Source organism: Pseudomonas sp. BCRC 81390 (genome assembly GCF_030341915.1).
Taxonomy (GTDB): Bacteria; Pseudomonadota; Gammaproteobacteria; order Pseudomonadales; family Pseudomonadaceae; genus Aquipseudomonas.
The window spans coordinates 636,681-748,910 of the sequence record NZ_JATAAG010000066.1 but is presented as its reverse complement, the minus strand read 5'-3'; the positions used below and the strand labels follow the sequence as shown (position 1 = coordinate 748,910).

At 61.5% G+C, this 112,230-nt stretch carries 108 protein-coding genes, 1 tRNA gene, 4 pseudogenes and 1 riboswitch (1 of these 114 cut by a window edge); of the genes and pseudogenes, 50 read left to right on the top strand and 63 right to left on the bottom strand.

The features are described 5' to 3' along the window. From cyoE to hmpA, 7 genes are all read right to left on the bottom strand, one after another. Positions 1-439: the beginning of a heme o synthase gene (gene cyoE / locus QSV36_RS20090; RefSeq protein ID WP_170028315.1), read on the bottom strand. 449 nt of this gene lie to the left of the window's left edge; the window shows 439 of its 888 coding nt (coding positions 1-439); it begins with the start codon at positions 437-439; the stop codon falls past the left edge of the window. A gap of 11 nt (positions 440-450) precedes the next feature. Beyond that, a complete protein-coding gene (gene cyoD, locus QSV36_RS20085) occupies positions 451-783 on the bottom strand; it encodes a cytochrome o ubiquinol oxidase subunit IV (RefSeq protein WP_003259128.1) in 333 nt (110 codons plus the stop codon). Next, positions 783-1,406, bottom strand: coding sequence for a cytochrome o ubiquinol oxidase subunit III (gene cyoC / locus QSV36_RS20080; RefSeq protein ID WP_063911281.1), 624 nt, complete (start codon positions 1,404-1,406; stop codon positions 783-785). Before cyoC ends, cyoD begins: the two co-directional genes overlap by 1 nt. Positions 1,407-1,409: 3 nt before the next feature. After that, on the bottom strand, positions 1,410-3,428 hold the full coding sequence (gene cyoB, locus QSV36_RS20075) for a cytochrome o ubiquinol oxidase subunit I (protein ID WP_063911280.1): 2,019 nt from the start codon (positions 3,426-3,428) through the stop codon (positions 1,410-1,412). Between the two features lie 3 nt (positions 3,429-3,431). Beyond that, positions 3,432-4,376: a ubiquinol oxidase subunit II gene (gene cyoA / locus QSV36_RS20070; protein ID WP_289133878.1), complete on the bottom strand. Its 945-nt coding sequence runs from the start codon at positions 4,374-4,376 to the stop codon at positions 3,432-3,434. A 558-nt stretch (positions 4,377-4,934) separates the two neighbouring features. Continuing rightward, positions 4,935-5,441 (bottom strand): disulfide bond formation protein B, encoded by a 507-nt coding sequence (locus QSV36_RS20065; RefSeq protein WP_289133877.1) that lies wholly within the window; start codon positions 5,439-5,441, stop codon positions 4,935-4,937. A gap of 491 nt (positions 5,442-5,932) precedes the next feature. Further along, positions 5,933-7,111 carry an NO-inducible flavohemoprotein gene (gene hmpA, locus QSV36_RS20060; RefSeq protein ID WP_289133876.1) on the bottom strand — a complete coding sequence of 393 codons (1,179 nt, stop codon included), beginning with the start codon at positions 7,109-7,111 and terminating at the stop codon, positions 5,933-5,935. A 154-nt stretch (positions 7,112-7,265) separates the two neighbouring features. Here hmpA and norR point away from each other — a divergent pair, with 154 nt between their 5' ends. The 7 genes from norR to QSV36_RS20025 all read left to right on the top strand — a co-directional run bounded on the left by norR (position 7,266) and on the right by QSV36_RS20025 (position 14,651). Continuing rightward, entirely contained in the window at positions 7,266-8,819 is a 1,554-nt protein-coding gene (gene norR, locus QSV36_RS20055; protein ID WP_289133875.1) for a nitric oxide reductase transcriptional regulator NorR, read from the top strand. A gap of 69 nt (positions 8,820-8,888) precedes the next feature. Beyond that, the gene (locus QSV36_RS20050; protein WP_289133874.1) at positions 8,889-9,788 is read left to right on the top strand and encodes a chemotaxis protein; all 900 of its coding nucleotides are present in this window, start codon (positions 8,889-8,891) and stop codon (positions 9,786-9,788) included. An 87-nt stretch (positions 9,789-9,875) separates the two neighbouring features. After that, positions 9,876-10,187, top strand: a complete 312-nt coding sequence (locus QSV36_RS20045) for a hypothetical protein (protein ID WP_289133873.1) — start codon at positions 9,876-9,878, stop codon at positions 10,185-10,187. Next, the gene (locus QSV36_RS20040; RefSeq protein WP_289133872.1) at positions 10,184-10,918 is read left to right on the top strand and encodes a YkgJ family cysteine cluster protein; all 735 of its coding nucleotides are present in this window, start codon (positions 10,184-10,186) and stop codon (positions 10,916-10,918) included. Before QSV36_RS20045 ends, QSV36_RS20040 begins: the two co-directional genes overlap by 4 nt. Before the next feature lie 174 nt (positions 10,919-11,092). Beyond that, entirely contained in the window at positions 11,093-11,317 is a 225-nt protein-coding gene (locus QSV36_RS20035) for a hypothetical protein (protein WP_289133871.1), read from the top strand. 204 nt (positions 11,318-11,521) lie between these two features. Next, the gene (locus tag QSV36_RS20030) at positions 11,522-12,856 is read left to right on the top strand and encodes an OprD family porin (RefSeq protein ID WP_289133870.1); all 1,335 of its coding nucleotides are present in this window, start codon (positions 11,522-11,524) and stop codon (positions 12,854-12,856) included. Positions 12,857-13,160: 304 nt separating this feature from the next. Continuing rightward, the gene (locus QSV36_RS20025; protein ID WP_289133869.1) at positions 13,161-14,651 is read left to right on the top strand and encodes a sensor domain-containing diguanylate cyclase; all 1,491 of its coding nucleotides are present in this window, start codon (positions 13,161-13,163) and stop codon (positions 14,649-14,651) included. Here the strand turns inward: QSV36_RS20025 and QSV36_RS20020 are convergent. Then, entirely contained in the window at positions 14,648-15,124 is a 477-nt protein-coding gene (locus tag QSV36_RS20020; protein WP_225780450.1) for a ferritin-like domain-containing protein, read from the bottom strand. The two genes, QSV36_RS20025 and QSV36_RS20020, sit on opposite strands and share 4 nt — an antisense overlap. Before the next feature lie 201 nt (positions 15,125-15,325). Between QSV36_RS20020 and QSV36_RS20015 the strand changes: the two genes are divergently transcribed. Further along, complete coding sequence (locus tag QSV36_RS20015) at positions 15,326-15,547, top strand: DUF3820 family protein (protein WP_289134240.1); 222 nt, start codon at positions 15,326-15,328, stop codon at positions 15,545-15,547. A gap of 58 nt (positions 15,548-15,605) precedes the next feature. Here the strand turns inward: QSV36_RS20015 and QSV36_RS20010 are convergent, their stop codons facing one another. The 3 genes from QSV36_RS20010 to ptsP are packed head-to-tail and all read right to left on the bottom strand — an operon-like array spanning position 15,606 to position 21,142. After that, a complete protein-coding gene (locus QSV36_RS20010; RefSeq protein ID WP_289133868.1) occupies positions 15,606-17,345 on the bottom strand; it encodes a PTS fructose-like transporter subunit IIB in 1,740 nt (579 codons plus the stop codon). Next, positions 17,342-18,289 (bottom strand): 1-phosphofructokinase, encoded by a 948-nt coding sequence (gene pfkB, locus QSV36_RS20005; RefSeq protein ID WP_289133867.1) that lies wholly within the window; start codon positions 18,287-18,289, stop codon positions 17,342-17,344. The genes QSV36_RS20010 and pfkB overlap by 4 nt, the downstream gene beginning before the upstream one ends. Continuing rightward, complete coding sequence (ptsP, locus tag QSV36_RS20000; RefSeq protein WP_289133866.1) at positions 18,290-21,142, bottom strand: phosphoenolpyruvate--protein phosphotransferase; 2,853 nt, start codon at positions 21,140-21,142, stop codon at positions 18,290-18,292. Positions 21,143-21,426: 284 nt separating this feature from the next. Between ptsP and cra the strand changes: the two genes are divergently transcribed. Beyond that, positions 21,427-22,422 carry a catabolite repressor/activator gene (gene cra / locus QSV36_RS19995; RefSeq protein ID WP_225780446.1) on the top strand — a complete coding sequence of 332 codons (996 nt, stop codon included), beginning with the start codon at positions 21,427-21,429 and terminating at the stop codon, positions 22,420-22,422. A 2-nt stretch (positions 22,423-22,424) separates the two neighbouring features. Continuing rightward, a complete protein-coding gene (locus QSV36_RS19990; RefSeq protein ID WP_289133865.1) occupies positions 22,425-23,201 on the top strand; it encodes a TatD family hydrolase in 777 nt (258 codons plus the stop codon). 57 nt (positions 23,202-23,258) lie between these two features. Here the strand turns inward: QSV36_RS19990 and ampE are convergent, their stop codons facing one another. The 3 genes from ampE to QSV36_RS19975 form a co-directional block, all read right to left on the bottom strand. Next, the gene (gene ampE, locus QSV36_RS19985) at positions 23,259-24,089 is read right to left on the bottom strand and encodes a regulatory signaling modulator protein AmpE (RefSeq protein WP_289133864.1); all 831 of its coding nucleotides are present in this window, start codon (positions 24,087-24,089) and stop codon (positions 23,259-23,261) included. Beyond that, entirely contained in the window at positions 24,086-24,658 is a 573-nt protein-coding gene (gene ampD, locus QSV36_RS19980) for a 1,6-anhydro-N-acetylmuramyl-L-alanine amidase AmpD (protein WP_289133863.1), read from the bottom strand. The genes ampE and ampD overlap by 4 nt, the downstream gene beginning before the upstream one ends. A gap of 88 nt (positions 24,659-24,746) precedes the next feature. Beyond that, the gene (locus tag QSV36_RS19975; RefSeq protein WP_289133862.1) at positions 24,747-26,906 is read right to left on the bottom strand and encodes a DUF1631 domain-containing protein; all 2,160 of its coding nucleotides are present in this window, start codon (positions 26,904-26,906) and stop codon (positions 24,747-24,749) included. Between the two features lie 242 nt (positions 26,907-27,148). Between QSV36_RS19975 and nadC the strand changes: the two genes are divergently transcribed. After that, complete coding sequence (gene nadC / locus QSV36_RS19970; RefSeq protein WP_170028295.1) at positions 27,149-27,997, top strand: carboxylating nicotinate-nucleotide diphosphorylase; 849 nt, start codon at positions 27,149-27,151, stop codon at positions 27,995-27,997. 125 nt (positions 27,998-28,122) lie between these two features. On the opposite strand, the gene trxB is transcribed toward nadC, so the two are convergent. Then, positions 28,123-29,085, bottom strand: coding sequence for a thioredoxin-disulfide reductase (gene trxB, locus QSV36_RS19965; RefSeq protein ID WP_170028294.1), 963 nt, complete (start codon positions 29,083-29,085; stop codon positions 28,123-28,125). A gap of 331 nt (positions 29,086-29,416) precedes the next feature. On the opposite strand from trxB, the gene cysZ reads away from it, so the two are divergent. Continuing rightward, complete coding sequence (gene cysZ, locus QSV36_RS19960; protein ID WP_289133861.1) at positions 29,417-30,145, top strand: sulfate transporter CysZ; 729 nt, start codon at positions 29,417-29,419, stop codon at positions 30,143-30,145. Between the two features lie 51 nt (positions 30,146-30,196). Here the strand turns inward: cysZ and QSV36_RS26150 are convergent. Together QSV36_RS26150 and QSV36_RS26145 are read right to left on the bottom strand one after the other, a co-directional pair. Continuing rightward, positions 30,197-30,616 (bottom strand): annotated as a pseudogene (locus QSV36_RS26150) (methyl-accepting chemotaxis protein); the annotation flags it as partial. A gap of 174 nt (positions 30,617-30,790) precedes the next feature. After that, a pseudogene (locus QSV36_RS26145) lies at positions 30,791-31,384 on the bottom strand (PAS domain-containing protein); the annotation flags it as partial. A 307-nt stretch (positions 31,385-31,691) separates the two neighbouring features. Here QSV36_RS26145 and QSV36_RS19950 point away from each other — a divergent pair. Further along, positions 31,692-32,882: a glycosyltransferase family 4 protein gene (locus QSV36_RS19950; RefSeq protein ID WP_289133859.1), complete on the top strand. Its 1,191-nt coding sequence runs from the start codon at positions 31,692-31,694 to the stop codon at positions 32,880-32,882. 97 nt (positions 32,883-32,979) lie between these two features. On the opposite strand, the gene QSV36_RS19945 is transcribed toward QSV36_RS19950, so the two are convergent. Together QSV36_RS19945 and QSV36_RS19940 are read right to left on the bottom strand one after the other, a co-directional pair. Further along, on the bottom strand, positions 32,980-33,462 hold the full coding sequence (locus QSV36_RS19945) for a glutathione peroxidase (protein WP_170028290.1): 483 nt from the start codon (positions 33,460-33,462) through the stop codon (positions 32,980-32,982). A gap of 143 nt (positions 33,463-33,605) precedes the next feature. Beyond that, positions 33,606-34,091, bottom strand: a complete 486-nt coding sequence (locus QSV36_RS19940) for an FKBP-type peptidyl-prolyl cis-trans isomerase (protein WP_170028289.1) — start codon at positions 34,089-34,091, stop codon at positions 33,606-33,608. Between QSV36_RS19940 and QSV36_RS19935 the strand changes: the two genes are divergently transcribed. Beyond that, a complete protein-coding gene (locus tag QSV36_RS19935) occupies positions 34,090-34,392 on the top strand; it encodes a DUF3565 domain-containing protein (protein ID WP_289133858.1) in 303 nt (100 codons plus the stop codon). The genes QSV36_RS19940 and QSV36_RS19935 overlap by 2 nt on opposite strands. Before the next feature lie 31 nt (positions 34,393-34,423). Continuing rightward, positions 34,424-36,511, top strand: a complete 2,088-nt coding sequence (gene pta / locus QSV36_RS19930; protein ID WP_289133857.1) for a phosphate acetyltransferase — start codon at positions 34,424-34,426, stop codon at positions 36,509-36,511. 124 nt (positions 36,512-36,635) lie between these two features. Here pta and QSV36_RS19925 read toward each other — a convergent pair whose 3' ends face one another. The 8 genes from QSV36_RS19925 to QSV36_RS19890 all read right to left on the bottom strand — a co-directional run bounded on the left by QSV36_RS19925 (position 36,636) and on the right by QSV36_RS19890 (position 48,947). Then, complete coding sequence (locus QSV36_RS19925) at positions 36,636-37,355, bottom strand: YiaD family glycine zipper/OmpA-like lipoprotein (protein WP_225780436.1); 720 nt, start codon at positions 37,353-37,355, stop codon at positions 36,636-36,638. A gap of 108 nt (positions 37,356-37,463) precedes the next feature. Beyond that, positions 37,464-38,108, bottom strand: coding sequence for an MBL fold metallo-hydrolase (locus QSV36_RS19920; RefSeq protein ID WP_289133856.1), 645 nt, complete (start codon positions 38,106-38,108; stop codon positions 37,464-37,466). Between the two features lie 99 nt (positions 38,109-38,207). Further along, complete coding sequence (locus tag QSV36_RS19915) at positions 38,208-38,900, bottom strand: sensor histidine kinase (RefSeq protein ID WP_225780434.1); 693 nt, start codon at positions 38,898-38,900, stop codon at positions 38,208-38,210. Beyond that, the gene (locus tag QSV36_RS19910; RefSeq protein ID WP_289133855.1) at positions 38,897-40,504 is read right to left on the bottom strand and encodes a tetratricopeptide repeat-containing response regulator; all 1,608 of its coding nucleotides are present in this window, start codon (positions 40,502-40,504) and stop codon (positions 38,897-38,899) included. Before QSV36_RS19910 ends, QSV36_RS19915 begins: the two co-directional genes overlap by 4 nt. A gap of 159 nt (positions 40,505-40,663) precedes the next feature. Beyond that, positions 40,664-43,381 (bottom strand): winged helix-turn-helix domain-containing protein, encoded by a 2,718-nt coding sequence (locus tag QSV36_RS19905; RefSeq protein ID WP_289133854.1) that lies wholly within the window; start codon positions 43,379-43,381, stop codon positions 40,664-40,666. Between the two features lie 275 nt (positions 43,382-43,656). After that, positions 43,657-45,021 (bottom strand): DUF1329 domain-containing protein, encoded by a 1,365-nt coding sequence (locus QSV36_RS19900; RefSeq protein WP_289133853.1) that lies wholly within the window; start codon positions 45,019-45,021, stop codon positions 43,657-43,659. 25 nt (positions 45,022-45,046) lie between these two features. Continuing rightward, positions 45,047-46,933, bottom strand: coding sequence for a DUF1302 domain-containing protein (locus QSV36_RS19895; RefSeq protein ID WP_225780430.1), 1,887 nt, complete (start codon positions 46,931-46,933; stop codon positions 45,047-45,049). A 331-nt stretch (positions 46,934-47,264) separates the two neighbouring features. Then, positions 47,265-48,947 carry a fatty acid--CoA ligase gene (locus tag QSV36_RS19890; protein WP_289133852.1) on the bottom strand — a complete coding sequence of 561 codons (1,683 nt, stop codon included), beginning with the start codon at positions 48,945-48,947 and terminating at the stop codon, positions 47,265-47,267. Between the two features lie 310 nt (positions 48,948-49,257). Between QSV36_RS19890 and QSV36_RS19885 the strand changes: the two genes are divergently transcribed. The 3 genes from QSV36_RS19885 (at position 49,258) to QSV36_RS19875 (ending at position 52,125) form a co-directional block, all read left to right on the top strand. Beyond that, on the top strand, positions 49,258-50,223 hold the full coding sequence (locus QSV36_RS19885; RefSeq protein WP_289133851.1) for a 2-hydroxyacid dehydrogenase: 966 nt from the start codon (positions 49,258-49,260) through the stop codon (positions 50,221-50,223). Positions 50,224-50,275: 52 nt separating this feature from the next. Continuing rightward, positions 50,276-51,274: a methyltransferase gene (locus tag QSV36_RS19880; RefSeq protein ID WP_289133850.1), complete on the top strand. Its 999-nt coding sequence runs from the start codon at positions 50,276-50,278 to the stop codon at positions 51,272-51,274. Positions 51,275-51,313: 39 nt separating this feature from the next. Further along, positions 51,314-51,453: riboswitch (yybP-ykoY riboswitch) on the top strand. An 87-nt stretch (positions 51,454-51,540) separates the two neighbouring features. Next, positions 51,541-52,125 (top strand): TMEM165/GDT1 family protein, encoded by a 585-nt coding sequence (locus QSV36_RS19875; RefSeq protein WP_087503373.1) that lies wholly within the window; start codon positions 51,541-51,543, stop codon positions 52,123-52,125. Positions 52,126-52,214: 89 nt separating this feature from the next. Here QSV36_RS19875 and QSV36_RS19870 read toward each other — a convergent pair whose 3' ends face one another. The 4 genes from QSV36_RS19870 to QSV36_RS19855 form a co-directional block, all read right to left on the bottom strand. Further along, positions 52,215-53,030: a M48 family metallopeptidase gene (locus QSV36_RS19870; protein ID WP_225780425.1), complete on the bottom strand. Its 816-nt coding sequence runs from the start codon at positions 53,028-53,030 to the stop codon at positions 52,215-52,217. A 114-nt stretch (positions 53,031-53,144) separates the two neighbouring features. Next, entirely contained in the window at positions 53,145-53,765 is a 621-nt protein-coding gene (locus QSV36_RS19865; RefSeq protein ID WP_225780424.1) for an SOS response-associated peptidase, read from the bottom strand. Positions 53,766-53,780: 15 nt separating this feature from the next. Beyond that, positions 53,781-54,041: a putative signal transducing protein gene (locus QSV36_RS19860; RefSeq protein ID WP_289133849.1), complete on the bottom strand. Its 261-nt coding sequence runs from the start codon at positions 54,039-54,041 to the stop codon at positions 53,781-53,783. After that, positions 54,041-54,226 carry a CPXCG motif-containing cysteine-rich protein gene (locus tag QSV36_RS19855; RefSeq protein ID WP_176516808.1) on the bottom strand — a complete coding sequence of 62 codons (186 nt, stop codon included), beginning with the start codon at positions 54,224-54,226 and terminating at the stop codon, positions 54,041-54,043. Before QSV36_RS19855 ends, QSV36_RS19860 begins: the two co-directional genes overlap by 1 nt. Positions 54,227-54,348: 122 nt before the next feature. Here QSV36_RS19855 and QSV36_RS19850 point away from each other — a divergent pair, with 122 nt between their 5' ends. Then, positions 54,349-55,518, top strand: coding sequence for a 1-acyl-sn-glycerol-3-phosphate acyltransferase (locus tag QSV36_RS19850; RefSeq protein WP_289133848.1), 1,170 nt, complete (start codon positions 54,349-54,351; stop codon positions 55,516-55,518). Positions 55,519-55,552: 34 nt separating this feature from the next. Here QSV36_RS19850 and QSV36_RS19845 read toward each other — a convergent pair whose 3' ends face one another. Beyond that, entirely contained in the window at positions 55,553-55,813 is a 261-nt protein-coding gene (locus QSV36_RS19845; protein ID WP_289133847.1) for a hypothetical protein, read from the bottom strand. Positions 55,814-55,969: 156 nt separating this feature from the next. On the opposite strand from QSV36_RS19845, the gene QSV36_RS19840 reads away from it, so the two are divergent. Beyond that, the gene (locus tag QSV36_RS19840; protein WP_289133846.1) at positions 55,970-56,176 is read left to right on the top strand and encodes a hypothetical protein; all 207 of its coding nucleotides are present in this window, start codon (positions 55,970-55,972) and stop codon (positions 56,174-56,176) included. A gap of 109 nt (positions 56,177-56,285) precedes the next feature. On the opposite strand, the gene QSV36_RS19835 is transcribed toward QSV36_RS19840, so the two are convergent. Beyond that, positions 56,286-56,870, bottom strand: coding sequence for a YajG family lipoprotein (locus QSV36_RS19835; RefSeq protein ID WP_289133845.1), 585 nt, complete (start codon positions 56,868-56,870; stop codon positions 56,286-56,288). A gap of 145 nt (positions 56,871-57,015) precedes the next feature. On the opposite strand from QSV36_RS19835, the gene QSV36_RS19830 reads away from it, so the two are divergent. Both QSV36_RS19830 and mqo read left to right on the top strand, forming a co-directional pair. Continuing rightward, complete coding sequence (locus QSV36_RS19830; protein ID WP_289133844.1) at positions 57,016-57,249, top strand: hypothetical protein; 234 nt, start codon at positions 57,016-57,018, stop codon at positions 57,247-57,249. 599 nt (positions 57,250-57,848) lie between these two features. Next, positions 57,849-59,357 (top strand): malate dehydrogenase (quinone), encoded by a 1,509-nt coding sequence (mqo, locus tag QSV36_RS19825; protein WP_289133843.1) that lies wholly within the window; start codon positions 57,849-57,851, stop codon positions 59,355-59,357. Between the two features lie 57 nt (positions 59,358-59,414). Here the strand turns inward: mqo and QSV36_RS19820 are convergent, their stop codons facing one another. The 4 genes from QSV36_RS19820 to QSV36_RS19805 all read right to left on the bottom strand — a co-directional run bounded on the left by QSV36_RS19820 (position 59,415) and on the right by QSV36_RS19805 (position 61,346). Beyond that, positions 59,415-59,705, bottom strand: a complete 291-nt coding sequence (locus tag QSV36_RS19820; RefSeq protein WP_289133842.1) for a PA4642 family protein — start codon at positions 59,703-59,705, stop codon at positions 59,415-59,417. A 68-nt stretch (positions 59,706-59,773) separates the two neighbouring features. Further along, positions 59,774-60,244: a hypothetical protein gene (locus QSV36_RS19815; protein ID WP_289133841.1), complete on the bottom strand. Its 471-nt coding sequence runs from the start codon at positions 60,242-60,244 to the stop codon at positions 59,774-59,776. Positions 60,245-60,312: 68 nt separating this feature from the next. After that, positions 60,313-60,786, bottom strand: coding sequence for a WbuC family cupin fold metalloprotein (locus QSV36_RS19810; protein WP_289133840.1), 474 nt, complete (start codon positions 60,784-60,786; stop codon positions 60,313-60,315). Positions 60,787-60,788: 2 nt separating this feature from the next. Beyond that, positions 60,789-61,346 (bottom strand): hypoxanthine-guanine phosphoribosyltransferase, encoded by a 558-nt coding sequence (locus QSV36_RS19805; RefSeq protein WP_289133839.1) that lies wholly within the window; start codon positions 61,344-61,346, stop codon positions 60,789-60,791. A 158-nt stretch (positions 61,347-61,504) separates the two neighbouring features. Here QSV36_RS19805 and upp point away from each other — a divergent pair, with 158 nt between their 5' ends. Continuing rightward, positions 61,505-62,143 (top strand): uracil phosphoribosyltransferase, encoded by a 639-nt coding sequence (upp, locus tag QSV36_RS19800; protein WP_289133838.1) that lies wholly within the window; start codon positions 61,505-61,507, stop codon positions 62,141-62,143. A gap of 2 nt (positions 62,144-62,145) precedes the next feature. Further along, complete coding sequence (locus QSV36_RS19795; protein WP_289133837.1) at positions 62,146-63,417, top strand: uracil-xanthine permease family protein; 1,272 nt, start codon at positions 62,146-62,148, stop codon at positions 63,415-63,417. A gap of 63 nt (positions 63,418-63,480) precedes the next feature. Here the strand turns inward: QSV36_RS19795 and hemH are convergent, their stop codons facing one another. Together hemH and QSV36_RS19785 are read right to left on the bottom strand one after the other, a co-directional pair. Continuing rightward, a complete protein-coding gene (gene hemH / locus QSV36_RS19790) occupies positions 63,481-64,497 on the bottom strand; it encodes a ferrochelatase (RefSeq protein ID WP_289133836.1) in 1,017 nt (338 codons plus the stop codon). 13 nt (positions 64,498-64,510) lie between these two features. After that, positions 64,511-65,416, bottom strand: a complete 906-nt coding sequence (locus tag QSV36_RS19785; protein WP_289133835.1) for a TIGR01777 family oxidoreductase — start codon at positions 65,414-65,416, stop codon at positions 64,511-64,513. Between the two features lie 187 nt (positions 65,417-65,603). Between QSV36_RS19785 and QSV36_RS19780 the strand changes: the two genes are divergently transcribed. From QSV36_RS19780 to QSV36_RS19760, 5 genes are all read left to right on the top strand, one after another. Next, entirely contained in the window at positions 65,604-66,590 is a 987-nt protein-coding gene (locus tag QSV36_RS19780) for an NAD(P)/FAD-dependent oxidoreductase (protein WP_289133834.1), read from the top strand. Between the two features lie 97 nt (positions 66,591-66,687). Further along, positions 66,688-67,656, top strand: a complete 969-nt coding sequence (locus QSV36_RS19775) for a YbgA family protein (protein ID WP_289133833.1) — start codon at positions 66,688-66,690, stop codon at positions 67,654-67,656. Continuing rightward, positions 67,646-68,545: a MerR family transcriptional regulator gene (locus QSV36_RS19770; RefSeq protein ID WP_289133832.1), complete on the top strand. Its 900-nt coding sequence runs from the start codon at positions 67,646-67,648 to the stop codon at positions 68,543-68,545. The genes QSV36_RS19775 and QSV36_RS19770 overlap by 11 nt, the downstream gene beginning before the upstream one ends. After that, on the top strand, positions 68,536-69,978 hold the full coding sequence (phrB, locus tag QSV36_RS19765) for a deoxyribodipyrimidine photo-lyase (protein ID WP_289133831.1): 1,443 nt from the start codon (positions 68,536-68,538) through the stop codon (positions 69,976-69,978). Before QSV36_RS19770 ends, phrB begins: the two co-directional genes overlap by 10 nt. Then, the gene (locus tag QSV36_RS19760) at positions 69,975-70,679 is read left to right on the top strand and encodes an SDR family oxidoreductase (protein WP_289133830.1); all 705 of its coding nucleotides are present in this window, start codon (positions 69,975-69,977) and stop codon (positions 70,677-70,679) included. The genes phrB and QSV36_RS19760 overlap by 4 nt, the downstream gene beginning before the upstream one ends. Positions 70,680-70,720: 41 nt before the next feature. Here the strand turns inward: QSV36_RS19760 and QSV36_RS19755 are convergent, their stop codons facing one another. The 6 genes from QSV36_RS19755 to hemA all read right to left on the bottom strand — a co-directional run bounded on the left by QSV36_RS19755 (position 70,721) and on the right by hemA (position 76,070). Then, positions 70,721-71,239: an acyloxyacyl hydrolase gene (locus QSV36_RS19755; protein ID WP_289133829.1), complete on the bottom strand. Its 519-nt coding sequence runs from the start codon at positions 71,237-71,239 to the stop codon at positions 70,721-70,723. 105 nt (positions 71,240-71,344) lie between these two features. Continuing rightward, on the bottom strand, positions 71,345-72,142 hold the full coding sequence (gene murI, locus QSV36_RS19750; protein WP_289133828.1) for a glutamate racemase: 798 nt from the start codon (positions 72,140-72,142) through the stop codon (positions 71,345-71,347). Beyond that, complete coding sequence (locus tag QSV36_RS19745) at positions 72,135-72,890, bottom strand: molybdopterin-synthase adenylyltransferase MoeB (protein WP_289133827.1); 756 nt, start codon at positions 72,888-72,890, stop codon at positions 72,135-72,137. Before QSV36_RS19745 ends, murI begins: the two co-directional genes overlap by 8 nt. After that, entirely contained in the window at positions 72,884-73,714 is an 831-nt protein-coding gene (gene prmC, locus QSV36_RS19740; protein ID WP_289133826.1) for a peptide chain release factor N(5)-glutamine methyltransferase, read from the bottom strand. Before prmC ends, QSV36_RS19745 begins: the two co-directional genes overlap by 7 nt. Continuing rightward, on the bottom strand, positions 73,714-74,796 hold the full coding sequence (gene prfA, locus QSV36_RS19735; protein WP_170028253.1) for a peptide chain release factor 1: 1,083 nt from the start codon (positions 74,794-74,796) through the stop codon (positions 73,714-73,716). The genes prmC and prfA overlap by 1 nt, the downstream gene beginning before the upstream one ends. Further along, positions 74,793-76,070, bottom strand: a complete 1,278-nt coding sequence (hemA, locus tag QSV36_RS19730) for a glutamyl-tRNA reductase (protein WP_170028252.1) — start codon at positions 76,068-76,070, stop codon at positions 74,793-74,795. The genes prfA and hemA overlap by 4 nt, the downstream gene beginning before the upstream one ends. Before the next feature lie 533 nt (positions 76,071-76,603). Here hemA and QSV36_RS19725 point away from each other — a divergent pair. The 8 genes from QSV36_RS19725 to ychF all read left to right on the top strand — a co-directional run bounded on the left by QSV36_RS19725 (position 76,604) and on the right by ychF (position 83,399). Further along, the gene (locus tag QSV36_RS19725) at positions 76,604-78,325 is read left to right on the top strand and encodes a tetratricopeptide repeat protein (protein WP_289133825.1); all 1,722 of its coding nucleotides are present in this window, start codon (positions 76,604-76,606) and stop codon (positions 78,323-78,325) included. A gap of 4 nt (positions 78,326-78,329) precedes the next feature. After that, positions 78,330-78,947 carry a lipoprotein insertase outer membrane protein LolB gene (lolB, locus tag QSV36_RS19720; RefSeq protein ID WP_170028250.1) on the top strand — a complete coding sequence of 206 codons (618 nt, stop codon included), beginning with the start codon at positions 78,330-78,332 and terminating at the stop codon, positions 78,945-78,947. A gap of 3 nt (positions 78,948-78,950) precedes the next feature. Further along, entirely contained in the window at positions 78,951-79,811 is an 861-nt protein-coding gene (gene ispE, locus QSV36_RS19715; protein WP_289133824.1) for a 4-(cytidine 5'-diphospho)-2-C-methyl-D-erythritol kinase, read from the top strand. Positions 79,812-79,831: 20 nt separating this feature from the next. Beyond that, positions 79,832-79,906, top strand: a tRNA-Gln gene (locus QSV36_RS19710). A gap of 47 nt (positions 79,907-79,953) precedes the next feature. Beyond that, the gene (locus tag QSV36_RS19705; protein WP_003247410.1) at positions 79,954-80,895 is read left to right on the top strand and encodes a ribose-phosphate pyrophosphokinase; all 942 of its coding nucleotides are present in this window, start codon (positions 79,954-79,956) and stop codon (positions 80,893-80,895) included. A 121-nt stretch (positions 80,896-81,016) separates the two neighbouring features. Next, positions 81,017-81,610 carry a 50S ribosomal protein L25/general stress protein Ctc gene (locus tag QSV36_RS19700; RefSeq protein ID WP_013970896.1) on the top strand — a complete coding sequence of 198 codons (594 nt, stop codon included), beginning with the start codon at positions 81,017-81,019 and terminating at the stop codon, positions 81,608-81,610. Between the two features lie 79 nt (positions 81,611-81,689). Then, the gene (gene pth / locus QSV36_RS19695; RefSeq protein WP_051095896.1) at positions 81,690-82,274 is read left to right on the top strand and encodes an aminoacyl-tRNA hydrolase; all 585 of its coding nucleotides are present in this window, start codon (positions 81,690-81,692) and stop codon (positions 82,272-82,274) included. 24 nt (positions 82,275-82,298) lie between these two features. Continuing rightward, positions 82,299-83,399 (top strand): redox-regulated ATPase YchF, encoded by a 1,101-nt coding sequence (gene ychF / locus QSV36_RS19690; RefSeq protein ID WP_170028247.1) that lies wholly within the window; start codon positions 82,299-82,301, stop codon positions 83,397-83,399. A 730-nt stretch (positions 83,400-84,129) separates the two neighbouring features. Here the strand turns inward: ychF and rclC are convergent. Further along, the gene (gene rclC / locus QSV36_RS19680) at positions 84,130-84,729 is read right to left on the bottom strand and encodes a reactive chlorine resistance membrane protein RclC (protein ID WP_289133823.1); all 600 of its coding nucleotides are present in this window, start codon (positions 84,727-84,729) and stop codon (positions 84,130-84,132) included. 173 nt (positions 84,730-84,902) lie between these two features. On the opposite strand from rclC, the gene QSV36_RS19675 reads away from it, so the two are divergent. Continuing rightward, positions 84,903-85,850, top strand: coding sequence for an AraC family transcriptional regulator (locus QSV36_RS19675; protein WP_289133822.1), 948 nt, complete (start codon positions 84,903-84,905; stop codon positions 85,848-85,850). Between the two features lie 50 nt (positions 85,851-85,900). Here the strand turns inward: QSV36_RS19675 and QSV36_RS19670 are convergent, their stop codons facing one another. Continuing rightward, positions 85,901-86,161 carry a DUF2790 domain-containing protein gene (locus QSV36_RS19670; RefSeq protein WP_289133821.1) on the bottom strand — a complete coding sequence of 87 codons (261 nt, stop codon included), beginning with the start codon at positions 86,159-86,161 and terminating at the stop codon, positions 85,901-85,903. 278 nt (positions 86,162-86,439) lie between these two features. Between QSV36_RS19670 and QSV36_RS19665 the strand changes: the two are divergent. Further along, positions 86,440-87,254, top strand: a pseudogene (locus QSV36_RS19665) (alpha/beta fold hydrolase). 40 nt (positions 87,255-87,294) lie between these two features. Here the strand turns inward: QSV36_RS19665 and QSV36_RS19660 are convergent. From QSV36_RS19660 to QSV36_RS19640, 5 genes and pseudogenes are all read right to left on the bottom strand, one after another. Further along, entirely contained in the window at positions 87,295-88,800 is a 1,506-nt protein-coding gene (locus QSV36_RS19660; RefSeq protein ID WP_289134238.1) for a DHA2 family efflux MFS transporter permease subunit, read from the bottom strand. Positions 88,801-88,853: 53 nt separating this feature from the next. Next, positions 88,854-90,002: an HlyD family secretion protein gene (locus tag QSV36_RS19655; RefSeq protein ID WP_289133820.1), complete on the bottom strand. Its 1,149-nt coding sequence runs from the start codon at positions 90,000-90,002 to the stop codon at positions 88,854-88,856. Next, positions 89,999-90,547 (bottom strand): winged helix-turn-helix transcriptional regulator, encoded by a 549-nt coding sequence (locus QSV36_RS19650; RefSeq protein ID WP_289133819.1) that lies wholly within the window; start codon positions 90,545-90,547, stop codon positions 89,999-90,001. The genes QSV36_RS19655 and QSV36_RS19650 overlap by 4 nt, the downstream gene beginning before the upstream one ends. A 165-nt stretch (positions 90,548-90,712) precedes the next feature. Further along, positions 90,713-91,180, bottom strand: a pseudogene (locus tag QSV36_RS19645) (GlcG/HbpS family heme-binding protein). Between the two features lie 58 nt (positions 91,181-91,238). After that, entirely contained in the window at positions 91,239-92,789 is a 1,551-nt protein-coding gene (locus QSV36_RS19640) for an MFS transporter (RefSeq protein ID WP_502945725.1), read from the bottom strand. A gap of 251 nt (positions 92,790-93,040) precedes the next feature. On the opposite strand from QSV36_RS19640, the gene QSV36_RS19635 reads away from it, so the two are divergent. Both QSV36_RS19635 and QSV36_RS19630 read left to right on the top strand, forming a co-directional pair. Then, positions 93,041-93,391 (top strand): putative quinol monooxygenase, encoded by a 351-nt coding sequence (locus tag QSV36_RS19635; RefSeq protein ID WP_289133817.1) that lies wholly within the window; start codon positions 93,041-93,043, stop codon positions 93,389-93,391. 68 nt (positions 93,392-93,459) lie between these two features. After that, the gene (locus QSV36_RS19630) at positions 93,460-94,320 is read left to right on the top strand and encodes a LysR family transcriptional regulator (protein ID WP_289133816.1); all 861 of its coding nucleotides are present in this window, start codon (positions 93,460-93,462) and stop codon (positions 94,318-94,320) included. Positions 94,321-94,342: 22 nt separating this feature from the next. On the opposite strand, the gene QSV36_RS19625 is transcribed toward QSV36_RS19630, so the two are convergent. Then, a complete protein-coding gene (locus QSV36_RS19625; RefSeq protein ID WP_054883843.1) occupies positions 94,343-94,846 on the bottom strand; it encodes an Lrp/AsnC family transcriptional regulator in 504 nt (167 codons plus the stop codon). Between the two features lie 138 nt (positions 94,847-94,984). Here QSV36_RS19625 and QSV36_RS19620 point away from each other — a divergent pair, with 138 nt between their 5' ends. After that, positions 94,985-95,920 (top strand): DMT family transporter, encoded by a 936-nt coding sequence (locus tag QSV36_RS19620; RefSeq protein WP_289133815.1) that lies wholly within the window; start codon positions 94,985-94,987, stop codon positions 95,918-95,920. An 87-nt stretch (positions 95,921-96,007) separates the two neighbouring features. Here the strand turns inward: QSV36_RS19620 and QSV36_RS19615 are convergent, their stop codons facing one another. Next, positions 96,008-97,138 carry an L-dopachrome tautomerase-related protein gene (locus tag QSV36_RS19615; protein WP_289133814.1) on the bottom strand — a complete coding sequence of 377 codons (1,131 nt, stop codon included), beginning with the start codon at positions 97,136-97,138 and terminating at the stop codon, positions 96,008-96,010. Between the two features lie 42 nt (positions 97,139-97,180). Here QSV36_RS19615 and QSV36_RS19610 point away from each other — a divergent pair, with 42 nt between their 5' ends. Further along, positions 97,181-98,080: a LysR family transcriptional regulator gene (locus QSV36_RS19610; RefSeq protein WP_289133813.1), complete on the top strand. Its 900-nt coding sequence runs from the start codon at positions 97,181-97,183 to the stop codon at positions 98,078-98,080. Between the two features lie 39 nt (positions 98,081-98,119). Here the strand turns inward: QSV36_RS19610 and QSV36_RS19605 are convergent, their stop codons facing one another. From QSV36_RS19605 to QSV36_RS19580, 6 genes are all read right to left on the bottom strand, one after another. Next, on the bottom strand, positions 98,120-98,908 hold the full coding sequence (locus tag QSV36_RS19605) for a glycine betaine ABC transporter substrate-binding protein (RefSeq protein ID WP_289133812.1): 789 nt from the start codon (positions 98,906-98,908) through the stop codon (positions 98,120-98,122). A 12-nt stretch (positions 98,909-98,920) separates the two neighbouring features. Then, entirely contained in the window at positions 98,921-100,072 is a 1,152-nt protein-coding gene (locus tag QSV36_RS19600; RefSeq protein WP_502945696.1) for an L-dopachrome tautomerase-related protein, read from the bottom strand. Between the two features lie 27 nt (positions 100,073-100,099). Beyond that, positions 100,100-101,107, bottom strand: coding sequence for a zinc-binding alcohol dehydrogenase family protein (locus tag QSV36_RS19595; RefSeq protein ID WP_027609314.1), 1,008 nt, complete (start codon positions 101,105-101,107; stop codon positions 100,100-100,102). 180 nt (positions 101,108-101,287) lie between these two features. Further along, the gene (locus QSV36_RS19590; RefSeq protein ID WP_289133811.1) at positions 101,288-101,806 is read right to left on the bottom strand and encodes a carboxymuconolactone decarboxylase family protein; all 519 of its coding nucleotides are present in this window, start codon (positions 101,804-101,806) and stop codon (positions 101,288-101,290) included. Positions 101,807-101,844: 38 nt separating this feature from the next. Further along, positions 101,845-102,609, bottom strand: coding sequence for an SDR family oxidoreductase (locus QSV36_RS19585; protein ID WP_289133810.1), 765 nt, complete (start codon positions 102,607-102,609; stop codon positions 101,845-101,847). Between the two features lie 25 nt (positions 102,610-102,634). After that, positions 102,635-103,429 carry an SDR family NAD(P)-dependent oxidoreductase gene (locus QSV36_RS19580; RefSeq protein ID WP_027609311.1) on the bottom strand — a complete coding sequence of 265 codons (795 nt, stop codon included), beginning with the start codon at positions 103,427-103,429 and terminating at the stop codon, positions 102,635-102,637. 105 nt (positions 103,430-103,534) lie between these two features. On the opposite strand from QSV36_RS19580, the gene QSV36_RS19575 reads away from it, so the two are divergent. From QSV36_RS19575 to QSV36_RS19560, 4 genes are all read left to right on the top strand, one after another. Then, positions 103,535-104,479, top strand: coding sequence for a GlxA family transcriptional regulator (locus QSV36_RS19575; protein WP_289134234.1), 945 nt, complete (start codon positions 103,535-103,537; stop codon positions 104,477-104,479). Positions 104,480-104,545: 66 nt separating this feature from the next. Continuing rightward, the gene (locus tag QSV36_RS19570; protein WP_026144803.1) at positions 104,546-105,094 is read left to right on the top strand and encodes a TetR/AcrR family transcriptional regulator; all 549 of its coding nucleotides are present in this window, start codon (positions 104,546-104,548) and stop codon (positions 105,092-105,094) included. A gap of 164 nt (positions 105,095-105,258) precedes the next feature. After that, positions 105,259-106,119, top strand: coding sequence for an N-acyl homoserine lactonase family protein (locus QSV36_RS19565; protein WP_289133809.1), 861 nt, complete (start codon positions 105,259-105,261; stop codon positions 106,117-106,119). Between the two features lie 123 nt (positions 106,120-106,242). Then, complete coding sequence (locus tag QSV36_RS19560; protein ID WP_289133808.1) at positions 106,243-107,463, top strand: MFS transporter; 1,221 nt, start codon at positions 106,243-106,245, stop codon at positions 107,461-107,463. Positions 107,464-107,526: 63 nt separating this feature from the next. On the opposite strand, the gene QSV36_RS19555 is transcribed toward QSV36_RS19560, so the two are convergent. Continuing rightward, the gene (locus QSV36_RS19555; RefSeq protein ID WP_289133807.1) at positions 107,527-108,246 is read right to left on the bottom strand and encodes an alpha/beta fold hydrolase; all 720 of its coding nucleotides are present in this window, start codon (positions 108,244-108,246) and stop codon (positions 107,527-107,529) included. Positions 108,247-108,454: 208 nt separating this feature from the next. Here QSV36_RS19555 and QSV36_RS19550 point away from each other — a divergent pair, with 208 nt between their 5' ends. After that, a complete protein-coding gene (locus tag QSV36_RS19550; RefSeq protein ID WP_289133806.1) occupies positions 108,455-108,925 on the top strand; it encodes an OsmC family protein in 471 nt (156 codons plus the stop codon). A 59-nt stretch (positions 108,926-108,984) separates the two neighbouring features. Here the strand turns inward: QSV36_RS19550 and QSV36_RS19545 are convergent, their stop codons facing one another. Together QSV36_RS19545 and folE are read right to left on the bottom strand one after the other, a co-directional pair. Then, positions 108,985-109,440: a DUF3429 domain-containing protein gene (locus tag QSV36_RS19545; protein ID WP_289133805.1), complete on the bottom strand. Its 456-nt coding sequence runs from the start codon at positions 109,438-109,440 to the stop codon at positions 108,985-108,987. Between the two features lie 11 nt (positions 109,441-109,451). Next, positions 109,452-110,012: a GTP cyclohydrolase I FolE gene (gene folE / locus QSV36_RS19540; protein WP_289133804.1), complete on the bottom strand. Its 561-nt coding sequence runs from the start codon at positions 110,010-110,012 to the stop codon at positions 109,452-109,454. Positions 110,013-110,228: 216 nt separating this feature from the next. On the opposite strand from folE, the gene QSV36_RS19535 reads away from it, so the two are divergent. After that, the gene (locus QSV36_RS19535; RefSeq protein WP_289133803.1) at positions 110,229-110,444 is read left to right on the top strand and encodes a TIGR02450 family Trp-rich protein; all 216 of its coding nucleotides are present in this window, start codon (positions 110,229-110,231) and stop codon (positions 110,442-110,444) included. Positions 110,445-110,590: 146 nt separating this feature from the next. After that, on the top strand, positions 110,591-112,230 hold a 1,640-nt coding region (locus QSV36_RS19530; RefSeq protein ID WP_289133802.1), incomplete at its 3' end, for a SulP family inorganic anion transporter.

Below are 112,230 nucleotides of genomic sequence, written 5' to 3'. Positions count from 1 at the left end.
GAGGCATGGCACCGGACAGGCTGCCGACCAGGGTGCCGTGCACCGATTTACGCTTCAGCCAAAGGCTGTAGAAACCGACGTAGACGATGAAGCCGATCAGCGCACAGAACGCCGACAGCGGGTTGGCCTGGACATACAGCAGGCTGAAACCCGCCACCCCGAGCAGAGTGGCGTAGATCAGCGCGAGGGGCAGCGGCATGCCGCCCTGGACCATGACGCGGTTCTTGGTGCGTTCCATCTTCTGGTCGATGTCGCGGTCGATGCAGTTGTTGAACACGCAACCGGACGCGACTACCAGCGAAGTACCCACTACCACCGCCAGGAACAGGGCGAAATCCACATGGCCCTTCGCGGCAAGGAAGAAACCGCCTGCCACGGAAAGCACGTTACCGAAAATGATCCCCGGTTTGGTGATTTGGATAAAGTGCTTAACGGACATGCAGTCTTACCTCACTTGGCCAACATTTCGAAGTGGATGCTGAACATGATCCACAGCGACAGGCCGACCAGCAGCGCGATCACCAAAGTGGTGAACAGGAACGTCGATACGTTGTTGCGTTGCTCTTTCGAGCGGTCCATGTGCAGGAAGTACACGAGGTGTACGACTACCTGGATCACGGCCATGGCAACAATGATCAGAACGGTCAGGTTCTTCGGCAGGCTTGGCGACATGGCCAGGCCGAACGGGATCGCAGTCAGGATGATCGACAGGATGAAGCCGATCATGTACGACTTGACGCTGCCGTGGTTACCTTCGTGATGAGTGTCGTGTGCGTTAGCCATTACAGAACTCCCAGCAGGTAGACGACGGTGAATACGCAGATCCAGACCACGTCGAGGAAGTGCCAGAACAGGCTCAGGCAGCTCATGCGGGTCTTGGCGGTCGGCGTGATGCCGTGCTTGTTGATCTGGTACATCATGACTGCCATCCAGATCAGACCGGCGGTCACGTGCAGGCCGTGGGTGCCTACCAGGGCGAAGAAGCCCGACAGGAAGCCACTGCGGTTCGGGCCGAAGCCTTCGCCGATCAGGTGATGGAATTCATAGATTTCCATCGCGATGAAGCCTGCACCGAACAGGAAGGTCACAGCCAACCAGCCCAGTACGCCAGCTTTCTTGCCATCGAACATCTTCAGCATGGCGAAGCCGAAGGTGATCGAGGACAGCAGCAGGAACAGCGTTTCAACCGCTACGAAATCGAGCTGGAAGATGTCATGACCCGACGGGCCGCCGGCAAAACTGCCGGACAGCACCGCGTAGGTGGCGAAGAGCGACGCAAACAGGATGCAGTCGGTCATCAGGTACAGCCAGAAACCCAGTACGGTCATCTGGCCCGAGTCGTGGTGGTGGTCGTCATGCCCATGGTCGTGACCATGAGCAGCACCGTGCATTACTTGACTGGACATTGATTACACCCGCTCAAACGATTCGACACGTGCGCCGGCAGGCAGAGCACCTGCTTTGGCCAGCGCTTTCATGCGCTCGCCTTCGATGCGCGCCACTTCTTCGGCCGGAACCATGTAGCCCTGGTCGTCACGCGCGGCGTGGCGAACGAAGACAGCGATGGTTGCAACCAGGCTCGCGCCAACCAGCCACCAGATGTGCCAGATGAAGGCGAAGCCGAAGACGGTCAGGAACAGGCCCATGAACAAACCGGTGGAGGTGTTGCTCGGCATGTGGATCGCTTCGTACTTGGCCGCTGGCTTGTAGGCAACACCGGCTTCCTTGGCTTCGTGCCAGGCGTCCAGGCCAACCTTCTCAGGCATGTGGGCGAAGTTGTAGAACGGAGGTGGCGACGAAGTCGACCATTCCAGGGTACGGCCGCCCCATGGGTCGCCGGTCACGTCCAGGTTCTGGTTGCGGTCGCGAACCGATACGTACAGCTGGATCAGCTGGCAGGCGATACCGAACAGGATCAGCACGGCGCCGACAACGGCTACGTACAGGTAGGGTTCCCACAGCGGGTTGTCGGAGTGGTTCAGACGACGGGTCATGCCCATGAAGCCCAGGGCGTACAGCGGCATGAACGCTACGTAGAAGCCCGAGATCCAGAACCAGAAGGCAGCTTTGCCCCACTTCTCGTTCAGGGTGAAACCGAAGGCTTTCGGGAACCAGTAGGCGAAGCCGGCGATGTAGCCGAATACCGCACCACCGATGATCACGTTGTGGAAGTGAGCAATTACGAACAGGCTGTTGTGCAGGACGAAGTCAGCACCCGGAACAGCCAGCAGAACGCCAGTCATGCCACCGATGGAGAAGGTGATCATGAAGCCCAGGGTCCACATGATCGGCGCGGTGAAGCGCAGACGGCCCTGGTAGATGGTGAACAGCCAGTTGAACAGCTTCACACCGGTCGGAATGGAGATCAGCATCGTCGCCAGGCCGAAGAAGGTGTTGACGCTGGCGCCGGCACCCATGGTGAAGAAGTGGTGCAGCCATACCGCGAAGCCCAGCACGGCGATCGCGCCCGATGCATAGATCATCGAGTGGTGGCCGAACAGACGCTTGCCGGAGAAGGTCGAGGTAACTTCCGAGAACACACCGAAGGCCGGCAGGATCAGGATGTAAACCTCAGGGTGACCCCACGCCCAGAACAGGTTGACGTACATCATCGGGTTCCCACCAAGCTCGTTGGTGAAGATGTGGAAGTCCAGATAACGGTCAACAGTCAGCAGCGCGAGTGCAGCGGTCAGGATCGGGAAGGAAGCCACGATCAGCACGTTGGCCCAGGTGCAGGTCCAGGTGAAGATCGGCATGTCCATCAGCTTCATGCCAGGTGCGCGCATCTTCATCACGGTGACGAGGAAGTTCACACCGGTCAGCGTCGTACCCAGGCCTGATAGCTGTAGCGCCCAGATGTAGTAGTCGACACCCACCCCAGGGCTGTACTGAATGCCCGCGAGCGGCGGATAGGCAACCCAGCCGGTCTTGGCGAATTCACCAACGCCCAGCGAGATGTTGACCAGCAGCACGCCTGCCAGCAGCAGGTAGAAGCTCAGCGAGTTCAGGAACGGGAAGGCAACGTCACGTGCACCGATCTGCAGCGGAACCGCCAGGTTCATCAGGCCGGTGAAGAACGGCATCGCCATGAAGATGATCATGATCACACCGTGAGCGGTGAAGATCTGGTCATAGTGTTCAGGCGGCAGGTAGCCTTCGGAGCCACCGGTAGCGGCAGCCAGCTGGGTACGCATCATGATGGCGTCGGCAAAGCCACGCAGCAGCATGACCATCGCGACGATGATGTACATCACCCCGATCTTCTTGTGGTCGACAGTCGTCAACCACTCGGTCCACAAGTAGGTCCACTTGCGGAAGTAGGTGATAGCACCGACGACAGCGATACCACCGAGCGCAATCATGGCAAGTGTCACCATGACTATCGGCTCGTGATAGGGTATCGCCTCCAGGCTTAGTTTACCGAACATCTCTTACTCCTCTGCACCGGCAGCTGGTTGCATACTCGATTCCACACCCTTGGTAGTGGCCAGATCTTTGCTGCCTGCTTCTTCGTGGCTCGGACGACCGCGGTTCATGCCTTCGTACTTGTCGACGATCAGCTGGAACTGGTCAGGCGAAGCCTCGCTGTACAGCGCGACCGGGTTGTTTTCGCTTGGTTTGGCCAAGGCGTCGTATTCGGCCTTGTCCAGCTTCTTCGGCGACTGCTTGACCTCGGCGACCCACTTGTCGAAGTCTTCCTGGGAGGTGGCAGTAGCCTTGAATTTCATGCCGGTGAAGCCAGCACCGCTATAGTTGGCGCTGATACCGTCGAACTCGCCGTTTTCGTTGGCGATCAGGTGCAGCTTGGTGGTCATGCCGGCCATGGCGTAGATCTGGCCGCCCAGGCCCGGGATGAAGAAGGAGTTCATCACGGCGTCGGAAGTGACGCGGAAGTTGACCGGGACGTTAGCCGGGAAGACGATCTTGTTGACCGTGGCGATACCCTGCTCCGGGTAGATGAACAGCCACTTCCAGTCCAGCGCGACCACGTCGATCTGGATCGGCTTGACGTCGGAATCCAGAGGACGGTATGGGTCCAGCTTGTGGGTAGAGTGGTAGGTGACGTAACCCAGGGCGATGATGATCAGGATCGGGATGATCCACACCGCGGCTTCGATCTTGGTCGAGTGCGACCAGTCAGGGGTGTAGGTGGCGGCCTTGTTGGAAGCACGGTACTTCCAGGCGAAAACCACGGTCATGATGATGACCGGAATCACCACCAGCAGCATCAGGCCGGTCGCGATGAGGATCAGGTTCTTTTGCTCAATGCCGACCTGGCCCTTCGGGTCGAGCAGGGTCCAGTTGCACCCACTGAGTAAAAGCATGCCTAAAAAGGGCAATATGCCAAACAGTCTGGGGTAACGCTTTTTACTCATCTCACGACCTCTAGATCAGCTTGCTTCAATGCAATTTGTGTTTTGGTAGCCAACACTTCGTCCTGCCAAGTGCGGCATTTCGCGCCCGTACTCGCTCCTGCCCGGGTCCGACTGCAGGGCCTTGGCGTCAAGCGGGTTAGCGGTGCTTATGGTTTCGTAGGCAACAGGCCTGTACTTCAGACCAAGTCCATTTGGTGCGGGAAAACGCGGAGGGGGGTCCGCCCGGTATCGCCGTTGGGCGAAACTTGACGAAGTCAGCAAAAAGGAGCGCTGGGGCTTCCTTCAATCCTGCGACTCGCAAGCAGTGCCGAACGGAAATTGGGGGCGATTGTAGATAGGTCGCCAACCCTTGACTATGACTTATTGAGCAACAGTCTTTTACAGATTCCGCAACAATGCTGCTCAAAAATTCAACTTCGCGACAGTTTGTCGCACCCCGCTTGCTAGCCCTCAAAGCCGCATTCTGCAAGGCCTGCGGGTTGATCTGGATCAAGCGGGGAGCAACTTTTCACTCTTCTCATGGGGCGCAAAAGACCCCATGCAATTCGGTACTTTTGTCTAAGCCTGGCGTCGGTTGCGGTAGATCCCGAGCGGAACCAGCACAGCCGTCAGGACAAACGCCAGCAACGCCCACTGCGCCAGGGACAGGCCGAGGATCGGCGGATACGGCGTGCTGCAGAAACCATCGACCTGGAACACCAGCGGCCACAGCTTGGCCAAGGGCAACTCGTCGACGATCGGCTGCAGGGTATCGATGCCACAACTGACCATGGGGTTGGCGAGTATATACACATGGTTGCCGGCCGCAACGATTCCGCCAATGGCGCTGAGCACCACCAGTGCCTCGAAGAAGGTCAGGCTACGGCGCCCGGGCATCGCCGCCGCAATGAAGGCGAACAGGGCAATGAACAGCAGCGCATAACGCTGCAGGATGCACAGAGGGCACGGCGCCTCGCCGAGCACGATCTGCATGTAAAGGGCGCCGCCGATCAGCGAAATGCAGATCAGGCCCAACAGCACCAGAAAGCGCCGTTCCCGATTCAGGCGCGATGTTTGTTCGTTCATTGCCGATTCCTTCGATGGATAGTGGCAGCATGGTCCGCCTGCCTGGGCGCAAGTCTACACGCTAGGCAGGGCCTGTGAGCGTGCCGAGGAAGCGGCGCGATAGCGCGGCGCAGGGCTATCCGGTGTGGCTGAGACCGGCCGCGGCGACGTCGGTTCAACGTCAGGCGGCAAAAAGCGGCTGCCCAGGTGCCGCGCAGGGCCAAGCCCCTCGACACCCGGGAGTGAAGGATACCGTGATTAAAGGAGAATTAAAGATTAAACCTGCGCTACGGTTTTAATCCTTCCTTATATATAGGCATAAGGTGGGGTAGCCCAGCCGCTGGCAAGCCAGCCCCCAGTCGGCGAATGCTGTCGACCGTTTCGTTCTCGATTACCCACGGGCGGGAGCAAGGCTGCAAGGGAGCTGGCTTGCCAGCGGCTGGGATGAATACCTGTTCCTGCGCCGCCCTGCTCGCGGGCTTGCCTGCGGACAGGGGGGCGCAGGGATTACATCATTCCAACGCCGCCGCCGGCCCGAAGAACTCGTAACGGCTCTGCTGCTCCGGCACACCCAGGCCCTTCAACTGGCGCTTGACCGCCGCCATGAAGCCCTTCGGCCCAAGGAAGTAGGCATCCACATCACGCTCCTGTGGCAGCCACTCGGCCAGCAGGTCTTCACTCAGCAAGCCCACTGCATCGGCTGCCGCACCAGCGTCCGGCTCGGCATAGCAATAGAAGCGCTTGAGCTGTGGATAACGCGCTGCCAAAGCATCGACCCAGTCACGGAAAGCATGCACGGCACTGTTGCGCGCACAATGAATGAAATGCACTTCGCGCCGGGTTTGCAGGGCCGCCTGCAGCATCGCCAAGGTCGGGGTAATGCCCACGCCACCACTGATCAGTACCAGCGGCTTGTCGCCCGCAGCCAGGGTAAAATCGCCTGCCGGTGGGAACAGCTGCAGGGTATCGCCCACCGCCAACTGGTCATGCAGATAGTTGGAAACCTTGCCGCCCTGCTCGCGCTTGACGCTGATGCGATATTCCTTGCCATCGCACAGGGCCGACAAAGAATAGTTGCGGCGCTGCTCGGCGCCGTCGATGTCCAGCTTCAGGCCGATGTACTGGCCAGGCTCGGCCTTGAGCACCGGTTTACCATCCACCGGGGCAAAGTAGAACGAGACGATCTCGCTGCTTTCCTGCTCTCGGCGTACCAGGCGGAACTCACGGGTACCGCGCCAGCCACCTTCGGCTTGTTCTTTCTGTTGGTAGAGGTTCTCTTCAGCGCCAATCAGGATGTCGGCCAGCTGGCCATAGGCCGCACCCCAGGCCTCGATGACCGCAGGGGTGGCGATGTCCTTGCCCAGCACTTCTTCGATGGCACGCAACAGGCAACTGCCGACGATCGGGTAGTGCTCCGGCAGAATCTGCAAGGCGACGTGCTTGTTGATGATCTGACCGACCAGGCCGCCCAGCTGCTCCAGCTGGTCGATATGGCGGGCATACATCAGCACGCCGTTGGCCAGGGCGCGCGGCTGATCCCCGCTGGCCTGGTGGGCCTGGTTGAACAGCGGGCGCACCTGCGGATACTCGCTGAGCATCATCTTGTAGAAGTGAGTGGTCAGCGCCTCGCCGCCGCTTTCCAGCAGAGGGACAGTGGCCTTGATGATTGCACGTTGTTCGGCATTGAGCATTGCAGCAACTCCTGAGCCTGTGGCTTCGAATGACTGCCATGGCTATTTCAGCAATCGTGCCAGGTTTTATCTTCAGCAAAACCAGGGGGTTGACCGCCATCATGTCAAAACGACCCGGCCCAGCGTATAGTCATATCGACCTATAGGAGTCCGTATGACTACAAAGCCGTTGCTCACCACCCTGCTACCTCTGGTCAGCGACCTGTCCCGCGACCTGCCGGACCAGGAACGATACCGCCGCCTGTTGCAGGCCATGCGTGGGCTTCTGCCGTGCGACGCCGCCGCGCTGCTGCGCCTGGATGGCGAGTGGCTGGTGCCGCTGGCGGTGGACGGCCTGAGCGCGGATACCCTCGGCCGGCGGTTTCGGGTCAGCGAGCATCCGCGCTTCCAGGTCCTGCTCAGCCGCCCGGAACCCACTCGCTTCGCCAGTGACTCTGAATTGCCCGACCCTTATGACGGACTGGTCAACGCCGCCGATGCCAACCTGGAAGTTCATGACTGCATGGGCTGCCCATTGATGGTCGATGAGCGCCCCTGGGGCCTGGTCACGCTGGACGCCCTCACCCCCGGGCAATTCCAGAGCCTGGAGCTGGATGCCTTGCAGGCCTTTGCCAGCCTGGCCGCTGCCACGGTCACCGTGGCCGAGCGTATCGAACACCTGGCCCTGCGCGCCGAAGATGAGCACCACCGTGCCGAGATCTACCGCCAGGCCAGCGGCCAAGACAAGGAACTGATAGGCCAGAGCCCGGCCCACAAGCGCCTGGTAGAGGAAATTCGCCTGGTCGGGGGCAGCGACCTGACCGTGCTGATCACCGGGGAGACCGGTGTCGGCAAGGAGTTGGTGGCGCGAGCCCTGCACCGGGCCAGCAACCGCGCCGAAAAGCCGTTGATCAGCCTCAACTGCGCCGCATTGCCCGATACGCTGGTGGAAAGCGAACTGTTCGGCCATGTACGCGGCGCCTTCACTGGCGCCCACGGCGAGCGCCGCGGCAAGTTCGAGCTGGCCAATGGCGGCACGCTGTTCCTCGACGAAGTGGGTGAACTGCCGCTGACTGTGCAGGCCAAGCTGCTGCGAGTATTGCAGAGCGGCCAGTTGCAGCGCCTTGGCTCTGACCGCGAGCACCAGGTGGACGTGCGCCTGATCGCCGCCACCAACCGCGACCTGGCGGCAGAGGTGCGCAGCGGCAACTTCCGCGCCGACTTCTACCACCGCCTCAGTGTCTACCCGCTGCATGTCCCACCGCTGCGCGAAAGAGGCCGCGACGTGCTGCTGTTGGCCGGCTACTTCCTCGAGCAGAACCGTTCGCGCCTGGGCCTGAACAGCCTGCGCCTGAGCAGCGGCGCCCAGGCGGCACTGCTGGCCTACGACTGGCCGGGCAACGTGCGGGAACTGGAACACCTGATCGGTCGCTCCGCGCTCAAGGCACTGGGCCAGCACGCCGACCGACCACGCATCCTCACCCTTGAAGCCATCGACCTGGAGCTGCGCACGACGGTAGCGCCGGTCACGCCCCCCTCCCCTGCCGCGCCCCTGCAGGAAGCGGCGCTGCCCGAGGGCGGCCTGCGCGAAGCCGTCGACCTCTACCAACGCCAACTGATCGAAGCCTGCCTGCAACGGCAGCAACACAACTGGGCGGCAGCGGCCCGCGAACTGGGCCTGGACCGGGCCAACCTCAGCCGTCTGGCCCGGCGCCTGGGGTTACGCTGACGGGGTGTCGCTAAAGCCCGAACAGATCAGGCCGATAACCGGTTACCCCTGTTCCCGACGAAGGTCACCATGGCCACGCAAAATGCCCGCGCGGACTCGCTGTCCCTGCTGCTGTTCACGCTGCGCAGCGGCAAGTTGATGGCAATCAACCTGCTCAAGGTCAGCGAGATCATCCCCTGCCCACCGCTGACCAAGCTGCCCGAGTCGCACCCTCACGTAAAAGGCGTGGCGACCCTGCGCGGCAACCCGTTGTCGGTCATCGACCTGTCCCGCGCCATCGGTGAACGGCCCTTGGCCGACCCGGACGGCGGCTGCCTGATCGTCACCGAGATCAGCCGCTCGCGCCAGGGCCTGCATGTGCAGGCGGTCAGCCGCATCGTGCATTGCCTGAGCACCGACATCAAACCGCCGCCCTACGGCTCGGGCAGCCGCTCGTTCATCACCGGCGTCACCCGGGTCGACAATACCCTGGTGCAGGTCCTGGACATCGAAAAAGTCATCCATGCCATTGCTCCGCCGGCACCCGAGCCACCCCACAGTACCCTGAGTGAAGAGGACGTCAGCTTGTTGGCCGCCGCCAACATCCTGGTGGTGGACGACAGCCAGGTGGCCCTGCAACAGTCGGTGCACACCCTGCGCAACCTCGACATCGAATGCCACACCGCGCGCAGCGCCAAGGACGCTATCAATGTGCTGCTGGAGCTGCAGGGCACCGCACAGGAAATCAACATCATCGTCTCCGACATCGAAATGTCCGAGATGGACGGCTACGCTTTCACCCGCACCCTGCGCGAGACCCCGGATTTCCAGCACCTCTATATCCTGCTGCACACATCGCTCGACAGCACCATGAGCGCAGAGAAGGCCAGGCTGGCCGGGGCCAATGCCATTCTCACCAAGTTCTCCTCGCCGGAGCTGACCGATTGCCTGGTGGTGGCAGCGCGTACCGTGGTGTTCGCCGAGCGCTGACAAATCCTGCGACAAACTCCCCGGCTTGCCACAGGGGTTGAGACGGGCATAATCGCGCCTCTCGCAAGCCATTTGCCGGAATCGTCCATGAAGTTCTTCAGCGCTATCCTCATCACCTGTACCCTGTTCAGCGCTACCGCCCAAGCCTCCAGCAGCCAGGCCTGGAACGAGCAGCGCCAGCAGATGCTCAAGGCCTGCTTGGCGGCCAGTCAGTTCAAGGACGCCCACGTTCGCAGCAAGCCTGCCGAGTTCGATGACCAGGTCGGCATGAGCGCCCTGCTGATCGAGGGCGTCTATCCACAACAGCACATGCAGCAGCGTACCGGCACCGAACTGTGCCTGTACGACCGCCGGCAGCATCGGGCCTTCGTCAGCGAATGGAGCCCGGAGGTCAAGTGACCGACAGCCTGCGTTTCGCCTGCACCGGCTGCGGCAAGTGTTGCACCGGCCACCACGTGCCTTTGACCCTGGACGAAGCCCGTCACTGGGCGGCAGATGCCGGCCAGGTGGTGGTGCTGATCGAAGCTTTCGTGACCGATGGCCCAGGCATGCCGCTGGAGCAGCGTGAGCATGTAATGCGCCGTTCCCATCCCGTGCGTTGCGGCGCTGGCGAGGTACGCGCCGCGGTGACCTTTGCCGCATTCAACCCCGGACGCTGCCGCAACCTCGACGACAATGACTTGTGCACCATCTATGACCGCCGCCCGTTGGTCTGCCGTATTTATCCGGTAGAGATCAACCCGCATATCCCGCTGCGGCCAGCAAGCAAGGACTGCCCGCCGCAAGCCTGGCAGCAAGGGCCTGAGCTGATTCACGGCACGCAACTGCTCGATACCGGGCTGCAGGCATTGGTGCACGCCTCGCGCCAGGCCGACAGGAACGATATCGCGGCCAAGGTGCGAATATGCCAGGCGTTAGGCATGACTACCAGTGCGCTAAAAGGCAATGGCTTTACGGCTTACCTGCCCGACATGGGCGCGTTTGCCGCAGCCCTGGCGCAACTGCCGGAAGACGGCGGGGCAGCTTGGACCCTCCATGTCGAGGACCAAGCGCTAGGGGCGAGTTTGCAGGAGTACGGCTTGCACATAACCCGCGAACCCCCGCTGTACTACGCCTTCATTGGCTTCTGAACAAGCCGTCCCGTCTAGCACGGGGTTTCCGACGAATGTCCCGTGGCCTTGCAGTGCAATCGTTACCTTTTGCGCAACAGTGCTTATCGCACTTCGCTCTGTTTCAAGTGTATTGAAAGGGCTAACTTTAGCCCCGTCCTCATTAGCACTTGCACTGCAAGAAGGTAGTTTCAAATGTCCAACAGTAAGGGTATTGCCAGCGTCTTCGTCCTGTCTTCCCTGTTGTTGTCGCCGCTGGCCATGGCCGAAGAATCGCAGGCTTTCATTACCCGTAACGCCGAGTTTGCCGCCGTTCATCAAGAGGCTCGCGATGCCATAGCCGCACAGCAGTCCGATGCCACCAAAGACGCAAACCAGACAGCTTCCAAAGTTTCTGTCGAGGCCAATGCCGACAGCTGAGCAAGCGCTGTTACTGCTCCCGTTTTCCCTTGGCTACGCCATGGGCACTACCGGTGCCGATATGTTAGCCTTTTAAAGCCGCTGCTGATCAGCGGCTTTTTTTATGTGCTTCAACTATCAGCCCGGCTGTAACGTTCACCGATAAAAACACGCACATTCGAAAATAAAAACTGCCCCACCGCCCGACCCAAGGAGCTAGTACCGGTGCCTTTCGCGTTTCGTTTTACCCCGCTGTTCATTGCGTTGACTGCAACGATCCCTTTCGCCGCCCAGGCAGATGAAGACAAGGCTGATGGCTTCATCGAAGGGTCGTCCCTCAACTTGCATTTTCGTAATGCCTATTTCAATCGCGACAATCACAACACCGGCGTGCGTGATACCCGCGAGTGGGGCCAGGGCGCGGTGGCGCGCTTCGAGTCGGGCTACACCCCGGGTGTGCTTGGCGTTGGTCTGGATGCCCATGCGATGCTGGGCCTGAAGCTCGATGGCGGTGGCGGCCACGCCGGCACCAGCATCCTGCCCGAGCACATCAAGGACGACGGCGAGCTGGGTGCAGCGCCACATTCGTTCTCCACTGCCGGGGCCGCGCTCAAGCTCAAGGCGTTCGACACCGAACTCAAGGCGGGTGACCTGTTCCTGACCAACCCGGTGATTGCCGGCGGCGAAAGCCGCATGCTGCCACAGACCTTCCGTGGCGTGAGCCTGACCAATACCAGCATCGACGGGTTGCTGCTCGAAGGCGGCCAGGCGAGCTTCACCAAGCCCTACAACCAGAGCGGCCACCGCCGCATCGACAGCTACTACGGCGCGCTGGACGAGCACGACAAGAGCAAGCACCTGAACTGGGCCGGCGCGTCGTGGAGCGGTACCCCGAACATCACCGCCAACCTGTATGCCGCCGAGCTGAAGGACATCTGGAACCAATACTATGCTGACTTCGACTACACCTACGTGGTCAACGACCTGGTCAGCCTGAACCCGGGCGTGCACTTCTATCACACCCAGGACACCGGCCAGGCGCTGCTGGGCAAGATCGACAACAATACTTACAGCGTGCACTTCACCGTCAACGCCGGGTACCACAGCGTCACCGCCGCCTACCAGCGGGTCAATGGCGACACGCCGTTCGACTACATCAACCTTGGCGACAGCATCTACCTGGACAACTCGCGCATGTACTCCGACTTCAACGCGCCGAACGAGCGCTCGTGGAAGCTGCAGTACAACTATGACTTTACTGGCATGGGCGTCCCGGGCTTGACCAGTACGCTGTCGTACTCGCGCGGTGAGGCCGACCTGACCAAGGCCACTCAGGACACCAGCCACTACGACTATTACCGTGCCGACGGCAAGAATGCGATGCACTGGGAGCGTGACCTGGATGTGAAGTACGTGTTCCAGGAGGGTGACCTCAAGGATTTGTCGGTACTGCTGCGCTATGCCGTGCACCGTGGCAGCCAAGGTTATGCCTCGATCGACAGCAACAGCGACAACGATGAATTGCGGGTGATCGTCGATTACCCGTTGAACGTGTTCTGATTCGAAACCGCCAGCGAGGGCCTTGCCCTCGGTTCACCGACGCGGTGGATGGCACCGGCTCTGCCGGTGATCGCGGCTGAGGCCGCTCCTACAGGTACCGCGTCAACCCGAAACCGGCGCAATTCACACCTGTAGGAGCGGATTTAACCGCGAAGCAGGCGCCGCGGCAATTGTGGAAGCTGGCGTGCCGGCGATGGGCTGGGCTGAATCGCTTGCGTAATTCCGTCGGACAAATCTTGTTCGACAATCCCCACTTCCCTAGAATGTCGCCGCCGCGAATGGCCCTGCCCACGCAGTAGCGAGCATGATCCCCCGACCCCCGCGTTTCGCACTCTACAGGTCACACCCCGAGCTGTTCCTCAACCTGGGCAGTTGCCTTGCCGTGCTCGCCATTGTAGCCATCGTCAGCTACCTGCTGGCCCGTGAGCGCGACAGCGTCGAGCTGTCGGCGATCCGCTCGTCCAACAACATCGTCCAGCTGATCGAAAGCGACATCCTGCGCAACGCCGAGCTTTACGACCAGTCCTTGCAGGGGCTGATCTGGGCGGTCGGGCGCAAGGAATTGGCACAAATAACCGGCCCACTGCGCCAACGCCTGCTGTTCAATGAAGCCTTCGTCGACCGTAAGCGCGGGGATGTGCTGTGGCTGGACAAACAGGGCAACGTGGTGGGCGATTCCACCAGTAGCGTGCCGCGCAAAGCGAACTTCGGTGACACCGGGGTATTCCAGGCACACCAGCGCAATGCCCACCTTGGCTTGCTGGTGGGTCCACCGTTCAAGGCCCAGCTCGGCGGCCTGGACTGGTGCATCAGTTTCAGCCGGCGCATTTCCGGGCCCGATGGCGAGTTCGCCGGGGTGGCTGCGGGCGCGCTGCGCCTGTCGTACTTCAGCGAATTGTTTCGGCGCCTGGATATTGGCGACGACAGCAGCATCAACCTGCTCAACACGGACGGCCAACTGCTCGCGCGCCAGCCCTCCCGCAAACAGGATCCGCTGATCGGCAGCAACTTCGCCGATCGCCCCAATTTCAAACGCATCCTCAATGAGCAGAGCGGCAGCTTCACCGCCCGCTCCGGCAGCAGCGCAAAGCTGCGCATCTATACCTTCGCGCGCGTCCCGCAATTGCCATTGATTGTGCTGGTGGCGCATTCGGCCGATGAAGTGTTCCAGTCATGGCGCCGCACCGCGATCATGGTCAGCGTCGCCACCGGGCTCCTGTGCGTCGGCATCCTCTGGCTGACTTTGTTGCTGGGCCGCGAATTGCGCCGTCGACAAGAGGCTGAACAAGGCCTGGAGACCCTGGCCGCCACCGATAGCCTGACCGGCCTGGCCAATCGCCGCCGCCTCGACCAGGTGCTGCGCCAGGAGTGGGCACGCGCCCAACGCAGCCGCAAACCATTGGCAGTGTTGATGGTGGATGTGGACCATTTCAAGGCGTTCAACCAGCGCCATGGCCACGCGGGTGGTGACCATGCCCTGCGCGAGGTGGCCAAGACCATCGAGGCATGCATCCGCCGTCCCGCCGACCTGGCGGCGCGCTATGGCGGTGAGGAATTTCAGTTGGTGCTGCCGGAAACCGATCTCGCCGGCGCGCAGTTGCTGGCCGAGCGGATCCGCGCCAGTGTCGAGGCGCTGGCGCCGTTTGCCGATGACGCCCACTCGGTCACGGTGAGCATCGGCATCGGCCTGTCAGGCACCCAGCACGACCTGGCGGAGGTGCTGGGTGCTGCAGATGAGGCGCTCTACCGGGCCAAGGCCAATGGCCGTAACCGGGTAGAGGGGCCGGCCGATTAGGACCGGGCGCGAGCGGCGTCGCGCAGCGCCTTGACCTGGTCATGGTTGCGCTGCACGCCCTGCAGTTGCTTCTCCACCAGGCCATAGGTCTGGTCGCTGGCGGTGCGGCCCAGCTTGACCAGTTTTTCGCGGGCATCCTTGTAGGCCTTGAGCGCATAGTCTTCGCCACGCTCGACCTCGTTCAGCACGGCTTCTTCGCTCTTGCCGGTGAGCATGGACTTGAAGTTGACCCAGCCCCGGTGCAGGTCACCGCTCAGGCTGGTCGAGGTTTCCGGATCACCGCCCAGGCGGCGCACCTCGCTCTGCAGCTCGCCTGCAGCGTTGGCGCATTCGCCAGCGCGTTGTACGAAGAAGGCTTTCAGTTCCGGGTTCTTGACATCATCGGCCGATTCGCGAAAACCCTTTTCGCCGTCCTTGCTGTACTCGATCAGGTCGTTCAATACATCGATCACATCTTTGTTCGGGTTGCTCATGGCAAAACTCCTTGGCAGGTGATAGTCCACCAGAGAGGAGCAGCGATCGTGCCAACCCGTTTCAAAAATAAAAAATCAGTAATATCAAACGGTTAGGTGATCCAGCTTAACGCCGGCAAGCGGCGTTCTGCATGATTGCCGCTTGGGCGCTCGTGCAGATTGCAGTATGGTCGGCGCTCCCTACAGCCAGGTGCGTCGATGATGAAGCCGGAAACCCTCGAACTGCTGGTGACCCGCAGCATGCCGTTTGGCAAGTATCAGGGCCGGGTCATCGCCGACCTGCCGGGCGACTACCTGGCGTGGTTCGCGCGCAAAGGATTCCCGTCGGGGGAGCTGGGCGGGTTGTTGGCGCTGATGCACGAGATCGACCATAACGGGCTGGGCGATTTGCTGGTGCCGTTGCGGCAGAAGCATCGCCGCTAGCCGGCGCCGGCCTCTTCGCGGAGAACACCGCGAAGAGGCTGTGCGACCAACCCAGCCCCTAGCCTTTCGCCGGGGCTACTGCCAGCTCTACTGCTTCGCTCTTCTTGATCAGTGCATACACCACTGCCGTCAGCAGGCTCCCAGCCACGATTGCCAGCAGGTACAGCGCCGCATGGTTGATCGCATTCGGGATCAGCAACACGAACAGGCCACCATGGGGTGCCATCAGCTTGCAGCCGAAGTACATCGACAAGGCCCCGGTCAGCGCGCCCCCGGCGATGCTGGCAGGGATGACCCGCAGCGGGTCCTTGGCGGCAAACGGGATCGCCCCTTCGGAAATGAAGCACAGGCCCAGCGCCAGGGCTGCCTTGCCCGCCTCGCGTTCGCTCTGGGCGAACTTGCGGCGGGCCAGCAAGGTGGCAATACCCAGGCCGATCGGCGGCACCATGCCCGCGGCCATGGTCGCCGCCATCGGCGCGTAGCTCGACGAAGCCAGCAGCCCGACCGAAAAGGCGTAGGCGGCCTTGTTGATCGGCCCGCCCAGGTCGACGCACATCATGCCGCCCAGCAACAAGCCCAGCAGGATGGCGTTGGTGGTCCCCATGCTGTCGAGGAAGTGGGTCAGGCCTTCGAGCATCGCCGCCACCGGCTGGCCAACCACATAGATCATCACCAGGCCAGTGAACAGGCTGGCCAGCAACGGGATGATCAGGATCGGCTTGAGTGCCTCCAGGCTGCTGGGCAGGCGTGCCCAGCGGGCAATGGCCTTGGCGCTGTAACCGGCGAGGAAGCCGGCGACGATGCCGCCGATGAAGCCAGCACCCAGGGTGCTGGCCAGCAGCCCGCCGATCATGCCAGGTGCCAGCCCCGGGCGGTCGGCGATCGACCAGGCGATGTAGCCCGCCAGCAATGGCACCATCAGCTTGAATGCAGCCTCGCCACCGATCTGCATCAACGCCGCCGGCAGCGTACCCGGCTGTTTGTAGGCTTCGATACCGAACACGAACGACAGCGCTATCAGCAGCCCGCCCGCCACCACCATCGGCAGCATGAACGACACACCGGTCAGCAGGTGCTTGTATACCCCGGTTTTCTCGCCCTTGGCCGGGCCAGCCGCGGCTGCGGCATCGGCGCTGTTTTCCACCTTGGCTTCGGCCAGGGCCTTGTCCAGCATGGCACGGGCCTGCTTGAGGGCAATGCCGGTGCCACAACGGTAGATACGCTTGCCGGCGAAACGCGCGGTGGGCACTTCGATGTCGGCAGCCAGCAACACCACATCGGCAGCGGCGATGGCTTCGGCAGACAGAGGGTTGCGCGCTCCCACCGAGCCCTGGGTCTCGACGGTGAGCTGGTAGCCCAGTTGCTGCGCGGCCTGTTGCAGCGCCTCTGCGGCCATGAAAGTGTGCGCGACGCCGGTCGGGCAGGCAGTGACCGCTACGATGCGTACACCCGTACTGGTGACTTCGGCCGGGCTGTCTGCCACGGATGCCAGCAGCTGGGCGTTGACCGCCGCTTCATCAAGGAAGCCCTCGCGGTCGGTCAGGGCCTGGGACGGCGTACTCTGGTAGACGCGCTTGCCGACGAAACGGGACAGGTCAACTGGCCCGGTGCTGATCACCAGTATCCAGTCAGCCTCGGCGATCTGCGCGGCGCTCAGTTGCCGCTCAGGGTGCTCGGCGTCCTGCACCTCGACGCTGGTGCTCCAGCCACGCCGCTGGGCCGCAGCGGATAGCAGACGCGCGCTCAGCACGCTCGACACCTGGCCGTTGGGGCAGGCGGTGACAATGGCAATGTTCATCGGCAACCCTCTTGTTGTTCTGTCAGTTGCACAGCGGCTTCCAGGCGCGCCAGTTGCTCCCGGTCGCGAATGCCGAAACCCACCTGGGTCACCGCCTGCGCAGCGATGGCGGTGGCACGGGTCAAGGTCTGGGCCGGCGCTTCGCCCTGCAGCAGGCCATGGACCATGCCGGCCACCAGCGAATCCCCTGCACCGACCGTGCTGGCCACCTGCACCTTGGGCGGGCAGGCATGCAGGTCGAGGTCGCGGCTGAACCAGCTGACGCCCTGTTCGCCGGCTGACACCACCACGTGCTCGATGCCACTGGCCAGCAGGCGCGCGGCAGCGGCACGCTGCTGTTGCGGATTCTCCACCGCCAGGCCCAGCACTTCGCCCAGCTCTTCGGTATTCGGCTTGACCAGCCACGGAGCGCTCTGCAAGCCGGCACGCAGGGCTTCGCCGCTGCTGTCCAGCGCAACCTTCAGCCCCTGGGCTTTCAGGCGCTCAAGCAACAGGCGGAACCATTCGGCACTGATGCCGCGCGGCAGGCTGCCCGCCACCACTACTGCGTCATGCCCGGCAGCAACCTGCTCCAGCAAGCGCAATAACGCGCTGCGTGCGGCTTCGTCCACCTCCGGGCCCTGGCCGTTGATGTCGGTGACGCGGCCATCGGCTTCGACCAGCTTGATGTTGCTGCGGGTTTCGCCGGGCACGCGGACAAAACAGTCGGCAAAGCCACGCCACTGGATCAGCGTTTCGAATGGCTGCAGGTTATCGCTGCCGAGGAAACCGCCTACCGTGACGCTGTGCCCCAGGTCGGCCAGTACCTGGGCGACGTTCAGCCCCTTGCCCGCGGCGTGGCTGTGCTGCGCCTGGCTGCGGTTGACCTGCCCCGGGCGCAGGGTATCCAGGCCGATGGTGATATCCAGCGCCGGGTTCAGGGTAAGAGTAAGGATCTTGGCCATTCAGTAACGCTCCACCAGCGCGCGAACCGCTGCGGCGCTGTCCTGTTGCAGGGCCTCGCGCGCCAGGGCGCGGGCCGTCTGGTGATCGGCCTGGCGGACCAGGGCCTTGACTTCGGCGATGCTGCGCGCCGCGACGCTGAGTTCGTCCACGTCCAGGCCGAGCAGCACGGCGACCGCCTGCGGGTCGGCTGCCAGTTCGCCGCATACCCCTACCCATTTGCCATGGGCATGCGCGGCGCGCACGGTCATGTCGATCAGGCTGAGCACCGCTGGGTGCAGGCCGTCGGCCTGGGCCGAGAGGCTGGGGTGGCCACGGTCGATAGCCAAGGTGTATTGGGTCAGGTCATTGGTGCCGATGCTGAAGAAGTCGACTTCGCGCGCCAGTTGCGGGGCCAGCAGGGCCGCCGAAGGCACTTCGACCATGATGCCCAGTTGCAGGTCGGCCACCGGGATCTCCGCCCGCAGGCGCTCGACCATGGCCCGCGCTTCGCGCCACTCGTGCACTTGGCCCACCATCGGGAACATGATGCGCAGCGGGCGCTGGTCGGCGGCCCGCAGCAAGGCGCGCAGCTGGTCCTCCATCACCTGCGGGCGCTGCAAGGTCAGGCGTACCCCGCGCACGCCGAGGAACGGGTTTTCCTCGGCAGCGATCGGCCAGTACGGCAGCGGCTTGTCGCCGCCGACATCGAGGGTACGCACCACCAGCGGGCGACCATCGAGGCCGTCGAGCACGCGCCGGTATTCCGCTTCTTGGGTGGCCACGTCCGGCGCCTGCGGGTGAGCCATGAAAATCAGCTCGGTGCGCAGCAGGCCCACGCCTTCGGCGCCCTGCTCTACCACCTTGGCGATACCGCTGCTTTCGCCGATGTTGGCGAACACTTCGATGGCATGACCATCGCGGGTGACTGCCGGCTCGAAGCGGTTGGCCCAGGCAGCCTGCAGGCGTTGCTCGCGCAGGTCACGCTCGGCCAGGGCACGTTGCAGTTCGTCTGCTGGCGGCGCCACGCTGACCACCCCGCGCTGGCCATCGAGCAGCAACGGCGTACCGGCCTCCAGCAGCAACATTGCGGCGCCGGCGCCAACCACTGCCGGAATGCCCAGGGCACGCGCGACAATGGCGCTATGGGCGGTGGCGCCGCCCTGGGCAGTGACGATACCGGCCACGCGGCTCGGGTCGAGCCGGGCGACATCGGACGGGCCGACTTCGGTCATCACCAGGACGTACGGTTGTTCCGGTTCAGGCTGCGCCTGCACCCCGCACAGTTGCGCCAGCACACGGCGGCCGACGTCGCGCAGGTCGGCGGCACGTTCGGCCAGCAGGGCGTCATGCAACGACTCCTGCTGACGGGCCGCCGCCTCGATTACCGCCATCCATGCCGCTGCGGCGCTTTCGCCCTGGGCCAGGCGCTGCTCGACGTCATCGCTCAGCGCCGGGTCGGCGAGCATTTCCTGGTGAGTCACGAAGATCTCGCCAATGGCCTTGTCGCTGCGCTGAACCAGGGCCTGCAGTTCGCGATTCACAGTCGCCAGCGCTTCGCGCAGCTTCTGCCGCTCCTGGACCAGCGACTCGCCGCGCAGCGGGTAGTCGAACTCGCGCTCGACACACAGGTGCGCCGGGCCACTGGCAATACCCGGGGCAGCACCCACCCCCTGGACACGGCTACCAGCCGGCGGCGCCTGCAGCACTTCGGCGACAGTACCGGGGGCAGGCGCGTCAGCCGGCGGCAGCGGCTCCACCTCCTCGCCCAGACCTTGTTCCATGGCAGCCACCAGCACCGGCAAGGCATCCGCGGCGATGCCTGGCTCGGCCAGCAGTTCCAGCGCCTGGCCACGACGGGCACCGAGGCTGAGCAGCTTGCTAAGGCTCTTCACCGACACTGCCGGCTGCGCGCTGTCGGCCAGACGCACGCGGATCTCCCCCTCGAAGCCTTTGGCCAGTTGCGCCAGCACCTTGGCCGGGCGGGCATGCAAGCCATGCGGGTTGGCCAGCACGATACGGGCGCTGGGCCAGTCCGTCGGCGCCTCACCGCCCAGCACTTCCAGCACCGCACGGCTGCTGGTGGCCTGGTACAGCGTCTGCCCGCGGCCTTCGATGAGCACTTCACACAGGCGTTCGAGCAAGGCCTGGTGGGCAGCGCCGAGGCTGGCCAGGCAGAACAGGCCGTTGAGCGGCTGGTCGCGGTAGCGCAGTGGCTGTTGCGGAGTGATGAAGGCCAGGCCCGGCTGGCGCACCAGGCGCTCGCTGTGCAACCACCACAGGCCCTCGCCCAGCGGCAGTGCTTCGGCCTGCTGCAGCACCGCGGCAAACCCGCTGTCGACACACCCGGCCCGTTGCAGCAAGCGGGCGCCGCGCCAGGCCAGTTCGTCGAAATCCTCCGCTGGCAGGTTCAGGCCGACCAGTTGCGCATCCAGCGCCAGCTCCTGCGGCGCACCTTGCAACAGCTTCAGCAAGGCCTCGGCAGAACCGGCGCGGCGCAGCGCTTCGGCCAGGTCGGTCTCACCCAGGGCACGGGTCAGCAGTTGCAACAGCCGCAAGTGCTCGTCGGAGCGGGCGGCGATGCCGATGGCCAGGTAGACCATTTGCCCATCGCCCCAGTCTACACCTTCGGGAAACTGCAGCAGGCGCACGCCGGTGGCGTACACCAGGTCGCGCGTCTGCGGAGTGCCGTGCGGGATGGCAATGCCCTGGCCAAGAAAGGTGGAGCCTTGTGCCTCACGGGCCTGCAGCCCTTGCAGGTATCCCTCGGCGACCAGACCGTCAGCGACCAGCCGGTCGGCCAGCAGGCATAATGCCTCGGCCTTGTTGGCGGCCTTCTGGCCCATGGCTATCTGCTCCTTGGCGAGCTCGAGCATGACCTTCTCCTTTTGCAGTTCCCGGTCGGGTACTGGAGTATTGTTGTGAAATTCACAGGAACGGCCAGTTCGACAGCCTTGCACGGATGGCAGCCGAGGCAGAAAATTCGGCAGCTGAAACGTTTAACCTGACCAGACGGCCACGTTACTCGATAATCTGCCGGGGAAAAAGCCCCATCCTGTCGGACAATTGCGACAATGGTCGTCTGCGCGTGGCGCCGCTGCCGGGTCAAACTACCCGGTCAGGCTTCACAGCCAGCCCCGGTAATAACAAGGAAAATTCGGTGAAACTCAGCGATATCGCCCGTCTGGCCGGTGTGTCCGTGACCACTGCCAGCTACGTCATCAATGGCAAGGCCGAACAACAGCGCATCAGCAACAGCACCGTCGAGCGGGTACGTGCGGTGGTCGAGGCCCATGGCTTCACCCCCAACCCGCAGGCCGCTGGCTTGCGCAGCCGGCACACCCGCACCCTGGGCTTCATTCTCCCCGATCTGGAGAACCCCAGCTACGCCCGCATCGCCAAGCAGCTCGAACAAGGCGCCCGCGCCCGTGGCTACCAGTTGCTGATCGCCAGCAGCGACGACCAGCCTGACAGCGAGCGCCAGTTGCAGCAGCTGTTCCGCGCACGCCGGTGCGACGCCCTGTTCGTCGCCAGTTGCCTGCCCCCGGGAGACGACAGCTACCGCGAGCTGCAGGAGAAAGGCTTGCCGGTGATCGCCATCGATCGCCGCCTGGACCCGGCGCACTTCTGTTCGGTCATCAGCGACGACCGCGATGCCAGCCGCCAGCTGGCCGCCAGCCTGCTCGCCACCAGCCCGCGCAGTATCGCCCTGATCGGCGCTCGGCCGGAGCTGTCGGTCAGCCAGGCCCGTGCCGGCGGCTTCGACGAAGCCCTGCAAGGTTATGCCGGCGAAGTTCGCCGCTACCAGGGCGAAGCATTCAGCCGAGAATGCGGCCAGCGCCTGATGCAACAGCTGATCGACGACCTCGGCGGCCTGCCGGACGCCCTGGTGACCACCTCGTACGTGCTGCTGCAAGGGGTGTTCGACACCCTGCAGGCGCGCCCGGCCGACTCCCGCCAGCTGCAGCTGGGTACCTTTGGCGACAACCAGTTGCTCGATTTCCTGCCGCTGCCAGTGAACGCCATGGCCCAACAACATGGCCTGATTGCCGCCACCGCCCTGGAACTGGCACTGGCTGCCATCGAGGAAAAACGTTACGAACCTGGTGTGCACGCGGTCGGTCGAACCTTCAAGCAACGCATCACAGCGGCCTGAACATGCGCCTGATCGACACCCACACCCACCTCGATTTTCCCGATTTCGACGCCGACCGCCCGCGTCTGCTGGCCAATGCGGCGGCGCGCGGGGTGGAGCGAATGGTGGTACTGGGGGTGTATCAGGCCAATTTCCAACGCGTGTGGGACCTGGCTTGCAGCGATCAGCGCCTGTTCGCCGCGCTCGGCCTGCACCCGATCTACCTCGACCAACATCGCCCGGAGCACCTGGCGCAATTGCGCGAGTGGCTGGAGCGCCTGCGCGGCCACCCCAAGCTCTGTGCCGTGGGCGAATTCGGCCTGGACTATTACCTCGAAGGCCTGGACAAGGCGCGCCAGCAGGAGCTGTTCGAAGCGCAACTGCAAATGGCCTGCGACTTGGAGCTGCCTGCCCTGCTGCATGTGCGCCGCAGCCACGCCCAGATGATCGCCACGCTCAAGCGCTACAAGCCGGCGCGGGCGGGGGTGATTCATGCCTTTGCCGGCAGTTACGAAGAAGCCCGGGAATACATCAAGCTGGGCTTCCGGCTTGGGCTGGGCGGAGCCGGTACCTGGCCGCAGGCGCTGCGGCTGCGCAAGACCCTGGCGCGCCTACCGCTGGACAGCGTGGTGCTGGAAACCGATGCACCGGACATGGCCCCGGTGATGTACCCGGGAGAGCGCAACAGCCCGGAGCACCTGCCGGAGATTGCCACGGTGCTGGCAGAGGTAATGGAGGTGGACGTCAGCGAGCTGGCAGAAGCCAGCAGCCGCAATGCGTGCGAGATGTTTGGCTGGTAGCCGCTGAATCGCCCCTGTCCCGGGATTTCACGCTCCTGCAAAGGGACGCGTCTGGCTTCAGGCCAGTACCGTCCACAGGGCAAACCCGGCATACCACAGCACTGCACAGCGCAGCAGCAATTCCCACAGGCTGTCCAAGCGCCCCAACCCACGCTGGTCGTCTTCTTCCTCGGGAATGTCATCGGCAATGCGTCCCACCCGAGCCACCAGGTGCGCGGCGCTGATGTGCCAGTTCAGCAATTCATGCAGCATCACCCGCGTTACCGCGACGAAATTGCCCACCAAGGCAAAGCTCAACGCCAGAACCCGCACCGGCAGCCAGTCCATGGCATGCCGTAGCTGCTCGGCACGTGCCTTCAGCGCCGGCTGCCTGCTGTGCTCACCACACAGCGCCAGCAGGCGGTAGGCCAGCGCTGCACCCGGGCCGAGCACGAAGTACCAGAAGATCACCGCGAAAAAGCCTTGGTACACCTGCCACAACAGGTTGCCCTGAACGCTCACCAGCAGGCTGCGTGGATCGTCGGCGGCCAGCCCCAGGTCGCGCTCTGCCACGTGCAACGCAGCCTGGTCATCGCCCCTGCGCCAGGCATCGCGGAACGGCCCCAGCGATGCCTTGGCATCGCCGCGGCCCAGGCTGTATATCAGCACCAGCAGGTGCACCGGCAAGGCCAGCAGGCCATAGGCCACAGGGTCCAGCACGTGCAACAGCAACACCAGCAACGCGACTGGGGCCAGCACCAGAATGGCCAGCGTCCACCACGGGTGTACCTTGCCGCTACGCTCCAGGCGCACCAGTTCGCCGATGAAGAACCCGTCACGCTGTACCTGATGACGCAAGGCCGAGAACTTTTCGACCCACAGCGCCAGCAACAACACCAGAAAACTCATGCCTTGTCCTCGTTGTGCAGCAGCGCTGCGCGGTAACGCGGCCAGTCGAAGGCCGGGCCAGGGTCGCTCTTGCGTTGCGGGGCAATGTCGCAATGGCCCTGGATGCGGTCCAGGCCGATGGCCGGCCAGGCGCGGCGGATATGCCGGGTAAGTTGCTCCAGCACCGCGTACTGGGCATCGGTGTAGGGCAGGTCGTCGGTGCCCTCCAGCTCGATACCGATGGAGAAGTCGTTGCAGCCTTCGCGCCCGTCGAAGCACGACACGCCGGCATGCCAGGCACGCTCGAGCAAGGACACGAACTGGGTCACCGCACCGTCGCGCTCGACGAACAGGTGTGCCGACACGGTCAGGTGGTTGATGCTGGCGAAATAGGGGTGCTCGTCAGGGTCCAGGCGGTTCTGGAAGAACTGCTGGACCTTGCCGGTGCCGAAACAGGCCGGGGGTAGGCTGATGTTGTGGATCACCAGCAAGGAAATCGATTCGCCTTCGGGGCGGGCATTGAAGTTCGGCGAGGGGCAGTGGGTGATTCCGTTTCCGTGGAACCAGCCAGTGGCACGGTCCAATTGCATGAGGCGAATCCTGAAAGTGCCGTGAACAGAGCACCAGTATGCCCTGCGGCCAAGGCCGTTTGCATGTGAATGATTGTAGTGTTTACGCCTACAGGCCCCGTGCCTGGCGCAGCTCGTCGAGCACCGCCTCCAGCGCACGCTCGAACAGCAAGCCGTCGTCCAGCACGCGCACCTCGCCCCGGTGCAATGCCTGGGCCAGGCTGGCGGCGTTCCACTCCCGCACTTTCATGCCGGTGCGGTTGGAAAACACCAGCCTGTCGCTGCTGTCGACGCGCGCCACCAGCTTGCACCGCAGCGGCTCATCCTCGTCGAGCACCTCGACCCAGGTACCGATGCGCAGGCGCTGCACCTGGCGCAACGCAGCGGCCTGGCCATGGGCAATGTGCAACGGTGCGCAGGCAGGTTCTTCGGCAATGGCCAACACGATGTCCTCGGCCACCAGCACTTCACCCAGGCGTTGGTCCTCCCCACCAGGCTGCCCGTTTGTACCTGCACAGGCCCGCAGGTGCAATTGTTCCAGTTGCAGGAAGAATTCGCGGGTCGCAGCCGAGTCCAGAGCCACGCTGGCCAGGCCATCGCGCAATGCCTTGAGCAGGCCCGGCACCTTCTGCAGCAAGGCTTGTGGCTCCTGTGGCGGGGTGATACTGGCCAGCAGCGTGTCCATGGTCTGCAACGCGTCGCGCCAGGCCTGGGAAGCCGCGCCCTGCTTGAGCCAGGCCAGTAGCAGTACCTGGCTCCACGACTGCACCAGCATCTGTACCACCACCTGCGGCCACACCTGGCCGCGCAGACGCTGGTTGAGCGCTAGCTGCACCTGTTGCCTGGCCTGCTGGGCTCGGGCACGGCCTTCTTCCGCATCGCGGGTGCGTTGTTCGAGCAGCTCGTTGCGCCGACGCTCGTCCTGGTTGAAGGCCAGGAAGTCTTCAAGCAACTCGGCGAACAGGCTGGTGTCTTCGGCAAAATCATTGAGCAGGCGCTGGATGGTCCGCTCCACCCGCAAGTGCAGGCTGTCGCGCAGGCTGGTGCCGGTGCATTCCCAGCCAATGGCTGCGCCGGCGATCTCGTTGAGCAGCCGCCGGGCCGGATGACTGGCACGGCTGAACAGCCCCTTGTCCAGCAGGGCGACTTTCAGCAGCGGAATATGCAGGCGCGCGATCAACGCGCGCAGGCTGGCTGGCAAGTTGTCGTCGTTGCGGATGAACGCGAACAGCAGCCCTACCAGGTTGATCATGTCCTCGTCGGCCACCTCGATGCGCCGACGGGTGCCGCTGCGCACGCTGACCCGCAACAGCAACTGTTCAAGCTGCTGGCCGAGTTCGAAATCCTCATCTTCGTGGGTAGCCGGCACGTAGTGCTGCAAATGCGACAGCAGGCGCAGCAGGTCGGCGGTGCTGATCGGCTGCGCCGTGGCCACGGCCTGCAGGCGCGGCGCGAACTGCCCGCGCAGCGGCGCCAGCAGGGTTTGCAGCGAGGCGAAGAAGGCCTGCCCTGCCGCGTCCGCGCCGACTTCCTGGCCCAGCTTCGCCGCCCCACGTCGGGCCCGCATGCGCCGGTCCTCGGCGCGACGACGCGGGGCCGGGGGCAGCTCGGGCAGTACGCCCGCAGCTGCCAGCAACTGGTTGGCCTCGCCATAGATGATGTCGGCATCGCGCAGTACGTAGCGCTCGAACAGTTTGAGCAGCACCAGCTTCACCCGCAGGCCAACCCCCAGGTTACGTCCTGCCTCGAGGAAGTAGCCACACAAGGCGGCAGGCCCCAGCGGGTTGTGCTGCTCGTACAGGGGGCGGTCGAGCAGTGCCTGCAAGCGCAGGCCCAGTTGCTGCAGGGCGATGCCGTCACGCGACAATACCCGCGCGACCATGCCTTCGATCGCGGCGGCGCGCTCTGCCTGGGCCTTGCTGCGCAAGTCGCCGGGCTCACCCAGGTGTGCCAGCGGGTCGACCTGGCCCATACGCGCATAGGCATCGTAGAAGGTGTCGAGAAAGCCACGCTCGATGCTCTTGCGCTTCAGGCGCAGGTCGCGCATGGCCTCGAAATAGAGGTTCTGCTCACCGCGGTCGAACGCCTTGTCGGCCATCTCGAAAAGGGTATCGTCAGCGTTGTCGAACAGGTCCTGCAGCCCCTGGCGCAATTGCAAGGCCGCCTTGTCGCGCACCTGCAGCAGCAATACCGGAAGGCAAGGCAGAGGCGTACGCCCGCCTCGATCGATGGTTGCCACCAAGGGCACCACCTTGCCTTCTTTTTGCATCCTGGACTCCTTGCAGGGTGTCTCGCCCGGAGGGGCTGGAGATCGTCAAAGCTATGACGCCAAATACTGGTCGCCATTATCGGCAAAAATCCGTATCGCTGCCAGCGCCGTTTCACTCGTTGGCTAATGACCCTGATTTGCCTTGTTTGCTCAATGCCACCGACCAAAGGTCGCTGCCAGGGCGGCTGTACACACAAGCCCCCTGCCCTATAATCGCGGGCATCTAGCTTGTGGAGCCGACCATGCCGAACCTACGCCTCGCCGACCTGACCGCTGAAATCGAAGCCAACGTGCGCCGCGCACTGTTGGAAGACATCGGCAGTGGCGATATAACCGCGCAGCTGATCCCGGCCGAGCGCCTGGCCAAGGCGACCATCATCACCCGGGAAGACTGCGTGATTGCCGGCACCGCCTGGGTCGACGCGGTGTTTCGCCAACTCGACCCGCGCGTGGCGGTGCATTGGCAGGTAGCCGATGGAGAACGCGCCACGGCCAACCAGGCGTTGTTCCACCTGGAAGGCCCGGCACGCTCGCTGCTCAGCGGTGAGCGCAGTGCGCTGAACTTCCTGCAGTTGCTGTCGGGGGTCGCCACCCGTGCCCGCTTCCTCGCCGACCTGGTGCAAGGCACCCAGGTCCGCCTGCTGGATACCCGCAAGACCTTGCCCGGCCTGCGCCTGGCGCAGAAGTATGCCGTCACCTGTGGCGGCTGCGACAACCACCGCATCGGCTTGTACGACGCCTTCCTGATCAAGGAAAACCACATTGCCGCCAGTGGCGGCGTGGCCGAGGCAGTGGCAGCCGCGCACCGTATTGCACCGGGCAAACCGGTGGAAATCGAAGTGGAAAGCCTGGACGAACTGCGCCAGGCGCTGGCCGCCGGTGCGGACATCATCATGCTCGACGAGCTGAACCTCGAGGAAATGCGCGAAGCAGTGCGCATTACTGCCGGCAAGGCCAAGCTCGAGGCCAGCGGCGGGGTCAACGAGCAGACGTTGCGCGTGATTGCCGAAACCGGGGTGGACTACATCTCGATTGGTGCCATGACCAAGGATGTGAAGGCGGTGGACCTGTCGATGCGACTGAGCCTGTAATCAAATTGCAGGCAATAAAAAAACCGGCCTCTGGCCGGTTTTTTATGCGACATCCGGGGCGTAGCCATTCTGTAGGAATGGCCTTGTGTCGCGATGGGCCGCAAAGCGGCCCAGGCATTCCCGGATCAGAACGAGGCGTTGGCCAGACCATCCAGGTAGCGCTCGACGTCCAGCGCCGCCATGCAACCGGCACCGGCCGAGGTGATGGCCTGACGGTAAACGTGGTCAGCCACGTCACCGGCGGCGAACACGCCCTCGACGTTGGTGGCGGTGGCGTTGCCTTCACGGCCACCGTTGACCACCAGGTAGCCGTCCTTCAGGGTCAGCTGGCCTTCGAACAGCGAGGTGTTCGGGGTGTGGCCGATGGCGATGAACACGCCGTCGACCTTGATTTCGTCGCTGCTGCCATCGTTGTTCTTCAGGCGCGCACCGGTCACACCCATGTTGTCACCCAGGACTTCATCCAAGGTGGCGTTGAGCTTGAGCTCGATCTTGCCTTCGGCAACACGTGCATGCAGCTTGTCGACCAGGATCTTCTCGGCACGGAAGGTATCGCGACGGTGCACCAGGGTCACCTTGCTGGCGATGTTGGCCAGGTACAGCGCCTCTTCTACGGCAGTGTTGCCGCCGCCAACCACGGCAACCGGCTTGTTGCGGTAGAAGAAGCCGTCGCAGGTGGCGCAGGCCGAAACACCTTTGCCCATGAACGCTTCTTCAGACGGCAGGCCCAGGTAGCGGGCGCTGGCGCCGGTGGCGATGATCAGCGCATCGCAGGTGTACTTGCCGCTGTCACCCTGCAGGGTGAAGGGCTTGTTGGCCAGGTCGACAGCGTTGATGTGGTCGAAGACGATCTCGGTTTCAAAACGCTCGGCGTGCTCCTGCATGCGCTGCATCAGTGCCGGGCCGGTCAGGCCATGGGGGTCGCCCGGCCAGTTGTCGACTTCGGTGGTGGTGGTCAGCTGGCCGCCGGCCTGCATGCCGGTGATCAGCAACGGCTTGAGGTTGGCCCGGGCGGCGTACACCGCGGCGCTGTAACCGGCAGGGCCGGAACCGAGAATGATGACGCGCGAATGACGTACTTCAGACATGTCGAACTCCTGTCGAGCGGGCCGCATGGGCCGGCATCTTGTGCGCCGGTTGCGCCAGCTGGAATTTAAAAAGGACCCACGCAGCACTTGGGGAAGGCTACAACGCGCAGGCCCGAAAAGCGGAAAGTTGAACGCACTGTAGCGAGGTGGCAAAGATTAAGGAAATATCCTTAGACAATCCACCTCATAGGCATCGCCTATCCACCGAATTGTTCGGATAGCCATGGGCTGGCCCTTTTGTTACACCCCGTTTCCCTGCCGCTGCCCGCCTTTCGTCGGCGCGGCAAACTCGGTAAGGTCATCGCGTTTACCTTCTCTGCGGAGTCTCCCGATGCAAGCCCCTGTCCTGTCCGGCCCCCAGTACCTGCGCGAAGGCCTGAAACTGGTGCTGAGCCCCAACCTGCGGTTGTTCGTACTGCTGCCACTGGCGGTCAACCTGCTGCTGTTCGGTGGCCTGATCTACTTCGCCGGCCATCAGTTCAGCCTGTGGGTGGACGCTTTGATGCCCACTCTGCCGAGCTGGCTGAGTTTCCTCACCTACATCCTCTGGCCGCTGTTCGTCGCCCTGGTGGTACTGATGGTGTTCTTCACCTTCACCCTGGTGGCCAACATCATTGCCGCGCCGTTCAATGGCTTCCTGGCGGAAAAGGTCGAGGTGGTGCTGCGCGGCCAGGACAACTTCCCGGCCTTCAGCTGGGGCGAGCTGGTCGCCATGGTGCCACGCACGTTCGGCCGCGAAATGCGCAAGCTGGGCTACTTCCTGCCACGGGCCATCGGCCTGTTCATCCTGTCGCTGGTCCCGGTGGTCAACGTGGTGGCCGCGCCGCTGTGGCTGATCTTCGGGGTCTGGATGATGGCGATCCAGTACATCGACTACCCGGCGGACAACAACAAGATGAGCTGGCAGGACATGCTCGCCTGGCTGCGGCAGAAGCGCTGGCAGTCGCTGGGCTTTGGCGGCATCACCTACCTGGCGCTGATGATCCCGCTGGTGAACGTGCTGATGATGCCGGCGGCGGTGGCCGGCGCCACGTTGTTCTGGGTGCGGGAGCGCAACTGATCACGATGTAACGCCGCCCTGTGGGAACGGCTTCTCCCGCTCCCACAGGCTTCACTGCCCCAACCGGCTGGAGAACTGCCCTACCACGTCCACCACCCGCTTCGCGCCTTCCTGGATCTCGACAATCACCCCCCCGGTTTCATCTGCCAGCGCCAGCCCCTGCTCGGCCTGGCGCTTGCTGGTATCGATGATGGCTACCGCCGCCTGGGCCAGCTGCTCGTTCTGCTGTACCACCCGGGCGATCTCCTCGGTGGCGGTGCTGGTGCGCGAAGCCAGCTGGCGTACTTCATCGGCGACCACGGCAAAGCCACGGCCCTGCTCGCCAGCGCGGGCCGCCTCGATGGCCGCGTTCAGCGCCAGCAGGTTGGTCTGCCCGGCAATGTCGCTGATGGTCTTGATGATCGAGCCGATCACCCGCGATTGAGTGTCCAGCGCCTGGATGCCTTCGGCCGCTTCTTGCATCGAGGCTTCCAGGCCGCGCATCACGCTGACGGTCTGGGTGACCACTTCGGTGGCCTTGCGCGCACTGGCGTCCGTGCCTACCGAGGTGTTGAAGGCCACGTCCGCCGCCTCGGCCACCGCCAGCTCCTGGTTGACCTGGTCAGTGATCACGGTGGCGAACTTGACCACTTTGTAAAGCACGTCGTGGGCGTCGAAGATCGGGTTGTACGAAGCTTCCAGCCAGATCACCCGCCCGTGGGCATCGATGCGCTTGAAGCGATCGGCAATGTACTCGCCGCGGCGCAGCTTTTCCCAGAAAGCCTGGTAGCCCGCCGAATTGACCTCCTCCGGCTCGCAGAACATGCGGTGATGCTTGCCACGGATCTGTTCCAGGCGATAGCCGACGGTGGCCAGGAACCGTTCGTTGGCCGTGAGGATGGTGCCATCGAGGTCGAACTCGATCACCGCGGTCGAGCGCATCAACGCCTTGATCAGGCTTTCATGCTCGCGCGAGGTCTCGATGGTACGGGTAAGGTCGCTGGAGTGCAGCGTGAAATACTTGATACGCCCGTCACTGTTCTTGACTGGCTGCAGGATCGAGCGCAACCAGGCTTCCTGGCCATTGCCACGCAGCAGACGGAAGGCGCCGTTGAGGTGTTCACCGCGGCCGATTGCGCCTTTCATGCGCTGGTAGAAATCCAGTGACTTCACGTGTGCCGGGACAATTTCCTCGATATTGCGACCAAGCAGTTGATCGGCACGGTAAAGCATTTCGCTTTCGAAATTGCCGTTGACCATCTCGATGCGCCCCTGGGGGTCGAGTTGCAGCACCAACATCTCGTTGTCGAGACTACTCTTGACCTGTTCGATGGACATCAGGTCTTCACGCAACTGGCGGATTTCTTGCTTGAGCTTGTTGTTGAACATCACCGCTCTCCCGGAGCGCATCAGGTCGTCGAATGCTTCTTCATCGGCTGCTCGTGAAGCCTTCTTGAGCGCCCTGAAAGGAAAATTTCACAAAGCGAAAGGCGTCAGCGAGCAGGCGTCATCTGGACGTCACGCAGCGGTCACATTGGCGCAACCTGGCAGGCGGAAACTTTTTGTCATGAATACACCCGCCCTACGCATTACCCTGGTCAGCGAAACCTTCCCACCCGAAATCAACGGCGTGGCCAACACCCTTGGCCGCCTCAGCGAGGGGCTGCGCCAGCGCGGCCACAAGGTCGAGGTGGTGCGCCCGCGCCAGGCCGGTGAAGGGCCGCTGTACGACGACCCTGAGCTGATGCTGTGCCGTGGCTGGCCACTGCCTGGCTACCCTGGCTTGCAGTGGGGCGAGGTATCGATGCACAAACTGTTGCGGCATTGGCGCCGGCAACGCCCGGACGTGCTGTACATCGCCACCGAGGGGCCGCTGGGGCTCAGCGCCCTGCGCGCCGCCCGCCGCCTTGGCGTGGCAGTGGTGAGCGGCTTTCATACCAATTTCCCGCAGTATTCCGGCCAGTACGGGCTGGGCCTGCTGACGCGCTTGCTCACCCATTACCTGCGCTGGTTCCATCGGCGTACAGCCATCACCCTGGTTCCCAGCCTCAGCCAACGCCTGGAGCTTGAACGCCGTGGTTTCGAACGCCTGGCGCTGTTGGCCCGCGGCGTTGATGCCTGCCTGTTCAACCCGGCGCGGCGCAGCCAGGCATTGCGCGACAGCTGGGGACTTGGCCCGGACGATATCGCCGTGCTGCATGTCGGCCGGTTGGCAGTGGAAAAGAACCTGGGCCTACTGCGCCCCTGCCTTGATGCCCTGCAGAAGGCTTATCCACACCAACGCCTGCGCCTGATACTGGTGGGCGATGGCCCGCAACGCACCGCCCTCCGCCAGCAGCTGCCCGAGGCCGTGTTCTGCGGCGCCCAGCGCGGCGAGCTGCTGGCCGAGCACTATGCCAGCGGTGACCTGTTCCTGTTCCCGAGCCTGACCGAGACCTTTGGCAATGTGGTGCTCGAAGCCATGGCCTCGGGGTTGGCGGTGGTCGCCTATGACGAGGCGGCCGCAGCGCAGCATATCCGCCATGGCCACAGCGGTGCACTGGCCATGCCGGGGGACCCGGCGGCATTCGTCGATGCCGCCTGCTGGCTGCTGGAAGAAGCGGAAACCTTGCGTCGGGTGCGCCTGAACGCGCGGCAGCACGCCAGCCGCCAGGGCTGGCCGGCGATTGTCGAGCAGTTCGAGGGGTATCTCCATGCAGCCCGGAACCAGGCTGCGAGTTCACCAGCTTCGAGGCTGGGCTCTACGCGATCCGTGTAGTAGCGGCCTTGTGTCGCGACCGGGCTGCAGAGCAGCCCCTCGCACTTTGCGGCCCGGTCACGACACAAGCCACCCTGCATGCATCGCGTCAGGCGCTTCAGGCCAAGGCTTTCTCGATGGCCTGCACCACTGCAGGGTCATCCGGTGCCGTGCGCGGCGAGAAGCGCGCCAGCACCCGACCGTCCTTGCCAACCAGGAATTTCTCGAAGTTCCAAGTGATGTCGCCGGGGAACTCGGCGCCCTCGCCGGCCAGCAGGCGATACAGCGAATGGCGATGTGGCCCGTTGACTTCCAGCTTGGCTCCCAGCGGGAAGCTCACACCATAGTTGAGGCTGCAGAACTCCTGGATTTCCTTTTCACTGCCCGGTTCCTGGCCGGCAAACTGGTTGCACGGCAGGCCAAGCACGTTGAAGCCCTTGTCCTTGTAGTCCTGGTAGAGGTTTTCCAAGGCTTTGTATTGCGGCGTCAGGCCACACTTGGAAGCAACATTGACCACCAGCACCACTTGGCCCTTGAAGGGTGCGAGAGGCAGCTCCCCGCCGTTCAGCGCGTCCAGTTTCAGGTCGTGAAATGCACTCATGATGAATCCCTCTCAGGTTGCCGGTTGCCGCGCAGGCGAATTCCGCCCACTAAAAAGGCGCTCGTCCAAGCCGTCCACCTCCCGAAGGAAGGCAAATCGGCTTGCCCGAGCGCCTGGCGACTTTCTGAGCTTAGCGCAGAAAATCAGTGGTGATGGCCACCTTCACCGTGGATGTGACGGTGAGCGATTTCTTCGTCGCTGGCGTCACGCACGTTGACTACCTTGACCTGGAAGGTCAGGCGCTGGCCGGCCAGCGGGTGGTTGCCGTCAACAGTGATGTCATCGCCGTCGATGTCGCGGATAGTGACGATCTGCATCTGGCCATCCGGCGCCGAAGCGTGGAACTGCATGCCCACTTCCAGCTCGTCGACGCCTTCGAACAGGCTGCGGTTCAGGGTGCTGACCAGCTCGGCCAGGTATTCACCGTAGGCATCTTCCGGCTCGACGGAAACGTTCAGCTCGTCACCGGCCTGCTTGCCTTCCAGGGCCTTTTCCAGGCCTGGGATGATGTTGCCGGCACCGTGCAGGTAAACCAGCGGCGCGCCACCGGCGGAGCTGTCGATGGTCTCCCCGGCGTCGTTGGTCAGGGTATAGTCGATGGAGACAGCCTTGTTGGCGGCGATCAGCATGGGGCAAGACCTTTTGCAAAAGAATGTAGAGCGGACAAGTGTAACCAAGCCATCGTCCGATTGCGACCGCACTGCGGATGAGCAGCGGCCCATCAGTCGGATCACCGGCTTCCACCAGGATGAGGAAGGCCACTGGGTGGCCGAACTGTCCTGCGGCCATACCCAGCATCTGCGCCACCAGCCGCCGTGGCAGGCACGCCCCTGGGTGCTGGACCCGGCCCAGCGCGCGCAACGCATCGGCCAGCCTTTCGCTTGCGGCTGGTGCGCACAGGGGGCCGATAGCGCTACCCTTGGCCGTTAATTTCTTGCACCGCTTATTTCGAGAAGCACGCATGCAGACATTTTTCATTGCGCCGACCGACTTCGGTGTCGGCCTGACCTCCATCAGCCTCGGCCTGGTACGCACCCTGGAACGCGCCGGCCTGAAGGTCGGCTTCTTCAAGCCGATCGCCCAGCCCCACCCCGGTGATACCGGCCCCGAACGCTCCACCGAACTGGTCGCCCGCACCCACGGCATCAAGCCCCCGGTACCGCTGAGCCTGGCCCACGTCGAGCGCATGCTCGGCGAAGGCCAGCTGGACGAACTGCTCGAGGAAATCATCCGTCTGTACCAGCAAGCTTGCATCGGCAACGACGTGGTAGTGGTCGAAGGCATGGTGCCTACGCGCCACGCCAGCTATGCGGCGCGGGTCAACCTGCACCTGGCCAAGAGCCTGGATGCCGAGGTGATTTTGGTCTCGGCGCCGGAAAACGAAGTACTCAGCGAGCTGTCTGGTCGGGTGGAACTGCAGGCGCAGCTGTTTGGCGGCCCGCGTGACCCGAAAGTGCTCGGGGTGGTCCTCAACAAGGTGCGCACCGACGAAAGCATGGCGGAGTTTTCCGCGCGCCTGCGCGAGCACTCGCCGCTACTGCGCGGCGACGACTTCCGCCTGCTCGGTTGCATCCCCTACCAACCGGAACTGAACGCCCCGCGCACCCGCGACGTGGCCGAACTGCTCGGTGCCCAGGTACTCAACGCCGGTGACTACGAGCAGCGGCGCATGAGCAAGATCATCATCTGCGCACGCACCGTGGCCAACACGGTGCCGCTGCTGACTTCGGGCACGCTGGTGGTGACCCCGGGCGACCGCGACGACATCATCCTCGCCGTCAGCCTCGCGGCGATCAACGGCGTACCGCTGGCCGGCCTGCTGCTGACCAGCGACAGCAAGCCTGACGCGCGCATCCTGGGCCTGTGTCGTGGCGCCCTGCAGGCCGGCCTGCCGATCCTGTCGGTCAGTACCGGTTCGTACGACACCGCCAACCAGCTCAACTCGCTGAACCGGGAAATCCCGGTGGACGACCGCGAGCGCGCCGAGTTCATCACCGATTTCGTCGCCAGCCACCTCGACGCAGCCTGGCTGCACCAGCGTTGCGGTACCCCGCGCGAACTACGCCTGTCACCGGCGGTGTTCCGCTACCAGCTGATCCAGCGCGCGCAGCAGGCCAACAAGCGTATCGTCCTGCCGGAAGGCGCCGAGCCGCTGCTGGTACAGGCGGCGGCCATCTGCCAGGCCCGAGGCATCGCCCGCTGCGTGCTGCTGGCCAAGCCCGAGGATGTCGACGCGGTCGCCCGCGCCCAGGGCATCGCCCTGCCACCGGGCCTGGAAGTCCTTGACCCCGAGCTGATTCGCGGGCGCTACGTGGAGCCGATGGTCGAGCTGCGCAGGAGCAAGAACCTCAACGCGCCGATGGCCGAGCAGCAGCTGGAAGACCCGGTGGTGATCGGTACCATGATGCTGGCGCTGGATGAAGTGGATGGCCTGGTATCCGGCCTGGTGCACTCCACCGCCAACACCATCCGCCCAGCCCTGCAGCTGATCAAGACTGCGCCGGGCTCGAGCCTGGTGTCGTCGGTGTTCTTCATGTTGTTCCCCGAACAGGTGCTGGTATACGGCGATTGCGTGATGAACCCGCACCCGAGCGCTGCCGAACTGGCCGAAATCGCCCGGCAGAGCGCCGAATCGGCGCAGGCCTTCGGTATCGCGCCGCGGGTGGCGATGATCAGTTATTCAAGCGATTCGGCCAGCGATGAAGAAGTCGAGAAAGTGCGCGAAGCGACTCGCCTGGCGCAGGCTGCGACAGAGACGCTGCTGATCGACGGGCCGTTGCAGTATGACGCCGCAGCCAACCCGGCGATTGCCCGGGAGCTGGCGCCAGACAGCCCGGTGGCCGGGCGTGCCACGGTATTCGTGTTCCCCGACCTGAATACCGGCAACACCACGCACAAGGCGGTGCAGCGCAGCACCGACGGCGTCAGCCTGGGGCCCATGCTGCAGGGGCTGCGCAAGCCGGTGAACGACTTGCCGCGTGGGGCCCAGGTAGACGATATCGTGCACACCATCGCCCTTACGGCGATTCAGGCCAGCGTGACGGGCTAGAAACCGGGGCTGTTCTGCAGCCCCTGTGGGAGCGGGTTCACCCGCGAACAACGCGACGCGGTGTTTGGCACCGGCTATCCGCTGTTCGCGGGTGAACCTGCTCTCCCAAAGTCACTCTGATCGATCAGGGATACTGCTGGACCTGGCCCTGCTGGTCATACTGCTGACCCGGAATCGGCTTCAGGTTCACTTCCACCCGACGGTTCTGTGCACGGCCATTGGCATCGGCGTTGCTGGCGATCGGCTGGTCCGGGCCCATGCCACGTACCGAAATACGCGAGGCGTCGACACCCTGCGAAGTCAGGTAGGTGCTGACCGCCTGCGCGCGACGCTGGGACAGGTCCATGTTGTGCTGGCGGCTGCCGGTGCTGTCGGTGAAGCCGACCACTTCGATGGTGTTCTGGTTGAACTGCTTGAACGAGCTGGCCAGGTTGTTCAGCGGCGAGTAGAAGCTTGGCGCGATGTTGGCCGAGTCGGTGGCGAAGGTGATGTTACCCGGCATGATCAGCTTGATCTGGTCACCCTGGCGCTGCACCTCCACACCGGTGTTGGCCATTTGCGCGCGCAGCTCGGCTTCCTGCTTGTCGGCGTAGTAGCCGTAACCGGCTGCAGCGGCACCCACGGCAGCGGCGCCGATCAGCGCACCCTTGCCGCGGTTGTTGTGGTCGATGGCGGCACCGGCAATGGCACCGGCCAGCGCACCCAGGCCGCCATATTTGGCCGTCTTGCTCATCCCTGTGGAGCCCTGCGCCTGGCCCTGGCTGTCATAAGGGTTCTGACCGGCACAGCCAGTCATCAGGGCAGCGGCGGTTGCGACGATAATCAGACGACGCATGGTGAACATGGACAAGCTCCTACTGAATTCATGAATGCGACAGATCACGAACGGATCTATGCCAGCCTTGGATTGCACAGGCAACGAAAAATTCCATGAAAGTGCCTTCATGTGCCATCACGCACGTACGAAGGGGTTTTCACGCATCTCGTCACCCAGCCGGGTATCGGGCCCATGGCCAGTCACCACGATGGCTTGTTCATCCAGCCGGTACAGCCGCTCCTTGATCGAACGCACGATAGCCCGCTGGTCGCCGCCCCACAAATCGGTGCGGCCGATGCCACGGCGGAACAGGGTATCCCCGGCGATCAGCAGCTTGGCATCGGCAAACCAGAAACTCATCGAGCCGGGGGTGTGGCCTGGTGTATGCAGGGCTACGCCACAACCGCAGGCCAGCTCTTCGTCGTCACCCAGCCAGCGGTCAGGCGCGGGTACCGGGGTGTAGGGCACGCCGAACATCTGGCATTGCATTTCCAGGTTGTCCCACAGCACCTGGTCGTCCTTGTGCAGGTGCAGGGTCGCGCCGGTCAGCTCCTTGAGCTTGCCGGACGCCAGGAAGTGATCGAAGTGCGCGTGGGTGTGAATGATGCTCACCAGGGTCAGGCCATGGGCCTGCAGGCGGGCAATAATCTTCTCCGGATCACCGCCCGGGTCGACGACGATGGCTTTCTTGCTCAGCGGGTCGCCAATCAGGGTGCAGTTACATTGCAAGGGGCCGACAGGGAAGGTTTCGCGAATAAGCGCTGACGATGGATTTTGCATGGGAGTATGAGGACCGGTTAGCCGAAGAGCGTTTGCACACGTGCCAGTGCATCGAGCATGACAAATTCGCAAGAACTTCGCACTGCAATCCTGCCCGTTTCAAGGCAAAAACAGTTTGAACAGCCCCCCTCCAAGCGCTCCGCCATTGGCGATCTCGATGCGCCCGCGCACCCCGCCACTTTCATGCAACGCCGCGATACGCGCGGCGAAATACAGGCCGAGGCCGGTGCTGCCGCTGTTCGAATCGATGCCCTGGATGAACTCTTCCTGGCGTTCGAGCATGCGCTGTGGATAACCGGGGCCGTCATCGTTGACACAAATGGCCAGCTGGTTGTCCGCTTCCTCGATGGTGATCAGCAAGGCATGCGCGGCAAAACGGGTGGCGTTGGTGATGACGTTGGCGACCACCGAGGCCACCAGTTCGCGGTCGAAGAAGCCCAGTGGGTTGTCAGTGTCGATGCGCCAGGTGGCGAGGATGTCCTTGTGCCTGAGCACTTCCTCGTGGGCAGCCAGCTGGGCCTCGATGAAGTCGTCCAGTTCGTGGTAGTCCGGGCACACCGGCAGCTGGTTGACACCCAGCTTGTACAGCCCCAGCAGCTGCACCAGCATGCCGTTGAGGTGGCGAAACTCATGCTCCATCACACCCTGCTCGGTCCCCCCGCGCAGCTCCTCGGGCAAGCGCTCCATCCACTGGTTGTGGGACTGGATCAGCGCTGACAGGGAATTCTTCAGGTCGTGCACGGTGGAGGCGATCACCGTGGAAAAATCCAGCCCCTGGTTGTCTTGATTCATGCGCCGAACACCCGGATATGCAATTTGCGGTAACGGTCGTAACGGTTGTCGCTGGCAGGGATACCGGCCACGCTGGTCAGGGCGTCGCGACACTCCTGCATGATTGCCGCCTGCGGGTTGTCACCGCCGATGCGCAGCAGCGCCTGGGCAGTATTCAGGGCGATGCTGATGTTCTTCGGCTGCAACCCCAGCGCCTTGCGGAACAGCTGCAGCGCCTCGCCGAGCTGCCCGCCCTGGTAACTGCGCACGCCCTGACGGTTGAGGGTGACCGCTTCGGTAATGGCATTGAGCACGCTCGGGTCGTCGGTCAGCTTGCCCACCTTCTCCATGACCTTGGGGTCGTCGCCGTAACTTTCCACACAGCCCCTCAGCACACCGATGGCGGCGGCTTCCTGCCCCATGGCCTGCAATTGCGCGGCGACGGTCAGGGCCGAATCGACCGAGAAGAACTGGTTCATCTTGTCCAGGCGCTGGATCGCCTGTTCGGTCAGCTTGGCCGCCGTTTCCGGGTCACCGGCCTGTTGCAGGCTGGCGGCCTTCATCATCCGCGCGCGCACTTGCAACCCCTGGTCTTCCGGGTTTTCCTTGGCCACCTCGCTGAGCGTGGCGTTGATCTCGACCCGGGTGCGCGCATCCAGGCCAAAACCGGCATTCTTGCTCATCAGCGCCTGCACCAGGCCGAGATTGTTCTCGGCATCCTTGTAGCGTGAACTCTGGCCCTGGCTGACGGCATGGCGAAACGCTTTCGAGGCGCTCTCGAAGTCTTCGTTTTCCAACGCCAGCTTGCCCAGCGTCGACTGGCGGCGCACCGACAACGGCGACAGCCGCACGGCTTCTTCCAGCATGTTCTGCGCACGCCTGGTTTCGCCCTGGGCCACCAGCACTTCGGCCATGCCATCGTACAGGCTCGGCATGATCGGGAAGGCCTTGAGCGCCTGCTCGTACACGCCTTGGGCCTGGGCATTCTGGCCACGCTTGTGCATCAGGCTGCCCAGTGCCGCGTACACCCATGGCTGTGGGCGGCTGGCGAGAATGGCCTTGAGAAACTTCTCCAGTTCCTCGAAGCGGCTGAGATTGCGCAAGGCATCGGCCCGATAGCGCAGGCACAGCGGCGCCAGGCGTGGGTCGCGCTTGCACAGCTCGGCGCAGGCCGCCAGCACTTCGGCCGGCCGATTGCGGTCCAGGGCCTGCAGGATCGGCTTCAGCAGGTTCTTGCGCTGGTACAGCTTCTCCACGCGCTGGGCTAGGCCAACCCGGTTGAAGGGCTTGGTCAGGTAGGCGTCGGGCTCGTGCTCGATGGCGCTGAGGACAATGGCCTGGCTGCTCTCGGCCGTGACCATGATGAATATGCACTCATGGCTGATGTGCTTGTCGAGGATCAGGTCTTCGAGCACCTGCTGGCCGTTCTTCTTGCCGTCGCCCAGGTGGAAATCCTGCAGAATCACGTCATAGCGCTTCTGCGCGCACATGCGCAACGCCTGCTCGCCGCTGTCGGCGGTGTCCACGTCACGCACACCCAGCTCACGCAACATGGAACGGGTCGACGTGCGAAAGTCGGTAAAGTCGTCGACGATCAGAAAGCTCTTTTGCCCGTACTGCAGCATCAACACGACCTGCCTTGGAATAATTGAAAAATCGCGCGAAGCGATGCCACCGCTAGCTGTATCGGCAGCTGGCCGGGAAAGATGAGGATAGAGCATTGGACGGCCGATAACCCGGGCCTCGGTCACGACTTTAGCGGGCAATACCCGACACGGCCAGTATCAGGCCAGCAGCCCCAGCGATTTGGCCTTGGCCACTGCCTGGGTGCGCCGTTCGACGCCGAGCTTGCTGTTGATATGACTGGCGTGGGTCTTCACCGTGTGCAGGGAAATGAACAACCGCTCGCTGATCTGCTGGTTGGAACAACCCTGGGCAATCAGTTCGAGCACCGCCAATTCGCGGCTGCTCAGCGCTTCGCTGCTGTTGTTCCCGGCGTTGGGCATCGGCGGCAGGCGCTTGAGCAGCTCGGCCTGTACCGGGCTGGCGGCGGTTGCCTGCAGCTGTTCGTGAAGCCATTGCGGATGTTGTTCCAACAGTGGCTGGAACGGTTGCAGCACGCCGCCGTGGGCGGCTTCCAGCAGCCTGGGCAGCAGCTGGGCGGCCTGCCCTTCGCGGCCTTCGCCCAGCAGCAAGGCAAGCCACTGGCACAGGGCATTGACGGTCAGCAGCATGCCGCCACTGGCCTGGCCGCGCTCGACCAGGCCGGCCAGGCGTTGCTCGGCTTCGTCGCGACGCGACTGGGTGCGGTCCAGCAACGCTTGTTGCAAGGCAATGTGCAACGGCAGCAACGGGTGGAACTCGGGCGCCGCCGCCGGCTGCTCGCCGCCATAGGTCTGGCCCAGGCGCAGCAGCCAGGACTCGGCCAGGTCCATGCGCCCCTGGGCCAGCCACAGCTCGCATTTGACCAGGGTGATCATGGCCAGGTAGTAGACCGGCGGCACATCCCAGATATGCATCAGCCGTTCGGCCTCGGCCAGTTCGGCAAAGGCCTCGGCAAACTGCCCGTCGCGGCCATCCAGCGTGGCAATCACGCAGTGGCCGATGAGCACGCTGATATCGCGACAGGCGCGCGCCTCGCCCAGCCCCGCACGCAAACGTGCACGGCCCTGGGCCGGCTGCAGGCGCGAGACAAGCAGGTAGCCCTCGTACAGCGTCAGGCGCGCGCGCACGGCATACAGGCGCTGCGCCGAGAGCCCTTGCAGGCGTTGCAGGCCCTGGCGCACCTCGTCCAGCGCACGCAGCACCTCGCCGCGGGCGTGCAGCACCCGTGCGCGGTCGTAGTGGGCCAGGGCTTCGAACAATGGGTTGCCGACGCGCTGCGCCAACTCCAGGGCCTCGCGGTTCCAGCCACGGGCGCGCCAGAAATCACCATCGGCGATCGCCAGGTTGGACAATGTCGACAGGCACACCAGGCGCTGACCATAACGCTTGCTCGGCAGGCTTTGCAGCGCCTCGCCGCAATAGGCCAGGGTGCGCTCACGGTCGCCACGGCCACGGGCGATCACGCCGCTGAGCGCCAGCCACTGCGCCAGCATGGACTTCTGCGCAGTCGCCGAAGGCGCGGGCAGGAAGCGGCTCAGGTAACCCGCCAGCTCCTCTGCCGCGTCCAATTGGCAGGCCAGGCCCAACGCCCAGCTGTACAGCACGATCAACCGCGGTGTGCTGATCAGCAGGCTGTCGGGCAGGTCCATTTTCCAGCGCAGCAGCATGCCGACGTTCTGTTCGGCCAGCAATTGCTCCTCGGACAGGCTCTGTACCAGGTTGGCGGCGACGTCGAGGTGGCCGGCCCGCAGCGCCTGTTCCACCGCCTCGTCCAGCAGGCCCTGGCTCTCGAACCAACGGCAGGCGCGCAACTGCAGCCCTGCCAGCGGCTCGCTGGCCTGGCGGCTGCGCAACAGGTCGGAGAACAGGTGATGGTAGCGAAACCAGTGGCCATGTTCGTCCAGCGGCACCAGGAACACCTGGTGCGCCTGCAGGAAGCGCAGGATTGCGGCACTGTCGTGACGACCACGCACGGCATCGCACAGCGGGGCACAGAAGCGTTCCTGGCAGGCCGTGTCGTACAGGAAGGCCTGCACGTCGGCCGGTAGCCTGTCGATGACTTCTTCCAGCAGGTAATCGCGGATCAAGCCTTCGCCGCCATGCAACGCCTGGGGCAAGGCCTGTTCCTCAGCCGACTCGCTGGCCGCCAACTGCCAGAAGCGCAACCCGGCCACCCAGCCGTCGCTGCGCTGGATCAGGTTGTCCAGCGCCTGGCCACGCAGGCCGGTGGGTTGGCGGCCGATCACCGCCAGTGACTCTTCGGCGGTCAGGCGCAGGTCCTGCTCATTGAGTTCGACCAGTTGCCGCGATAGGCGCAGGCGCGCCAGGTGCCAGTCCGGGCGCTGGCGGCTGGTGACCAGCAGCACCAGGCCGGGCGGCTGGTGATTGAGGAAGAACTGCAGGCAACGGTCGAGCACCGGCCCTTGGGCCAGGTGATAGTCATCCAGCACCAGCAACAACGGCGTATCGGTTTGCAGGTACAGCGCCAGCTCGTCGAGCAGGCCATCGAGCCATTCCTCGAAGGCGAACGGCTGGTGGCGCTGGCGCATCTTCAGCAGGCCCATGGCCTGGCCGCCCAGCGCCGGGCAATACTGCTGCAGGCCTTCGAGCAGGCGCTCGAGGAAGCGGCCAGGGTCGGCATCGCGTTGGCTCAGGCCCAGCCACAGGCTGCGCCAGTGCTCGGGTAGTGCTTCGCAGAATTCGATGGCCAGCGAGCTTTTGCCGAACCCCGCAGGCGCATTGACCAGCAGCAGCCGCCCGCCGAGGCCGGCTTGCAGCCGCTGGCACAGGCGCAGGCGCGGTACATGGCCGTCCGGCAAGGGCGGCCGGAAGAAACGCCCGTCCAGCAGGCCCAGGGCCTGGCTGGCGAATCCATGCGTACGGGACAGATCTGTCATGGCCGGCTCGTTCTGTTTGGAAGACTACGGCGGTATGGATGCTTGCGAGACTAGCCGGTAACGCTGCGCATTTGAAGATGATGGGCGCAGTTGGCTCGGAAAAGACTACGACAAAAAGCAACAAGGCTGATGGACATTGGCTGGGGCGGGGGTTTGGTGAGGTATTCAGCAGGTTTATTGCCGGTTTGCGGCTTGGCGAGCGTGCTCGCGAAGCCGCCGGGACCGCAAATGCAAACGCCCCGGACAAGCCGGGGCGTTTCGCGGTAGCACAATGCCTAGCGAATACCCGACTGGCGCAATGCCGCTGGCTGGAAGTCCGCCTTGCTGGCGCTGAAGCCGAAGTCGTAGGCGCGTTTCTCTTCGTTCTTCATGCCCAGGGCCAGGTAACGGCCGGACTGCAGGTCGTAGATCGCCTCCAGGGTGTACCACGGCACGTCCACGTTGTAGTACGGCTGGGCATGGGCCTCGGACACCCGCCACAGCTGGCCACGGCCGTCGTACTGGTCGATCACCGCTGCCTGCCAGGTGTCTTCGTCGATGTAGAAGTCACGCTTGGCGTAGATGTGCCGCTGGCCCGGCTTCAACGTCGCGACCACGTGCCATACGCGGCGCAGCTCGTAACGGGCCAGGTCCTGGTTGATGTGCCCGGCCTTGATGATGTCGGTGTACTTGAGCTTGGGGTCGTCCAGCTTGAAGGCGTTGGAAGCGATGTACAGCTCCTTCTTGCCTTCGAGCTTCCAGTCATAGCGGTCTGGCGCGCCGTTGAACATGTCCAGGTTGTCCGACGTACGCAGGCCGTCGGCGGCAGTACCCGGGCCGTCATACGACACCTGCGGCGCCTGACGCACGCGGCGCTGACCAGCGTTGTAGATCCACGCCTTGCGTGGTTCCTTCACCTGGTCGAGGGTTTCGTGCACCAGCAGCACGGTCCCGGCCAGGCGTGCAGGCGCGGTCACCTCCTGCTTGAAGTAGAACAGGATGTTGCCCGGGTTGTTCGGGTCGTAGTCCTTCATCCTTTCGCGGAAGACGAACTGGTCGGAGAAGTACACCGGGTTGAACGAGCCATTCTGCTGTGGGGTGGCCTGGGTCACCAGGCGGCTGACGCTGCCACCGCGGTAGCGGGTGATATGGTTCCAGATCACCTCCAGGCCGCTTTTCGGGATCGGGAACGGCACGGCGGTGCGGAAGTTGTTCAGGCCGTTGCCGCCTTCGACCAAGGTAGTCTTGGTGGCGTTTTCCTTGATGGCGGCGAACACGTCAGCCGGTACCGTGGAACCACGATGGGTCTTGTATACCGGGATCTTGAAGGTATCCGGGTAGCGCTTGAGCATGGCCAGCTGGCCCGGCGAGAGTTTGTCCTTGTACTGGTCGGCATTCTGCGCGGTGATGGTGAACAGCGGCTTTTCACTGCCGTACGGGTCGGACAGGAAGCCCCTGCCGTCAGCGCTGCCAGCGCTTTTCGACAACGGCTCCCATGGGCCGATCGAGCCATCGGCGTTGCCGGCCTTTTCGGCGCCCATCGGGGTCAGGGTGCTACCCAGCTTGGCCGCCTCGTCGGCGGATACCGCAGCCATGACGCTGGTCGCCAGCAGGGACAGGCCCAGTACACCGGCCTGCAGCAGACTTCTGGTCTTGTTCATGTCGTGTCGTCCTGGATCTGTGTGCTTAGAAGTTCACGCCGAAGCTGAGCGCGACGAAGTCGCGATCATCCACGGTGGTGTACTCGCCATCGAAGAAGTTGGTGTACGACAGGCTTGCCGTGTAGGTGTTCTGGTACTCGGCGTCGAGGCCCAGGCTGACCGCCTTGCGGCCTTCCTCAAAGTTGGCGCCAGGGCCCGGCGAGTAGCCGGAAACGTCATGCGACCAGGCCACGCTGGGTTTCAGGTTGACCCCGGCGAAAACGTCGTTGTAGTCCCAGATGACCCGAGCGCGGTAGCCCCAGGAGGTACTGGTGGTAAAGCCATCGTTCTCGCAGTTGCGCGACAGGTTGGCGGTAGAGGCTCCAGCGCCTGCGCCCGCGATGGTACTGGCATTGAGCGCCTGGCAAGTATTGGCACCACCGGTGGATGGCAGCGGGCCGGGGCCGAATACCGGGTCACGACCGTAGCGGGTATCGTGCGCGCTCTCCAGGCCGCCGACGTGAGTGACACCCACCTCACCGACCACCGTCATGCGGCTGGCGCCCATCACCTGGTCGAAGAAGTGCGTCAGGGTGGTCTGGAACTGGGTTATTTCCTTGCGCCGGTAGCCGTGCAGGTCCTGCCCTGGCGTACCGCTCAGCAACGATGCATTGCTCAAGGCGCCGCCAATCGGGCGGACCCCGGCGAACAGGATATCCGTCGTATTGAGCTGCACGGGTGCGTTGGGGCGGTAGCTGAGTTCGCCGCTCCAGGCGGTCCCGGTGGGCAAGGTGGTGGAGAAGCTCAAGCCATAAAGGCGAATATCTTCGGGATACTCGACGAAGTACTCGGAATTGCCGGCCACGATCAGTGGTGCCAGCGCACGCAGTTGTGCAGGCAAGGCGCTCAACCCGGCAAACACCGAAGGCGGTGCACCTGTGGCGCTGAAGATTGGCGCACGGCTGTGGTAGTTCATGAAATAAGCGCCGAATTCGGTGTCCAGCGGCTCGAACATGTAACGCATCGCTACGCCGAACTGGCCGCTGTCGCGGGCATCACGGTCAGCGCCACGGCGTACCATCACCCCCTCTTCGTTGATGTTCACGCCCCGGCTGGCCAGGAACTGCTGCGCCGCGCCCGGCACCGTGCGGCTGCTGTTGAGCACGCGCAGGTTGTCGGTACAGCCATCGGCAATGATGTCCGGCTGGGAGAAGAAGGTGCCGCAGTTGTCGACGACCGTCTGGTCCCATTCGATCTGGTAGAAGGCCTCGGCCGACAGGTTGTCGGTCAGGCTCTGCGAAATGTAGAACATGTTGACCGGGATCAGGCCTTCCTTGATCTCGGCCCCTGGACGGCGGAACGCCGACACGTCGATCGGGTTGATCGAGTTGATACCGCCACCGATGAAGGTACTTTCACCCCAGCTGACTACCTGCTTGCCCAGGCGTACCGAGCCCGGCTGGTCGCCGATCGAATAGTTGTGGTAGACGAAGGCGTCAAGCAGCTCGGCGCCGGACGACTTGGCGCCTTCCTTGCGGTTGGAGTCGCTGATGTCCTTGAACTCGCGGCCTTCGTCCTTCAGCTCGAAGTCGTACCAGTACTTGCCACGCACGAATACGCCGGTGTCGCCGTACTTGAGCTCCAGGTCATGGATGCCCTTGAAGATCTTGGAGAAGGTCTCGCCCTTCTTGAAGTTCAGGTGGCCATCGTCCGATGTCTGCGACAGGCCCTTGCCGCCGTTGTTCACCCCGATCAGGTTCTTGTTGGGATTGGCTGTCGACCAGCTGGCGCCGATGGAGAGCGACGAGTCGAACTGGCCTTCGATTTCACCAATGTTGAAGCTGACAGCGAAAGCAGGACTTGCGAGCGTGGAAGCAAGGCTGACGGCCAGGGGCAACTTGGCCCGGCGCCAGAACAGGTTTGCAGATTTCATCGACGCTACTCCATGTACTTTTTTTGTTATGGCAGTGAGTCCTTTCAAGAACGGCCGAGCGACCGGATGCAGGCTTGCGCCCGCGACGACATGGCTTGCGCATGCCGCGAACCCCCATTCCTGAAAATCCCCTGGCCCCGACTATAGCCAGCAAGGCACAGGCGCTTGATCCCTCTAAAGTGTGATTTGCGCTCCGTGCTGCCAACGCGCTGCAATCTGGTACCGGTAGCGGGCTGGCAGTGCTAAAGGATGGCGTATTTCCGCCATTTGGCAAGGTGCTGACCGCTCTAGAATGCGGGCCGCGTGCTGCGCAGCGCGGCCCGCGTTGCGGTTACAGCGTGGAAAGGAACGCGCTGTTGCTGGCCTGCCACTGGACGATGTCCTGGCGGATACGTTTCTTGTCGAGCTTGCCGACACTGGTCTTGGGAATTTCAGTAACAACGGCGATCTGGCTGGGAATCGCCCATTTGTTGATATGCCCTTGCTCGACGAACGGCTTGAGGTGCTCCTTGAGCGTCCTGGCGTCGATGACCTGACCTTCCCGCACCACCAGCAGGGCAAACGGCCGCTCGCCCCACTGCGGGTCGGCCACCCCGACCACCGCCACTTCGCGCACCGCCGGGTGGCGGCTGACCAGGTCTTCGAGGTCGAGTGAAGATATCCACTCGCCGCCAGTCTTGATCACATCCTTGATGCGGTCGCGGATGTCGATGTAGCCCATGCCGTCCAGCGTGGCGACGTCACCGGTGTGCAGCCAGCCCCCCTGCCACAGCTCCTCGCTCTTCTCCGGCTCCTTGAAATAGCCCTGGGTCAGCCACGGCGCACGCAGCACCAGCTCGCCCTGGGTTTCGCCATCGGCCGGCAGGAAGTTGCCATTGCCATCGACAATCGCCGCCTCGACCAGCGGTACCGGCACGCCAGCCTTGATGCGGTAGGTGACGCGCTCATCCTCGCTGCCGGCCTGCAGCTCGTCGTTCAGGTGCGCGGCAGAGATCAGCGGACAGGTCTCCGACATGCCATACGCCGCGGTCAGCTGGATGCCGCGTGCCAGGGCGGCCTGATACAGCGAACGGTTGAGCGCGCTGCCGCCGATGATGATTTTCCAGCCGCCAAAGTCCTGCCCCTGCGCGGTCGGGCAGTTGAGCAACATCTGCAGGATGGTCGGCACGCAATGGGAAAACGTGACTTTCTCCTCACGCCACAGCCTGACCAGCATCTCCGGCTCGTAGCGCCCGGGGTACACCTGCTTCATGCCGAGCATGGTCGCGGCGTAGGGGATACCCCAGGCATGCACGTGGAACATCGGGGTGATCGGCATGTACACGTCGTTGCTGCCCAGCAGGCGCACGCTGTCAATGCTGCCGGTCACCGACGCTTCGGCCAGGGTATGCAGCACCAGCTGCCGGTGGGTGAAGTAGACACCCTTGGGGTTGCCGGTGGTACCTGTGGTGTAGAAGGTAGTGGCCACCGAGTTTTCGTCGAAATCGGGGAAGTCGTAGCGCGGGCTGGCGGCGGCCAGCAACTGCTCATACTCACCAACCAGGCCAGGCAACTCGGCGGTCTTGTCCACGCCATCGGTCAGCAGCAAGGTCTTGTCGACCGTGGTCAACTGCCCGGCAATGGCCTGGTACAGGCCGACGAAATCGCTGTTGACCAGCACCAGGCGGTCTTCGGCGTGGTTCATGGTGTAGAGGATCTGCTCTGGCGACAGGCGCACGTTGATGGTGTGCACCACCGCACCGATCATCGGGATGGCGAACATGCATTCCAGGTAGCGGTGACTGTCCCAGTCCATCACGGCCACGGTGTCACCCGCCTTCACGCCGGCTTCGGTGAGCACGTTGGCCAGGCGCGCGATGCGTTCGTTGAGCTGTGGATAAGTCAGCCGCAACTGGTCGCGGTAGACGATCTCGCGGGTCTTTTCATAGCGGCTGCCGGACATCAGCAGGCGTTTGATCAGCAGCGGGTAGGCGTAGGCGCCCTCGGCGGGCTTGATGATGCGGGTCTGCAACATGGGTATCCCTTTTCGGAAAAGGCGGGCCGGAAAACTCTGGCGTTTACTGTAGTCCGTCAATGTGACGGCCAAATCAGCCGAAGGAATGATTTGCGCAGCACAGGTATGAGTGCCGGGCGTTGACGGGCGCTAACCGCGGGCTAGACACTGCGCCGAGCAGCTTCAAGATTTGTACTGGAGCAAAGGGCCTTTCGCGGGTAAACCCGCTCCCACAGGTTCACTCCAACCCGCAGGCGTGGTGACCCTGTGGGAGCGGGTTACCCGCGAAAGGCCACAACACCACTACCCCTGCCCTGCACCGGAGAGCCCCATGCCCAGCCCGCGTCGCGCCGTGTTTCTCGATCACCAGTCCCTGGACCTGGGCGATCTCGACCTCTCGCCCTTGAAGCAGCAGTTCGACGAATTCGAGCTCTACGCCGCAACCCGCCCGGACCAGGTCACCGAACGCCTGCAGGGCGCGGTGGCGGTAATCAGCAACAAGGTCGTGCTCGACGCCGCGACGCTGATCGCCAATCCGCAGCTGAAGCTGATCCTGGTCGCCGCCACCGGCACCAACAATGTCGACCTGGCGGCGGCCCGTGCCCAAGGCATCACCGTGTGCAACTGCCAGGGCTACGGCACACCGTCCGTGGCCCAGCACACCCTCGCCCTGCTGCTGGCCCTGGCCACCCGCCTGTGCGACTACAACCAGGCGGTAGCCGACGGCCAGTGGGCCAAGGCCAGCCAGTTCTGCCTGCTGGACTTCCCTATCGTCGAACTCGAAGGCAAGACCTTGGGCCTGCTCGGCCACGGCGAACTGGGCGGCGCGGTGGCGCGGCTGGCCGAAGCCTTTGGCATGCGCGTGCTGAGCGGGCATATCCCCGGCCGCCCGGAACGCCACGACCGGCTGCCGCTGGACGAACTGCTGCCGCAAGTCGATGCCCTGACTCTGCATTGCCCGCTGAACGAGCACACCCGGCACATGCTTGGTGCGCGCGAACTGGCGCTGCTCAAGCCCGGCGCACTGGTGGTCAACACGGCTCGCGGGGGCCTGATCGACGAGCAGGCGCTGGCCGACGCCCTGCGCAGCGGCCACCTGGGTGGCGCCGCCACCGACGTGCTGAGCGTAGAACCGCCGGTCAATGGCAACCCGTTGCTTGAACCCGGCATTCCGCGTCTGGTCATCACCCCGCACAGTGCCTGGGGCGCGGTGGAGTCGCGCCAGCGCATCGTCGGCCAGCTGAGCGAAAACGCCCAGGCCTTCTTCGCCGGGCAGCCGCGCCGCGTGGTCAGCTGAGCGCGGCGCCCGGCTCTGCTACACTGCGCCACTTTTTCAGGAGGCGTCGTCCATGGACCCGCGCAGTGAAGTGTTGCTCCGCCAGGCAGAGCTGTTCCAGGGGCCGCTGCTGATCGCCGGCGCCCCCGCCGACGACCTGCTCGGTCACTTGCCCCAGGCCCAGGCCTGGACCTGGCATGCGGGCGATCAGGGCATGCTGCAGAGCCGTTACGCCGGCCGCAGCCACTACGGGGTCGAACCCCCGGACGTGGCCTTCGGCAGTGCCGTGCTGTTCCTGCCCAAGTCGCGCGAGCTGGCTGGCTACCTGCTCAATGCACTGGCGTCGCGCCTGGCCGGCTGTGAACTGTACCTGGTCGGCGAGAAGCGCGGTGGCATCGAAGGTGCTGCCAAACAGCTGCAGGCCTTCGGCAAGCCACGCAAGCTCGACAGCGCCCGCCATTGCCAGCTTTGGCAAGTGACCATCGCACAGGCGCCTCAGGCAACCCCCCTGGAAAGCCTGGCCGAACGCTTCGAGCTTGCCCTGGAAGACGGCCCGCTGCAGGTGGTCAGCCTGCCGGGCGTGTTCAGCCATGGCCGCCTCGATCGCGGTACCGCCCTGCTGCTCAAGCACCTCGACGGCCTGCCGGGCGGGCATGTGCTGGACTTTGGCTGCGGTGCCGGGGTGCTCGGCGCCACGGTCAAACGCCGTTATCCACAGAGCCGGGTAAGCCTGCTGGACGTGGATGCCTTCGCGGTGGCCGCCAGCCGGCTGACCTTGGCCGCCAACGGCCTGGAAGGTGAAGTAATCAGCGGGGACGGCATCGACGCCGCCCCTACCGAGCTGAGCCTGATTCTGAGCAACCCGCCGTTCCATACGGGGGTTCATACGAATTATCAGGCATCGGAGAACTTGCTGAAAAAATCGGCGAACCACCTGCGAAAAGGCGGCGAAATGCGCCTGGTGGCCAACAGCTTCCTGCGTTACCAGCCGCTGATCGAAGGTGCGCTGGGCAACTGCCAAGTGCGTGACGAGGCCGATGGCTTCCGCATCTACCAGGCAACACGCGGATAAAAACAGCGCTTGCCGAAAGCGTTTTGCCTAGGCAGAATCCGCACCGTCCTAGGGGAGTAGTCTCCCGCGAGCGCCCAGCTCGCCCGGTACGCGTCAACATACTTGGTCCACAGACCATGGCGCGTGCGACCCACCATGCAGCCTGCATGGCGAGATCCGCAAAGACGGATCGAGGGTTTGACAAGACCTATGACACGCACACCTTACCCGGGGCGGGGAGGCTGTACGTGTCATAGCCGTGTCGACCCGCCCCCGTAGGAAACCTGATGCTGGAATCTCTGCTGGTCCCCACCGCAATCGTTGCGCTCGCCGAAATTGGCGACAAGACGCAACTGCTCGCGCTCATTCTCGCTGCCCGCTTCCGCAAGCCGTGGCCGATCATCGCCGGCATCATCGCCGCGACCCTGGCCAACCATGCGGCGGCTGGTGCCGTGGGGGCATGGGTCGGCAGCTTCTTCAGCGATTCGGCATTGCACTGGATCCTGGCCGCCAGCTTTACCGCCACCGCGTTGTGGACCCTGGTGCCAGACAAGATGGATGACGACGAGAGCCCGGCACGCCGCTTCGGGCCGTTCCTGACGACGCTGATCGCCTTCTTCCTGGCGGAAATCGGTGACAAGACCCAGGTCGCCACGGTGATGCTGGCGGCTCAGTATCCACACCTGATCATGGTCATCATCGGCACCACTCTGGGCATGCTGATTGCGAACGTGCCGGTGGTTCTGGCAGGTAACTTCGCAGCGGACAAACTGCCGCTGACGCTGATTCGTCGCCTGGCAGCGACGGCGTTCTTCGTGCTGGCGATCGTCGCCGTCTACTCAGCGATGAAGGCCAGTGGCTGGGTCGGATAACCACGCAAGCGGGGGCTGCTGCGCAGCCCATCGCGAAGAAGCAGCGGCCTTGTGTCGCGATAGGGCCGCGAAGCGGCCCCACGACAGCATTACTTTTTGGCCGCCTGATACAGCGGCATCACCTTCGGAATCGCTGCCTGCAATGAAGCGATACGGCTCGACGACGCCGGGTGGGTGCTCATGAACTCAGGCGGTGCACCTTCGGAAGCCTTGGTCATCTTGTTCCACAGGGTGATCGCGGCGTTCGGGTCGTAACCGGCACGTGCCGAGAGTTCCAGGCCAATCAGGTCGGCCTCGTTCTCGTTGGCCCGGCTGTTGGGCAGGGTCATGGCATAGTTCACCACAGTGTCGGCCAAGGCCATGCTGCTCTGGCCCAGGCCGAAGATGGCACCGGCACCCTGGCGGGCCATTTCCACGCCGTACGCCTTGGACATGGCTTCGCGGCTGTGTTCACGCAAGGCGTGGGCGATCTCGTGGCCGACCACCGCGGCGATTTCCGCATCGGTGAGCTGGAGCTGGTCGATCAGCCCGGTGTAGACGATGATCTTGCCGCCCGGGCCGCAGTTGGCGTTGAGCTCGTCGCTCTTGATCACGTTGACCTGCCAGTCCCACTGCGCGGCATCCGGGCGGAACTTGGGGGTCTGGGCGATCAGGCGGTTGGCGATGGCCTGCACACGCTTGGCATCGGCGCTGGACTTGTCGAGCACGCCTTTGCTGGAGGCCTCGCCAAGGGTCTGCTGGTACGACTGGGCGTACATCTTGTTGACTTCATCGGCCGAAAGCATGCTGAACATGTATTGCTGGCGTTCGACGCCGACAGCACCGCCGCTGGTGGTATTCACCGCCTGGCAGCCGGCCAGCAGGATGCCAGCACTCAAGAGGCTGACGACAAAAGACTTACGCATGAAAACACTCCCTTTCCTACATGCGCCGTATCCTAGGCTGACTGGCCTGTGGGCCGCCATAGCCGTAGAGAAGATTTCACACTGAAGCCGAAAACGCGGGGCCCGGACCGGCCCTCAGGCCGGGGTCAGGCACTCCGGTGCATCCAGCTTCGGGTCATTGACAAAGTTGGCCAGCGCCCGTTCACGCAACTGTGCCGACGGGCTGGCCAGCAGCTCGTGCAGGCGCGTCAGTGGCGTGTCCGGGTCAAGCCAGGCCGCCTGCCCTGCTTCATCCAGGATCAACGGCCGCCGCTGGTTCATGGCCGCCTGGGTCACCACCGCACAACTCAGCCACACCTGGTCCTGCACGGGGTAAGCCTCCCAGACAGCGGCGAAGTATAGCGACGCGCCCTCCCCCGGGGTCAACCAGTACGGGCGCTTGCGCACACTGCCACGCCATTCGTAGAAACCGTTGGCCGGCATCAGGCAGCGCCGCTGGCGGAACGCATCGCGAAACATCGGCTGTTCGGCCAGGGTCTCGGCGCGGGCATGGGCCGGGGTACGAGACAGGTCGGTGAGCCAGGCCGGGGTCAGCCCCCAGCGCGCCTTGGCCAATTGCAACTGGCCGTCCAGCTGCCGCTGGATCAGTACCGAAGCCCCTGGCGAGATGTTCCATTGGGCTGGTTGCCCGGCAGGAAAGCCCGGCAGGCAGGCCAGCGCCTGGGGCCAGCGAAACAGCGCGTAACGTCCACACATGGGCGAATTCAGAACCTAACAGATCAAGGTACCGGGAAAACTCTCCGGTTCGTCGCCAACCAGTGGCTGGGCGTCATTGTACGCATCGATCAGCTGTCGTGCGTATGCGGCGTGCTCATCAGCCACGGCCAGCCCCAGCAGGCCTTGCAGCGGCAGCTCGCCGGCGGCGCCGATCAGGTCGCGGCCGACCACGTGTACTTCAACGCCTTCGCTGGCCAGCATGCCTGCCAGCATTTCCGCCTCGAGCAGGCTTTCCGGTTCGTAGATTCGCTGCATCAGGCGTCATCCTCGCGGCGGACTTCGAGCATCCATTCGTCGCCATGCACCTGCAGAATGAACACCACAGGCTGGCAGCACACCTGGCAATCCTCGGTATAGACCTGGTCGCCAGCCGACAGATCGACGGTGGTTTCCACCCGTTCGCCACAATACGGGCAATCATAGAAGTCGGTTTCCAGCATCGCGGCCTCCGCAGTGACTTATGCGTATAATTGCCGGTCTGTTTACAGGGCCTGTGTGCGTCCGAGCCGTTTTTCGGAGCCCGTCCCTACCTTATTACCCTAGCCGTTTCCAACAAGAGAGCATGATGGGCGAATTCGATGCCATCCGACCGTACGACGACGCTGAGGTCCCTGCCGTTCTGGCACGCCTGCTCAGCGACCCGGCATTCCTCGATATCCTCACCCACTTCCGCTTCCCGCGTGCGGCCGGCGCCCTGGGCTGGTTGCTCAAGCCGTTGATCGCACGCCGCCTGCGCAAGGAATTCGCCGGCGTCAGCTGTGTCTCGACGTTGCAGGACAAAGTCGAATACTACGTCGACCAGACCATCGACCGCGCCACCGACGGCGTCACCTATTCTGGCGTCGAACAGCTCAAGGCCGGTACCGCCTACCTGTTCCTGGCCAACCACCGCGACATCGTCATGGACCCGGCCTTCGTCAACTACGCGGTTTACCACGCCGGCCTGCCCACGCCGCGCATCGCCATTGGTGACAACCTGCTGCAGAAACCCTTCGTCAGCGACATGATGCGCCTGAACAAGAGCTTCATCGTGCACCGTTCGCTCAGTGGGCGACGCGAGAAGCTGGCTGCCTACCAGTTGCTCTCGGCGTACATCAACCACTCGATCCGCAACGACGTGACATCGATCTGGATCGCCCAGGCCGAAGGCCGCGCCAAGGACGGTGACGACCGCACCGACTCGGCGATTCTCAAGATGTTCCACATGAGCCGCAAGGACGAACCGTTCGGCGCGGTGATCCAGAGCCTGAACCTGACGCCGGTGTCGATCAGCTACGAATACGACCCGTGCGACCAGGCCAAGGCCCGCGAGCTATACATCCGCGCCACCACCGGCACCTACAAGAAGGCGCCGGGTGAGGATGACAACAGCATCGCCAAGGGCATTACCGGCTACAAGGGCAGAGTGCATATCAACTTTGCCCCTCCGGTGACCGAATACTACGAGGATACCAAGCAACTGGCAGCGGAAATCGACCGGCAGATCCTCGGCGGCTACCGGTTGTTCCCGGTGCACTACCTGGCCTATGCGATGTGGGAAGGCAAGGATGAGTCCTTGCAGGTACCGAGCGCCGAGAAGATGTTCCCGGCCGATGAGCTGGCCCGAGCCAGAGAGGAATGGCAACGCCGCCTGGATGCCTGCCCTGAAGAGCAGCGGCCGTACCTGGTGTTGCAGTACGCGACGCCAGTGCGCAACCAGTATCAGGTCAGGCAGCAGGCACCGGTTGCCTGATGGAATCGGGGCTGCTTCGCAGCCTCGTTTTTTTTCAGACCCAGGTACTGAACCAGGACAGTAGCAACGCCATCGCCAGGCACGAAAAACCGAGAATGTAGAAGTAGCGCGGCACCCGCAGGTCGAATGCGTCCACTACCCCCTCGCCCATTGCCATGTACTCTCGGGTCTCGGCCTCGCGCCGCCGTGCACCGTGCAGCAGCAGCCCGCCCGGGCATGTCAGCAGCAGCGCCAGCAGATTGATCAGTTTGGTCGGGTGGGCGGCCAGGAACCCCCAGAGCACTTGCAAGGACATCACGCAACCTCGGTGTGAGCGACGAGGCCCGCATTCTACCCAAGTCAAGCCCTGATACCCGGCCCGGGCGACAAAGTGTCATTAAATTTCATCTGTCATGTGCTCGTCATCTGAACAGGCCACCCTGTCGGCCTTTCCATGATCCGGAGCTAGTTCATGCTGCACGCCGAAAACCAGGACCGCCTCTACCTCGTCGCCCAGAGCGACGAACAGCAGGCGCTGATCGATGGTTTTGCCATCAACGTGCAGGACCGCCAGTGGCTGGTGTATTGCGCGCTGGGCGGGCACGTACATGAGGATTTACCGGATATCGATACCCATACCGGCCTCAGCGTGCTGGATTTCCAGATACGAGCTGCATGAGCCTGGGCCGACCTCTTCGCGGTTTCACCCGCAAAAGGCCGCTACCGCCAACAAAAAACCCGCTGCCAGGAATACAGGCAGCGGGTTTTCTTCATGCCACGAAAAGGTTTTACTGCCCCAGTACCTGCCCGATGCTCGGGTCCTTGAACAGGCGGGTCAGGGCATCGCTCAGCACATCGCCCACCAGCTGGTTATTGGTTTCCTGGTTCGGCGCCATGCCGAAACGCTGGTCCAGCGAAGCGCCGTAACGGCCGCTGTAGGTACGGCCGCCGTTGGCAACGTCGGCACGGAAGGTAGCGCCGATGGTCGCCTCGGTGACGTACAGGTTGTCTTTCGGCGACTGGTACTTCAATTCGGCCAGGGTCACGGTCAACTGCGGCGCGTTATAGGCGTTGGGCGTCGGGGTGAAGCCGAGCAGACGCACGGCGGCTTCGGCCTGGGCCTGCAGCTTGGGCACGATGTCGTTACCGCTGACGCTGATGGTGCTGGTTTCAGGGTACATGCCACCGCGAGTGCCCAGGGACTGCGACGCCCGACCGTCAACGACCCGGACCACCACCGGCTGGCCATGGCCGACCGGGGCGAGCTGGGCCTTGAGCGTGGGTTGCGGGCTGAGTTGTTGCGGGCTGTGGGCACAACCGGCCAGACTGAGGCTGGCCACGGCGATCAAACCGAACAACAGACGTTGCAACATGCGCGTTACTCCAGAAAATACGGCGAAGGCCCACAGTATACCTAGCGACACACCGACCAGTCATCGGCCTGGCCCGGTTGTCACAATGGTTTCATCGCCGCGCCCTTATCCTTGCGCCAAGCCCTAACGCACAGGACCCGCTGCCATGGCCTCGCTCTGGACCCTGCTCTTCCAACGCCCGCGCCACCACGCCTATGCGCGCCTCGATGCCGATGGCAAATGCCTGGCCTTCAAGCGATGCAGCCACCCCCCCAGCGGCAGCGGCTGGGTCCGGATCGGGGAAATCCAGCTCGCCTGGTTGGGCCGCGAGCTGCCCGCCAGTGCCCGGGTTTGCGCACGCGCAAGCCGCCGCTGGCACCAGCGCATCCTCGCGGCCTGACAAACGCTGCAATAAAAACCACGAATGGCGACATTTCTGCGCGCGACCTCGCTATAATCTCCCCCCGATTATAAGGACGTCTCCTGATCGGGCCCCGCATCGCCGATTGACCCCGGCAACTTCACCGCTTCGCCCACAGAGAGCCTTCCACTCAGGTCTTGCATCGGCTGTCGTGCCTGCTTTTCCGGCCCTTCACACTGCATGAACCTGCGGGTTGCCATCGCGCAGTCCCCTTTTGAGGTTCACGTCTCCAAAAGAGCGTGAAAAAACGGTTTTCACAACTTCACAAGAGTGTGGCGAGCAAATGAACAGTCTGGCATGTGCAAAAGCGGCAGATGTGTCCCGAACAGCCCTGAACAGGCGGCAAATGCGCTCATCCCGGATGAGTATCTGAGCCGTTCCATAACGCACGCACGACACCTTGACCATAAGTCGAATTGCCGCACCCGTGGCAAACGGCGTTCAATAGCCGAACCCGAAGACTGATTGGCGGTGCCCGCGGAAGTTGCAAGAACTGCGAGAAGTCGGACATGGCGATCCTGGCGACCCCAGGTCCTATGCTGTCAATTAGGTAGCTGTAGATTGTGGAGACGCGTTAAATGGCGCAGAACGAATCGGTTGATGTGGTACTGGTAGGCGCGGGCATCATGAGTGCCACCCTGGCCGTACTGCTCAAGGAGCTCGACCCGGCCCTGAAACTCGAGGTGGTCGAGGCGATGGACTCCGGAGCCGCGGAAAGCTCCAACCCCTGGAACAATGCAGGTACCGGCCACGCCGGCCTGTGCGAGCTTAACTACACGCCGCAGGCCGCCGATGGCAGCATCGACATCAAGAAGGCCGTGCACATCAACACCCAGTTCGAGGTCTCGCGCCAGTTCTGGGCCTACCTGAGCAAGAAGGGCAACTTCGGCTCGGCGCGTGCTTTCATCAACCCTGTGCCGCACCTGAGCTATGTCGAGGGTGACAAGGGTATTGCCTTCCTCAAGAAGCGCTTCGAGCTGCTCAAGCAGCACCACGCCTTCGCCGAGATGGAATATACCGAAGACAAGGCGCTGATGAAGGAGTGGATGCCGCTGATGATGCCAGGCCGCCCGGCCGACCAGCGCATCGCCGCCACCCGCGTACTCAAGGGCACCGACGTCAACTTCGGCGCGCTGACCAACAAGCTGCTGAAGCTGCTAGGCGACACCGAGCACGCCCAGGTCAAGTACAGCAAGAAGGTCGTCGGCCTGCGCCGTAACGGCAGCGGCTGGACCGTGAGCATCAAGGACGTCAACAGCGGCGGCAGCCGCGAAGTGGACGCCCGCTTCGTCTTCCTCGGTGCCGGTGGCGCGGCCCTGCCGCTGCTGCAGATGTCTGGCATTCCGGAAAGCAAAGGCTTCGGCGGCTTCCCGGTCAGCGGCCAGTGGCTGCGTTGCGACAACCCGGAAATCGTCAAGCAGCACCAGGCCAAGGTCTACAGCCAGGCCGCGGTCGGTGCACCACCGATGTCGGTACCACACCTGGACACCCGCGTGGTCGACGGCAAGAAATCGCTGCTGTTCGGGCCGTACGCCGGCTTCACCACCAAGTTCCTCAAGCACGGTTCGCTGATGGACCTGCCGCTGTCGGTGCGCATGGGCAACATCGGCCCGATGCTGGCCGTGGCCCGCGACAACATGGACCTGACCAAGTACTTGGTCAGTGAAGTGATGCAGTCGATGGAGCAACGCCTGGAGGCCCTGCGTCGTTTCTATCCGCAGGCCAAGGCCGAAGACTGGCGCCTGGAAGTGGCCGGCCAGCGCGTACAGATCATCAAGAAGGACCCGAAGAAAGGCGGCGTGCTGCAGTTTGGTACCGAGCTGGTCTCGGCCCAGGACGGTAGCCTGGCGGCACTGCTCGGCGCATCGCCGGGTGCTTCGGTGACCGTGTCGATCATGCTGGAACTGATCGAGCGCTGCTTCCCCGAGCAGGCCAAAGGTGCCTGGGCCGCCAAGCTCAAGGAAATCTTCCCGGCGCGCGAGAAGACCCTGGCGACCGACGCTGCCCTGTATCACAAGATCAGTGCCGACAACGACGTGGCGCTGGACCTGGTGGAAAGCAGCCCGGCGGCCAAGCATTACGCTTGATCTGCAGCGGTAACGAAAAAACGCCCCTCGGGGCGTTTTTTTGTGCCTGGATCTTTATCAGCCGCGAGCGGCGGCGATGATCTCGATGTATTCGGCGGCATTGCGCTGGTCGGCAATCAGCTCGACGAAGGTCTTGCCATGCTCGTCCTTGCCATCCAGGTCCAGGCCCGCTTCGACGAAGAAGCCGACAAAGCGCGCGAAGTCGTCGACGCGCAGGCCCCGGTAGGCCTTGACCAGCTTGTGCAGCGAAGGCGAGGTCACCCCATCGGCCGGCTCGAATTGCAGGAACGTCTTGATGTAGTCGTCGCTGATCTCGTCGCCGATTACCTGTTTCTTGTCTTTACGCATTGCCGACTCCAACTGGACCATCACGGGATTTCGAAGGCCGGCAGTGTACCGCCCTCAGCCCGCGCGCCTCAACGCGTACGTACGGTGCCGGTGTGCAGGTCGGCCCAGATATGGCCGTTACCGTAGGTGAGGAACTGCACATACAGCGTTTCATTCCGCAGCAGGTCCATGATCACCCGGTAGTCGCTGACCGGGTAATTCAGGCTCAGGGTGCGGGTATTCTCGTCATACACGGGTTTTTTCAGGCTCTTGGCCGCTTCGCCGTCGAAGGTCAGCAGCACCTGGGCGATGGTCGCGCCCTTGCTCAGCGGCTTGCCCTTGAGACGCACCTGCAACGACGAGGTGATCGGGATCGGCTGCTGGTCGGACTGGCGCTGGGCGCCGACCACCACCGAATAATCGGTCACTTGCAACAATTGCTGGCCGGTCGGCGCTTCCTGGCGCAGGGACTGGTCGTCAGGTGGCAGGAACTGGCTGTGCAGCGGTGCGGCGGCAAGCGGCAGGCTGACCGCCAGCAGAAGGGGAAGAAACGCACGCATGTGAGGCTCCTTGTATGAAGAGGCACTCTAGCACGGCGTGCACGGCCTCTTGTAGGAGCGGCCTGGCATCAGTCGAACTGCGCAAGCATCCAGGCCTGGTACGCGGCGACCCCCTCTTCACCCTCGCGCGGTGCCCAGTGCGCGTGCTCACCCTCGCCCACCGGACGGTACGGCCCGGCCTTGCACTCGAACAGGATGCTGTCCGGCTCCAGCACTACCAGCCCGTGGTAGATGCCGGGCGCCAGGTCCACACCGAGGCAGTCACCGCCCGCCTGCAGCACCCGCTTGTCGGTTACCACGCCTTGTTCATCGAACAGCAGCAGGCCGAAGCGCCCTTTGAGGGCCAGCAGCGTTTCCGCCTTGTCGGCGCTGAGGTGGCGGTGCGGCGGGATGTAGGTACCCGGTTGCAGGCCGACAGCCATGCGGTGGCAGGGTTCTTCCATCTCATGGAAGGTGTGGTGCTGCCGCTGCCGCGGGTTGGCGGCAGCCTGCGCGGCCAGCCCGGCGAACAGCGATTGGTCGATGAACGCAGGCTGGCGCATGGTCACAGCCCCTTGACGGCGAAAATGCCGTTGGCGTTGCGCCAGTAGCCTTTGTAGTCCATGCCGTAGCCGAAGATGTAGCGGTCGACGCAGGGCAAGCCCACGTAGTCGGCCTTGAGGTCGGGGCTGGCCTTGCGCTCATGGTCCTTGTCGATCAGCACTGCGGTGTGCACCGAACGCGCACCGGCATGCTTGCAGAACTCGATGATGGCGCTGAGGGTGTGACCTTCATCGAGGATGTCATCGACGATCAAGACGTCACGGTCGATGAACGACACTTCCGGCTTGGCCTTCCAGAACAGCTCGCCGCCGCTGGTCTGGTTGCGGTAGCGGGTGGCGTGCAGGTAGCTGGCCTCCAGTGGGAACTGCAGGTGGGTCAGCAATTTGCCGGCAAAGATCAGGCCGCCGTTCATTACACAGAACACCACCGGATTCCTGTCGTGCAGGTCGTTGCAGATCTGCGCGCCGACTTTGGCGATGGCCGCTTCGACTTCGGCTTCGGTGTACAGGCAGTCAGCTTCACGCATGACTTGACGGATATGCTCGAGATCGGCGGACATGGCGCTCTCCGGGTGGCACTTTGGAAAAGCGGGCAAAGGTACGCATCCGCTCGTCACAGATCAAGCATTTATGGACTAACGTCCAAATGACCAGACGACAGCACAGGCTGAATAGATTAATCTAGCGCGGTTTTTTTGCCCGCCTTTCGGAGCCCCCTATGCCCACTCGTGAGATCCGCCATCCGCTGATCCGCCACAAGCTCGGCCTGATGCGCCGTGCCGATATCAGCACCAAGAATTTTCGCGAACTCGCCCAGGAAGTCGGCGCGCTCCTGACTTACGAAGCGACCCAGGACCTGCCGCTGGAAAGCTACGAGATCGACGGCTGGTGTGGCAAGGTGCAAGTTGAAAAGATCGCTGGCAAGAAGATTACCGTGGTGCCGATCCTGCGCGCCGGCATCGGCATGCTCGACGGTGTGCTCAGCCTGATCCCGGGGGCCAAGGTCAGCGCGGTGGGTGTTGCCCGCAACGAAGAAACCCTCGAAGCCCACACCTACCTGGAAAAGCTCGCGCCGGACATCAACCAGCGCCTGGCCCTGATCATCGACCCGATGCTGGCCACCGGCGGTTCGATGGTTGCCACCATCGACCTGCTGAAGAAGGCAGGCTGCAAGGAGATCCGTGCCATGGTCCTGGTGGCCGCGCCAGAAGGCATCGATGTGGTGGAAAAAGCCCACCCGGACGTGCAGATCTACACCGCTTCGATCGACCAGCACCTGAACGAACACGGCTACATCGTGCCAGGCCTGGGCGATGCCGGTGACAAGATCTTCGGCACCAAGCAAAAGGACGCCTGACCATGCAGGACGGCTTCAACGACCCGCTGTGGCGCCAGGTCGTTTCGGGCGCGCAGATGCTCTTCGTGGCATTCGGCGCGCTGGTGCTGATGCCACTGATCACCGGCCTCGACCCGAACGTCGCGCTGTTCACCGCCGGCATCGGCACCCTGCTGTTCCAGCTGGTCACCGGCCGCCAGGTACCGGTGTTCCTGGCCTCGAGCTTTGCCTTCATCACCCCGATCATCCTCGCCAAGGGCCAGTTCGGCCTGGCCGAGACCATGGGCGGCGTGATGGCCGCCGGCTTCGTCTACACCTTCATGGGCCTGATGGTGAAAATCAAAGGCACCGGTTTCATCGACCGCATGCTGCCGCCGGTGGTGATCGGCCCGGTGATCATTTCCATCGGCCTGGCCATGGCACCGATCGCGGCGAACATGGCGATGGGCAAGGCCGGGGACGGCAGCGTGCTGCTGCCGTACAAGACGGCGATGATGATCTCCATGCCCGCCCTGCTGACCACACTGATCGTCGCCGTGTTCGGCAAAGGCATCTTCCGCCTGGTGCCGATCATTGCCGGCGTGCTGGTCGGCTTTGCCCTGTCGTTCGCCTTTGGCGTGGTCGACACGGCCAGGATCGCCGCCGCACCGTGGCTGGAACTGCCCAACTTCACCGCGCCGGCATTCAACTGGCAGGCCATCCTGTTCATCGTCCCGGTTGCCCTGGCACCGGCGATCGAGCACATCGGCGGGGTGATTGCGGTGGGCAGCGTGACCGGCCGCGACTACTTGAAGAAGCCCGGCCTGCACCGCACCCTGCTGGGTGACGGCCTAGCCACTACCGCCGCCGGCCTGTTCGGCGGCCCGCCCAACACCACCTACGCCGAAGTGACCGGCGCGGTGATGCTGACCAAGAACTACAACCCGAAAATCATGACCTGGGCGGCAATCTTCGCCATCACCCTGGCCTTCATCGGCAAGTTCGGCGCGCTGCTGCAGAGCATTCCGGTGCCGGTGATGGGCGGCATCCTGTGCCTGCTGTTCGGCTCGATCGCAGCGGTGGGCATGAATACCATGATCCGCCACAAGATCGACCTGGCCGAAGCGCGCAACCTGGTGATCGTCTCGGTCACCCTGGTGTTCGGTATTGGCGGCGTGCTCATCGGCAGCGGCGACGGCCCGGATGACTGGGGCCTGAAAGGCATTGCCCTGTGTGCCATCGTGGCCATCGCCCTGAACCTGATTCTGCCGGGCAATGATGGCTGGAAGCACAAGAAGCTGGATGATCAGCCTTGATCTGATTCGGCCTCTTCACGGGCCTACCCGCGAAGAGGCCGGCACAGACAGACGCGCTGAGAATCAGGCCTTTTCGCACATATCAGCCAGCACCCTCACCCACTCCGGATGATCATTGAGGCACGGCACCAGCACCAGTTCTCGCCCCCCCGCCTCGACAAACTGCTCACTGCCACGCATGCCGATCTCTTCCAGCGTTTCGATGCAATCGGCGACGAACGCCGGGCACATCACCAGCAGCTTCTTCACCCCGGCCCTGGCCAGCTCGTCCAGGCGTGTCTCGGTATAGGGTTCGATCCACTTGTCCCGGCCCAACCGCGACTGGAACGATACCGACCATTTGCCATCGGCAATGCCCATTTTCCGCGCAAAAGCCTTGGCCGTGGCCAGGCATTGCCCACGGTAGCAGACCGCCCGCACTTCGGCGGGCGCAGCGTCACAGCAATCGGCAGCCCGCAGGTCGTGCTGGCTACCTTTCGGGAACAACTTCTTCAGGTGGCGTTCCGGCAGGCCGTGAAAGCTGAGCAGTACGTGGTCATAGGCCTGCTCCAGATAGGGACGGGCGCTGGCGGCCAGTGCCTCGACATAGTCCGGGTGTTCATAAAACGGCTGCAGCACGCGCATCTGCAACGGTAGCCGCTGCTCGGCAATGGTCTGCCTTGCCTGCTCCACTACCGTGGTTACCGTGCTATCGGCGAACTGTGGGTAGAGCGGTGCCAAGGTCACCTTGCGCACGCCTTGTTGCGCCAGCCGCCCCAGCACTTCAGGCAACGCCGGCTGGCCATAGCGCATGGCGATTTCCACCGGGCCGTGCGGCCAGTGCCCGACCATTGCCGCCTGCAGACGCCGGGTCAGCACCACCAGTGGCGACCCCTCGTCCCACCAGATAGAGGCATAGGCGTGCGCCGACTGCTCCGGGCGCTTGATCAGGATCAGCGACACCAGCAGGCGCCGCAGCGGCCAGGGCAGGTCGACCACATACGGGTCCATGAGAAACTGGTCGAGGTAGCGGCGCACATCGGCCACCGAAGTGGAGGCAGGGGAACCCAGGTTGACCAGCAGCAGGGCGTGATCGGTCATGCAGCGTCCTATGTCAGAGTTGGCCGGACAGGTTGTCCAGGGCCGATTGCAGATCGTTGAAGCGGAAGGTAAAGCCTGCCGCCAGCAAGCGTACCGGGCGGGCGCGCTGGCCGCCGAGCAGCAGGACCGACAGCTCGCCCAGACCGGCCTTGAGCAGCAGTGCCGGCAGCGGCAGCAGCGCCGGACGGTGCAAGGTGCGGCCCAGGCGCGTGGCGAATTCACGGTTGCGCACGGGCTCCGGGGCGCAGGCATTATAAGGACCGCTGGCGTCCTTGTGCTGCAAGAGAAAATCAATCAGGGCGACCTGGTCGTCTATATGGATCCAGGGCATCCACTGCCGCCCGTTGCCCAAGGGCCCGCCCAGCCCCAGCTTGAAGGGCATGCGCAGGCGCGACAAAAAGCCGCCCTCAGCGGCCAGCACCAGCCCGGTGCGTACCAACACCACGCGGATGCCCTGGGCCTGGGAACGCAGCGCGGTTTCCTCCCAGGCAATACACAGCTGGCTGGCGAAATCTTCCCGCACCGGTGGTGAAACCTCGCTCAGCTCGCGTTCGCCACCATCCCCGTACCAGCCTACAGCCGAACCGGAAATCAGCACTTCCGGGCGCTGCTCACGGGTGCCCAGCCAGCTCAGCAACTGCTCGGTAAGGGTGACTCGGCTGGCCCACAAGAGGTTGCGCCTGGCCGCCGTCCAGGGCCGGTCTGCAATCGGAGCGCCAGCCAGGTTGACCACCGCATCCAGTTGATCGTCCGCCTCCAGCTGCTCCAGCCGGGCGATACCGCGCACACCGGCCCCGCAGATTGCCGGCACCTGTTCAGGCCGCCGGCTCCACACCGTCAGTCGATGCCCCTGGCCAAGCCAGTACCGGCACAGGTGCCGGCCAATCAACCCGGTGCCGCCTGTCAGCAATATATGCATGGCTGTGTCCTCGCAGAATGCGGCGGTGGTCTATTTTTAACGACAAGGCACTTTTTTGACCCGACGCTCTCGGATAAACATAGGCCAAGCTGCCCGCCAAAGCGGTATAACCTTATACAAAATTTGTGCATTGTACAGGTTTGTCTGACAGCGTAGTCTGCTTACAGCAAGGTTTGAAGAGGCCATCATGACAGTACCAATCGCCATCATCGGGGCCGGTATCGCCGGCCTGTCTGCCGCCCAGGCCTTGCAGAAGGCCGGGCAATCCGTGCACTTGTTCGACAAAGGCCATGGCAGTGGCGGGCGCATGGCCAGCAAGCGCAGCGAGGCTGGCGCGCTGGATCTCGGTGCCCAGTACTTCACCGCCCGTGACCGGCGCTTCGTCGAGCAGGTGCAGCAATGGGTGGCCGCCGGCTGGGCCGAGCAATGGAAGCCACAGCTGTACAACTACCTCGATGGCGAACTCAGCCCCTCTCCGGACGAACAGACGCGCTGGGTCGGCGTGCCGCGCATGAGCGCCATTACCCGCGGCCTGCTCAAGGACGTGACGGTCAACTTCGGCTGCCGCATCGCCGAGGTGTTCCGCGGCAAGCAGTATTGGCACCTGCAGGATACCGAAGGCTGCAGTCACGGCCCCTTCAGTCGCGTGGTCATCGCCGTGCCGGCCCCGCAGGCCACGCCACTGCTGGCTGCTACTCCGAAGCTGGCCGCGGTGGCAGCGGGGGTGCAGATGGAGCCCACCTGGGCCGTGGCCGTGGCTTTCCAGCACCCCCTCGACACCCCCATGCAAGGCTGCTTCGTACAGGACAACCCGCTCGACTGGCTGGCCCGCAACCGGAGCAAACCGGGCCGTGACGAACAGCTCGATACCTGGGTGCTGCACGCCACCTCGACTTGGAGCCGACAACATATCGACCTGCCCAAGGAAGAGGTGATCGAGCAGCTGTGGGGCGAATTCGCCGAGCTGGTCGGCTGCGTGGTGCCGGCGCCGACCTTTGCCTTGGCCCACCGCTGGCTGTATGCCCGCCCGACCAGCAACCACGAGTGGGGTGCGCTGGCCGATGCCGACCAGGGTTTGTATGCGTGCGGCGACTGGTGCCTGTCCGGGCGTGTCGAGGGCGCCTGGCTGAGTGGCCAGGAAGCAGCACGGCGGCTGCTTGAACACCTTGAGTGACGAAGCTATACAAAAATACTAGTTTGCATAACTCCTCGGCTGTGCTGGAATAAACCTGTACAAGATTTTGTTCTCGTACAGGTTTATGGAGACAGCCATGCACGACCCCTCCACTCATCGCAAGCCGCGTATTGCCATCAGCGCCTGCCTGGTCGGCCACAGCGTGCGTTATAACGGTGGCCACAAGGCTTCCGACCTGTGTCGCACGCAGCTCGAGGAACACTTCGACTGGTTGCCGGTGTGCCCGGAGGTGGCCATCGGCCTCGGCACACCGCGCGACCCCATTCGCCTGGTCGGCGACCCCGAGCGACCGGAAGTGGTCGGCACCCGCAACCGCGACATCGACCTGACCGGCCCGCTGCGCAGCTACGGTGAGCAAATGGCTGCGGAACTCGATGAAATTTGTGGCTACATCTTCATGCAAAAGTCGCCGTCCTGCGGGCTGGAGCGGGTCAAGGTGTACCAGGACAATGGCCGCCCGGCCATCAATAGCGGGCGTGGCGCGTATGCCCAGGCGTTTTGTGCACAGCGCCCGGACCTGCCCGTGGAAGAGGAAGGCCGCCTGCACGATGCCGTGCTGCGCGAGAACTTCATCAGCCGCGTGTATGCCTATGCCGACTGGCAGCGCCTGCTGGCCGAGGGCCTGAGCCGCGGTGCGCTGGTGCAGTTCCATTCGCGCTACAAATACCTGCTGATGGCCAACAATCCCCAGGCCTACCGTACCCTGGGGCGCCTGCTCGGCAGCATGCGCCGCGACGACGATCCGCAAAGCATAGGCCCCCGCTACTTCAGCCAGCTGATGCAGGCGCTGCGCCGCTGCGCCAGCCGCGGCACTCATGGCAATGTCCTGCAGCACCTGAGTGGTTACTTCAAGGACGCCCTGACGCCACAGGACAAGGCCGAACTGCAGGCCATCATCGGCCAGTACCAGCAAGGCGTGGTACCACTGGTCGTGCCACTGACCTTGCTCAAGCACCATTTGCGCAAGCACCCCGATCCGTATCTGCTGCAACAGGCCTATCTGCAGCCGCACCCAGAGAGCCTGGGGCTGCGCAATGCTGTCTGAGATCCTCCTGCCCATCGGCGAGCTGGCCCGCCGTACCGGCGTCAACCCGGTTACCCTAAGGGCCTGGGAGCGGCGCTACGGCTTGCTCAAGCCTCAGCGCACGGCCAAGGGGCACCGCCTGTACCCACTGGACCAGGTCGAACGGGTGGAGGCGATCCTCGCCTGGCTGCAACGTGGCGCATCGGTCAGCCAGGTCGGCGAGCTACTCGACAAGCCCACCGCCACACCGCCCAAAGGGGACTGGCAAACCAGGCAGTTCCAGCTGATCGATGCCATCGCCAATCTTTCGCAACGTGCGCTCGACCAGCAGCTCAACCAGGCCATGGCGCTATACCCGGCGGTTACCCTGTGCAAACAATTGCTGCTGCCGCTGCTCGACATTCTCGAGCTGCGCTGGCGCAACTACTTCAATGCCGGGCTGGAGCAGATCTTCTTCAACACATGGCTGCGCAGCAAGCTTGGCGCCCGGGTCTATCACGACAACCAGTTGCTGCCAGGCCCGGCGGTGTTGCTGGCCGATGACTACCAGCGCGGCTTCAACCCCGAGCTGTGGTTATGCGCCTGGTTGCTGACCAACAATGGTATTGCGGTGGAAGTGCTGGAGCATCCCATCGGTGCTGCACAGCTCAGCCATGCCGCCACTTCCCTCAAGGTGCGCGCGGTCATCCTGCACCTTGGCCCGCGCATCGATGCCAAGGCGCTACAACGCATGCTGCGCAGCCTGCCAGTTCCCGCCCTGCTGGGCGGGTCGACACTGGCCATGCACGAAGTGCCGCTGGCCAGCCTCGATCATTGCGCCCTCTCCTTCTTCGATACCCCACAGGCAGCCCTGCGTTTGCTTCAGGGCACTGACAGGCCGCCCTCAGGACCGGACTCATCATGCACTTGACCTGGCTGCGCAGCGACCTGCGCATCGACGACAACACCGCTCTCAGTGCCGCCAGTGAACGTGGCCCGACCATCGCCCTGTGGCTAGTCAGCCCCGGGCAGTGGCGGGCTCACGACGACGCTGCCTGCAAGGTCGACTTCTGGCTGCGTAACCTGCGTGGCCTGAGGCAGTCGCTGGCGCGGCTGAACATCCCTTTGCTGATCCGCACGATCGACACCTGGGAGGAGGCGCCACAAGCGGTGCTCGAGGTATGCCGCCAGCATCGCGTACAAAGCGTGCACTGGAACGAGGAATACGGCATCAACGAGCAGCGCCGCGACGACGCCACCCGCGCCCTGCTGGAACGTTCAGCCATCCATGCCCACAGCCATCTCGACCAGCTGTTTTTCCGTCCCGGTACCATCCTCACCCGCAGTGGCGACTACTTCCAGGTTTTCAGCCAGTTCAAGAAGAGCTGCCTGGAGCAGCTGCACCACGGCCTGCCGGCCCTGGCCCGACGGGTGCAGCGCCAGGCACCGCTACAGGTCGCCAGCGACCCCATACCCGAGCAGCTGGATGGCTTTGAAAAGCCGGCCCACGCCCTGCGCGAACATTGGCCTGCCGGTGAGGCCGAGGCACAGGCGCGGCTGGCCCGCTTTATCGACGAAACCATCGACGATTACCAGCAACTGCGCGACCTGCCTGCCAAGCCCGGCACCAGCCAGCTGTCCCCTTACCTGGCCGCCGGGGTAATCTCGCCGCGCCAATGCCTGCATGCTGCCCTGGCCAGCAACCGGGGCGAATTCGACAGTGGCAGCAGCGGCGTGCAGACCTGGATCAACGAACTGCTCTGGCGCGAATTCTACAAACACATCCTGACCGGTTATCCACAGGTCTCGCGCCACCGCGCCTTCCGGGCCCAGACTGAGGCTTTGCCCTGGCGCGACGCACCGGCCGATTTTGAAGCCTGGGCACAAGGACGCACCGGCTACCCGATCATCGACGCCGCGATGCGCCAGTTGCTGCACACCGGGTGGATGCACAACCGCCTGCGCATGATCGTGGCCATGTTCCTCAGCAAGAACCTGTTGATCGACTGGCGCAAGGGCGAACGGCACTTCATGCGCCACCTGATCGATGGCGACCTCGCCGCCAACAACGGCGGCTGGCAATGGAGCGCGTCCACCGGCACGGACGCAGTACCCTATTTCCGCCTGTTCAACCCGGTCTCGCAGTCGCAGCGTTTCGACCCCAAGGGGCACTTTATCCGCAACTGGTTGCCGGAATTGCAGGGTCTGGATGAAAAATCCATTCATTTTCCGGTGAAGGAAGCCGATCTCTTTGCTAAACATTCGTATTACAGTCCGATTGTCGATCTCGACAGTAGTCGCCAGCGTGCACTGGAAGCATTCCGAAGCCTCCCGCACCGGCAGGATCAGAGGGCAGTATCGTGAATAACGTGCGTAGTATCTGGGTAACGGGCGCCGACAATGGACTGGGCCTGGCGCTAGTGGAAAGCTTGCTCGCCCAAGGACACCGGGTAGCGGCAAGCGGCAAGCATGGCGAGGCACTGGATGCCCTGGCGGCACGCCATGGGCGCCGGCTGCTGCTTCTGCCCTGGCAGTTGCATGAGGAACAGCAGGCGGCGCAGGCCGGCCAGCTGATCTGCCATGCCTGGTGCGCGCTGGATGGCCTGATCCTCAATGCGGGGACCTGCAACTACCTGCCGGCTGACGTGGCCGACAGCGAGCTGTTCGAGGCGATCGTCACCAGCAACCAGTTGGCCGGCGAACTTTGCCTGGCCAATGCGTTGCCCTTGCTGGCCAACGGCGACTCGCCGCAGGTAATGGCGGTTTTCAATCGTTATTCGGCGTTGCAGTTGTATGCACCGACGCAGCCGAGCGCAGGCTGGAACAACATGCCGAAGTGGCTGCGCGAGCAGCGCCAGGCATTGCAGGCCCAGGGGGTCGCGCTGACCGTGGTGGGGCCACACTCGCTCAAGACGCCTGTGACTTCGGCGCAAGCAATACCGGAGGCCTGGACACCGCAGAGCGCGGCAGAAGAGCTGTTGCGGCGGTGGCCGCAGAATGACCCGGAGCTGGTACTGGAAGCTCTGGACCCGGCCAGCCTGTGGCCGCTGCCCACTGGTAGATGAATCTGCCTGCGGGCAGCGGCCACAGGGCCGCTATTGCGGGCTTACAGCGCCATGCGGTAATGCAGGCTGTAGCTTTCCACCCCGTCGTTCGGCTGCTTGATGCCGGCGTTGGAATAGTGGATCGCCCGCACCCCGATCTCATGTCCACCGGCAAAACGCAAACCAAAGCCGATACGGTCTTCGAACTGGAACGACGAGCCTAGCTGGTTGTCTTCCAGCTCGGTGCTGGAGAACGCCGCCACGCCGATCCCCGCCTCGATGTAGGGTTTCACCGAGTCGCCGGCAAACTCATAGACGAATACCGGCGCGAACGAGAGGCTGTGGTTACTCGCGGTCTCGTCACCGTCCCAATAGCTGTAGGCCCCATCCCAGTACCCGGTCAGGCGACCGACACTGGTTTGCCACCAGCTCGCTTCCCAGTTCGATTGCAGCCCCAGCCGGTAGACCATGGTCGAGTCGCCGGTCTGCCCTACCGAAAACGAAACGTCGGCGGCCTGCGCCGACAGTGCGTGCCCCAGGGTCACGACGGCAGCCGCCGCCAAGCACAGCAGTTTCTTCATGAGAAACATCCTTCTTCCTGATGCTGTTGTTAGTGTCCGCCTCATGTCAGGCAAAGGGTAGAAAGCGGCATTAGTACGATAGTTCAGCTCGATTTCACGTTTTTTTCACAACGCAAAGCTTTGCACACTGTCGGGCTTATGCCACAGCAAAGGTAGGATTTTTCTCATTAACTGCGGATCAGCGCTGGTCCAGAAGCGGGTGGCACCCGCTGGCCCTTCGGCTAGCAGGTCATGGGCGCCCAGCAAGCGCTGCAACTGACGGGCGACTGCGGCGCCCGTGTCGATGATCGCCACATCGGCTGGCACCAGGTCGGCCAGCAGGGGGCGCAGGAAGGGATAATGGGTGCAGCCGAGGATCAAGGTATCGCAGCCCGCCGCCAGCAAAGGCTGTACGTAGCCTCGCAACAACTGGCGCAATGCCGGGCTGGCCAGGTCGCCTGCTTCGATCCGCTCTACCAGCCCGGGGCAAGGCTGGGTCACGACCTGAACATCGCTGGCGAAACGGTCGAGCAAGGCGGCGAACTTGGCGCTCTGCAGGGTACCGGTGGTCGCCAGCACACCCACCACCCCCGAGCGCGTGGCAGCCGCAGCGGGCTTCACCGCCGGCTCCATGCCGACCAGCGGCCAGGTCGGGTACAATTCTCGCAAATCGGCCACCGCCGCCACTGTCGCCGTGTTGCAGGCCAGCACCATGGCCTTGGCGCCTTGTTCATGAAAGAACCCGGCAATTCGTCGGCAGCGCTCGCGGATATAGTCCGGGGTCTTTTCGCCATACGGCACATGACCGCAATCGGCCACGTACAGCAGCGTCTCGCCAGGCAGCAGGCGCTGGATCTCGGCGAGCACCGACAAGCCACCGACCCCCGAATCCATCACGCCGATCGGCGCCGAGCGCTCAGCCATCGCGCTTGCCGCACACTGCACAGGCGGGATCACGCTTGACCCGCAATTCACGGATGCGGGTGCCGAGGGCATCGATCAGCAGCAGGCGCCCGACCAGCGGCTCGCCAAAGCCAGCCAGCAGCTTCATGGCCTCCAACGCCTGCAGGCTGCCCACCAGGCCAACGAGGGGCCCAATCACGCCGGCTTCGCTGCAAGTCAGTTCGGCTTCGCTGCCATGGCCGTACAGGCAGTGGTAGCAAGGACTGTAGTCACGCCGTGGGTCGAATACGGAAAGCTGCCCTTCCAGGCGGATCGCCGCACCGCTGACCAGCGGCTTGAGCGCCGCGACACAGGCGGCATTGACCGCCTCGCGGGTGCTGAAGTTGTCCGAGCAATCCAGCACCAGGTCGACTGCCGCCACGGCAGCGGCCAGCGAGTCCTCGTCCAAGGCCTGGCGATGGGCGACCAGGCTGATTTCCGGGTTGATCGCCTGCAAGCGCTGCAGGGCTGAATCGACCTTGCTCATGCCGACGCTGGCATTGTCATGAATCACCTGGCGTTGCAGGTTGGTCAGGTCGACGGTATCGAAGTCGGCCAGGTGCAGCTCACCCACACCGGCGGCGGCCAGGTACAAGGCGACCGGCGACCCCAGCCCACCGAGCCCGACGATCAGCGCCTTGCTCCGCTTGAGGCGCAACTGGCCGTCAATGTCGATCTGGGCCAGCAATACCTGCCGGCTGTAACGCAGCAGTTCCTGATCACTCAGCATGGCAGGCGCCCCAGGGTAATGCGTTCATGGCCGCCCAGGTCGGTGCGACTGGCGACCTCGATGAAGCCTTGTTCAGCCAGCAAGGCGCGTACTGCCGCTGCCTGATCGTAGCCGTGTTCCAGCAGCAGCCAGCCGCCCGCTACCAGGTGGGCCGGGGCCTGGGCGGCGATGACGCGCAGATCGTCCAGGCCATCGGCGCCGGCCACCAGGGCGCTGCTGGGCTCGAAACGTACGTCGCCGGCGACCAGGTGCGGGTCGGCGGCGGCGATATAGGGCGGGTTGCTGACAATCAGGTCGAAACGCTCGCCGGCCAAGCCGTCGAACCAGTGGCTGACCCGCACCTGGGCGTTTGCCAGGCCCAGCCGCTGGCGGTTGCGCTCGGCCAGGGCCGCAGCCTCCTCCACCCGGTCGACTGCGGTTACCTGCCAGGCCGGGCGATCGCTGGCCAGGGCCAGGGCAATCGCGCCGGTGCCGGTGCCCAGGTCAAGGACCCTGGCCGGCGTGGCGGGTTGCAGTTCAAGGGCGGTTTCGACCAGCAGCTCGGTATCCGGCCGCGGGATCAAGGTGTGAGGAGCCACTTCCAGGTCGAGCGTCCAGAAACCCTGCTGCCCGAGGATGTAGGCGACCGGCTCGCCGTCGCGCCGGCGCTGCAGGTAACTGGCATAGGTCTCGGCATCTTCGCTGCTGACGATCCGCTCGGGCCAGGTGTGCAGGTAGCTGCGCGACTTGCCGATGGCGGCAGCCAGCAGCAGCTCGGCATCCAGCCGCTCGGTGGGCGATTCTGGCAACTGCGCATTGCGCAGCAGGCTGGCGATGATGGTCATCAGTCCCCCAGCGCGGCCAGCTGATCGGCCTGGTATTCGGCCAACAGCGGTTCGATGACGGCCTCCACGCCACCGGCGAGGATGTCGTCCAGCGAGTACAGGGTCAGGTTGATACGGTGGTCGGTCACCCGGCCCTGTGGATAGTTGTACGTGCGGATGCGCTCGGAACGGTCGCCCGAACCGACCAGCAGCTTGCGCTCGCTGGCGATGGCGTTCTGCGCGGCGCTGGTCTGCATGTCGTTGAGCTTGGCCGACAGCCAGGACATGGCACGGGCACGGTTCTTGTGCTGCGAACGCTCTTCCTGGCACTCGACCACGATGCCGGTCGGCAAGTGGGTGATGCGGATCGCCGAGTCGGTCTTGTTGACGTGCTGGCCGCCGGCACCGGATGCGCGGTAGGTGTCCACACGCAGGTCGGCCGGGTTGATTTCGATGGCGGCCTGTTCGTCCGGTTCGGGCAGTACCGCCACGGTGCACGCCGACGTGTGGATACGGCCCTGGGACTCGGTCTCGGGCACGCGCTGTACACGGTGCGCGCCGGACTCGAACTTGAGCTTGCCGTATACATTGTCACCCTCGACGCGGGCGATGATTTCCTTGTAGCCGCCGTGCTCGCCTTCGTTCTCGGAGAGGATTTCCAGGCGCCAGCCGCGCTTTTCGGCGTAGCGCGAATACATGCGGAACAGGTCGCCGGAGAAGATCGCCGCCTCGTCGCCACCGGTACCGGCACGGATCTCGAGGAACACGTTGCGGCCGTCGTTGGGGTCTTTGGGCAGCAGCATGCGTTGCAGCTGCGCCTCCAGCGTCAGCAGTTGTTCCTTGGCTTCACGCACTTCTTCCACGGCCATTTCGCGCAGGTCCGGGTCACTGTCCTTGAGCAGCGCCTGGGCGCCTTCGAGGTCGTCCTGGACTTTGCGCCACTCTTTATATGCAGCGTAGACCGGCTCGACTTCGGCGTATTCACGGGAATAGGCGCGGAAGCGCGTCTGGTCGGAAATGACCTCGGCATCACCGAGCAATGCGGTGAGTTCTTCGAAGCGGTCCTGGAGGATTTCCAGTTTGTTCAGCAGCGACGCTTTCATTGCGGGGATTTGTCCGTCGAGCCCTCGTTGAGGGCAAAGAGTTCCTGGGCCATGGCCAGCGCATCGAGGCGGCCCTCGGCCGAGAGCCTTTTCAGTTGCACGCTGGGCGCGTGCAGGAGTTTGTTGGTCAGCCCCCGGGCCAACTGGGCCAGCACGTCTTCGGGGTTGCCGCCGTTGGCCAGCAGACGCAGGGCTTTTTGCAGTTCTTCGTCGCGCAGGCGCTCGCTTTGCTGGCGATAGGCCTTGAGCACGTCCACTGCGGCCAGCTCGCGCAGGCGCAGCATGAAATCTTCCGCCCCGACTGCCACCAGCTCTTCGGCGGCCTGGGCTGCGCCCTGGCGGCTCTTGAGGTTTTCCGCCACTACATCGTGCAGGTCATCGACAGTGTACAGGTAGACATCGTCCAGCTCACCGACTTCGGTTTCGATGTCGCGTGGCACGGCGATGTCGACCATGAAGATTGGCTTGTGCCGGCGCTGCTTCAGCGCGCTCTCTACCGCGCCCTTGCCGAGGATTGGCAACTGGCTAGCGGTGGAGCTGATGACGATGTCACTGTTGGCCAGTTCCTGGGGGATGTCGGCCAGCAGCACGGCATGCGCGCCGAACTGTTCAGCAAGGATGCTGGCCCGCTCCAGGGTGCGGTTGGCGACGACGATACGACGCACGCCCTGCTCGTGCAGGTGGCGGGCAACCAGGGTGATGGTTTCACCGGCACCGATCAGCAGGGCCTGGCTGCGGCCCAGGTCGCTGAAGATCTGCTTGGCCAGGCTGACTGCGGCAAACGCCACCGACACCGGGTTTTCACCAATGGCGGTGTCGGTACGCACCTGCTTGGCGGCGCTGAAGGTGGCCTGGAACAGGCGCCCGAGCAGCGGGCCGACGGTGCCGGCCTCACGCGCCACGGCGTAGGCGGACTTCATCTGGCCGAGGATCTGCGGCTCGCCGAGCACCAGCGAATCCAGGCCCGAGGCCACGCGCATCATGTGCTTCACCGCCTCGTGTTCTTCGTGCACGTAGGCGCTGGCGCGCAGCTCGTCCAGGCTGAGCCGGTGATAGTCGGCCAGCCATTGCAGCACGGCATCGGCGGAAAGGTGATCCTGCTCTATATAAAGCTCGCTGCGGTTGCAGGTCGACAGGATCGCCGCTTCACGGCTGGATGTCAGCCGGCAGAGCTGCTGCAGGGCGTCTACCAGCTGCTCTGGGGTAAACGCCACGCGCTCGCGTACGTCTACCGAGGCAGTCTTATGGTTGATACCAAGTGCAAGAAAGGCCATGCAAGGTCGCTGGTTGTGACGGGAAGCCGATAATTGTCCTCTTTCGCAGGTTTCAGGACAACCACCGTTCGCTATTGCGCTGGTAGCGTTACGGCTATCGCCGCCTCCAGGTCTGCACAAGCAGCAATTTCAGCATGCCCCGCTCTTGCTCTGCTCTGCTCTTGCTCTGCTCTGCTCTTGCTCTTGCTCTGCTCTTGCTCTTGCTCTTGCTTTTGATCTTGATCTTGATCTTGATCTTGATCTTCGCGACTTCAGGAGGCCTGCGCTCGGCCTCCTGAAGTCGCATTCGGCGGCGCCTGAACTATCGCGCGCTTAGAAGCAAAAGCAAAAGCAAGAGCAAGAGCAAGAGCAAGAGCCGAAGCAAGAGCAAAAACAACAGTCCAGGTACCATCGTGACTGGCTCTGGGACGAACCACCCATGCATGGCGCGGTCTTCATGAGCGAAGCGATAGCTTCATACCTTCGCAGGTGGGTTTGCCCCCGCGCTTGTGTCATCATGCTCCGACCGCCGGTGAGTCTTTCTAAAGCCTTTTATGAACAAACCATACGCATTGCTGCTTGCCTTCGCCCTGCTCCAGGGCTGCCAGAGCCTGGCCCCCCAAAAGGCCGAGCCTCCCACTGCCGAGGCCGCCAAGCGCGAGGCGGAAAAGCCCGTGGTGTATGGCTCGTTCAAGCAGGAAACACTCTATAGCCTGCTGGTGGCGGAGCTGGCAGGCCAGCGCAACCGCTTCGACATCGCCCTGGCCAACTACACCGACCAAGCCGCAAAAACCCAGGACCCCGCAGTTTCCGAGCGCGCCTACCGCATTGCCGAATACCTCGGCGCCGACGAACCGGCCCTGGACAACGCGCTGGTCTGGGCCCGCAACGACCCGCAGAACCTTGACGCCCAACGCGCCGCCGCTATCCAGCTGGCCCGCGCCGGCCGCTATGACGAGTCCATGGCGTACATGGAAAAGGTCCTGCAAGGCCAGGGCGACACCCATTTCGACTTCCTCGCCCTGTCCGCGGCAGAAACCGACCAGAGCACCCGCGACGGTCTGTTGCAAAGCTTCGAGCGGCTGCTGGTCAAGTACCCGCAGAACAGCCAACTGGTGTTCGGCAAGGCCCTGCTGCTGAACCAGGATGGCAAGGCCGAAGAAGCCCTAGAGCTGCTCGAGTCGCACCCGCCGCAAAACGGCGAGGTCGCCCCCGTTTTACTCCGCGCCCGCCTGCTGCAGGCCTTGGACCGCGGCCCGGAGGCCCTGCCACTGCTGCGCGGGGCTATTCGCGACAACCCGGATGACAAACGCCTGCGCCTGACCTACGCCCGCACACTGGTCGAACAGGACCGCATCGCCGATGCCAAGGGCGAATTTCTCAGCCTGGTGCAGCAATACCCCGACGACGACGAACTGCGCTATTCGCTGGCCCTGGTATGCCTGGAAAACAAAGACTGGGATGAAGCCGAGGGCTACCTGCAGGAGCTGATCGAGCGCGACAGCAATGTCGACGCCGCGCACCTGAACCTGGGCCGCATCCGCGAGGAACGCCACGACCCAGCCGGCGCCCTGCGTGAATACGCCCTGGTCGGCCCCGGCCCCGACTACCTGCCGGCGCAACTGCGCCAGGCTGACATCCTGATTGCCAACGGCCGCGGCAGCGAAGCCTCGCGCCTGCTCGCCGAGGCCCGCGAAGCGCAGCCGGACTACGCCATCCAGCTGTACCTGATCGAGTCGGAAAGCTACAGCAACAACAACAAGGACACCCAGGCCAGCCAGGTCCTGCAGCAAGCCATCCAGCGCTACCCGGACGACCTCAACCTGCTGTACACCCGCGCCATGCTGGCGGAAAAGCGTGACGACCTGCCGCAGATGGAAAAGGACCTGCGCGCGATCATCGCCCGCGAGCCGGAAAATGCCATGGCCCTGAATGCCCTCGGTTATACCCTGGCCGATCGCACCACCCGCTACAGCGAAGCCAAGGCGCTGATCGACAAGGCCCACCAGCTGACCCCGGACGACCCGGCCATACTCGACAGCCTGGGCTGGGTCAACTACCGCCTGGGCAACCTCGACGAGGCTGAGTCGTACCTGCGCCGGGCTTTCGCCAGCTTCCCCGACCATGAAGTGGCCGCCCACCTGGGCGAAGTACTGTGGGCCAACGGCAAGCGCCGCGAAGCCCGCCAGGTCTGGGCCAAGGGCTTCGATGCCCAAGCCGACAGCCCCATCCTGCGCAAGACCCTCCTGCGCCTGACCGGATCCGAGACTCTTTAACGCCATGTTCCTGCGCCATTGCATTACCTTCACCCTGATCGCCCTGCTGGCCGGCTGTGCCGGCTTCGGTAGCCGCGAGGCCCTGGAGGGCCACGGCAACCCGCAGCAGTGGCGTGCCCATAAAGAGCAGTTGAGCAGCCTCGATGGCTGGCAGATCAACGGCAAGGTCGGCATCCGTGCCCCGCGTGATTCCGGCAGCGGCACGCTGTTCTGGCTGCAACGCCAGGATTACTACGACATTCGCCTGGCCGGCCCGTTGGGCCGTGGCGCCGCGCGCCTGACCGGCCGCCCCGGCGGCGTGGTGCTGGAAGTGGCCAACCAGGGCCGCTACGAGGCCAGCAGCCCCGAGGCACTGCTGGAAGAGCAGTTGGGCTGGCAACTGCCGGTCTCGCACCTGGTCTGGTGGGTCCGCGGCCTGCCCGCCCCCGACAGCAAAAGCAAACTGACCCTGGACGGCGACAGCCGCCTGGCCAGCCTCGACCAGGATGGCTGGCAGGTGCAGTACCTGAGCTACACCGAACAGAACGGCTACTGGCTGCCCGAACGCCTGAAGCTGCACGGCAAGGACCTCGACGTTACCCTGGTGGTCAAGGACTGGCAGCCGCGCCAGCTGGGGCACTGACACATGCGCACGCTCACCCTGCCCGCCCCGGCCAAGCTCAACCTGTGGCTGCATATCATCGGCCGCCGCGCTGACGGCTACCACGAGCTGGAAACCGTGTTCCAGTTTCTCGACCACGCCGACGAGCTGCGTTTCACCGTGCGTGACGACGGCGTGATCCGCCTGCACACCGAGATCGAGGCAGTACCGCACGACAGCAACCTGATCGTCCGTGCCGCGCGCATGCTGCAGGCACAATCCGGCACGACACTGGGCGCCGACATCTGGCTGACCAAGGTATTGCCCATGGGCGGCGGCATCGGCGGTGGCAGCTCGGATGCCGCCACCACCCTGCTGGCCCTCGCCCACCTGTGGCAACTGGGCTGGGACGAAGACCGCCTGGCCGCCCTGGGCCTGAGCCTGGGTGCCGATGTACCGGTGTTTGTGCGCGGCCATGCTGCCTTCGCCCAGGGCGTGGGCGAACAACTGACCCCGGTCGACCCGGTCGAGCCCTGGTATGTCGTGCTGGTGCCGCAAGTGTCTGTCAGCACAGCAGAAATTTTTTCACATCCGCAGTTGACACGTGATTCACTGCCCCTTAAGATGCGCCCCGTTCCCGAGGGAAACAGTCGAAATGACTGCCAACCGGTGGTAGAGCAGAGTTACCCGGAAGTTCGCAATGCGTTGAATTCTTTGGGCAAATTCACTGAAGCTCGGCTAACCGGAACTGGAAGTTGTGTGTTTGGGGCCTTCCCAAGCAAAGCCGAAGCTGATAAAGTTCTGGCCCTTCTTTCAGCGACCCAAACAGGGTTTGTGGCGAAAGGAAGCAATATTTCGATGTTGCATCGCAAGCTGCAAAGTCTGATCAAGAAGTCGAGCGCATAAGCGTTCGCAGCAACAGATACAGGGGCGTCGCCAAGCGGTAAGGCAGCAGGTTTTGATCCTGCCATGCGTTGGTTCGAATCCAGCCGCCCCTGCCATTTTCCTTATACTCATCCAGGTTACCCTCAGCCTCCAGGTACTGCGCGTGTCCAAGATGATGGTCTTTACGGGGAATGCCAACCCCGATCTGGCTCGGCGTGTAGTACGTCAGCTGCATATCCCTCTCGGTGACGTCTCTGTCGGTAAATTCTCCGACGGCGAGATTAGCACTGAGATCAATGAAAACGTTCGTGGTAAAGACGTTTTCATTATTCAGCCGACCTGTGCCCCGACCAACGATAACCTGATGGAACTGGTAGTGATGGCCGACGCCTTCCGCCGCTCCTCAGCATCCCGAATCACCGCCGTGATTCCTTACTTCGGATACGCCCGCCAGGACCGCCGTCCGCGTTCGGCACGTGTAGCCATCAGCGCCAAAGTCGTCGCTGACATGCTCACTGTCGTCGGTATCGACCGTGTACTCACCGTCGACCTGCACGCTGACCAGATCCAGGGTTTCTTTGATATCCCGGTCGACAACATCTACGGCTCGCCCGTACTGGTCGACGATATCGAAGACCAGCGTTTCGAGAACCTGATGATCGTTTCCCCGGACATCGGTGGTGTCGTGCGCGCACGTGCCGTCGCCAAGTCCCTGGGTGTCGACCTGGGTATCATCGACAAACGCCGCGAGAAGGCTAACCACTCCGAAGTGATGCACATCATCGGCGACGTCGAAGGGCGCACCTGCATCCTGGTAGACGACATGGTCGACACCGCCGGCACCCTGTGCCACGCGGCCAAGGCCCTGAAAGAGCACGGCGCTGCCAAGGTTTACGCCTACTGCACGCACCCTGTCCTGTCGGGCCGCGCGATCGAGAACATCGAGAAGTCGGTACTGGACGAGCTGGTGGTGACCAACACCGTTCCGCTGTCCGCCGCTGCTCAAGCCTGTGACCGTATCCGCCAGCTGGATATCGCACCGGTTGTGGCTGAAGCGGTACGCCGCATCAGCAACGAAGAATCGATCAGCGCGATGTTCCGCTAAGCGGAACACACGCTGACGAAAAGCGCCCCGCCCCAACACTGGTTGTTGGGGCGGGGCTTTTTTGCCATCCCCGTTGGCGCTGGTCGCAAACGCCCTCGGGGGGCTATTTTGGAGAAACAAAATGACCGAATTCACCCTGAACGCCCAAGCGCGTACTGACCTGGGGAAAGGTGCGAGCCGCCGCCTGCGTCACTCCGCGAACATCCCAGCCGTTGTCTACGGTGGTAACCAGGACGCTCAGTCCCTGACCATCCTGGCCAAGGAAATCACCAAGCTGTTCGAAAACGAGGCTGCCTTCAGCCACGTTCTGGAACTGAACGTCGACGGCGCCAAGCAGAACGTCGTGGTCAAGGCCCTGCAGCGTCACCCGGCCAAAGGCTTCATCATGCACGCCGACTTCGTTCGCGTCGTTGCTGGCCAGAAACTGACCGCCAAGGTACCGGTTCACTTCATCAACGAAGAAGCCCCGGTCAAGAAAGGCGGCGAGATCTCCCACGTAGAAGCCGAGATCGAAGTTTCCTGCGAAGCCAAGGACCTGCCTGAGTTCATCGAAGTCGACCTGGCCAACGCTGAAATCGGCACCATCATCCACCTGTCGGACCTGAAAGCTCCGAAAGGCGTAGAGTTCGTTGCTCTGGCCCACGGTGATGACAAGGCTGTTGCCAACGTTCACGCTCCACGCGTTGCTCCAGAAGCAGAAGGCGCTGCCGAGTAATCCACTCGCGCGCCGGCGTTGATCGGGTTACAGTGCCGCGCGCACTGTAACCCACCAACTCCAAGGAAGAGCCCCTGACGTGACCGCCATCCAGTTGATCGTCGGCCTGGGTAACCCCGGCCCCGAATACGAACAGACCCGGCATAACGCAGGGGCTCTTTTCGTTGAACGCATTGCCAGCGCCCAGCGCGTCTCGTTGACCGCTGACCGCAAATATTTCGGCCTGACGGCTAAGTTCAGCCATCAGGGCAACGACGTTCGCTTGCTCATCCCCACCACCTACATGAACCGCAGCGGCCAGGCCGTGGCGGCCTTGGCCAATTTCTTCCGCATCAAGCCGGAAGCGATCCTGGTGGCGCATGACGAACTCGACCTGCCTCCGGGCGTCGCCAAGCTCAAGCGCGGCGGTGGCCATGGTGGGCACAACGGCCTGCGCGACATCATCGCGCAGCTCGGCAACCAGAACGACTTCCACCGCCTGCGGCTTGGCATCGGCCACCCGGGTGACGCCAAACTGGTCTCCAACTTCGTCCTGGGCCGCGCGCCGCGCGCCGAGCAGGAGAAGCTCGACGCCAGCATCGATTTTGCCCTCGGCGTGCTGCCGGACGTGCTTGCCGGCGACTTCGCCAAGGCGATGCGCGAGCTGCACAGCCAGAAGGCCTGATTTCCTTTAGAGAGGGGAATACCCATGGGTTTCAATTGCGGCATCGTCGGCCTGCCCAACGTCGGCAAGTCCACCCTGTTCAACGCCCTGACCAAGTCTGGCATCGCGGCGGAGAACTTCCCTTTCTGCACCATCGAGCCAAACAGCGGCATCGTGCCGATGCCCGATGCGCGTCTGAATGCGCTGGCTGAAATCGTCAAGCCCAACCGCATCCTGCCAACCACCATGGAATTCGTCGACATCGCCGGCCTGGTGGCCGGTGCGTCGAAGGGCGAAGGCCTGGGCAACAAGTTCCTCGCCAACATCCGCGAGACCGACGCCATTGCCCACGTGGTGCGCTGCTTCGAAGACGAGAACGTGATCCACGTTTCCAACAGCGTCGACCCCAAGCGTGACATCGAGATCATCGACCTCGAGCTGATTTTCGCCGACCTCGACAGCTGCGAGAAGCAGCTACAGAAGGTTGCCCGTAACGCCAAGGGCGGCGACAAGGACGCCCTGGCACAGAAGGCCATTCTCGAACAGCTGATCCCGCACTTCACCGAAGGCAAGCCAGCGCGCAGCCTGATGAAGAACATGAGCGCCGAAGACAAGGCGGTCATTCGCGGCTTCCACCTGCTGACCAGCAAGCCGGTGATGTACATCGCCAACGTGGCCGAAGACGGCTTCGAGAACAACCCGCACCTGGACGTGGTCAAGGCCATCGCCGAGGAAGAAGGCGCGGTCGTGGTACCGGTGTGCAACAAGATCGAAGCGGAAATCGCCGAGCTGGAAGACGGTGAAGAGAAGGACATGTTCCTCGAGGCCCTGGGCCTGGAAGAGCCTGGCCTGAACCGTGTGATCCGCGCCGGTTACGAACTGCTGAACCTGCAAACCTACTTCACTGCCGGCGTGCAGGAAGTACGCGCCTGGACCGTGCGCGTCGGTGCCACCGCGCCGCAGGCGGCCGGGGTTATCCACACCGACTTCGAAAAAGGCTTCATCCGCGCTGAAGTGGTGGCCTATGACGACTTCATCCAGTTCAAGGGTGAAAGCGGTGCCAAGGAAGCCGGTAAATGGCGCCTGGAAGGCAAGGACTACATCGTCAAGGATGGCGACGTGATGCACTTCCGCTTCAACGTATAGTGAGCGCTCATTGACAACCAACCATCATGAGCCAAGCTATGGACACGATGGTTGGCTGTCAATCTGTAAAGTGCTAGTTCGAGCTCATCTCGGGCTGCTCTTCAGAGGGGGCTCACATGGCTTATCTGGAGTACGTTCACCTTTCTCGTCTCCTCCACCACCTCCTGTGGTCCCTCCACCTTTGCCCCGCATCTACGCCTACCTGACATCAAACGCCTACCGCAAATTTTCTGGGATACAGGTGCGAGCTGGTCAGAGGTAAATCTGTGGGCTTTAGACAAAATCCAGACTCAGCATCGAGATGTTGAAACGGTAAACGCTCCACTTAAATACCTCCACGCCTATGCCTCTTACCCTAGAATGGCGCAGTGACTTTCTAAACGACTTCCATGGCCAACCATTGATCCGCCCCGGCTACGCCTACAGCAAAGCGGAGGTGCTGCTGACGGATTTGCGCCAGCGTGGGGAGTTCATAGGCGACCTATTCGCGGCCTCACCTGGCGCTGATCAGCTGATAGCTGTAGTCGACCGCATCAGCGCCCGCGAGGGCAGAGGAACAGTGCGGTTCGGTCGCATCCCCGCCGCCCTTGAGTGGGCAATGGGCTGCGAAGCGGCCCCGGATACAGATGTCTGTATTGGGTCGAAAGCAGCCGGCCACAACTGACCGCAATCGACCCGGGGATACACTTTTGCCTCGACCGCGCATAGCGCTAGCTCGGGGGCGGGAGGGCTACCTATCCGCTCTGATATTCTCCGAATTGACTAGGCTGGTGCCATCAACTATCTGCTTAGCAGAATCAGCAATCATTAACACGCTTCCTGCCAGCATCAACACATCCTTCAAGACCAGCCGTCCAGCTCCAGAAAGGTATGGGAACCCGAATTGAGCATCTCCTAGATTCGCCACCCACGCTTCAGGCGTTGTGATCAGGAACGACAGCGTCACGATGGGTGTGAGGAAAGCGAGCACAGCTCCCGCGAGTCCTAGCTTCGGTGAGATGAGATAAGCCAATACCAACAGCCCTATGCTGATCTCGACCACGCCCAGTCCATTGGAGAAGGCATAGGTATGGTTTGCAACTTGCCAAGCACGCTGCGCCAGATCGAGCTGGCCTTCATGCGTGAAGTGCTCCCGATAGGCCTCTGGATGTGCGTAGAGGAACGAGAAGAATGGGCTGTTTGCCACAAATGGAGTGATGCTGTCAGCCTCGTAGGGCACGAATTTCAACGCACCAATCCACAGGAAAACAATGGCCACGCCGAAGCGTACGAGATGAATTCCAAGCTTATCCAGGCGGCTTGCAGTGACCAGCAGTTGATAGGGACTCATGATGGGATTCCTTGTGGTTTCAAGATGAGTCCATCCTAAGAAGATGCCGCCTCGCGCTTTTGCCGGATACGCTCCGCCTTTTTGCCAATCGTCTCAAATCATCGCCTCTGGCGACTGCGCTTTCCCTTGGGTTGGTTTAAATTGCGCCCGGATAGCCTTCTGAAGAGATGACCATGACGACGTTGGACAAACTCATCACGCTTGCCGATGTGCGCGGCAGCATGGATATGCGTTGCCATTTTGCGGGACGTTGGTCGATTGACCATCAGCCGGATGAGCTCGGTACTGCTCGCTACCACATCGTCCTCTCAGGCCGCTGCCAATTACGCTTGCCTGACCACAGCCTTATTGAGCTGAACGCAGGCGACATCCTGTTGCTCCCACACGGAACCGACCACTTGCTTCAAAGTGATTTAGGTGTCGATCAGACAAATCGTCCTGTAATCGTTCGCGAGGGGCTTTTACCTACGCATCGGTTACAAGGCGAAGGCGAGCCCTTGGATTTGCTATGCGGCAGGTTTCTCTACCAGCCAGGTTCATCACTTTTTGAAGCGCTTCCTGAGTACATCCATGTCAGCTTGAGTTCGACACAGACCGCTGCAGCGCTCTCTGCAATGATTGGGTTGATTCGTAGCGAAGCCGAAGCCAACCATCACGGAGCTCGTTCCATAGTCGATGCCCTCACCACCGCTCTGTTCACAATGGTTCTACGGTCATGGCTGGATACCAGCCCTCCTGTTGAAAGTAGCATTGGTCTTCTGGCCGACCGCCGTCTTTCCAAGGTATGGCATGCGTTGTTAGAGGATCCCTCAGATGCCTGGACCGTTGAGCGCATGGCAGAAATGGCCAACATGTCGCGAGCCAGCTTTATGAGGGCCTTTACGCGCATAGCAGGTTGTCCGCCAGGTACCTTACTGGTCCGAATCAGGATGGAAATTGCCTGTTTGCTGTTGGCAAAGACGGACTCTGGTTTGAGCGATATCGCTTTGGAGGTGGGTTACCAAACGCAGGCGTCATTCAGCAAAGTATTCAAGGATGTTCTGGGACAGACACCAGGACAATATCGGCGAGAGCGAAAGCTGGGTGAAGTGGAGGCTAGGATGGCCAAGGATGTGGGTTGACTTCGCGGTGGGCCCGGCGCATTGCGCCGAGCCAGTCACCAAATCGTATATCAGCTATCTTGATGCGTTTCAGCGACGCGTTTGTAGTAAAGGTCGTGCTCTACCCCCCTGTGATCACGGTACACCAGCTTCACCGTTTCCAGCGCTTGTGAAGGTTCGGACGGAACCACAACGTCTTGCGAGATAACTTTATCCACGTCAATCACGTCACCGTATTGGTACTGGTGAGCGTCCGCGTCGGAGTTATTGTCCTGTGCCACCGCGAAAGCGGCCGGGGTTACTAAGGCGAGTGCAACAATGAATTTTTTCATGATCATCTCCAATTTGCATTGAGCGGCTTATCGCTCATTTGGTGGCGGGATCTATTCGATTCCCTTGATGACCATGCTATTGGCAAAGGTGCAGGAGCTCTTTCGCTTTCGGCTCAGGTTCTTGTCCAATCATCTCAGCTACGTCAGCACACCGCTTTGTCGATAATCCAACCTACCGGGTGTCTGAAAACATGACCATTTTTTGTCATTTTTGGATCAGGATATGAGCGGCACGATGTCGGCTCTTTTTGACGCAGTTAAATTGAGACTACCTAGCCATGCATAGACGATTCATTGAAGTAGACGGTGCCAAGATGAGCTACGTTGACCTAGGCCAAGGTTTTCCGGTCGTGCTCGGCCATAGCTTTCTCTGGTCTGCTGACATGTGGCGGCCACAGGTCGAGGCTCTTTCCCAACATTTTGGGTGATCGTCCCGGAGCTCTGGGGACACGGCTACTCGGACGCTCCTCCTACTCAAACAGTAGACATGAGCTCTTTGGTTCGTCAGCACGTCGCCCTGCTTGATGCCCTAGATATCGAACAATGTCACCTTGTTGGCTTGTCAGTCGGTGGCATGTGGGGCGCTCAGTTGGCCCTTGAAAATCCCGAGCGCGTCGACCGCCTGGTGATGGATACCTTTCTTGGTGCAGAGCCCGAAGAAACTCGATTGAAATACTTCGGATTGCTGGATGCTGCCAGTGCGGCGGGTGTCTTTCCCGACTCCTTGCTAGATGTTGTTTTACCGCTCTTCTTCCACGCAGGCGGAGAGACGGTGCCGGATGTTCGCGAGGATTTTCGGGCATCCCTGAGGGCCAGCAGCGCCGAGCGCATTCGCGATAGCCTTGATCCAATGGGACGAGTAATTTTCGGACGGCCAGATCTTCTATCGGCAATTGCCAACCTGGCGAGCGATCGAACGATCGTCCTTTGTGGCGATCAAGACATACCTCGTCCGCCAGAAGAATCAAATCTCATGGCGCGCATCATCAGTTGCTTAGCAGCACAAATACCTGGCGCCGGCCACATCTCCAGCCTGGAGAATCCACAAGTAGTCACTGATTTTCTCCTCAACTGGCTGCCGACCAAGCATTAAGCCGCTAGGGCTGCTATGCAGCCCTTTACCGACCTGCGTTTCAATGATCTGCTGACGGTTGAGTTGGTGGGGCGATTTTGCGCATCAGTGGTACGAGAGCGACCGCGACAATGAAGCAAAACATGATTGCCAAGAACGCGTCGGCGTATGACATCGTTTGGGCTTCACGCCATGTCAGCGCCCAGAGCTGGTGCAGTACGTACGGGTTGGCATCAAAGCTGTTCTGGCCATAAGCCTGGGCATTTTCCTGAAGCTGTTCCAGCCAGATGTTCAAGTTTTCATTGCGTACGTTCAGGTGCTCCGCAAGACGCAGGACGTGAAGATTCGTACGGTCGTTGAGAATGGTAGCGCAGGCCGCAATGCCAATTGCGCCTCCCAGATTTCTCATCAGATTGAATAGTCCTGCGGCGAGCTTAAGCCGTGCGGGGGGCAGCGCTCCAAGCGTCAACGTTACGGTGGGCGGCACGGTCATTTGCTGAGCGAAGCCGCGAATGGCTTGCGGTAGCATTAGTTCCTTCGCCCCCCAATCGTGAGTGATGGGTGAGAAGTCCCACATTGATATGGCGAAAAGCGCGAGCCCCAGCATCATTACCCAACGAAGGTCAATTCGATTAGCCAGGAAGGCGTACACGGGGATAGCCAGTAGCTGAAACACGCCTGTGGAAAAAATTGCCAGTCCGATATCCAGCGCACCATAACCGCGGACCCGTCCAAGGAACAAAGGGGTCAGATAGACCGTAGCGAAAATCCCTATCCCTGTGATGAAGGAGAACAAGCACCCCAAAGCGAAGTTGCGATCCCGTAGCGCTCGCAGGTCAACGATTGGAGCCTGGATTGTCAGGCAACGCCACACAAACAAGGCACCGCTGATGCAAGCAATCCAAGACGTTAACAGAATGGTGCGATCACTAAACCAATTCCATCGCGCGCCTTCTTCGAGCGTGTACTCGAGGCATCCGAGGAACAGTGCCATCAACACAATTCCCACATAATCGGCGCCTTTCAACAAGCTTGGATTGGGGCGGTCCACATTGACCAGCAACGGAACGGCGATGGTGACGAAGATGCCCGGAAGCAAATTTAGGTAGAAGAGCCAATGCCACGAGAGGGCGTCGGTAATCCAGCCTCCCACCGCAGGCCCGAGCGTGGGAGCCAATGATGCCACCGCTCCAATCACTGAGGCGGCGATCACCCGCTGCTTCCCTGTGAAGTAAATGAACGCCGTGGTGAATACCAGCGGGATCATCGAACCGCCCAAAAAACCTTGCAGGGCTCTAAAAACGATCATGCTTTGGATGTCCCAAGCCAGAGCGCACAAAAGGCTGGTAATCGTGAAACCGGCGGCCGAGGCGGCGAACAGCCACCGTGTGCTCATCACTTGAGACAACCACCCTGACAGCGGGATGACGATGATCTCCGCGATCAGGTAAGCCGTCTGTAACCACGCCGTGTCATCCGCACCTGCCGATAGGCCTCCGCCAATATCCTTGAGCGAGGCCGAGACTATCTGGATGTCAATCAAGGCAATGAACATACCTACGCACATGCACGCAAAGGCGGCGACCTTTTGTGGCGTGCTTAACGCTGGCAGCCCGCTGCTCACAGGGAGCCTACTGATTCGCGTCCGGAATCAGCCGCCGTAGGTGCGAATTTGTTGGCATTGGTGTCGACTTCGGTTATCACCGACAAACCGGGACGGAGTACACCGAACTCTGCATCGCTATCCTGAAGAAGAATTCTTACCGGTACACGTTGAACGATTTTGGTGAAGTTGCCAGTCGCGTTTTCTGGTGGAAGGATGCTGAACTGCGCCCCAGTGGCGGGTGCAATGCTTTCAATACGTCCATGGAACACTCGCCCAGGTAAAATATCGGCTTGGATACGTGCCGGCTGTCCCACGCGCAAGCTTGAGAGCTGATCTTCCTTGAAATTGGCATCCACCCACAAACCTCGGGCAGGTACCACCGATACCACCTGGCTGCCGGCTGCGGCATAGGCCCCCACTTTGGCCCTGCGATTGCCGATGTAACCATCTACAGGCGAGCGTAATTCGGTGTAGCCAACATCCAGTTGGGCCTGCTCGCGGGCCGCCTCAGCCTGTACCAGAGCAGCTCTGGCCTGCTCACGTTGGGTCTCGATGACAATGAGTTGCTGCTGCGCAGCCACTACGCCAGCTGCGGCATGGTTCTGCTCGGCCTGGGCTGTCTTCCAGATGGCATCAGCATGCTGAGCATTCTCCAGTGAAACCGCATGGCTGTTCAGCAGGACTTGAGCCCGGGCTTTGTCCTGCAGAGCTCGTTCAGTTTCCGCCTGGCGCGCCTGAAGCTGCGCCTTGGCTTGGCTGATCAATGAGTGCTGGAGCTGTTCCGTGGCATTCAAATTGGCCAGGCTGGCACGCTGTGCTGCAACTGCACCGTCGGCCTTTGCCAGTGCAGCTCTGAAATCACTGGCATCGATACGCGCCAGCAGATCGCCGGCTTTGACGAATTGGTTGTCCGCCACAGCTACGTCCTTGATGTAGCCCGGTACCTTTGCACTGATCACTGTCACGTCCGCGCCGACGTAGGCATCGTCCGTGCTTTGAAGGAAGCGGCCTATCGTCCACCAATGGAACAAGTACGCTATTGCTACAGCAATGACAAACAGCAAGGCGGCCAGCTTAAGCAGCTTTTTGCTGAGTTTTGGTCTCACGCGAGTGGGGGCCGCGGCCTGCGCGCTCTCGATAGGGGAATCGACGGAAGCGTTCATTGCTGTTCGCTCCTGGTCGAGTTTGGTTGCGGGAAAGGGCTGACCCAAAGCTTCTCGTGTCGATAACCTTCACCGGCCTCCACGCGCCAATGAGTCAAGGGATCTGCATCCGGCGCGATATGCAGACGGTGGTCCTCCACGGTTATCGACTTACCCGTGTTGCTGTCCATCAACGTCAGAGCGACAGGCTCGCCAGTTTCTACATCGGCGAGATAGACCTTTTTCGAACCCTCGGCATGTTTGGCACCCCACATCATCAAGGTCAGGATTACCGGGCGAAGATCGCGCCCCGCTTCCGTTAGAAGGTACTCAAAGCGGGGTGGATTGTTTTGATAAGGCCGGCGCTCCATCAAGCCCGCGGCGACCAGATCGTTCAGTCGTCGGGTTAGCGTGTTGCTGGCAATTCCCAGGCTGTGCTGGAACTCGTCGAAGCGACGCAATCCGTAAAACGCGTCCCTGAGCACCAACAGGCTCCAACCATCGCCGATGAGTTCGAGTGCGCGTGCCACTGGGCATGGCATCGACTGGAAGCTGGCTTTTTTCATGTTTCGCCCCGAGCGTGACCGGATGGATGAAATCACTATTTCACTGTAGCTTTCATTATGCAAGTCACTTTGATTGAAATGTGAGCCGGCTTTCGTGCCTCTGGGCTTAGGAACCTGCGACTACAGCGGCACAGAGCCGCTTTCGCCCGTAGGGAACGCCAATTTTCACTGCTCTAGAGCGGCCATGGCGATTCTGATGTCATGCTCAGGCGTGTCGCCGCTAACGCCGATAGCACCCACGACGACTCCATTGGATTTAACGGGTAGACCCCCCTTCATCATGACGAAACCTGAGGTGATCGCTGCCGCCCGGCCGCTATTCACACTGGTTTCCAAGTCATCTGAAGAGCGCCTGAAGATTGCCGCTGTCTTTGCCTTTCCTTGGGCCAGTTCTATCCCGGCTACTACTGGTGCACCATCCATTCTTGCGGCGAGGATCGGCCATCCACCGTCGTCAACGATTGCGATGGAACACGGCCATCCATGCTAGGCGGCATAGGCCTGGGCCGCAGCAGATAGCTGCTTGGCTTCCGCTAAGCTAAGAGTCGGTTTTGTAGAAGGGGCTGTGGTCGGTTCTGCAAGCACGCCGAAAGCTGCAAGAGCTGCAGCAACCACGGTCAGTCTCCGGAACATTTTTGATAGGCCTTTTGCTCTTGGTCGAGGATTCATCTGTCGGAGCAGATGATTGGAATCAGTGGTTAGGTTTCATGTTCAGAGTTGGCATGGCGCCAGACTTTGGTAGCGGCCGGCGTAGGTAGATGCCAACGATCAACGCAGCAAACATTCCCAGAACTCCGGCCACGAATAGCATCTGGGAAAAGCCTTGCATGAAAGCAAGTTCAGCAGCGCCGCGGACAACTGCCTTGGATGCTTCCGGGATGGTTTCCAAGGCACTGTGCAGATCACCCGCTGCGGTGCTCAACGCAAGCCTTTCTGCTTCAAAGGACAGTTGAGGGGCTATCGTTCTGAGCGAGTCATGGAGTGCATCCCTCGTGAACACTACGAGCAGTGCGCCATAGACCCCAATGGCAAGACTGATGGCCGAGAATCGCATTGTTGTGCTCATGCCTGAACCCATGCCTAGGCGGTCTGGAGGGATACAAGCCATAATGTTTTTCTGAGTGTCGCCGTTCAACAACCCAGCACCGGCACCAAGAACCGTGCTTGCCATCGCGAAGAGCAGATAGCTACCAGAGGTGGCTACCATGGCGCAAAGAACGTTACCCAGGCCCACCAGCAGCAGGCCTATGCTCATGATCGTGGCGGGGTGAATGTTCTTCGGCAAATAGGCACCTACCCGCGGCATCAGGAACATGGCCAGAGCAAATGGAAGCATCCCGAGACCCGAGTTTATGGCCGAAAATCCTAGGCCAGCCTGCAGGTAAAATGGCAGGAGGGTCATCATGACTTGCGCGCACGCGGCATACGAAAACATGCCCAGCAGCGCAGCGTTAAACCGGGCGTGCTTCATCAGGTCGAAGTCGACCATGGGGCGTGGATGACGCTTCTCGAACATTACGAACAGCACCATCAGCAGTAGCCCCGCAGCCAAGCGCAGGGTAGTTGCTGTTGATTGCCACCCCGCGTGGTTGGCTTCAATGAGGCCCCACATGATGCAAGCCAAGGAGGCGCTGAACAGCAAGGCTCCGACTGGATCAAGTCGGGACGCCTGTTTGTTGCCAGACTCTGGGATCAGGCGATGCACTGCACACATGAGCAACAAGCTCACCGGAACGTTCAGCCAGAAAATCCATCGCCATCCAATCGTGGTGGTGATAAGTCCACCAAGGAGCGGAGCGCTAGTAATGACGATCCCCATTGTGGTTCCCCAAAATGCCCAGGCTTTGGCACGAGCTGGTTCGTTGGGAAAGCAATGGCCGATGCTTGCCAGTGCAGACGTTAGGAGTAGGGCTGCTCCTACACCATTGAAAGCGCGGGCTACATCCAGGAGCAACAATGTCGGAGCAGCTGCACAGGCAGCCGATGCCGCGGCGAAAAATGTCAGACCAATCTGAAGCGTTCGTTTTCGACCGAACCTGTCGGCCAGGCTTCCTGCAGGCAGCAAAAGAGCTGCGAAGTTCAGTAAGTACGCGCTTACCACCCACTCAATATCGGTTAGGGTGGCATTCAGCTCGCGAGCAATGGTCGGTAAGCTCACTGCGACAATGTTCGTGTCGAGGATGATAAGCGCACAAACCGCGGATGCCGTTGCGAGGATCAAGCCTGGATGTTTGTAGGTCAGTTCGCTAGCCAATTTTCGCATTCCTGGAGTGGCGGCCCTCGATTTTATCTTGCAGTAATCGATCAAGATCGATCATCCATGAACGATTTCGTTAGCTAAAAACTAACGTGCCTGTGATGGTTGTGCGCCGGCCCGCGCTAGAGCGGTTTCCGGGACTTTCGTCAGTTTGTTGAAACTGTTTCACTATCCTTTGGGTTTTACGTACCAATGGAAGTGATCAAGCTAGGGCATCAACCATCTGAGTGCTCGCCATGACCAGTACGATTACCGTTGTAGCGCATATCACCGCAGATCCATCATCAGTAGCAGAGGTTCACAGCGCCCTGCTAACAGCTGTCGACGCGACGCAGTCAGAGCACGGATGTCTTCATTATCGTCTGTTTGAAAACATGGACACTCAAGGCCACTGGACCATGCTTGAGCTGTGGGAAAATGATGATGCGCTGACTCAACATACACTCGGCGAGGCGTTTAAAGACTTGAGCGCAGCTATCGATGGCAAAGCGAGTGTTCAGGTTTTCCGCTTGGCTCCAGCTGCTTCTACTGTACAGGTAGAGTCTGTTGTAAACCCAAACTTCTGGCTGGGGAACGGTTTGCCATGAGCTTTAAGCTAACGTAATGACTAAGTTTGGTTTCGAACTTGTTCGGTTTTTAGGCGAGACACAAAGTAGTGGAAATCAGACATTTTAAGTATTTTTTGGCGGTCGCTGAAGCCAATCATTTTACTAGGGCCGCATTTCGCCTGAATATTGCCGTCCCGACGTTGAGTCGACAGATCAAGGAAATGGAGGAAGAGCTAGGGGTTCAACTTTTCGTTCGAGCACAGCGTCAAGCAACTTTAACCGAAGCGGGTAAAGCATTGCTTACAGAGGCGCGTGATGTTGTCTATCGATTTGATATCGCTCAAGAACAAGCTCAACGCGCCGGGCGGGGTGAAAATGGGCATATTGAAATAGGTTATGTTGCCTCGGCAGTGTTCAACGGAGCATTGCAGAGGCATACGACAACGTTCAAGAAGGCCTTCCCGGGTGTGCAGTTGTCCCTGCGCGAATATCCTATGGTAGAGCTCCCTCGGCTAGTGGCGGAGGGGCGTATTGATCTCGCCTACGTGCGTGCGCCCATGGTACTTCCGGCTGAGTTGAAGGTCGCGCATCTAGATGAAGAAGGTTATGTCCTTGCGTTACCTTACTCGCATCCGCTCAACTCTCGTCATTGCATCGATCCTGGTGATCTGGGGGATGAGTTGTTCATACTGCCAGAGCAGGTCTCTGGGACAATCACAGCCGGCAGTTTGGGCGGGTTCGTCCCCAAGCTTGGGCCCCAGCCAGGGAGCTTAGTCGCGGTATTGGCTCTGGTAGCACTGGGCCAGGGTGTCTCCATCGTGCCGAAATCGGCAGCGGCCGCCGTGAGCCTACCTGGTGTTACCTTCCGACCCGTCAATGGTTTGGAGGAAGTGTCTTGGCTAGGCTTGGTGAGCAGGCGGCACGAGCAAGCTCAGCCAATCAGAAACTTCCTTTCACTCCTCAGTTGAGGAGTGAAGTTAATGATGACTATCAGCTGTTGCCTCCCGAAGCGCGCCCTCTCAAATGATTCGTGGGCAGCGCAGTCGTATATTTAACTTGGCTAAGTGCGAAACTTGACTTGATGCTTGCCACAACGGGTATCGTGGTTAAGCAGTCAAGCAGTAGTGCCTGATACTTTGTCAGGTCTTCGCTTACCACTCTCAACATGAAATCCGCCTCGCCGCTCATCAAATAGCACTCCATCACCTCTGGGCGCTCCCTGATTGCGTTAGTAAATACTTCTAGAGACTGCTTGTCCTGGAGCTTGAGCGAAACGTGTACAAACACGTTTATTGCAAGGCCGAGCGCTGCGGGATCAACTAGCGTTACGGCGCCTCGTAAGACCCCACTTTCCTTCATCTCCGATACTCGCCGCCAGCATGGCGAAGTTGAAAGCCCTACAATGTCAGCCAGTTCGGCATTGCTCAACTCGGCATTTTCTTGGAGTGCATCAAGGATACGCAGGCTAGCGTCATCGAGCTTCGAGCGGCTCATGGTAAATTTTTCCTCTGCATGAGAGCTTTTCAATGAAATGTACCGGTATTTCTACTTCTGAGGAAGAGATAGGTACGTTTTTTCGCTTCCCCAAAAATATCATGGTGCTACGTAACTAGATTGCAACGAGGTGGCACCATGAGCGCTTCAACTCAGCAAGTGTTTAAAAGTCGCACCAAAAACTTTGGAATATCTTCGACTTACGTTTGGCTTGGTGTCATGGTGCTTCTGTGGGGAAGTAGCTGGCCGGTCACTAAGCTTGCATTGCAGGGCGTGCCTCCGCTCTGGCTGGCTACCATCCGTTTCGCCAGTGCCGCGGTCTGTCTTTTTGCCTATTTGGTCGCGAGAGGACAGCTCAAGCTTCCCGTTAGAGAGGATGTGCCAATCATCGCGAGCGTGGGTTTGCTGCAGATGATGGCTTTTACTGGTCTCGGTATGGTGGCGATGGTTCATGTCGACACCAGCCGCGCTGTTCTCTTGGCATACACAACGCCGCTGTGGTGTGTAGTTGTAGCCTGGGTCATGTTTCGCGAAATGCCCTCCAGGTTGCAGATCGCAGGGCTTGTCGTAGGGATGTCGGGGGTCGCGGCTGTGTGCTCACCAGGAGAGCTCGAATGGACGAGTCAAGACACGGTGTTCGGAGCAATCTTCCTGCTCCTTGCAGCGGTCAGCTGGGCGATTGTTATTCTTCATGTGAAGCGTCATCGGTGGGTGACCCCGCCCCTGGCCCTCGCTCCCTGGCAGATGCTCTTGGCCACCATACCGTTGGCGATTGCAGCCTATGTCAGCGAAGGCTCGCCGACATCCATTGTCCTGGATAGGAAACTCGCGGAGGAATTGTTCTTCATTGGTCCGGTTGCGACATCGGCCTGCTTTGTGATTTCTGCGGAGTACGGACGGCGAATTTCGACCTTTGGCATGTCAAATTTCACCCTTGGGGTACCCCTGGTTGGGACAGTTTTTTCTTGCTTAGCTTTTGGTGCGAGCGTTTCCACCGTGTTCATCGCCGGGCTGAGCCTGGTGATTTTGGGAGTCGTGGTCTCTGCGTTAGCTTCGCGGTCCCGCCGGACCTAAACCAAGAAGGTTGGCGGAGACTTTTCGATAACCCGTTTCAGAGCACGCAATAGACAAAGCATTAGCTCTGAAACGGGTGTAATGAGGTTACTTAGGGTCTAGGCGATAGACGCTCAGTGGTCGCTCGACCTTCGATGCGCCATCGTTGAACAAGCCTACTCGATCGACTTGCGCTGCCGGCAAGTACAATCTGCCCTGGTTGTCGAACGCAGGTGCATCGACCCAGTGCAGGCGAGTGTCCTTTGCAATGGTCTGAATGGTGCCGTCAGTGGCGATTCGCTTGACGCTATCTTCAGCTAGGTCACTGAAGTAGAAATTTCCCTTGCTGTCCATGACTGTCCCACCGACCGGCGGCAGATCTCGCCAGAACTCGACATGTTTGATGAGCTCAACTTCACGCAAGTTGGCATCATCCAGCCAGCGCGTTTCAATCTTGTGCCAAGGGCCTTCCAATGGTGCGAAGTAGAGCCATTTCCCGTCCGGGGATACCTCAAGGGGATCGGAATGCACCCTCAATGCTGTCCCATCTGGCGCTCTCACTACTTTGCCGCTCAGGATAATGTCGCGGTTCTCGGGCGCGCGTACTGCAGGACTGGTCGTTAAGACGCGCCGGGCTTTGTTGGTTTCGAAGTCCAAGACAACGATGCCAGGAACGCCAGCGTCCGTCAGGTAGGCATGCTTGCCATTGAGGCGGATATCGTCGATGTAGCTATGTTCTTGAGCGATGCTGCTGTCGAATGGGATGACCTTGATCACTTCGCCGCTTTTTAGGTCAACGACCACGACCTTTGCACCACCTGGAATGACTTTGCCGCCGAAGTCAGTTACGCCTGCATCGACAATCCACAGCCGGCTATTGTCATCAACGCGCATGGCATTGACATTGACGAAGCGCTGTTCGGCTGGAATGGTCGCGTCATTGCTATTCCATTGCTCATTTGGAAACGGATGGGCCTGGCCAGCTTGATCTAGCTTGGATACGGATGGCCCCGCCGAGCCAGTCCATTTCGGGCCCGATACGTACAGGCTTCCGGCGCTGTCCACGGCCACCGCATTCCATACAGCATTGGCCGATTGGGCTACCACGTGAAGGGTTGGTGGCACCTCGGCGTGAGCTACACCGATAAAGCCTGCCATCAGAGCTGTTAGTACAAAGCGTTTAGGGAAGGTCATTGCAAGTTCCTGTTTGAAGGGCTGGGCAATGATGATTTTTCCCATTACGCTGAAAAACCTCGCCATCAAGTAAAGAATTTCGTCAAAGTGAAGAAAATCATACGAATCGATGATCTGCAGGTCTTCGTATCGACGGCTGCTGCGGGTAGCTTCTCCGCCGCGGCGCGCTTGCTCGACATCTCGCCCGCCTTGGCGAGCGGTGCCATTCAGCGGCTGGAAAGCAACTTGGGCGCGAGATTGTTTGTACGCTCAACGCGTCGGTTGAGATTATCCGATGATGGCGAGCGCTACTTGCCGCACGCGCGGCAAGCCTTGGAAGCGCTTGATAATGGCGAGGTAGCGCTGACCCAGGGCCGTGACGAGATCGCTGGCACTATTCGCTTGTCGATGCCATCTGATATCGGCAGGAATGTGTTGCTCCCATGGCTTGATGAGTTTCAGCAAACGCATCCCCTGATACGCATGCAATTGCGGGTTAGTGATCAGGTGGCCGATCTGGTGGGGGAACATCTGGACGCTAGTATCAGGTACGGACAGTTGAGTGATTCGGGACTGGTGTCCTTAGCACTTGCGCCGATGAACCGCAGAACAGTCTGTGCCTCGCCGGCGTATCTCGCGCGTCATGGTATGCCGGAATCTCCTGAAGCGTTGAGCGGGCATAATTGCCTGAGATATGTGATGGGCGAGCAAACCTACGAGCGTTGGAGCTTCAATTTCCCACTGGGAGTACGGACGGTTCAGGTGACAGGTGATCGAATCAGCGATGATGCAGATATTGTTCGACGCTGGGCTGTCGCCGGATTGGGGATCGTCTACAAGTCCAGGCTCGATGTTGCTGAGGATATTCGCAGCGGCCGCCTGGTTGAGCTATTCCCGGAAAGTTATGGGCAGCCGGCACCGCTTCAGCTGGTGTGCGCCCATCGCACATCGCTCACGCCGGCCATCCAATCGCTTAGAGCTTTTCTAGCAAAGCGTTTCGAAAGCTAGTCAGGGCTCAGTGGCGGGGCACGGGGCCCCGCTACTGATTCAAGCTTCCGCCAGTGCCGACTGACGTGAGAGCCAAATATCTGCAGCTTCCAAAGCAGAAAGCTTTTTGTGACGGATAAGAAAATCAAGCTCGCTGATCGCGGCATTGCCAGGTTGCAGCGAGGCTAGGTCCTCAATCAGTTCTTTCGGCATCTCCTCCACAACGTCACTGGCGGCAATGAGGGTTGCTTGGTCCTCACCACCCAACAACCCGAGCGGTTCATCCAGAGCTCGGATTTTGTAGGCATGGTGCAAATATTGAGGATGCCACAGTGGCACCACGAACCATTCCTGCTCTGCATAGGATTGTTCAAACCGATTGAAGCAATCAGCTTCGGTGCCTTGTGCAAAAACGTAGCCTTCGGCATCCAACTCGTATTGCGTGACCATGGCTTTCGAGAAGCGACTGATGCCCGCACCAGGGTTGATACCTTGAATGCGACGGCTCATCCGCTGGGCAACATCAGGCTTCAGCAGGTCCGCAATCGTAGCGACCTGATCCTCCGGTACATAATCAGGCACACCCCAAATGCAGTATGGGTTGTAAAGAACTCCAAGGGAGGTGCTCGGCTTCTTGCAAGCTGAGAGGTAGGCTCCATGGCTGGCTGGCAGCCATGCTGATACAAGCATCTCTACCTGTCCTTCGCTGTACAACCGGAACATTTCCTCGTGAGGAGCTGTGCTGACTTCCACCAGGTAACCATGTTGCTCTAGTGTGCGCTGCACAAGCGCGGCGCTAGCGGCATGGAAGCTGAGGTCGATGTAGCCCAAGCGAATGTGCTTTTGCATGTCATTTCCTTATCAATGCGTTGGCGCAGGCTTGGCGTCGATCTTGACGCGCATCAGGCTGTAAGGCTTCACCCGTTTGTCTTGGCCATCGTTGAAGCCAGGAGAGCGGTGCAGCTGGTTGGCAGTGAAATACAGATACCCGTCTGGGCCGATCGACAAGGTATCCGGCCAAAGGACCCGCGAATCCTCAACCACGGTTTGCCAAGTGCCATCGGCAAGTCGTTTACGGATGGAGTTGTGCTCATAATCCCCCGCATAGACTGCACCGTTAGCATCAGCCTCAAGACCGTCGGAAGCGCCTTTTTCACCGAGGTCTACAACCGCTTGTTCAAGCTCGGCTTCGCTTACATTGGGGTCTCGCAATAAAGCCGTTGGAACCGAATACAGGTGTCGACTCGAAAGCGGGCAGAAGTACAGCGTCTTACCATCGCTCGACAGGGCGATGCCGTCCGAGGCTACGGTCAGTAGGCCTGATTTACCTTGCGCGTCGCGGGTGATCAGTGCTGGTTTCCCTTCGATCACTGGCCGGAACTCAGGGTCCACGGAAGTTGATTTGGCTCCGCTAAGGCGGCGCGTTGCGGTACCGCTGGCCAGGTCCAGGACGATGATTCCGCCTGGCCCTATTACCGACGAATCGGTGACGTAAGCGGTGCCTTCTTTGCCTACGCGAAAATCAAAACGTACGTCATTCACATAGGTAGTTGGCAGAATCACGTCACGCGGGAACACAACTGTTTTCACGATCTTGTTGGTGTTCAAGTCGATTGCGATCAGCTTGGCTCCACCTGCCTTGGGCTCGGAGAAAGCGGGCGCGGCTGTATCCAATACCCAGACACGCCCTTGACCGTCAGCTACGACGCTCTGCACGCTGATGAACCCGGCGGCAGGATCCTTGGCGTTTTCCACATTCGTTTTCAGGTCTGGATACGGAACCAAGTGGCCCTGTTTGATCTCTGCCACGGTGTAGGGAACGTCATCTCCCCAACGAGGGAAGTTGATGAAGATCCGACCAGTTTCGGTGACGGTCACGCCTGTAGGCATGGCGCCATTGAAAGCGAAAACACGTTCAGGGTTGCTACCTGTGCCCGTGGCTGTATCGGCCATAGCCATTGCGCTAAGCGAGACCGCGACAGCCAGGCCAGTGGCTTGGAAGAAAGCTTTCATATGCTTGTCCTTGAGCGTATCTGCGGGTTAGAAGCCTTCGAGAACGATCTTGCCTTTGGCTTTACCACTCTCGATGAGCGCATGGGCGCGCTTCAGGTTATCTGAGCCGATTTTGCCGAAGTGTTCCCCAATGGTGGTCTTGATGACGCCGTTATCGACCAACTCGGAAATTCTGTTCAGCAACTCATGCTGTTTGATCATGTCGGCGGTTTGATACAGAGAACGCGTAAACATCAGTTCCCAATGCAGCGAAAGCGATTTGCGCTTGAGGGGCATGACGTCCAGTTGTGCTGGGTCATCAATCAGCGCCAGTTTGCCTTGGGGGCGAAGCACTTCAACGATCTGGGGCAGGTAGGTTTCGGTATGGGTCAGGCTGATAACGTAGTCGACCGGGTTGAGTTTCAGATTTTCGAGCTGCAGCGGGATCGAGGCGGAATGATCAATCACATGGTGGGCGCCCAGTTCTTTTACCCAGGACTGAGTCTCTGGCCGCGACGCTGTACCGATGACGGTGAGTTGGGTCAGTTTGCGGGCCAGCTGGACCAGGATCGAGCCAACCCCACCACCGGCGCCGATGACCAGCAGGCTTTGTCCTTTACCACCGTTTTCCTGAACGCCCAGTCGATCGAACAACAGCTCCCAGGCAGTAATGGAGGTCAGCGGCAAGGCTGCGGCACTGGCATTGTCCAGGCTACGTGGCTTTTGGCCGACGATGCGCTCATCCACCAAGTGAAATTCACTGTAGCTACCAGGGCGATCGATCGCGCCGGCGTAAAATACTTCGTCACCAACTTTGAACAATGAAACGTCACTGCCTACTTCACGGACGATACCCACGGTATCCCAACCCAGCACTTGGATCTCTTGGCTGGTACTGCGAGCTCGCACCTTCGTATCTACCGGATTCACCGCAATCGCCTTCACTTCGACAAGCAGATCTCGAGCGCCTGGCGTGGGCTTCGGCAGGTCGGTTTCGAACAGGGAACGAGCGTTTTGGATTGGCAAACCAGCTTCTTGGAAAACTACGGCTTTCATGTGAGGTTGTCCTTTACAGGTCAGAGAGTGATGTCAGGCTAACTCCCTTCGTGAGCCTCAAAAACTAGCTAACCCGAGGAAGACTTTCGCCGTTTCGCTGAAGGTTGAGGCGATCAGCCATTCAAGGAATGGCTGATCGCCTAAGGAGGAGCGCACACGTCGCTCAAGTTAGGCGTCGAATCAGATCGCTTTCGGTGGGAAGTCGATGTCTGTTTTCGCCACGTTGTTCAGGTAGTTCGTCAAGGTCAGCAGCGAGACCTGCGCGATAACGTCGACGATTTTTGCATCGTCCAACCCTGCTTCCCGTGCGATTGAGAGATGCTCGTCACTCACTTGGCCGCGGCTGAGCGTGACAGCCCGAGCCAGTGCAGCGACTCCGTTTAGCGTGCCGGCGCGCGCTGCCAGCAGATCATCAGCGTTCAGTCCGGTCTTCCCACCGAAGAAGCTGTGAGCCGCGACGCAATAATCGCATCCGTTAACTTCAGAGGCAGCCAGTGCCGCCACTTCACGTTCGGCAGGTGTCAGGCTGTTCTTGCTCAGCGCCTGTGACAGAGCGAGATATCCTCCCAGGGCTGCTGGAGAGTGGGCCAGAGTAGCGAAAGCGTTAGGGATAAAACCCAAGCCTTTTTCAATGCCCTGAAGGGCAGTGCGCGCAGCGTCTGGAGCTTGGTCAATCGTCAAAGCAGCAATTCGGGTCATGATTTTGCTTCCTTCTAGGCTGTCCAATGCGTTTCTGTTCAGGCGACAGGGATGGGGTTTTCGGCCAGAGCCTCGTTGAACTGGTTGATCAGTTCATGCTCGTTTGCCCCTTGGTTGGCGCGCACTGGGACGACGCGATCAACCAGGACTTCAGTTGTCGCTGTCTCCAGTTTTTCCAGGGTTTCCTGGATGAATTCGTCCAGCGGCATGGCGCGTTCATCACCACTTTTGTGAATCAGATCGGTGTCGACCCATGGCGGTGCGATTTCCAGTACCTTGACGCTGGTATCGCGCAGGGCAAAACGTTGCGACAGCGAGTAGGAGTGGATCGCGGCTTTGGTCGCCGAGTAGAGGGCTGTCGCGGCCAGTGGCAGATAGGCCAGTACCGAGCTGTTGTTGATGATGTAGGCATCAGGTTGGCGCTTGAGGTGTTCTACAAACGCTGCGCTAACACGCACCGGGCCCAGCAGGTTGGTCTGCAGCAGCCCTACAGCCTGCTCATCGTCATAATCGCCAGAGCCTGGGTTGTCGAAAGGCATGATGCCGGCATTGTTGATGATGACGTTCAGCGAGGGATGGCGACGGATAACCTCTTGTGCAACATCCTTGATCTGCTGGTGATCATTGATATCAAGCTGAACGGTATCGATGCCGGGATTGGAGCTGGCGATTTCATCCAGCAGCGATTGGCGTCGGCCCGCGATGATGACCTTGTTTCCACGCTGGTGGAACGCTTCGGCCAGAGCGCGGCCGATGCCGGAGGTACCGCCAGTAATGAAGATGGTGTTTGCGCTAGTTTTCATGATTTGTATCCTTTCAATTGATTGATTAAACGTCGTAACGCGGGGCGAGCTTGTTGCTGGAGAGATGTCCGAACAGCGCCTTGCGGCTGCTTTCGTACAGCTCGAAATGCTGTATGTCCTGCATGGATGGGATGGAGATCAGGACACCGTTGTCGAAGTCTTGAAGGGCGCCATCTACCAGGTCGCTTGCTGACATCACGATGTTGGGATCAAGGTTCTCGACGGGCAGCCCCCCGATCTCCCAGAAATCGGTAGCCGTAGCTCCTGGCAGCACCGCCTGAACCTTGATGCCCTGTTCTGCCAGCTCTTTGTGCAGCGACTGAGTGAAGGCCGTGACGTAGGCTTTGCTTCCGCCGTACACGCCATTCAGAATTTCCGGTGCCAGGCTGACGATTGATGAGATATTGATGATTGCGCCCTGTTGGCGAGCGATGAAGCCTGGAACCGCGGCGTAGGTCAGTCGAGTGAGTGCAGTGACGTTGAGGCTAATCATCTCGGCCATTCGCTCAACGTCGCTGTCCAGCAAACTGGTGTGAGTGCCGATGCCTGCGTTGTTGACCAACAGATTGATGCTGGCGTCTTCGCGCAATTTACGTTCCACTCGCGCCAGGTCCGCTGCGTTGGCCAGGTCTGCGGGGAAGACTTCAACGCTCTGCTGAGTTTCGTTGGTGATGCGGCTAGCAAGAGCGTTCAGGCGATCACGATTGCGGGCGACCAGTATCAGGTCATAGCCACGTTGAGCCAGGCGGTCTGCGAAGATTGCGCCGATGCCGGTGGATGCGCCTGTGATCAGGGCGGTGCCTTTGTATTCCTGAGTCATGGTCCAGCTCCGTTGTTTGGGTGTGGAGCCATGATGCAAAAAAACAGATTTGTCTTAAACGACGCTTATGGTCGTGTTTTAGGACATCACAATTGGAGCAGGGTTATGCATCGAATCGGCTACTTGGTCACAGACGGATTTCAGGTGATGTCACTGGCCACCCAGGCGGTTTTTGAATTCGCGAACATGGTCGCGGGCGAGCCTGTGTACCGGATTCAGAACTACTCGGTGTTAGGAGGGACCATTCGATCATCGCTGGGTATGCACATCGACACGCTGGCATTGGATGATCCAGGGCTTGCAGATAGCTGGATGATCACAGGGACACTCACTCCGCTTACGCCTCCCGCTGCTGAGGTTCTGTCCAGCGTGCAGGGATTTGCCCAGAGTTCAAGGCGCATCGCAGGCATCTGCACAGGAGCGTTCGTCTTAGCTCAAGCGGGTGTCCTCGATAACCGGCGTGCGACTACTCACTGGGCATATGCCAAGACTCTTCGGAGCATGCACCCGAGCATTGAGGTGGAAGAGGATCGAATCTTCATTGTGGACGGCCCTGTTTGGACCTCTGCGGGAATGACCGCAGGCCTCGACATGGCATTGGGGATGGTGGAGAAGGATTTGGGAACGGAGCTTGCCAAATCGGTTGCTCATAAGCTCGTCATGCACCAACGCCGATCGGGAGGGCAGTCTCAGCACTCTGAGTTGCTTGCTCTGGCGCCCAAGTCTGATCGCATTCAGAGCGCTTTGGATTATGCGCGTAAGCATTTGAACAGGGCATTGAGTGTTGAAGAGCTCGCGGAGGTTGTTCATCTGAGCCCAAGGCAATTCACGCGCGTCTTCACTGCCGAAACCGGTCAATCACCTGCTAAAGCGGTGGAGAGCCTACGACTAGAGGCAGCTCGGCTAATGATTGAGCAGAGTCGCCATAGCCTGGACACGGTAGCAAGAGAAACCGGGTTCAGGGATCGTCGACACATGCGCGAGGTATTCATCCGAGGTTTTGGGGTTCCCCCGCAAGCAGTTCGCCGCGATGCGAGGCGAGTCGGGTAGAAATCGCTTTCCTATTAAACCGAACGGTTCGATACTGGGATCATGTCGATCGTTTAGGTACCGAAAATGGGACGCCCTCGCAAATTCAATCGTGAGACGGTTCTGGAGAAGGCACTGCCCGTGTTTTGGCAGTACGGCTACTCCGGCACCTCTCTTCATCATCTTGAGCAGGCTACGGGCGTAAATAAGTCAGGCCTGTATTCAGAATTCAAGGATAAGGATGATCTGTTTCTGAGCGCTTTGGCGTATTACTACGCAAACCGCGGAGCACCAGAAATCCTGACTGCTCAGCCGCAAGGATGGGCAAACATCGAGCGTTTTCTTCGGCTTGGCGACCCTCAAGATAACGGGTGTATGGGCTGTTTTTCGGTCAATGCGCTACGTGAGTTTCCCGTGCTTTCCGACCAGGTCCGTCAACTGCTCGTGGATTGTCATCGCCGCTTGCTCCCGGAAATCGCTGACAACGTAAGGGCTGAGAAAACCCGACTGGCACCAGAGGTTGTTGCGGACATCATCATGGTGTTTTTCTCTGGCGTGTGCGTTGAAAGCTGCTTGCCTGCTGATGGGACTGGCGATCGGGTCAACCATTTCATGGAAGCGCTGCGGGCTCTCTGAGCAACATCCATCACTTTTTTGAACCGAATGGTTTTTTTCTCTTGCACCTGAGCTTGGGTCGCCCTATATTGAACCGATCGGTTCTTAACGAGACAGGGCAAGACGGCATTTACCCGTCCTGATCCTCTGTCTTAACCCAAGCGTCGCCTGCAAGGAGAATCACCATGGCACTGAAGATCCATCCAATTAACCTCGGAAACATGCAGATGGATTCGAGTGGTCTGGTCATGTTCCGGAACCCCGGCGAGCAAGTCACCATACCAGTTCTGGGTTTTCTTATTACTGGAGGGGAGGAACCGATCCTGGTCGATACGGGGTCACGCAATGCCCAGCAGTATGAAGAATATGGACTGACGTACGAAGTGACGCCGCAAATGACGCTTGAATATCATCTGGCGCAGCATGGGTTGCGGATGAAAGACATCCAGCACATCGTCCACACGCATGCTCATATCGATCACGTCGGCATGACTGATCTCTTCCCGATGGCGACTACTGTCGGCATCTCCCGTCGTGAACTGGAGTTCGCTGCATCCGGCATCATGGGACCGCTCATGTACACCGCGGCTGATACCAAGCATTTGATTGATCGTCTCCACACTCGAGGCGCAATTCGCCTGTTCGATGTCGACGGCACGTTCGAAGAAGAGGTTATCCCTGGCGTAGCAGTTCGACTGTCAGGGGGACACACGCCAGGCTCGATATCGGTCTTGGTCGAAACTGACGAAGGAATGGCGAATATCTGCGGCGACATCGCCTATGACATCCACGATCAATTGATTGAGCCCATTCTCGATCAAGCGTCCCATGAGCCGACGATCACAGCGAACCGGGCCATGTCCACACTGGATGAAAAGAAATCTCTCAAAAGGGCGCTTGCAGATAGCAAATTTCTGCTTCCAAGTCACGACGCGCCTGCCTTGATCAAGGGCGGAAAAGTCGTAGGGCGTATGCTCGATGCCATTTCTAATCCACAAGCTGACGTTACAAAAGCAATTAACTATTCGCTTTTGGCCTCAGTGTGACGCATGGCTTTCATAACCTTTGCACGTGCTCGCCCTTGGCGAGCCTTGCGCTTCGGGACTGGAACACTGGTATTTGCGATGGGCGTATGCCTGTTGATCAACCGCTTACTGTGAGCACAAGTCATGAACCAGATTCTGATAACCCCTGGAGTAAGCGTTGCCAATGACGACAAGCAGCGTCTTGGCCCGCGGACTCGTTTTGGGCTGCTTGCCTCCATCACAGTGACTTTCCTGGCTGGATCCAGCGTACCTACACCGTTGTATCCGATATATCAGGACCAGTGGCATTTCACTGCGATGGGCATCAGCTTTATTTTCAGTATTTATGCCATATCAGTACTCGCCGGACTGCTAGTGTTTGGACGGCTGTCCGACTATGTCGGTCGTCGATCAGTACTATTGTGGACGACTGTTTTGCAATTGGTGGCTATGTACATGCTGGGTGTAGCTGATGGCTTCACGGATCTAGTGCTTGGCAGGCTGATTCAAGGCGTGTCGACAGGGGCTGCAGTTCCAGCGGTAGGCGCAGCCTTGATTGACCTCAACCACAAGCGCGGCGCGGTCGTGAATGCCCTCACTCCCGCCATCGGCAGCGCTGTTGGCGCTCTGATGGGTAGCGTATTCGCACAGGCATTGCCGTACCCCACTCATACCGTGTTCGCGGCGCTAGCTTTTATTTTGGTCATTCAGGGCGTTGGTCTGCTCATCATGAGGGATGTCCGCGCAAGAATACCTGGGGCTGCCCGGTCACTGATGCCTCAATTCCGCATACCCGTGCATGTGCGCGGACCAATGATCATTGCATCGTCCCTATTCGTTGCTGGCTGGGCTGTCGCCGGTTTTTTTGCTTCGATGGGACCACGGTTAATTGAGCAGCTCTTTGCGCTACCCGCGTCATGGGCAGGAGGATTGGTGTTGGCGGCTTTCGCTGGAAGTGGGGTAGCTGCGATCGGGACATTCGTTAATCGGTCAATGCATACCCTCTCCTGGATTGGAGCGCTGGGGCTGTTGACCGGTATGGCTACGGTCTTAGCCTCATTGATCACCGGTTCGCTCACACCCTTTTTCTTTGGCGTTGTGATTTCAGGAGCTGGCTTTGGTGCTGGTTTTCAAGGTGGCATCCGGCTGGTTTTATCCAAGTCACGCGTCGAAGAGGTCGCGGGTGTGTTGTCCGTTGCCTTCCTCTGTTGCTACCTCGGTATGGGTGTTCCGGCGATGATCGCTGGGTACGCGGTAGCTAGCGGATACGGCATCTTCGATACCGCAATAGTTTTTGCCGTTCTGGTAATGAGTCTTTCATTCGTAGCGGTTTACAGGATGATGAGCGGTGGCAGTAAGGTATGACGCTAGTAGAAAAGTAGAAAAGGCCACATAAAATGGCCTTTTCTGTGTGCGGCTTCTGGTCAGCTACTCCGCGACGAATGCCCCGATGTGCCGGGCAGTGGCGATGGGGTATTGCATGTGAGGGCCATGCCCGGCATCCGGCAAGCTGAGTTGAGTCAGCGATGGAAGTTGCTGGGTCAGCGCCTGCCAGTTCTCTACAGGGAATACGATGTCGTGATCGCCGCCTATGTGAAGAACTGGGATGTTGGTGGTCTTGAGGACCTGCAGTACCGCTTCTACGGGGAATACCGGGTTCTTGGGAGCGTCGCCGAGTTGCTGTGCAGCCCATGCAACTGGCACCTGCGAACTACGATTTTGGGTTCTCGACGCCAGTCGCGACCAGGCGAGCTCAGCCGCTGTTCGACTCCGATCTGAGGTTGGCTCGAAGAACAGTTTCACAAAATCTTCGAAGTCGTTTTCACGTCGGGCAAGCTCATAAAACAGCGGCTCGCCCGTTTTCACCAACTGGCCAGGAGGCGTTGTGCCCAGCAATACCGCGTGGCTCACCAGCTGTGGGGCTTGCGCCAGAACAATTTGTGCAGCAATGCCTCCAAGCGACCATCCTCCAATTACGACGCGGCCCAAGCCCAGGGCATGGAACAACTCGATGGCATCCTTTGCCAGAGAGCCTGGGTTATAGCTCGGCTCACCTGTTGACTGGCCCAGACCGCTGTAGTCGAAGACTGTTACCTGGAAGCCTTGCGTGACCAGATTATCGAGGAACAGAGGTTCCCAATCATCCATGGTACCTCTGTAGCGAACCAGCAAAACCAGTGGCTTTCCGTCGCCGATGGTACGGTACCGCCTTGCGGGTTCTGTCATGCAGCCTTTGGCTTTCCGGGCCGCTCTACAAAGGACAAAGGCTTGTGCTTGTCTGAGTAGCCTGTACCGTGTTCGCAATCGCTATCGCCAGCGCTGCCCGCCATGCGGCGAGTCAACTCCAGGAGGAACCATGAAAGAACACCAGTACGAGGTCCAGGTGACCTGGACCGGCAACAATGGCAATGGCACGTCCAGCTATACCGCTTACACCCGCGACTTCAGTGTCGAAGCCCCGGGCAAGGCGACTCTGGAAGGTTCGGCCGACCCAGCTTTTCGCGGTAACCCCGTGCGCTGGAACCCGGAAGACCTGCTGGTGGCCTCACTTTCGGCGTGCCACAAGCTCTGGTACCTGCACTTGTGCGCGGTAAATGGCGTGAATGTGCTGGCCTATGTCGACCAGCCCCTGGGTCGCATGGTGGAAGGCGACGCTCAGGGCAAAGGCCGCTTCACCCATGTGCTGCTGCGCCCGCAGGTGACCATCAGCGCCGGCTCGAACCGTGAGCTTGCCTTGCGTTTGCATGAGGAGGCCCACCATGAGTGCTTCATTGCCAATTCGGTCAATTTCCCGGTCGAGTGCGCGGCGCTGGTGACGCTGGCTTAGAGGCCCGGGGCTAACGCTCCCTTTGCAGGCATGGCTTGGTGTCGCGATGGCACGTAGATTCAAAAATCGCTCGCCAAAGCCATCGCGCCCAGCAGCAGGCAAATGCTCGCCACGGTGGTCAGCTGCAATCGCATCGGCAGGTACCAGCCTGGCATGACCTGCAGCAACTTCCGATCTTGCCAATAATGAAGAGCAAAACCGCCAAGCAACAGCAGACAACCCAGGGAAGCAGGCAGCAAAGTGCTGACCCAACCGAGCAGAGCCGGCACGACGCTCCACATGAGCCGTTCGCGACGCTGCTCGGCGGGTAACTCCGGCAGGGCCATCGCGAAGCCCCAGTGCAAGGCGCCGACGAAACTCAAAATGACGGCCCCATAGTTCACCAGCATCTTCGCCGACAATGATCGGTACTCGGGAGAAAAAACCACCAGCAGCATCAAGCCAACAAACGGCAGCAAGCCGCCATAACCGAGGATGGCAAAGCGCCTTGGCAATAACGTGGTAGACCCGCTCATCTGAACGCCTGTCATTTGTTTCGGCCAATCAGTTGAAGGAACTCCTGGCGCGTCGTCGCCGAGTCGCGAAACACACCCAGCATCACGGATGACACCATCACCGAGTTCTGCTTTTCGACACCTCTCATCATCATGCACATATGCTTTGCTTCGATGACCACAGCCACCCCTGCCGCATCGGTGATGTCTTGTATGGCACAGGCAATTTGCCGGGTGAGGTTTTCCTGAATCTGCAGGCGGCGGGCGAAGACATCGACCACGCGCGCGACCTTGGACAACCCCAGAACCCTGCCAGTGGGCAGGTAGGCAACATGAGCCTTGCCGATAAAGGGCAGCATGTGGTGCTCACACAATGAATAAAGCTCGATATCGCGCACGACGATCATTTCGTCGTTCTGGGACTCGAACAGCGCTCCGTTGATGACCTCTTCGAGATTCAGCTTGTAGCCGTTGCACAAGTACTGCATGGCCTTGGCCGCGCGTTGGGGAGTGTCCAACAGCCCTTCTCGCTGCGGGTCTTCGCCTACTTCAAGCAGAATTTCGCGATAGTTTGCAGCTAACGAATGGGACATTTGGACTCCTCACCGCTACGGCGACGACCAGGGAAATATGTACAAGATTGAATTCTTGTATAGGTTTTGTACAATTTAGCCGAACGCCAGCAATAAGCAATAGCCGCTCCGGCCTCGAGCATGAAATGTCGCCATCAGCTTTTGCCGGCCCGGACGCGGCCGAGCGGAGAGCGTCATCGCACCTCAACGTGAAGGTGATCAGGGGATCCACACCAGATGAACAGATTCAATCCGCGCAAGCTGGGGTCGTCCAAGTGGACGGCGTGTCAGCCTGTAAACCGGGAAAAACACTTCATGGTGACCGAACTGATTTGCGACGAAGACGGCACGCCTCTGCAGATTGAACTGGAGGCCGTCCACAGCCGACGCAAGCAGTTGCTCGACTGGCGAGAACTCAGGGATAGTGAACGCTGGAAATTCGGCTGGTGTTGAATACCCAGGGCGCCATGCCAGCTGGCAGCGAATGACGATACGCAACAGGCAGCCTCGTGCTGCTTTCTCGACACGGCAGCGTTTGCCAGCGGGCAGAAAAAACAGCATCTAAGCTGTGATTCAGCACTGTTCCCGCGGAGCGCACCATGGCGGAAAAGAACCGCTTCGACTGGCAACGCTGGTTACCCGGCCTGGTCACCCTGCTCCATTACCAACCCGCCTGGCTGCCCAAGGACATCGCCGCCGGCCTGGTGCTCACCACCATGCTGGTACCGGTGGGCATCGCCTACGCCGAGGCCTCCGGGGTACCAGGCATCTACGGCTTGTACGCCACCATCATCCCGCTGCTGGCCTACGCCCTGTTCGGCCCCAGCCGCATCCTGGTGCTGGGCCCGGACTCGGCGCTGGCCGCACCGATCCTGGCGGTGGTGGTGCAATACGCCGCCAGCGACCCGCAGCGGGCGATCGCCATCGCCAGCCTGATGGCCCTGGTAGCCGGGGCCTTCTGCGTGATTGCCGGGCTGTTGCGCCTGGGCTTCATCACCGAACTGCTGTCCAAGCCGATCCGCTATGGCTACATGAACGGCATTGCCCTCACCGTGTTGATCAGTCAGTTGCCCAAGCTGTTCGGCATCAAGGTCGATAGCCAGGGGCCGCTGCGCGACCTTTGGCAACTGGGCGAAGCCCTGCTTGCCGGCCAAGGGCACTGGCCCAGCTTCATCGTCGGGGCCGGCAGCCTGCTGCTGATCCTGCTGCTCAAACCCTTCAAGCGCCTGCCAGGAATCCTGATCGCCGTGGTGCTGGCAACGCTGGCAGTCAGTCTGCTCGACCTCGAGCAGATGGGTGTCAAGGTACTCGGTCAACTGCCCCAAGGCCTGCCCAGTTTCGTGTTCCCCTGGGTCTCCAACATCGACCTGGTCGAAGTGGTACTGGGCGGCATTGCCGTGGCGCTGGTGTCGTTCGCCGACACCAGCGTGCTGTCGCGCTCCTATGCCGCGCGCATGAAGATGCCGGTCAACCCGAACCAGGAAATGTTTGGCCTGGGCGTGGCCAACCTGGCCTCCGGGCTGTTCCAGGGCATCCCCATCAGCAGCAGTTCGTCACGCACCCCCGTGGCAGAAGCGGCCGGCTCGCAGACCCAGCTCACCGGCATCATCGGTGCGCTGGCGGTGACCCTGTTGCTACTGGTCGCGCCCAACCTGCTGCAATACCTGCCCAACAGCGCCTTGGCAGCAGTGGTAATAGCAGCCGCACTGGGGCTGTTCGAGTTCGCCGACCTCAGGCGTATCTTCCGTATGCAGCAGTGGGAGTTCTGGTTGTCCATCACCTGCTTTGTCGGGGTCGCGGTGTTCGGTGCGATCCCCGGTATCGGCATTGCCGTGGTGATTTCAGTGATCGAGTTCCTGTGGGACGGCTGGCGGCCGCACCATGCAGTGCTGGGCCGGGTGGATGGCACCCGCGGTTACCATGACGTGCAGCGTTATCCACAGGCCCGGCGCATTCCGGGGCTGGTGCTGCTGCGGTGGGATGCGCCGCTGTTCTTTGCCAATGCCGAGCAGTTCCAGAGCACGGTGATGGCGGCGCTGGACGCATCGCCTACCCCGGTGCAACGGCTGGTGATCGCGGCAGAACCGGTGACCAGTATCGATGTCACCTCGGCGGACATGCTCGCCGAGCTGGACCGGACGCTGGAGGCGCGCGGGGTGGAGTTGCAGTTTGCCGAGATGAAGGACCCGGTGAAGGACAAGATGCGGCGGTTCGAGTTGTTCGAGCACATGGGGGAGAC

Bases quoted from the DNA above. Each gene is read 5' to 3' on its own strand.
- cyoD (WP_003259128.1), bottom strand. From the start codon at position 783: ATGGCTAACGCACACGACACTCATCACGAAGGTAACCACGGCAGCGTC.
- cyoC (WP_063911281.1), bottom strand. From the start codon at position 1,406: ATGTCCAGTCAAGTAATGCACGGTGCTGCTCATGGTCACGACCATGGG.
- cyoB (WP_063911280.1), bottom strand. From the start codon at position 3,428: ATGTTCGGTAAACTAAGCCTGGAGGCGATACCCTATCACGAGCCGATA.
- cyoA (WP_289133878.1), bottom strand. From the start codon at position 4,376: ATGAGTAAAAAGCGTTACCCCAGACTGTTTGGCATATTGCCCTTTTTA.
- QSV36_RS20065 (WP_289133877.1), bottom strand. From the start codon at position 5,441: ATGAACGAACAAACATCGCGCCTGAATCGGGAACGGCGCTTTCTGGTG.
- hmpA (WP_289133876.1), bottom strand. From the start codon at position 7,111: ATGCTCAATGCCGAACAACGTGCAATCATCAAGGCCACTGTCCCTCTG.
- norR (WP_289133875.1), top strand. From the start codon at position 7,266: ATGACTACAAAGCCGTTGCTCACCACCCTGCTACCTCTGGTCAGCGAC.
- QSV36_RS20050 (WP_289133874.1), top strand. From the start codon at position 8,889: ATGGCCACGCAAAATGCCCGCGCGGACTCGCTGTCCCTGCTGCTGTTC.
- QSV36_RS20045 (WP_289133873.1), top strand. From the start codon at position 9,876: ATGAAGTTCTTCAGCGCTATCCTCATCACCTGTACCCTGTTCAGCGCT.
- QSV36_RS20035 (WP_289133871.1), top strand. From the start codon at position 11,093: ATGTCCAACAGTAAGGGTATTGCCAGCGTCTTCGTCCTGTCTTCCCTG.
- QSV36_RS20025 (WP_289133869.1), top strand. From the start codon at position 13,161: ATGATCCCCCGACCCCCGCGTTTCGCACTCTACAGGTCACACCCCGAG.
- QSV36_RS20020 (WP_225780450.1), bottom strand. From the start codon at position 15,124: ATGAGCAACCCGAACAAAGATGTGATCGATGTATTGAACGACCTGATC.
- QSV36_RS20015 (WP_289134240.1), top strand. From the start codon at position 15,326: ATGAAGCCGGAAACCCTCGAACTGCTGGTGACCCGCAGCATGCCGTTT.
- QSV36_RS20010 (WP_289133868.1), bottom strand. From the start codon at position 17,345: ATGAACATTGCCATTGTCACCGCCTGCCCCAACGGCCAGGTGTCGAGC.
- pfkB (WP_289133867.1), bottom strand. From the start codon at position 18,289: ATGGCCAAGATCCTTACTCTTACCCTGAACCCGGCGCTGGATATCACC.
- ptsP (WP_289133866.1), bottom strand. From the start codon at position 21,142: ATGCTCGAGCTCGCCAAGGAGCAGATAGCCATGGGCCAGAAGGCCGCC.
- QSV36_RS19990 (WP_289133865.1), top strand. From the start codon at position 22,425: ATGCGCCTGATCGACACCCACACCCACCTCGATTTTCCCGATTTCGAC.
- ampE (WP_289133864.1), bottom strand. From the start codon at position 24,089: ATGAGTTTTCTGGTGTTGTTGCTGGCGCTGTGGGTCGAAAAGTTCTCG.
- ampD (WP_289133863.1), bottom strand. From the start codon at position 24,658: ATGCAATTGGACCGTGCCACTGGCTGGTTCCACGGAAACGGAATCACC.
- QSV36_RS19975 (WP_289133862.1), bottom strand. From the start codon at position 26,906: ATGCAAAAAGAAGGCAAGGTGGTGCCCTTGGTGGCAACCATCGATCGA.
- nadC (WP_170028295.1), top strand. From the start codon at position 27,149: ATGCCGAACCTACGCCTCGCCGACCTGACCGCTGAAATCGAAGCCAAC.
- trxB (WP_170028294.1), bottom strand. From the start codon at position 29,085: ATGTCTGAAGTACGTCATTCGCGCGTCATCATTCTCGGTTCCGGCCCT.
- cysZ (WP_289133861.1), top strand. From the start codon at position 29,417: ATGCAAGCCCCTGTCCTGTCCGGCCCCCAGTACCTGCGCGAAGGCCTG.
- QSV36_RS19950 (WP_289133859.1), top strand. From the start codon at position 31,692: ATGAATACACCCGCCCTACGCATTACCCTGGTCAGCGAAACCTTCCCA.
- QSV36_RS19945 (WP_170028290.1), bottom strand. From the start codon at position 33,462: ATGAGTGCATTTCACGACCTGAAACTGGACGCGCTGAACGGCGGGGAG.
- QSV36_RS19935 (WP_289133858.1), top strand. From the start codon at position 34,090: ATGGGGCAAGACCTTTTGCAAAAGAATGTAGAGCGGACAAGTGTAACC.
- QSV36_RS19940 (WP_170028289.1), bottom strand. From the start codon at position 34,091: ATGCTGATCGCCGCCAACAAGGCTGTCTCCATCGACTATACCCTGACC.
- pta (WP_289133857.1), top strand. From the start codon at position 34,424: ATGCAGACATTTTTCATTGCGCCGACCGACTTCGGTGTCGGCCTGACC.
- QSV36_RS19925 (WP_225780436.1), bottom strand. From the start codon at position 37,355: ATGTTCACCATGCGTCGTCTGATTATCGTCGCAACCGCCGCTGCCCTG.
- QSV36_RS19920 (WP_289133856.1), bottom strand. From the start codon at position 38,108: ATGCAAAATCCATCGTCAGCGCTTATTCGCGAAACCTTCCCTGTCGGC.
- QSV36_RS19915 (WP_225780434.1), bottom strand. From the start codon at position 38,900: ATGAATCAAGACAACCAGGGGCTGGATTTTTCCACGGTGATCGCCTCC.
- QSV36_RS19910 (WP_289133855.1), bottom strand. From the start codon at position 40,504: ATGCTGCAGTACGGGCAAAAGAGCTTTCTGATCGTCGACGACTTTACC.
- QSV36_RS19905 (WP_289133854.1), bottom strand. From the start codon at position 43,381: ATGACAGATCTGTCCCGTACGCATGGATTCGCCAGCCAGGCCCTGGGC.
- QSV36_RS19900 (WP_289133853.1), bottom strand. From the start codon at position 45,021: ATGAACAAGACCAGAAGTCTGCTGCAGGCCGGTGTACTGGGCCTGTCC.
- QSV36_RS19895 (WP_225780430.1), bottom strand. From the start codon at position 46,933: ATGAAATCTGCAAACCTGTTCTGGCGCCGGGCCAAGTTGCCCCTGGCC.
- QSV36_RS19890 (WP_289133852.1), bottom strand. From the start codon at position 48,947: ATGTTGCAGACCCGCATCATCAAGCCCGCCGAGGGCGCCTACGCCTAC.
- QSV36_RS19885 (WP_289133851.1), top strand. From the start codon at position 49,258: ATGCCCAGCCCGCGTCGCGCCGTGTTTCTCGATCACCAGTCCCTGGAC.
- QSV36_RS19880 (WP_289133850.1), top strand. From the start codon at position 50,276: ATGGACCCGCGCAGTGAAGTGTTGCTCCGCCAGGCAGAGCTGTTCCAG.
- QSV36_RS19875 (WP_087503373.1), top strand. From the start codon at position 51,541: ATGCTGGAATCTCTGCTGGTCCCCACCGCAATCGTTGCGCTCGCCGAA.
- QSV36_RS19870 (WP_225780425.1), bottom strand. From the start codon at position 53,030: ATGCGTAAGTCTTTTGTCGTCAGCCTCTTGAGTGCTGGCATCCTGCTG.
- QSV36_RS19865 (WP_225780424.1), bottom strand. From the start codon at position 53,765: ATGTGTGGACGTTACGCGCTGTTTCGCTGGCCCCAGGCGCTGGCCTGC.
- QSV36_RS19860 (WP_289133849.1), bottom strand. From the start codon at position 54,041: ATGCAGCGAATCTACGAACCGGAAAGCCTGCTCGAGGCGGAAATGCTG.
- QSV36_RS19855 (WP_176516808.1), bottom strand. From the start codon at position 54,226: ATGCTGGAAACCGACTTCTATGATTGCCCGTATTGTGGCGAACGGGTG.
- QSV36_RS19850 (WP_289133848.1), top strand. From the start codon at position 54,349: ATGATGGGCGAATTCGATGCCATCCGACCGTACGACGACGCTGAGGTC.
- QSV36_RS19845 (WP_289133847.1), bottom strand. From the start codon at position 55,813: ATGTCCTTGCAAGTGCTCTGGGGGTTCCTGGCCGCCCACCCGACCAAA.
- QSV36_RS19840 (WP_289133846.1), top strand. From the start codon at position 55,970: ATGCTGCACGCCGAAAACCAGGACCGCCTCTACCTCGTCGCCCAGAGC.
- QSV36_RS19835 (WP_289133845.1), bottom strand. From the start codon at position 56,870: ATGTTGCAACGTCTGTTGTTCGGTTTGATCGCCGTGGCCAGCCTCAGT.
- QSV36_RS19830 (WP_289133844.1), top strand. From the start codon at position 57,016: ATGGCCTCGCTCTGGACCCTGCTCTTCCAACGCCCGCGCCACCACGCC.
- mqo (WP_289133843.1), top strand. From the start codon at position 57,849: ATGGCGCAGAACGAATCGGTTGATGTGGTACTGGTAGGCGCGGGCATC.
- QSV36_RS19820 (WP_289133842.1), bottom strand. From the start codon at position 59,705: ATGCGTAAAGACAAGAAACAGGTAATCGGCGACGAGATCAGCGACGAC.
- QSV36_RS19815 (WP_289133841.1), bottom strand. From the start codon at position 60,244: ATGCGTGCGTTTCTTCCCCTTCTGCTGGCGGTCAGCCTGCCGCTTGCC.
- QSV36_RS19810 (WP_289133840.1), bottom strand. From the start codon at position 60,786: ATGCGCCAGCCTGCGTTCATCGACCAATCGCTGTTCGCCGGGCTGGCC.
- QSV36_RS19805 (WP_289133839.1), bottom strand. From the start codon at position 61,346: ATGTCCGCCGATCTCGAGCATATCCGTCAAGTCATGCGTGAAGCTGAC.
- upp (WP_289133838.1), top strand. From the start codon at position 61,505: ATGCCCACTCGTGAGATCCGCCATCCGCTGATCCGCCACAAGCTCGGC.
- QSV36_RS19795 (WP_289133837.1), top strand. From the start codon at position 62,146: ATGCAGGACGGCTTCAACGACCCGCTGTGGCGCCAGGTCGTTTCGGGC.
- hemH (WP_289133836.1), bottom strand. From the start codon at position 64,497: ATGACCGATCACGCCCTGCTGCTGGTCAACCTGGGTTCCCCTGCCTCC.
- QSV36_RS19785 (WP_289133835.1), bottom strand. From the start codon at position 65,416: ATGCATATATTGCTGACAGGCGGCACCGGGTTGATTGGCCGGCACCTG.
- QSV36_RS19780 (WP_289133834.1), top strand. From the start codon at position 65,604: ATGACAGTACCAATCGCCATCATCGGGGCCGGTATCGCCGGCCTGTCT.
- QSV36_RS19775 (WP_289133833.1), top strand. From the start codon at position 66,688: ATGCACGACCCCTCCACTCATCGCAAGCCGCGTATTGCCATCAGCGCC.
- QSV36_RS19770 (WP_289133832.1), top strand. From the start codon at position 67,646: ATGCTGTCTGAGATCCTCCTGCCCATCGGCGAGCTGGCCCGCCGTACC.
- phrB (WP_289133831.1), top strand. From the start codon at position 68,536: ATGCACTTGACCTGGCTGCGCAGCGACCTGCGCATCGACGACAACACC.
- QSV36_RS19755 (WP_289133829.1), bottom strand. From the start codon at position 71,239: ATGAAGAAACTGCTGTGCTTGGCGGCGGCTGCCGTCGTGACCCTGGGG.
- murI (WP_289133828.1), bottom strand. From the start codon at position 72,142: ATGGCTGAGCGCTCGGCGCCGATCGGCGTGATGGATTCGGGGGTCGGT.
- QSV36_RS19745 (WP_289133827.1), bottom strand. From the start codon at position 72,890: ATGCTGAGTGATCAGGAACTGCTGCGTTACAGCCGGCAGGTATTGCTG.
- prmC (WP_289133826.1), bottom strand. From the start codon at position 73,714: ATGACCATCATCGCCAGCCTGCTGCGCAATGCGCAGTTGCCAGAATCG.
- prfA (WP_170028253.1), bottom strand. From the start codon at position 74,796: ATGAAAGCGTCGCTGCTGAACAAACTGGAAATCCTCCAGGACCGCTTC.
- hemA (WP_170028252.1), bottom strand. From the start codon at position 76,070: ATGGCCTTTCTTGCACTTGGTATCAACCATAAGACTGCCTCGGTAGAC.
- QSV36_RS19725 (WP_289133825.1), top strand. From the start codon at position 76,604: ATGAACAAACCATACGCATTGCTGCTTGCCTTCGCCCTGCTCCAGGGC.
- lolB (WP_170028250.1), top strand. From the start codon at position 78,330: ATGTTCCTGCGCCATTGCATTACCTTCACCCTGATCGCCCTGCTGGCC.
- ispE (WP_289133824.1), top strand. From the start codon at position 78,951: ATGCGCACGCTCACCCTGCCCGCCCCGGCCAAGCTCAACCTGTGGCTG.
- QSV36_RS19700 (WP_013970896.1), top strand. From the start codon at position 81,017: ATGACCGAATTCACCCTGAACGCCCAAGCGCGTACTGACCTGGGGAAA.
- ychF (WP_170028247.1), top strand. From the start codon at position 82,299: ATGGGTTTCAATTGCGGCATCGTCGGCCTGCCCAACGTCGGCAAGTCC.
- rclC (WP_289133823.1), bottom strand. From the start codon at position 84,729: ATGAGTCCCTATCAACTGCTGGTCACTGCAAGCCGCCTGGATAAGCTT.
- QSV36_RS19675 (WP_289133822.1), top strand. From the start codon at position 84,903: ATGACGACGTTGGACAAACTCATCACGCTTGCCGATGTGCGCGGCAGC.
- QSV36_RS19670 (WP_289133821.1), bottom strand. From the start codon at position 86,161: ATGAAAAAATTCATTGTTGCACTCGCCTTAGTAACCCCGGCCGCTTTC.
- QSV36_RS19660 (WP_289134238.1), bottom strand. From the start codon at position 88,800: ATGTGCGTAGGTATGTTCATTGCCTTGATTGACATCCAGATAGTCTCG.
- QSV36_RS19655 (WP_289133820.1), bottom strand. From the start codon at position 90,002: ATGAACGCTTCCGTCGATTCCCCTATCGAGAGCGCGCAGGCCGCGGCC.
- QSV36_RS19650 (WP_289133819.1), bottom strand. From the start codon at position 90,547: ATGAAAAAAGCCAGCTTCCAGTCGATGCCATGCCCAGTGGCACGCGCA.
- QSV36_RS19635 (WP_289133817.1), top strand. From the start codon at position 93,041: ATGACCAGTACGATTACCGTTGTAGCGCATATCACCGCAGATCCATCA.
- QSV36_RS19625 (WP_054883843.1), bottom strand. From the start codon at position 94,846: ATGAGCCGCTCGAAGCTCGATGACGCTAGCCTGCGTATCCTTGATGCA.
- QSV36_RS19620 (WP_289133815.1), top strand. From the start codon at position 94,985: ATGAGCGCTTCAACTCAGCAAGTGTTTAAAAGTCGCACCAAAAACTTT.
- QSV36_RS19615 (WP_289133814.1), bottom strand. From the start codon at position 97,138: ATGGGAAAAATCATCATTGCCCAGCCCTTCAAACAGGAACTTGCAATG.
- QSV36_RS19605 (WP_289133812.1), bottom strand. From the start codon at position 98,908: ATGCAAAAGCACATTCGCTTGGGCTACATCGACCTCAGCTTCCATGCC.
- QSV36_RS19600 (WP_502945696.1), bottom strand. From the start codon at position 100,072: ATGAAAGCTTTCTTCCAAGCCACTGGCCTGGCTGTCGCGGTCTCGCTT.
- QSV36_RS19595 (WP_027609314.1), bottom strand. From the start codon at position 101,107: ATGAAAGCCGTAGTTTTCCAAGAAGCTGGTTTGCCAATCCAAAACGCT.
- QSV36_RS19590 (WP_289133811.1), bottom strand. From the start codon at position 101,806: ATGACCCGAATTGCTGCTTTGACGATTGACCAAGCTCCAGACGCTGCG.
- QSV36_RS19585 (WP_289133810.1), bottom strand. From the start codon at position 102,609: ATGAAAACTAGCGCAAACACCATCTTCATTACTGGCGGTACCTCCGGC.
- QSV36_RS19580 (WP_027609311.1), bottom strand. From the start codon at position 103,429: ATGACTCAGGAATACAAAGGCACCGCCCTGATCACAGGCGCATCCACC.
- QSV36_RS19575 (WP_289134234.1), top strand. From the start codon at position 103,535: ATGCATCGAATCGGCTACTTGGTCACAGACGGATTTCAGGTGATGTCA.
- QSV36_RS19570 (WP_026144803.1), top strand. From the start codon at position 104,546: ATGGGACGCCCTCGCAAATTCAATCGTGAGACGGTTCTGGAGAAGGCA.
- QSV36_RS19565 (WP_289133809.1), top strand. From the start codon at position 105,259: ATGGCACTGAAGATCCATCCAATTAACCTCGGAAACATGCAGATGGAT.
- QSV36_RS19560 (WP_289133808.1), top strand. From the start codon at position 106,243: ATGAACCAGATTCTGATAACCCCTGGAGTAAGCGTTGCCAATGACGAC.
- QSV36_RS19555 (WP_289133807.1), bottom strand. From the start codon at position 108,246: ATGGATGATTGGGAACCTCTGTTCCTCGATAATCTGGTCACGCAAGGC.
- QSV36_RS19550 (WP_289133806.1), top strand. From the start codon at position 108,455: ATGAAAGAACACCAGTACGAGGTCCAGGTGACCTGGACCGGCAACAAT.
- QSV36_RS19545 (WP_289133805.1), bottom strand. From the start codon at position 109,440: ATGAGCGGGTCTACCACGTTATTGCCAAGGCGCTTTGCCATCCTCGGT.
- folE (WP_289133804.1), bottom strand. From the start codon at position 110,012: ATGTCCCATTCGTTAGCTGCAAACTATCGCGAAATTCTGCTTGAAGTA.
- QSV36_RS19535 (WP_289133803.1), top strand. From the start codon at position 110,229: ATGAACAGATTCAATCCGCGCAAGCTGGGGTCGTCCAAGTGGACGGCG.